Annotated in this window: 116 protein-coding genes, 1 tRNA gene and 5 pseudogenes (2 of these 122 running past the window's edge); 81 read left to right on the top strand and 41 right to left on the bottom strand. The window is 62.4% G+C overall.

Annotated features, from left to right (window positions below; translation table 11 throughout):
- From OIU37_RS18575 to OIU37_RS18555, 5 genes are all read right to left on the bottom strand, one after another.
- Positions 1-390 carry the beginning of a class I SAM-dependent methyltransferase gene (locus OIU37_RS18575; RefSeq protein WP_264258298.1) on the bottom strand. Its footprint begins 846 nt before the window's first position, so the window shows 390 of its 1,236 coding nt (coding positions 1-390); the start codon lies at positions 388-390; the stop codon falls past the left edge of the window.
- Positions 387-1,451 carry a CDP-glucose 4,6-dehydratase gene (rfbG, locus tag OIU37_RS18570; RefSeq protein ID WP_264258501.1) on the bottom strand — a complete coding sequence of 355 codons (1,065 nt, stop codon included), beginning with the start codon at positions 1,449-1,451 and terminating at the stop codon, positions 387-389. Before rfbG ends, OIU37_RS18575 begins: the two co-directional genes overlap by 4 nt.
- On the bottom strand, positions 1,442-2,215 hold the full coding sequence (gene rfbF / locus OIU37_RS18565) for a glucose-1-phosphate cytidylyltransferase (protein WP_180694090.1): 774 nt from the start codon (positions 2,213-2,215) through the stop codon (positions 1,442-1,444). Before rfbF ends, rfbG begins: the two co-directional genes overlap by 10 nt.
- A 545-nt stretch (positions 2,216-2,760) precedes the next feature.
- Entirely contained in the window at positions 2,761-3,051 is a 291-nt protein-coding gene (locus OIU37_RS18560; RefSeq protein ID WP_319004740.1) for a poly(hydroxyalkanoate) granule-associated protein, read from the bottom strand.
- A gap of 236 nt (positions 3,052-3,287) precedes the next feature.
- Positions 3,288-3,374 (bottom strand) — tRNA-Leu (locus tag OIU37_RS18555).
- 168 nt (positions 3,375-3,542) lie between these two features.
- On the opposite strand from OIU37_RS18555, the gene OIU37_RS18550 reads away from it, so the two are divergent.
- Positions 3,543-3,965, top strand: coding sequence for a BA14K family protein (locus OIU37_RS18550; protein WP_182209019.1), 423 nt, complete (start codon positions 3,543-3,545; stop codon positions 3,963-3,965).
- 4 nt (positions 3,966-3,969) lie between these two features.
- Here the strand turns inward: OIU37_RS18550 and OIU37_RS18545 are convergent, their stop codons facing one another.
- Positions 3,970-4,263: a SelT/SelW/SelH family protein gene (locus OIU37_RS18545; protein ID WP_003544579.1), complete on the bottom strand. Its 294-nt coding sequence runs from the start codon at positions 4,261-4,263 to the stop codon at positions 3,970-3,972.
- 89 nt (positions 4,264-4,352) lie between these two features.
- Between OIU37_RS18545 and OIU37_RS18540 the strand changes: the two genes are divergently transcribed.
- From OIU37_RS18540 to OIU37_RS18530, 3 genes are all read left to right on the top strand, one after another.
- A complete protein-coding gene (locus tag OIU37_RS18540) occupies positions 4,353-5,129 on the top strand; it encodes a type 1 glutamine amidotransferase (RefSeq protein ID WP_264258289.1) in 777 nt (258 codons plus the stop codon).
- An 11-nt stretch (positions 5,130-5,140) separates the two neighbouring features.
- Positions 5,141-5,689, top strand: coding sequence for a sugar O-acetyltransferase (locus OIU37_RS18535; protein ID WP_264258287.1), 549 nt, complete (start codon positions 5,141-5,143; stop codon positions 5,687-5,689).
- 89 nt (positions 5,690-5,778) lie between these two features.
- Positions 5,779-6,231 carry a GFA family protein gene (locus OIU37_RS18530; protein WP_180694086.1) on the top strand — a complete coding sequence of 151 codons (453 nt, stop codon included), beginning with the start codon at positions 5,779-5,781 and terminating at the stop codon, positions 6,229-6,231.
- Between the two features lie 107 nt (positions 6,232-6,338).
- Here OIU37_RS18530 and OIU37_RS18525 read toward each other — a convergent pair whose 3' ends face one another.
- The 4 genes from OIU37_RS18525 to OIU37_RS18510 form a co-directional block, all read right to left on the bottom strand.
- Positions 6,339-7,538, bottom strand: coding sequence for a mandelate racemase/muconate lactonizing enzyme family protein (locus OIU37_RS18525; RefSeq protein WP_171601950.1), 1,200 nt, complete (start codon positions 7,536-7,538; stop codon positions 6,339-6,341).
- A gap of 17 nt (positions 7,539-7,555) precedes the next feature.
- Complete coding sequence (locus tag OIU37_RS18520) at positions 7,556-8,917, bottom strand: mandelate racemase/muconate lactonizing enzyme family protein (protein WP_171601949.1); 1,362 nt, start codon at positions 8,915-8,917, stop codon at positions 7,556-7,558.
- A 64-nt stretch (positions 8,918-8,981) separates the two neighbouring features.
- Entirely contained in the window at positions 8,982-10,148 is a 1,167-nt protein-coding gene (locus tag OIU37_RS18515; RefSeq protein WP_171601948.1) for a mandelate racemase/muconate lactonizing enzyme family protein, read from the bottom strand.
- Between the two features lie 53 nt (positions 10,149-10,201).
- Positions 10,202-10,912 (bottom strand): GntR family transcriptional regulator, encoded by a 711-nt coding sequence (locus OIU37_RS18510; RefSeq protein ID WP_168308072.1) that lies wholly within the window; start codon positions 10,910-10,912, stop codon positions 10,202-10,204.
- A gap of 206 nt (positions 10,913-11,118) precedes the next feature.
- Here OIU37_RS18510 and OIU37_RS18505 point away from each other — a divergent pair, with 206 nt between their 5' ends.
- The 6 genes from OIU37_RS18505 to OIU37_RS18480 all read left to right on the top strand — a co-directional run bounded on the left by OIU37_RS18505 (position 11,119) and on the right by OIU37_RS18480 (position 17,588).
- The gene (locus OIU37_RS18505) at positions 11,119-12,600 is read left to right on the top strand and encodes a sugar ABC transporter substrate-binding protein (protein ID WP_171601946.1); all 1,482 of its coding nucleotides are present in this window, start codon (positions 11,119-11,121) and stop codon (positions 12,598-12,600) included.
- A 74-nt stretch (positions 12,601-12,674) separates the two neighbouring features.
- A complete protein-coding gene (locus OIU37_RS18500) occupies positions 12,675-13,634 on the top strand; it encodes a carbohydrate ABC transporter permease (protein WP_171601945.1) in 960 nt (319 codons plus the stop codon).
- The gene (locus tag OIU37_RS18495) at positions 13,631-14,521 is read left to right on the top strand and encodes a carbohydrate ABC transporter permease (protein ID WP_240604291.1); all 891 of its coding nucleotides are present in this window, start codon (positions 13,631-13,633) and stop codon (positions 14,519-14,521) included. The genes OIU37_RS18500 and OIU37_RS18495 overlap by 4 nt, the downstream gene beginning before the upstream one ends.
- Positions 14,522-14,531: 10 nt before the next feature.
- A complete protein-coding gene (locus OIU37_RS18490) occupies positions 14,532-15,629 on the top strand; it encodes an ABC transporter ATP-binding protein (RefSeq protein WP_171601943.1) in 1,098 nt (365 codons plus the stop codon).
- Positions 15,630-15,662: 33 nt separating this feature from the next.
- On the top strand, positions 15,663-16,826 hold the full coding sequence (locus OIU37_RS18485) for a mandelate racemase/muconate lactonizing enzyme family protein (protein ID WP_264258286.1): 1,164 nt from the start codon (positions 15,663-15,665) through the stop codon (positions 16,824-16,826).
- A gap of 21 nt (positions 16,827-16,847) precedes the next feature.
- The gene (locus OIU37_RS18480) at positions 16,848-17,588 is read left to right on the top strand and encodes a ribonuclease activity regulator RraA (RefSeq protein WP_264258285.1); all 741 of its coding nucleotides are present in this window, start codon (positions 16,848-16,850) and stop codon (positions 17,586-17,588) included.
- Between the two features lie 6 nt (positions 17,589-17,594).
- Here OIU37_RS18480 and lepA read toward each other — a convergent pair whose 3' ends face one another.
- The gene (gene lepA, locus OIU37_RS18475; RefSeq protein ID WP_171601940.1) at positions 17,595-19,427 is read right to left on the bottom strand and encodes a translation elongation factor 4; all 1,833 of its coding nucleotides are present in this window, start codon (positions 19,425-19,427) and stop codon (positions 17,595-17,597) included.
- A gap of 76 nt (positions 19,428-19,503) precedes the next feature.
- On the bottom strand, positions 19,504-20,202 hold the full coding sequence (gene tenA, locus OIU37_RS18470; RefSeq protein WP_130662657.1) for a thiaminase II: 699 nt from the start codon (positions 20,200-20,202) through the stop codon (positions 19,504-19,506).
- A gap of 138 nt (positions 20,203-20,340) precedes the next feature.
- On the opposite strand from tenA, the gene OIU37_RS18465 reads away from it, so the two are divergent.
- Positions 20,341-20,907 (top strand): XRE family transcriptional regulator, encoded by a 567-nt coding sequence (locus OIU37_RS18465; protein WP_264258284.1) that lies wholly within the window; start codon positions 20,341-20,343, stop codon positions 20,905-20,907.
- A gap of 24 nt (positions 20,908-20,931) precedes the next feature.
- A complete protein-coding gene (locus OIU37_RS18460) occupies positions 20,932-21,450 on the top strand; it encodes a GNAT family N-acetyltransferase (protein WP_264258283.1) in 519 nt (172 codons plus the stop codon).
- A 15-nt stretch (positions 21,451-21,465) separates the two neighbouring features.
- On the opposite strand, the gene OIU37_RS18455 is transcribed toward OIU37_RS18460, so the two are convergent.
- The gene (locus OIU37_RS18455; RefSeq protein WP_264258282.1) at positions 21,466-22,080 is read right to left on the bottom strand and encodes an HAD family hydrolase; all 615 of its coding nucleotides are present in this window, start codon (positions 22,078-22,080) and stop codon (positions 21,466-21,468) included.
- 133 nt (positions 22,081-22,213) lie between these two features.
- On the opposite strand from OIU37_RS18455, the gene OIU37_RS18450 reads away from it, so the two are divergent.
- From OIU37_RS18450 to OIU37_RS18440, 3 genes are all read left to right on the top strand, one after another.
- Entirely contained in the window at positions 22,214-23,239 is a 1,026-nt protein-coding gene (locus tag OIU37_RS18450) for a histone deacetylase family protein (RefSeq protein ID WP_264258281.1), read from the top strand.
- 9 nt (positions 23,240-23,248) lie between these two features.
- Entirely contained in the window at positions 23,249-23,800 is a 552-nt protein-coding gene (recX, locus tag OIU37_RS18445; RefSeq protein ID WP_264258280.1) for a recombination regulator RecX, read from the top strand.
- A gap of 333 nt (positions 23,801-24,133) precedes the next feature.
- A complete protein-coding gene (locus OIU37_RS18440; RefSeq protein ID WP_264258279.1) occupies positions 24,134-25,045 on the top strand; it encodes a DMT family transporter in 912 nt (303 codons plus the stop codon).
- A gap of 6 nt (positions 25,046-25,051) precedes the next feature.
- On the opposite strand, the gene OIU37_RS18435 is transcribed toward OIU37_RS18440, so the two are convergent.
- Positions 25,052-25,519, bottom strand: coding sequence for a group III truncated hemoglobin (locus OIU37_RS18435; protein ID WP_264258277.1), 468 nt, complete (start codon positions 25,517-25,519; stop codon positions 25,052-25,054).
- A 171-nt stretch (positions 25,520-25,690) separates the two neighbouring features.
- Between OIU37_RS18435 and mbfA the strand changes: the two genes are divergently transcribed.
- Positions 25,691-26,674 (top strand): iron exporter MbfA, encoded by a 984-nt coding sequence (gene mbfA, locus OIU37_RS18430; protein WP_180694071.1) that lies wholly within the window; start codon positions 25,691-25,693, stop codon positions 26,672-26,674.
- Between the two features lie 452 nt (positions 26,675-27,126).
- On the opposite strand, the gene OIU37_RS18425 is transcribed toward mbfA, so the two are convergent.
- Together OIU37_RS18425 and OIU37_RS18420 are read right to left on the bottom strand one after the other, a co-directional pair.
- Complete coding sequence (locus OIU37_RS18425) at positions 27,127-27,726, bottom strand: transglutaminase-like cysteine peptidase (RefSeq protein WP_180694070.1); 600 nt, start codon at positions 27,724-27,726, stop codon at positions 27,127-27,129.
- 138 nt (positions 27,727-27,864) lie between these two features.
- Complete coding sequence (locus OIU37_RS18420; protein WP_264258275.1) at positions 27,865-28,731, bottom strand: carboxylesterase; 867 nt, start codon at positions 28,729-28,731, stop codon at positions 27,865-27,867.
- A gap of 178 nt (positions 28,732-28,909) precedes the next feature.
- On the opposite strand from OIU37_RS18420, the gene infC reads away from it, so the two are divergent.
- The 5 genes from infC (at position 28,910) to pheT (ending at position 34,077) form a co-directional block, all read left to right on the top strand.
- Positions 28,910-29,446 carry a translation initiation factor IF-3 gene (gene infC / locus OIU37_RS18415; RefSeq protein WP_075225634.1) on the top strand — a complete coding sequence of 179 codons (537 nt, stop codon included), beginning with the start codon at positions 28,910-28,912 and terminating at the stop codon, positions 29,444-29,446.
- 311 nt (positions 29,447-29,757) lie between these two features.
- Positions 29,758-29,961 (top strand): 50S ribosomal protein L35, encoded by a 204-nt coding sequence (gene rpmI / locus OIU37_RS18410; RefSeq protein ID WP_003544621.1) that lies wholly within the window; start codon positions 29,758-29,760, stop codon positions 29,959-29,961.
- 38 nt (positions 29,962-29,999) lie between these two features.
- Positions 30,000-30,404 carry a 50S ribosomal protein L20 gene (gene rplT / locus OIU37_RS18405; protein ID WP_012759783.1) on the top strand — a complete coding sequence of 135 codons (405 nt, stop codon included), beginning with the start codon at positions 30,000-30,002 and terminating at the stop codon, positions 30,402-30,404.
- A 150-nt stretch (positions 30,405-30,554) separates the two neighbouring features.
- Positions 30,555-31,637, top strand: coding sequence for a phenylalanine--tRNA ligase subunit alpha (pheS, locus tag OIU37_RS18400; protein ID WP_168308054.1), 1,083 nt, complete (start codon positions 30,555-30,557; stop codon positions 31,635-31,637).
- Positions 31,638-31,653: 16 nt separating this feature from the next.
- Positions 31,654-34,077, top strand: a complete 2,424-nt coding sequence (pheT, locus tag OIU37_RS18395; protein ID WP_264258272.1) for a phenylalanine--tRNA ligase subunit beta — start codon at positions 31,654-31,656, stop codon at positions 34,075-34,077.
- A 54-nt stretch (positions 34,078-34,131) separates the two neighbouring features.
- On the opposite strand, the gene OIU37_RS18390 is transcribed toward pheT, so the two are convergent.
- Together OIU37_RS18390 and OIU37_RS18385 are read right to left on the bottom strand one after the other, a co-directional pair.
- Positions 34,132-34,491, bottom strand: a complete 360-nt coding sequence (locus OIU37_RS18390) for a nuclear transport factor 2 family protein (RefSeq protein WP_168308052.1) — start codon at positions 34,489-34,491, stop codon at positions 34,132-34,134.
- Between the two features lie 108 nt (positions 34,492-34,599).
- Entirely contained in the window at positions 34,600-35,595 is a 996-nt protein-coding gene (locus OIU37_RS18385) for an aldo/keto reductase (RefSeq protein WP_240604284.1), read from the bottom strand.
- Between the two features lie 127 nt (positions 35,596-35,722).
- On the opposite strand from OIU37_RS18385, the gene OIU37_RS18380 reads away from it, so the two are divergent.
- The gene (locus OIU37_RS18380) at positions 35,723-36,631 is read left to right on the top strand and encodes a LysR family transcriptional regulator (protein WP_264258271.1); all 909 of its coding nucleotides are present in this window, start codon (positions 35,723-35,725) and stop codon (positions 36,629-36,631) included.
- Positions 36,632-36,664: 33 nt separating this feature from the next.
- Here the strand turns inward: OIU37_RS18380 and OIU37_RS18375 are convergent, their stop codons facing one another.
- A complete protein-coding gene (locus tag OIU37_RS18375) occupies positions 36,665-37,162 on the bottom strand; it encodes a ferritin-like domain-containing protein (protein WP_072639965.1) in 498 nt (165 codons plus the stop codon).
- Positions 37,163-37,275: 113 nt separating this feature from the next.
- Between OIU37_RS18375 and OIU37_RS18370 the strand changes: the two are divergent.
- Positions 37,276-37,930, top strand: a pseudogene (locus OIU37_RS18370) (hypothetical protein).
- Here the strand turns inward: OIU37_RS18370 and OIU37_RS18365 are convergent.
- Both OIU37_RS18365 and OIU37_RS18360 read right to left on the bottom strand, forming a co-directional pair.
- On the bottom strand, positions 37,920-38,363 hold the full coding sequence (locus OIU37_RS18365; RefSeq protein WP_264258269.1) for a GNAT family N-acetyltransferase: 444 nt from the start codon (positions 38,361-38,363) through the stop codon (positions 37,920-37,922). The pseudogene OIU37_RS18370 and the gene OIU37_RS18365 sit on opposite strands and share 11 nt — an antisense overlap.
- Before the next feature lie 13 nt (positions 38,364-38,376).
- Entirely contained in the window at positions 38,377-39,324 is a 948-nt protein-coding gene (locus tag OIU37_RS18360) for an aldo/keto reductase (RefSeq protein ID WP_264258268.1), read from the bottom strand.
- A 178-nt stretch (positions 39,325-39,502) separates the two neighbouring features.
- On the opposite strand from OIU37_RS18360, the gene OIU37_RS18355 reads away from it, so the two are divergent.
- Positions 39,503-40,489 (top strand): Gfo/Idh/MocA family protein, encoded by a 987-nt coding sequence (locus OIU37_RS18355; RefSeq protein WP_264258267.1) that lies wholly within the window; start codon positions 39,503-39,505, stop codon positions 40,487-40,489.
- A gap of 99 nt (positions 40,490-40,588) precedes the next feature.
- Here the strand turns inward: OIU37_RS18355 and OIU37_RS18350 are convergent, their stop codons facing one another.
- A complete protein-coding gene (locus OIU37_RS18350; RefSeq protein WP_180694058.1) occupies positions 40,589-40,966 on the bottom strand; it encodes a GtrA family protein in 378 nt (125 codons plus the stop codon).
- Positions 40,963-41,973 carry a glycosyltransferase gene (locus OIU37_RS18345; RefSeq protein WP_264258266.1) on the bottom strand — a complete coding sequence of 337 codons (1,011 nt, stop codon included), beginning with the start codon at positions 41,971-41,973 and terminating at the stop codon, positions 40,963-40,965. Before OIU37_RS18345 ends, OIU37_RS18350 begins: the two co-directional genes overlap by 4 nt.
- 160 nt (positions 41,974-42,133) lie before the next feature.
- On the opposite strand from OIU37_RS18345, the gene OIU37_RS18340 reads away from it, so the two are divergent.
- Positions 42,134-43,981, top strand: a complete 1,848-nt coding sequence (locus OIU37_RS18340) for a hypothetical protein (RefSeq protein ID WP_264258265.1) — start codon at positions 42,134-42,136, stop codon at positions 43,979-43,981.
- 119 nt (positions 43,982-44,100) lie between these two features.
- Here OIU37_RS18340 and OIU37_RS18335 read toward each other — a convergent pair whose 3' ends face one another.
- Positions 44,101-44,346: a hypothetical protein gene (locus tag OIU37_RS18335; RefSeq protein ID WP_003544643.1), complete on the bottom strand. Its 246-nt coding sequence runs from the start codon at positions 44,344-44,346 to the stop codon at positions 44,101-44,103.
- Between the two features lie 340 nt (positions 44,347-44,686).
- Here OIU37_RS18335 and xseA point away from each other — a divergent pair, with 340 nt between their 5' ends.
- Positions 44,687-46,267: an exodeoxyribonuclease VII large subunit gene (gene xseA, locus OIU37_RS18330; RefSeq protein WP_264258264.1), complete on the top strand. Its 1,581-nt coding sequence runs from the start codon at positions 44,687-44,689 to the stop codon at positions 46,265-46,267.
- Between the two features lie 2 nt (positions 46,268-46,269).
- On the top strand, positions 46,270-46,863 hold the full coding sequence (locus OIU37_RS18325) for an NAD(P)H-dependent oxidoreductase (RefSeq protein ID WP_264258263.1): 594 nt from the start codon (positions 46,270-46,272) through the stop codon (positions 46,861-46,863).
- Between the two features lie 3 nt (positions 46,864-46,866).
- Here OIU37_RS18325 and OIU37_RS18320 read toward each other — a convergent pair whose 3' ends face one another.
- Positions 46,867-47,367 carry a MarR family winged helix-turn-helix transcriptional regulator gene (locus OIU37_RS18320; RefSeq protein WP_011650088.1) on the bottom strand — a complete coding sequence of 167 codons (501 nt, stop codon included), beginning with the start codon at positions 47,365-47,367 and terminating at the stop codon, positions 46,867-46,869.
- Between the two features lie 81 nt (positions 47,368-47,448).
- Between OIU37_RS18320 and OIU37_RS18315 the strand changes: the two genes are divergently transcribed.
- Entirely contained in the window at positions 47,449-48,360 is a 912-nt protein-coding gene (locus OIU37_RS18315) for an EamA family transporter (RefSeq protein WP_264258262.1), read from the top strand.
- On the opposite strand, the gene OIU37_RS18310 is transcribed toward OIU37_RS18315, so the two are convergent.
- A complete protein-coding gene (locus tag OIU37_RS18310; protein WP_264258261.1) occupies positions 48,308-49,561 on the bottom strand; it encodes an aminopeptidase in 1,254 nt (417 codons plus the stop codon). The two genes, OIU37_RS18315 and OIU37_RS18310, sit on opposite strands and share 53 nt — an antisense overlap.
- 124 nt (positions 49,562-49,685) lie before the next feature.
- Entirely contained in the window at positions 49,686-50,369 is a 684-nt protein-coding gene (locus OIU37_RS18305) for a glutathione S-transferase family protein (protein WP_264258260.1), read from the bottom strand.
- 83 nt (positions 50,370-50,452) lie between these two features.
- On the opposite strand from OIU37_RS18305, the gene OIU37_RS18300 reads away from it, so the two are divergent.
- The gene (locus OIU37_RS18300; protein WP_264258259.1) at positions 50,453-50,896 is read left to right on the top strand and encodes a MarR family winged helix-turn-helix transcriptional regulator; all 444 of its coding nucleotides are present in this window, start codon (positions 50,453-50,455) and stop codon (positions 50,894-50,896) included.
- Between the two features lie 63 nt (positions 50,897-50,959).
- Here the strand turns inward: OIU37_RS18300 and ybaK are convergent, their stop codons facing one another.
- The 4 genes and pseudogenes from ybaK to OIU37_RS18280 all read right to left on the bottom strand — a co-directional run bounded on the left by ybaK (position 50,960) and on the right by OIU37_RS18280 (position 53,689).
- Positions 50,960-51,433, bottom strand: a complete 474-nt coding sequence (gene ybaK / locus OIU37_RS18295; RefSeq protein ID WP_264258258.1) for a Cys-tRNA(Pro) deacylase — start codon at positions 51,431-51,433, stop codon at positions 50,960-50,962.
- A 32-nt stretch (positions 51,434-51,465) separates the two neighbouring features.
- The gene (locus tag OIU37_RS18290) at positions 51,466-51,816 is read right to left on the bottom strand and encodes an ArsC family reductase (RefSeq protein WP_264258257.1); all 351 of its coding nucleotides are present in this window, start codon (positions 51,814-51,816) and stop codon (positions 51,466-51,468) included.
- Between the two features lie 118 nt (positions 51,817-51,934).
- Entirely contained in the window at positions 51,935-52,996 is a 1,062-nt protein-coding gene (locus OIU37_RS18285) for a succinylglutamate desuccinylase/aspartoacylase family protein (RefSeq protein ID WP_264258256.1), read from the bottom strand.
- Positions 52,997-53,097: 101 nt separating this feature from the next.
- Positions 53,098-53,689, bottom strand: a pseudogene (locus OIU37_RS18280) (2'-5' RNA ligase family protein).
- A gap of 272 nt (positions 53,690-53,961) precedes the next feature.
- Between OIU37_RS18280 and OIU37_RS18275 the strand changes: the two are divergent.
- The gene (locus tag OIU37_RS18275; RefSeq protein WP_264258255.1) at positions 53,962-54,525 is read left to right on the top strand and encodes a methylated-DNA--[protein]-cysteine S-methyltransferase; all 564 of its coding nucleotides are present in this window, start codon (positions 53,962-53,964) and stop codon (positions 54,523-54,525) included.
- 87 nt (positions 54,526-54,612) lie between these two features.
- Here OIU37_RS18275 and OIU37_RS18270 read toward each other — a convergent pair whose 3' ends face one another.
- The 3 genes from OIU37_RS18270 to OIU37_RS18260 are packed head-to-tail and all read right to left on the bottom strand — an operon-like array spanning position 54,613 to position 56,637.
- On the bottom strand, positions 54,613-55,347 hold the full coding sequence (locus OIU37_RS18270) for an SDR family oxidoreductase (RefSeq protein WP_180694039.1): 735 nt from the start codon (positions 55,345-55,347) through the stop codon (positions 54,613-54,615).
- A gap of 56 nt (positions 55,348-55,403) precedes the next feature.
- Entirely contained in the window at positions 55,404-56,255 is an 852-nt protein-coding gene (locus tag OIU37_RS18265; RefSeq protein WP_264258254.1) for an oxidoreductase, read from the bottom strand.
- Between the two features lie 58 nt (positions 56,256-56,313).
- Positions 56,314-56,637 (bottom strand): Atu4866 domain-containing protein, encoded by a 324-nt coding sequence (locus OIU37_RS18260; protein WP_264258253.1) that lies wholly within the window; start codon positions 56,635-56,637, stop codon positions 56,314-56,316.
- 153 nt (positions 56,638-56,790) lie between these two features.
- Here OIU37_RS18260 and OIU37_RS18255 point away from each other — a divergent pair, with 153 nt between their 5' ends.
- The 5 genes and pseudogenes from OIU37_RS18255 to OIU37_RS18235 all read left to right on the top strand — a co-directional run.
- On the top strand, positions 56,791-57,687 hold the full coding sequence (locus OIU37_RS18255) for a LysR family transcriptional regulator (RefSeq protein ID WP_264258252.1): 897 nt from the start codon (positions 56,791-56,793) through the stop codon (positions 57,685-57,687).
- A 131-nt stretch (positions 57,688-57,818) separates the two neighbouring features.
- Positions 57,819-58,672: pseudogene (locus tag OIU37_RS18250) on the top strand (helix-turn-helix transcriptional regulator).
- Between the two features lie 37 nt (positions 58,673-58,709).
- Positions 58,710-59,255: a YbhB/YbcL family Raf kinase inhibitor-like protein gene (locus OIU37_RS18245; protein WP_264258251.1), complete on the top strand. Its 546-nt coding sequence runs from the start codon at positions 58,710-58,712 to the stop codon at positions 59,253-59,255.
- Between the two features lie 294 nt (positions 59,256-59,549).
- Positions 59,550-60,392 (top strand): SDR family NAD(P)-dependent oxidoreductase, encoded by an 843-nt coding sequence (locus OIU37_RS18240; protein ID WP_264258250.1) that lies wholly within the window; start codon positions 59,550-59,552, stop codon positions 60,390-60,392.
- Positions 60,393-60,495: 103 nt separating this feature from the next.
- A pseudogene (locus OIU37_RS18235) lies at positions 60,496-60,735 on the top strand (GyrI-like domain-containing protein); the annotation flags it as partial.
- A 209-nt stretch (positions 60,736-60,944) separates the two neighbouring features.
- Here OIU37_RS18235 and OIU37_RS18230 read toward each other — a convergent pair.
- Positions 60,945-61,892 (bottom strand): AraC family transcriptional regulator, encoded by a 948-nt coding sequence (locus tag OIU37_RS18230; RefSeq protein WP_264258249.1) that lies wholly within the window; start codon positions 61,890-61,892, stop codon positions 60,945-60,947.
- A 111-nt stretch (positions 61,893-62,003) separates the two neighbouring features.
- On the opposite strand from OIU37_RS18230, the gene OIU37_RS18225 reads away from it, so the two are divergent.
- The 3 genes from OIU37_RS18225 to OIU37_RS18215 all read left to right on the top strand — a co-directional run bounded on the left by OIU37_RS18225 (position 62,004) and on the right by OIU37_RS18215 (position 64,788).
- Positions 62,004-62,999 (top strand): aldo/keto reductase, encoded by a 996-nt coding sequence (locus OIU37_RS18225; RefSeq protein WP_264258500.1) that lies wholly within the window; start codon positions 62,004-62,006, stop codon positions 62,997-62,999.
- Positions 63,000-63,027: 28 nt separating this feature from the next.
- Positions 63,028-64,062 carry an aldehyde reductase gene (locus OIU37_RS18220; protein ID WP_264258248.1) on the top strand — a complete coding sequence of 345 codons (1,035 nt, stop codon included), beginning with the start codon at positions 63,028-63,030 and terminating at the stop codon, positions 64,060-64,062.
- Between the two features lie 195 nt (positions 64,063-64,257).
- A complete protein-coding gene (locus tag OIU37_RS18215) occupies positions 64,258-64,788 on the top strand; it encodes a dihydrofolate reductase family protein (RefSeq protein ID WP_171601903.1) in 531 nt (176 codons plus the stop codon).
- Positions 64,789-64,867: 79 nt separating this feature from the next.
- Here the strand turns inward: OIU37_RS18215 and OIU37_RS18210 are convergent, their stop codons facing one another.
- A complete protein-coding gene (locus OIU37_RS18210; RefSeq protein ID WP_171601902.1) occupies positions 64,868-65,764 on the bottom strand; it encodes a LysR family transcriptional regulator in 897 nt (298 codons plus the stop codon).
- A gap of 291 nt (positions 65,765-66,055) precedes the next feature.
- On the opposite strand from OIU37_RS18210, the gene OIU37_RS18205 reads away from it, so the two are divergent.
- On the top strand, positions 66,056-66,787 hold the full coding sequence (locus OIU37_RS18205; protein ID WP_264258247.1) for an SDR family NAD(P)-dependent oxidoreductase: 732 nt from the start codon (positions 66,056-66,058) through the stop codon (positions 66,785-66,787).
- A 215-nt stretch (positions 66,788-67,002) separates the two neighbouring features.
- Entirely contained in the window at positions 67,003-67,602 is a 600-nt protein-coding gene (locus OIU37_RS18200; protein ID WP_240604259.1) for an NADPH-dependent F420 reductase, read from the top strand.
- Positions 67,603-67,924: 322 nt separating this feature from the next.
- Here the strand turns inward: OIU37_RS18200 and OIU37_RS18195 are convergent, their stop codons facing one another.
- Positions 67,925-68,521, bottom strand: a complete 597-nt coding sequence (locus tag OIU37_RS18195; RefSeq protein WP_240604390.1) for a TetR/AcrR family transcriptional regulator — start codon at positions 68,519-68,521, stop codon at positions 67,925-67,927.
- Positions 68,522-68,653: 132 nt separating this feature from the next.
- Between OIU37_RS18195 and OIU37_RS18190 the strand changes: the two genes are divergently transcribed.
- Positions 68,654-69,889, top strand: coding sequence for an MFS transporter (locus tag OIU37_RS18190; RefSeq protein ID WP_264258245.1), 1,236 nt, complete (start codon positions 68,654-68,656; stop codon positions 69,887-69,889).
- Positions 69,890-69,938: 49 nt separating this feature from the next.
- Here OIU37_RS18190 and OIU37_RS18185 read toward each other — a convergent pair.
- Together OIU37_RS18185 and OIU37_RS18180 are read right to left on the bottom strand one after the other, a co-directional pair.
- A pseudogene (locus tag OIU37_RS18185) lies at positions 69,939-70,076 on the bottom strand (transposase); the annotation flags it as partial.
- Between the two features lie 170 nt (positions 70,077-70,246).
- A complete protein-coding gene (locus tag OIU37_RS18180) occupies positions 70,247-70,825 on the bottom strand; it encodes a TetR/AcrR family transcriptional regulator (protein ID WP_240604389.1) in 579 nt (192 codons plus the stop codon).
- 88 nt (positions 70,826-70,913) lie between these two features.
- Between OIU37_RS18180 and OIU37_RS18175 the strand changes: the two genes are divergently transcribed.
- Together OIU37_RS18175 and OIU37_RS18170 are read left to right on the top strand one after the other, a co-directional pair.
- On the top strand, positions 70,914-71,309 hold the full coding sequence (locus OIU37_RS18175; RefSeq protein ID WP_182208979.1) for a VOC family protein: 396 nt from the start codon (positions 70,914-70,916) through the stop codon (positions 71,307-71,309).
- A gap of 364 nt (positions 71,310-71,673) precedes the next feature.
- Positions 71,674-72,078 (top strand): GFA family protein, encoded by a 405-nt coding sequence (locus OIU37_RS18170; RefSeq protein ID WP_171601897.1) that lies wholly within the window; start codon positions 71,674-71,676, stop codon positions 72,076-72,078.
- Positions 72,079-72,683: 605 nt separating this feature from the next.
- On the opposite strand, the gene OIU37_RS18165 is transcribed toward OIU37_RS18170, so the two are convergent.
- Positions 72,684-73,577, bottom strand: a complete 894-nt coding sequence (locus tag OIU37_RS18165) for a LysR family transcriptional regulator (RefSeq protein WP_180694025.1) — start codon at positions 73,575-73,577, stop codon at positions 72,684-72,686.
- A gap of 94 nt (positions 73,578-73,671) precedes the next feature.
- On the opposite strand from OIU37_RS18165, the gene OIU37_RS18160 reads away from it, so the two are divergent.
- Positions 73,672-73,998: a nuclear transport factor 2 family protein gene (locus OIU37_RS18160; RefSeq protein WP_171601895.1), complete on the top strand. Its 327-nt coding sequence runs from the start codon at positions 73,672-73,674 to the stop codon at positions 73,996-73,998.
- Positions 73,995-74,783 (top strand): SDR family oxidoreductase, encoded by a 789-nt coding sequence (locus OIU37_RS18155; protein WP_180694024.1) that lies wholly within the window; start codon positions 73,995-73,997, stop codon positions 74,781-74,783. Before OIU37_RS18160 ends, OIU37_RS18155 begins: the two co-directional genes overlap by 4 nt.
- An 826-nt stretch (positions 74,784-75,609) precedes the next feature.
- Here the strand turns inward: OIU37_RS18155 and OIU37_RS18150 are convergent.
- Entirely contained in the window at positions 75,610-76,512 is a 903-nt protein-coding gene (locus tag OIU37_RS18150; RefSeq protein ID WP_264258244.1) for a restriction endonuclease, read from the bottom strand.
- 297 nt (positions 76,513-76,809) lie between these two features.
- Between OIU37_RS18150 and qatA the strand changes: the two genes are divergently transcribed.
- The 36 genes from qatA to trbB all read left to right on the top strand — a co-directional run.
- The gene (gene qatA / locus OIU37_RS18145) at positions 76,810-78,789 is read left to right on the top strand and encodes a Qat anti-phage system ATPase QatA (RefSeq protein ID WP_264258243.1); all 1,980 of its coding nucleotides are present in this window, start codon (positions 76,810-76,812) and stop codon (positions 78,787-78,789) included.
- Entirely contained in the window at positions 78,789-79,697 is a 909-nt protein-coding gene (gene qatB / locus OIU37_RS18140) for a Qat anti-phage system associated protein QatB (protein WP_319004738.1), read from the top strand. The genes qatA and qatB overlap by 1 nt, the downstream gene beginning before the upstream one ends.
- Positions 79,694-81,064, top strand: a complete 1,371-nt coding sequence (gene qatC, locus OIU37_RS18135) for a Qat anti-phage system QueC-like protein QatC (protein ID WP_264258242.1) — start codon at positions 79,694-79,696, stop codon at positions 81,062-81,064. Before qatB ends, qatC begins: the two co-directional genes overlap by 4 nt.
- Positions 81,061-81,816 (top strand): Qat anti-phage system TatD family nuclease QatD, encoded by a 756-nt coding sequence (gene qatD, locus OIU37_RS18130; RefSeq protein WP_264258241.1) that lies wholly within the window; start codon positions 81,061-81,063, stop codon positions 81,814-81,816. Before qatC ends, qatD begins: the two co-directional genes overlap by 4 nt.
- A 74-nt stretch (positions 81,817-81,890) precedes the next feature.
- Positions 81,891-82,226 (top strand): helix-turn-helix domain-containing protein, encoded by a 336-nt coding sequence (locus tag OIU37_RS18125; protein WP_126848722.1) that lies wholly within the window; start codon positions 81,891-81,893, stop codon positions 82,224-82,226.
- Positions 82,219-83,466: a type II toxin-antitoxin system HipA family toxin gene (locus tag OIU37_RS18120; RefSeq protein ID WP_264258240.1), complete on the top strand. Its 1,248-nt coding sequence runs from the start codon at positions 82,219-82,221 to the stop codon at positions 83,464-83,466. Before OIU37_RS18125 ends, OIU37_RS18120 begins: the two co-directional genes overlap by 8 nt.
- The gene (locus OIU37_RS18115) at positions 83,463-84,587 is read left to right on the top strand and encodes a hypothetical protein (RefSeq protein ID WP_264258239.1); all 1,125 of its coding nucleotides are present in this window, start codon (positions 83,463-83,465) and stop codon (positions 84,585-84,587) included. The genes OIU37_RS18120 and OIU37_RS18115 overlap by 4 nt, the downstream gene beginning before the upstream one ends.
- A 77-nt stretch (positions 84,588-84,664) precedes the next feature.
- Entirely contained in the window at positions 84,665-87,289 is a 2,625-nt protein-coding gene (locus OIU37_RS18110; RefSeq protein WP_264258238.1) for an AAA family ATPase, read from the top strand.
- 46 nt (positions 87,290-87,335) lie between these two features.
- Entirely contained in the window at positions 87,336-88,406 is a 1,071-nt protein-coding gene (locus tag OIU37_RS18105) for a hypothetical protein (RefSeq protein WP_264258237.1), read from the top strand.
- A gap of 129 nt (positions 88,407-88,535) precedes the next feature.
- Positions 88,536-89,420: a hypothetical protein gene (locus OIU37_RS18100; RefSeq protein WP_264258236.1), complete on the top strand. Its 885-nt coding sequence runs from the start codon at positions 88,536-88,538 to the stop codon at positions 89,418-89,420.
- A 32-nt stretch (positions 89,421-89,452) separates the two neighbouring features.
- Positions 89,453-90,145, top strand: a complete 693-nt coding sequence (locus tag OIU37_RS18095; RefSeq protein WP_264258235.1) for a Fic family protein — start codon at positions 89,453-89,455, stop codon at positions 90,143-90,145.
- A gap of 190 nt (positions 90,146-90,335) precedes the next feature.
- The gene (locus tag OIU37_RS18090; RefSeq protein ID WP_264258234.1) at positions 90,336-91,529 is read left to right on the top strand and encodes a DUF932 domain-containing protein; all 1,194 of its coding nucleotides are present in this window, start codon (positions 90,336-90,338) and stop codon (positions 91,527-91,529) included.
- 172 nt (positions 91,530-91,701) lie between these two features.
- A complete protein-coding gene (locus OIU37_RS18085) occupies positions 91,702-93,825 on the top strand; it encodes a ParB/RepB/Spo0J family partition protein (protein WP_264258233.1) in 2,124 nt (707 codons plus the stop codon).
- 70 nt (positions 93,826-93,895) lie between these two features.
- Positions 93,896-94,933, top strand: a complete 1,038-nt coding sequence (locus OIU37_RS18080) for a toprim domain-containing protein (RefSeq protein WP_264258232.1) — start codon at positions 93,896-93,898, stop codon at positions 94,931-94,933.
- Between the two features lie 314 nt (positions 94,934-95,247).
- On the top strand, positions 95,248-96,171 hold the full coding sequence (locus OIU37_RS18075; protein WP_264258499.1) for a DUF2493 domain-containing protein: 924 nt from the start codon (positions 95,248-95,250) through the stop codon (positions 96,169-96,171).
- Positions 96,172-96,287: 116 nt separating this feature from the next.
- Complete coding sequence (locus OIU37_RS18070) at positions 96,288-97,262, top strand: hypothetical protein (protein WP_264258231.1); 975 nt, start codon at positions 96,288-96,290, stop codon at positions 97,260-97,262.
- Between the two features lie 3 nt (positions 97,263-97,265).
- Positions 97,266-98,360: a Shedu immune nuclease family protein gene (locus OIU37_RS18065; protein WP_264258230.1), complete on the top strand. Its 1,095-nt coding sequence runs from the start codon at positions 97,266-97,268 to the stop codon at positions 98,358-98,360.
- A 247-nt stretch (positions 98,361-98,607) separates the two neighbouring features.
- Positions 98,608-98,775: a hypothetical protein gene (locus OIU37_RS18060; RefSeq protein WP_164714525.1), complete on the top strand. Its 168-nt coding sequence runs from the start codon at positions 98,608-98,610 to the stop codon at positions 98,773-98,775.
- A gap of 140 nt (positions 98,776-98,915) precedes the next feature.
- On the top strand, positions 98,916-99,359 hold the full coding sequence (locus tag OIU37_RS18055) for a hypothetical protein (protein WP_264258229.1): 444 nt from the start codon (positions 98,916-98,918) through the stop codon (positions 99,357-99,359).
- Positions 99,360-99,923: 564 nt separating this feature from the next.
- Complete coding sequence (locus tag OIU37_RS18050) at positions 99,924-100,250, top strand: DUF736 domain-containing protein (protein ID WP_264258228.1); 327 nt, start codon at positions 99,924-99,926, stop codon at positions 100,248-100,250.
- Positions 100,251-100,433: 183 nt separating this feature from the next.
- Positions 100,434-100,676, top strand: a complete 243-nt coding sequence (locus OIU37_RS18045; RefSeq protein WP_211879336.1) for a helix-turn-helix transcriptional regulator — start codon at positions 100,434-100,436, stop codon at positions 100,674-100,676.
- Between the two features lie 45 nt (positions 100,677-100,721).
- A complete protein-coding gene (locus tag OIU37_RS18040; RefSeq protein WP_319004737.1) occupies positions 100,722-101,060 on the top strand; it encodes a DUF2285 domain-containing protein in 339 nt (112 codons plus the stop codon).
- Between the two features lie 116 nt (positions 101,061-101,176).
- Entirely contained in the window at positions 101,177-101,491 is a 315-nt protein-coding gene (locus OIU37_RS18035) for a transcriptional regulator domain-containing protein (RefSeq protein WP_264258227.1), read from the top strand.
- 40 nt (positions 101,492-101,531) lie between these two features.
- On the top strand, positions 101,532-101,942 hold the full coding sequence (locus tag OIU37_RS18030) for a DUF2285 domain-containing protein (protein ID WP_264258226.1): 411 nt from the start codon (positions 101,532-101,534) through the stop codon (positions 101,940-101,942).
- A gap of 126 nt (positions 101,943-102,068) precedes the next feature.
- Positions 102,069-102,356, top strand: coding sequence for an AlpA family transcriptional regulator (locus OIU37_RS18025; protein ID WP_264258225.1), 288 nt, complete (start codon positions 102,069-102,071; stop codon positions 102,354-102,356).
- Between the two features lie 11 nt (positions 102,357-102,367).
- A complete protein-coding gene (locus OIU37_RS18020; protein WP_264258224.1) occupies positions 102,368-103,255 on the top strand; it encodes a replication initiator protein A in 888 nt (295 codons plus the stop codon).
- A 208-nt stretch (positions 103,256-103,463) separates the two neighbouring features.
- Complete coding sequence (gene parA / locus OIU37_RS18015; protein ID WP_264258223.1) at positions 103,464-104,102, top strand: ParA family partition ATPase; 639 nt, start codon at positions 103,464-103,466, stop codon at positions 104,100-104,102.
- Positions 104,099-104,353 (top strand): hypothetical protein, encoded by a 255-nt coding sequence (locus OIU37_RS18010; protein WP_264258222.1) that lies wholly within the window; start codon positions 104,099-104,101, stop codon positions 104,351-104,353. The genes parA and OIU37_RS18010 overlap by 4 nt, the downstream gene beginning before the upstream one ends.
- Entirely contained in the window at positions 104,350-104,868 is a 519-nt protein-coding gene (locus OIU37_RS18005) for a DUF2840 domain-containing protein (RefSeq protein ID WP_264258221.1), read from the top strand. The genes OIU37_RS18010 and OIU37_RS18005 overlap by 4 nt, the downstream gene beginning before the upstream one ends.
- Complete coding sequence (locus OIU37_RS18000) at positions 104,865-105,410, top strand: S26 family signal peptidase (RefSeq protein ID WP_264258220.1); 546 nt, start codon at positions 104,865-104,867, stop codon at positions 105,408-105,410. The genes OIU37_RS18005 and OIU37_RS18000 overlap by 4 nt, the downstream gene beginning before the upstream one ends.
- Positions 105,411-105,455: 45 nt before the next feature.
- Complete coding sequence (locus OIU37_RS17995; protein ID WP_264258219.1) at positions 105,456-105,803, top strand: DUF736 domain-containing protein; 348 nt, start codon at positions 105,456-105,458, stop codon at positions 105,801-105,803.
- 3 nt (positions 105,804-105,806) lie between these two features.
- Positions 105,807-106,571, top strand: coding sequence for a lytic transglycosylase domain-containing protein (locus tag OIU37_RS17990; protein ID WP_264258218.1), 765 nt, complete (start codon positions 105,807-105,809; stop codon positions 106,569-106,571).
- 237 nt (positions 106,572-106,808) lie between these two features.
- Positions 106,809-108,548: a VirD2 family relaxase/mobilization nuclease gene (locus OIU37_RS17985; RefSeq protein ID WP_264258217.1), complete on the top strand. Its 1,740-nt coding sequence runs from the start codon at positions 106,809-106,811 to the stop codon at positions 108,546-108,548.
- 21 nt (positions 108,549-108,569) lie between these two features.
- Positions 108,570-110,555: a conjugal transfer protein TraG gene (locus OIU37_RS17980; RefSeq protein ID WP_264258216.1), complete on the top strand. Its 1,986-nt coding sequence runs from the start codon at positions 108,570-108,572 to the stop codon at positions 110,553-110,555.
- Between the two features lie 10 nt (positions 110,556-110,565).
- Positions 110,566-111,000, top strand: coding sequence for a CopG family transcriptional regulator (locus OIU37_RS17975; protein WP_264258215.1), 435 nt, complete (start codon positions 110,566-110,568; stop codon positions 110,998-111,000).
- Positions 111,001-111,169: 169 nt separating this feature from the next.
- A protein-coding gene (trbB, locus tag OIU37_RS17970) for a P-type conjugative transfer ATPase TrbB (protein ID WP_264258214.1) crosses the window boundary here: on the top strand, positions 111,170-111,941 show its 5' portion. It continues 212 nt past the right edge of the window; only the first 772 of its 984 coding nucleotides appear in the window; it begins with the start codon at positions 111,170-111,172; the stop codon falls past the right edge of the window.

The following is a 111,941-nucleotide window of genomic DNA, read 5'->3' as shown; positions in this document are numbered from 1 at the left end:
GGCCGGCTCGATACCGAGCACCGGCACGCCGGCTTCGACGAAATGCTTCAGCAGATAACCGTCATTGCTCGCGACTTCGATGACCTGCGATGTGGCGTCGAGGCCGAAACGCTGCCGTGCCATGATGGTGAACTGGCGCGCATGTTCCACCCAGCCGTCGCTATAGGAGGAGAAATAGGCATAGTGGCTGAAGATGTCCTCCGGCGGAACGAAGGCGTCGGCCTGCACCAGCCAGCATTCAGAGCAGACGAAGGCGCGCAGCGGATAGGATGGCTCGGGCAGTTTGAGCTGCTCCTCCGTCAGATAGGCATTGGCGAGCGGCGTCGATCCCAGGTCGACGAAACGCTGCTTCAGCGGGGCATCGCAAAAGCGGCAATTATGTGCTGTCATGATCCTGTTTCCTCATATGCCGCGATCTGGGCGAGCGTGAAGGCGCGCATGTCTGCGCCCTCGCGGTTGGCCTTGTACCAGGCGGCCGTCCAGTCGATCGTCTGTTGCAGGCTGAGCCGCGGGCGCCAGCCGATGGTGTCGAGCGCCAAAGCAGAACTCAAGGTAAGGGCAGGCGCTTCCGGCAGATGTTTTCCCGGCGCCGGCTTCCAGACGTCATTCACGCCATGGGCGAGGCCAAGTGCCTCTGCAAGTTCGGAAACCATCGCGAAGCTCTGCGGATCGGGACCGAAATTGAGAGCCTCGGGCAGTTCTCTCTCGCCGGCAGCTGTCAGCGCCTGGGCAAAAGCGAGATAACCGCTTAGCGGCTCCAGCACGTGCTGCCAGGGGCGGATTGCTTCGGGATAGCGCAGCAGGATCGGCTGGTTGCTTTCGAACGCGCGGATGAAATCCGGTATTAGCCGGTCTCTCGACCAGTCGCCGCCGCCGATGACGTTGCCGGCGCGCACGGTGGCGACCCTAATGTCGTGCCCATTGAAGAAGCTGTCCCGGTAGCTCTGGACGACGAGTTCGGTACAGGCTTTAGAGTTGGAGTAGGGGTCCTTGCCGCCGAGCATATCCGTCTCAACGAAAGGCACACCGCTGCCATTATTGGCATAGACCTTGTCGGAGGTGACGACGAGAACGGTCTTGACCGCGGGCGTTTCTCGCACCGCATCGAGCACGTTCGCCGTTCCCATCACATTGGTCGCGAAGGTTTCGCCAGGATTTTCGTATGAACGCCGCACCAAGGCCTGCGCTGCCATGTGAATAACGATTTCGGGCTCGAAAGCGATGAGCCGCTGCTTGAACGCCACCGCGTCGCGGATGTCGGCGATATGATGACCCTGCCCGTTCCAAGGCGAAAGCCGCAAATAGAGGGAAGGATTGGTTTCGGGCTCCAGCGAGACCGCCGTCACCTCTGCTCCGAGCTTTTCCAACCAGAGAGAAAGCCAGGATCCTTTGAATCCGGTATGTCCGGTCAGGAACACGCGCCTGCCCTTCCAGAAGTTCGTTAGGCCCATATTTTCCACGGCGCCTTTCCGGAGCTCCAGAGTTCTTCGAGCTGGTGGCGTTCGCGAAGCGTGTCCATCGGCTGCCAGAAACCGTCGTGACGGAAGGCTGCAAGCTGCTTGTTCGCCGCCAGCCATTCCAGCGGGCCGGCCTCCCATATCGTCTCGTCTCCGCCAATGAGATCGATGACCGAGGGGTCGAGAACGAAGAAGCCGCCGTTGATCCGCTGACCGTCGCCCTTCGGCTTCTCGATGAAGGCGGTCACCATGTCATTTTCGATGTTGGTGGCGCCGAAGCGGCCAGGCGGCGTCACCGCGCACATGGTTGCCTTCAGGCCATGATCGCGATGGAAGGCGAGTTCGGCGGCAATATCGATATCGCCGACGCCATCACCATAGGTCATGCAGAAAGGCTCGCCGGGTGTCAGGTGGTCGCGAATGCGCGCAATACGCCCGCCGGTCATCGAATGTATGCCGGTATCGACCACAGTCACGCGCCAGTTCGGCCGCGTGCCGCCGTGATAATTGATGCTGTTGGAGGCGAGGTCGACGGTGATGTCGTTGTGGTGCAGAACAAGGTTTACGAAATATTCCTTGATCATGTAGCCCTTGTAGCCGGCGCAGATGATGAAATTATCGAGCCCATGATGGGCATAGATGCTCATGATGTGCCAGAGGATCGGCATGCCGCCTATTTCGACCAGAGGCTTGGGTCGGATACTGGTCTCCTCGGCAAGACGAGAGCCAAGGCCACCGGCGAGAATTACGACTTTCATCCCAAGCGAACTCCAGAGTGTCTAGTCAGGTTTCCCGACCACCCACAGAGCCGCCCGGGCTCTTTACAGGCGGAACGGCCGTATGTTCATCCTTGCCCCGGTATCCGATTTCGTTCTTGTGCGAGGCTTGCGGGAGTGTCGGAACGGGCAGCCGCGCGTTTCGCAGGCCGTGCGTTGAGCAATGGAACAACGTGCCATTCGGGACATCCCGTTTGGCCGAAGGGCACGTCCTTCCAGTTTTGCGAGGGAGCCAAGCGGGCGCGATTGATCCGAACAGAAAGCGGCTGATCCTGATAGGAAAGCGTCAGATACTGCCGGCCGATTGCCCCCGGCAAAGGCCCGGCGCGTCGGCCCGAAGAAAAAAATCCCACTTCGGAATCCCGAAATTCCCCGCTTCGGGATTCCGAAATTCGCCGCCTTTCGCGGGGTGTCATCCTGGAGAAACATCCAATGATTTCAGGCCCGCAGCCAATTTCGGATTTCCGAAGTGCTATATAGACTATGGTGGGAGTTCGCTGCCGCCATACCTTGGCCGGATCGTGCGGCTAAGCCTCCAGACTGAGCTGGAGTGGAGTGTCGTCTGCCTCGGCGACCTTAGCCTTACGTTTTGTTGCCGCACGGCGTGGTCGTTTGGTGGTCTTCGGCAGAGTGTCGGAGCCTAGCTCGTCTGACTCGGCGCTGGGAAGCAGCGGGGAGGCAGCAAGCACCGCACCGGCAGAGGTCACCTCAACGACCGACCTGGAGGGAGGCATTTCAACGGCCGGCTCGGTAGCCGACACCTCGCGCGCCTTTGGCGGCTGGGGGTTACCGGCTGCGGACGTGGCGTATCGGATCATCGCAAGACTCCATTATGTTCGCTATATGTTCGCATTTGGGGGTGAGGGAGTCAATGGAGGCCGCTATCGAGAGCTGTGGGAATAAGCGTCCAGAAATCTGGATTTCGGAGAGTTCTTGGGAGCTATCGAGTGAACAGCCTCAAGCGCATCGTGGCTGGCCTTTGCTACAAGGCACCAATGCATAACTTAGCTGGAAAGGCTTAACTCCTTGATCTTGGTAGCGATCAAGAATGGAATGGTGCCCAGAAGAGGACTCGAACCTCCACACCCTTTCGGGTACCAGCACCTGAAGCTGGCGCGTCTACCAATTCCGCCATCTGGGCGACGGAGAGCGATGTAAGGGGGTGGCTCCTGACTGTCAACTGGGTTTTTGAAGTTTTTCTGACACTTGGCGAGAAAGCTGCCGATCACATGGGCGGGAGTGGCCCAAGGCGGGCATAGCGCTCCGGCTGGTCCGCCCTATATAGAGGAAATATCGAAAGGAATGCCTCATGCCCGCTCCTCGCACGCTATTGCTCGCCGGCCTTCTCGCCATTCTCACGCCTGCAGTCGCCGAGGCTGATTCGTTGAAGCTCGGCAAGCCGGGGGTCGGGCCGCTCAACACCGGATCGACGCTTTGCGATTTTCGCGGCTGCTTCGGTTTCGGGCCGCAGCAATGGCATCGTCCCGCCTATGTCCAGCCGAACTACCGGCCGCGCGGCGCGACGGGGCCGACTTATTACCAGCCGGGTGCTGCTGGCCGGCCGCAGCTGACCTATGATCCGCCGCCGGTGCAAAGGGTGCAGCCGAAGCCGCGCGACATGAACAGCCATGCCGCCTGGTGCAGCAACGAGTACCGTTCCTACAATCCGAGGACCGATCGTTTCCTCACTTATGAGGGCATCTACAAGACCTGCCGCTCGCCCTATCGCTGAGCCGTCAGCTTTCCAGCGAGGCGCGGTCGACATGGCCGAGATCGCGACCGGGCTCGACGATGTCGCGGACCCGCTGTTTCAGCTCCTTCGGCCCGGGAAAGCCGCCGTCGCGCTTGCGCTCCCAGATCAGATCGCCATTGACGCGGATCTCGAAATTGCCGCCGGTGGCGGGGATCAGCGCCACCTCACCGAGGCTGTCGGAAAAGGTGTGCAGCAGTTCCTGCGCCATCCAGCTGGCGCGCAGCAGCCAGTTGCACTGGGTGCAGTAGAGGATCGTGACACGGGCTTTTTCGGTCATGGTGATGTCCTTTCGTTTGCTGAGATTTAAGCCCTGTGGCGCGTCCGCGCAATCGCTTCGCACAAGCGTCTTGCGCGCCGTCCTCCGGCATGGTCTCTTCCCGTGGTCGGCCATACCAGGAAGAGCCTATGCGCGTCGCAGTCATCGAAAACATGCGGAATACCGGCCTTGGTGCACTTGCCGCGGCCCTCGACGAGGCAGGAGCAGAGATCGAGTGGTTCCGGGTGTGGCAGGACGGCATCCTGCCGCGAGACATATCCGGCCATGACGCGTTGGTCGTGCTCGGCGGCGAGCAGAGCGCGCTGGATGACGAAACGCATCCCTATCTGCCGGAGCTCGTCCGGCTCACGCGCCGCTTCGGCGATGCCGGCAAGGCCGTGCTCGGCATCTGCCTCGGCAGCCAGATCCTCGCCCGCGCCTATGGCGCCGAGAATCTCTTGGGCGCCGCCCGCGAATTCGGCTGGCACGAGATCGGCGTCACCGGTGAAGGCCGGGCCGATCCGCTGCTGTCGGCGCTTGGCGGCGAGTTCACCATCTTCGAATGGCATGCCGATACGTTCTCCCTGCCTGAGGGCGCCGTGCGTCTTGCCTCGAGCCCTGTTGCCGAGAACCAGGCCTTTCGTATCGGCCGCGCCGTTTATGGCACCCAGTTCCATTTCGAGGCCAATTCAGCGGTCGTCGAGCAATGGAAGGCCGAATTTCCCGACACGATCGCGCGCATTGCGCCGGGCTGGCTGGAGAACCATGCCGAACTGGCAGCAAGACACGCCGGTGCCGCCGATGCCGCGGGCCTTGCCATCGCGCGCGCCTGGGTCAGCCTGATCGATCGGCAAGAGGTCGAAATGCTGTCGCAGGCCTCGGCGTGAGGGGTGATGCGATGCCGGCGAGCGAACGCGAAAAGATGGCGGCAGGCGAATGGTATTGCTGTCTCGATGACGAGCTCGATCTCTTGCGCCGGCAGGCGCGTGCCGCGGTCCACGCGCATAACACGCTGCCGCCGGATGAGCGCGGCGCCGTCGCACCGACCCTGAGGGCGCTTTTTGCGCAGTCCGCACCCGATATCTTCATAGAAGCGCCGTTTCACTGCTCCTACGGCATCAATATCACTCTTGGCGAGCGCGTCTATTTCAATGCCGGCTGCACCATCCTCGATTCCGGCCGGGTGACCATCGGCGACCGCAGCATGTTCGGCCCCGGCGTGCAGATCTATTGCGCCGAGCATCACAAGGATCCGGCACTGCGCAGCACAGGCATCGAGATCGCCCGGCCGGTCACCATCGGCAGCGATGTCTGGATCGGCGGCAGCGCCATCGTCCTCGGCGGCATCACCATCGGCGACGGTGCGATCGTCGGCGCCGGTGCGGTGGTGACCAGGGATGTGCCGGCCGGCGCTACCATGGTCGGCAATCCGGCCTGCATCCGATAACGCCGGCAAGGCCGCCATTCCGCGATGACCTCGCACCTCGACAGCGACGAAAGCTCCGCTAGATCAGAAGGCAAAAACGGGAGGACATCATGAGCGAGCGAACTTTACCCATGGAAGGCGGCTGCCGTTGCGGCCGGGTGCGGCTGAAGATCAGTGCCCCGCCGCTGCTCACCATGGCCTGCCATTGCACGGGGTGCCAGAGGATGACATCAAGCGCCTATTCGCTGAGTGCGGCCATCCCCAGCGAAGGCTTTGAGGTGCTACAGGGCGAGCCGGTCATCGGCGGCCTGCATGGCGTCACGAAGCACTATTTCTGCCCGCATTGCATGAGCTGGATGTTCACCCGGCCGGAAGCCATGGACTGGTTCGTCAATCTGCGCGCGACCATGCTCGACGACCCCAGCTGGTTCACGCCCTTCATCGAGACATGGACGAGCGAGAAACTGTCATTCGCCGAGACCGGGGCGATATATAGCTACGAAGCGCTGCCTGAGATGGACGCGTATGAGGGACTGGTGAAGGAGTATATGGCGCGAAGTTGATCTCAGACGCCCTGGAAGAGAAAGCGCTTGTATGATGCATGACCCGAAACGTGTCATTCCGGACAGTAATTGCGTAGACGATTCATGTTGTGCAGGCGCAGAGAGGTTCAGTCGAAGAAGCCCACATCCTCTTCTCTGAGATATCTCCTGGCCGCTTCGGCGTCGATATCGAGGCCCAGCCCCGGCGTTTCCAGTAGGTCCACCATGCTGTCCTTCACAATCTGCGGCGGCAAGCCGATTACCAGATCCTCCCACCAGGGATCGGAGGCGCTCGGATATTCGAACGCGATGTAATTTGCCGGCAAGGTGGCGCAGACATTGATCAACGCGCCGAGGCCCAGCAGGCCGTTAGCGACGCCGTGCGGTGCCATCAGGATCGAGTGCATGTAGGCGTGCTCGGCGACCCATTTGAGCTCGGCAATGCCGCCAATATCGGCTGGATCGGGGCCGATGACGCGCACCGCCTGCGTCTCGATCAGTTCCTTGAAATTGTGCCGCAGGTAGATCTGCTCACCGGTGTGGATTGGCGTCGAGGTGGAGGTTGTCAGTTCCCGATAGGCCTGCGGATTGACCCATGGCACGTAGTCGCCAGTCAGCATGTCCTCGAGCCACATCAAATTGTACTTCTCGACCGCGCGAGCGAACTTGATCGCATCGGGCAGCATCCAGCCCGGGCCGCAGTCGAGCGCCAGGCTGACTTTGTCGCCCAGCACTTCCTTCATCGCGATCACGCAGTCGAGCATGTGATTGAAACCGCGCTCGCTGATTGCGCCCTGATCCATGGCGCCGTGATAGCCGGCCTTCTTCTGCGTCACGCCGTAGTGGAAGTCCTCGATGGTGTCCTTCATGTTGGAGTGGAAGGAGATTCCTTGCTTGACCATGAAGAAGTTCTGCGGCTGCTCCATCATCCATTTGACGTCAGCGGCGTAATCCTCCGGCCGGTCGCCCGTGCGTTTCTGGCGAATCGAGCCATTGTAGACGCGCACCTTGTCCCGCACCTTGCCGCCGAGCAGTTTATAGACGGGCACCCCCGCGGCCTTGCCGGCAATATCCCACAGCGCGTGCTCGATAGCGCTCACCGCCGCGCCGTACGGCTTGAAAGAGCCGCGTTGGCGGATCTTCAGCATCACTCTCTCGACGTCGGTCGGGTCCTCGCCGATCAGCGCTTCGCGGAAATGCAGCACAAAGGGTTTGAGGTAGGACTTGGTGAATTCGACTTCACCCAAGCCATAGAGGCCCTCGTCCGTAACGATGCGGACGATCGGGTGTTTGCCGATAACGGCGCAGCGCAGATCGGTGATCTTCATCTTCGTTCCTTTTCGCCTCAGCTCCAGGTGCGATCCCAGGAATATTCATCGTCCCAGTGATCCGTGGGCTGCCAGATGCCGGTGACACCCGGCTGCAGATGCTGCGAGATCACCTCGTCGACGACGTCGTCAATCCCCAGGCCCGGCTTGTCCGGAACAGTGATGAAGCCGTCCTTCACCAGCGGCTTGGGAAGGCCGGTGACGATATCGTCCCACCAGTCGACATCGGCGGAGTGGTATTCGAGCGCCATGAAATTTTCGGTCGCGGTCGCCACATGTGCGGCGGCCATTGCGGCGATTGGACTTTCTGCCATGTGGATAGCCATGGCGACACCATGGTCCTGGCCCATATCTCCGATCTTCTTGGTCTCGAGGATGCCCCCACTGGTGAGCAGGTCCGGGTGGATAATGGAGACGCCGCCGCTCTTGAGCAGAGGCTCGAAGCCCTCCTTGAGGTATATGTCCTCGCCGGTGCAGATCGGCACCGTGGTGGAGTCCTGCAATTGTCGGTATTGCTCGCTATATTGCCACGGGATCACGTCCTCGAGCCAGGCTGGCACGTATTTTTCAATGCGCCTGGCAAGGCGAATGCCGTTCTGCACTGAAATATGGCCGATATGGTCGATGGCGAGCGGCACATCCATGCCGATGACCTCACGAACCTCGGCAATGTATTGCTCAAGGAAGTCGAGGCCCTTGTCGGAAAAGTGCAGGCCGGTAAACGGGTGCGGGACGTTATGCAAATCGTATGCAGCGTTGCGGACGCGCCGCTCTTCAATGGTCTTCAGCGGGCCGCGGCCGGGATGGTCGCGGTACCCTTCAAGTGAGCCGGCAGGAGACACGACCGCACCGGGCACATCCGCAATCTGCATCAATCCCAAATCCATCTTGAGGAAAGTGAAGCCGAGCTCCATGCGCTGCTTGAGGCGCCTGCCGGTCTCGGTGCCGCTCGGCACGGTGGCATCAGTGTCACAGTAGACGCGCACTTTCTCCCGAAACCGGCCGCCGAGCATCTGGTAGATAGGGACGCCATAGGCCTTGCCGGCAAGATCCCACAATGCGATTTCAACCGCCGATACGCCGCCGCCTTGCCGGCCGTGCCCGCCGAACTGCTTGATCCGGCGAAACAGTCGATCGATGTTGCAAGGGTTCTCGCCAAGCAACCGGCTTTTCAGCAGCAGCGCGTAGGTGGCGCTGGCGCCGTCGCGCACCTCGCCAAGCCCGACGATGCCCTGGTTGGTGTAAATCTTGAGCAGCACCGAGGTGAACGGCGCGCCGACAATTTCGGCGACCCGCATGTCGGTAATGCGAAGGTCGGATGGCTTGGAATGCGTGTTCACCCGATTGAGCGCCTCGTCGGCTCCATCTGCCTCTGGCATGATTTATCCTCGTTCTGTCGGCGGGGTTCGTCGCCGCGCGCGGCTGCGGCGGCATAGAGCGTCGCTAATCCAGCTCTATCTCGTGGTTTTGAAGGTAGTCGCGGTTCATTTCGACGCCGAGACCAGGCTTGGGCGTAAGCTTAAGGCTGCCGTTCGAAACATCGAGTGGTCTGTCGATGAGGTGATCGTATTTGCCCAGGTTCCACTCCGACGTTTCAAGTTTGTAGAAATTAGGAACGGTCATCATCACCTGCGCTCCCGCAACCACGTTGATCGGCCCTGCGGCGTCATGCGGCGAGACCGGGATGTAGTAGGCTTCGCACAGGGCAGAAATCTTCTTGAGTTCGGTAATGCCGCCGGTCCAGGTGACATCAGGCATGATGTAGTCGGCGAGCTTGTTTTCGAGCACCGGCACGAAATCCCATTTCGTGTGGCCGCGCTCGCCCCAGGATATAGCGGCGCTGACCTTCTCACGGACCTGCTTGAGGGCGTTGAGGCTCTCAGGCGGACAGGGCTCCTCGAACCAGTCGATCTGACCGGCTTCCTCGAGGCTCCGACAGAGGCGAATGGCGGTGGGAACGTCGAACCGGCCATGCGCATCGATGAGGATATCGACATCAGAGCCCGCTGTTTCGCGGATCAGGGCGGTGAGTTCGGCGGCCTCACGCTCATCCTTGCGGGTCATGCTGCCATCGAGGTAACCATCCCGCTGCTCGCGAGCCTGTCCATCGGCGATGCGGCCCTGGTGGGGGAAAGGATCGAACTTGAGCGCAGTGTGGCCCGACTCGACGATGTCTCGAATTTCCCGGACCACAGCCTCCTTGCTGGTAAACTTGCGCTGGTCGGGATGGGTGTAGAGCGAAATTTCGTCGCGCACCGGTCCGCCCAAGAGCTCATAAATCGGCTTACCAAGGACTTTGCCACGGATGTCCCAGAGGGCTATGTCAATGGCGCTCACGCATTCGACTGCGGCGCCGCGACTGCCCATGTAGGTGAAGCTGCGGAATATCTTGTGCCACAGATACTCGATACGCGCCGGGTCCTCGCCTGTCACAGCGGCACCGATCTGCCGCAGGATCGTGCAGAGGGCGCGATTGGCGAGCCTTGTCGTGGTGGTGATCTCTCCCCAGCCGCTCACCCCCTCGTCGGTCGTCACTTCGACGAACAGAAACTCTCCCCAATAAGAAGCATCGGATCTGATGAGCCACGGCCGAACGCTGGTGATTTTCATCTCAACTGCCTTTGCTGAAGTGATCGGGATAACGATATTGCTGGCCCTGTATTCTATCCTGCCCGAGCGGCGCTGCGCGCACGCATGTGTTCGAGGATGTGCCGGCCGGAGCCCTCGACGTGGCGTGCAATGAGTTCGGCTGCCTCGTTCGCATTTCCCGCTTTTACATGCGCGATGAGCTCGCGATGCTCGCTAAGGATCGCGGCACGCCGGGCGAGCGTGAAGTTGAACCGCCGGCTCACGGCTCGAAGCACTTCGCGATGCTTCCACCAAAGCTCGGCGGCATGGCGGTTGTAGTGCTTTTGGTACATGACGGTGTGAAAGGCGGTGTCCAGCTCGCTGTGCCTCAACGTATCGGCGAAGTCGTTCTCTTCAATCAGGCCTTGGATGCGTTCGAGTTCAGCAATGTCCTCGACGGTGGCCATATTCACGAACCATCGCGTCAGTGCCGGCTCGATCAAGACTCCGATCTCGTAGATGTCGCGAACAAAATCCTGATCTATGGGCCGCACGCGCGCTCCGCGGTTGGGAACTAAGGTGACAAAGCCCTCCCCGCGCAACAGTTGCAGAGCCTCGCGTACGGGGTTGGTCGAAGTGCCGTGGCGCCGGGCGAGATCGGTGACCACAAGCCGTTCATTGGCAGCGAGCCGCCCTTCGATGATGTCTTCCCTGATCAGCTGATAAAGCGAGGCACCCTCGCTGGAGGCCCCGATAGCGTCGATTCCTTCGGGTGGCTGTGCTTTAAAATCGCTTGTTTCGGCCAAGGCTGTCCCCAATCAATACATACATTGCTCGGATATCACGCGATGTTTCGGTAAACAATGTACGATTTCGCTAGTTGACAGGCAATCCACGATCTGAAAACGTACGATAAGGTCAAAGGGATACATTGGGTGGAAAGCCCCGCGACCGGGAGGAACGACCGCTCGCCTCGACGCAGAGCGGCATGGGAGAACCTGGAGGATACCCTATGACGAGGATTTCACTCGGCGGTGCCGTCCTGCGCGGCACTGTCTCCACTGCTTTGATGGTATCGCTGATGTCCGCGTCGGCGCTGGGTGCGCCGCCGGTCGACTTGAACCAGTGGTCGCCGGAATATGTGCGCTCCATTGCCGGCACACAGGATTTTGACACGGCGGGCGATTGCGCCAAGGTCACCCCGCTCGACTACAAGGGGCGACTGACTTTCTGGTATCAGGGCGTGTTCGAGGGCGACCCCGACCTCCTGCGCCAGTATTACAAGGAGTTCTTCGAGACCTTCCGCAAAACCTATCCAAACATCCAGCTTGAGGAACAAGCCCTCACCTATAACGACCTTCTGGACAAGTTCCGGACCGCGCTCCTGGGCAATGCAGCGCCCATGGCGGTCCGCCTGCAAATCCTGGGTGGCACCGAGTTCGCCTCAAAGGGCTATCTGCAGCCGCTCAAACCCGAGGATATAGGGTATTCGACCGAGGACTTCTGGCCTGGCGCAATGAAGGCCGTGACCTGGGAGGGGGTAACCTACGGGCTTCCAACCAACAATGAAACGATGGCGTTCATCTGGAACGCCGACGTCTTCAAGCGCGCAGGTCTCGATCCGGACAAGGCTCCGGCAACCTGGGACGACGTCGTCAAGTATTCCAAGCAGATCCACGACAAGCTCGGCATTGCCGGTTACGGCCTCGTGGCTCGCAAGAATGCCGGCAACACGCCGTACCGCTTCATGCCGCAGCTGTGGGCCTATGGCGGCGGCGTCTTCGACGAAGCCACCGCGAACCCGAGCTATAAGCAGGTCGAGCTCAATAGCCCGCAGAGCAAGGCGGCGCTGCAAGCCTCGTACGATATGTATGTTCGCGACAAGTCGGTTCCGGTTTCGGCACTCACCAACCAGCAGGCAGATAACCAGCCTCTCTTCCTCGCTGGCCAGCTCGGCATGATGGTCTCGCACCCCTCCGACTACAATGTCATGCTCGACCTGCAGAAGAAGGCGACAGGCCCCGACAAGGACAAGGCGCAGACCGTCATCGACAACATGCGCTACGGTCTGATTCCGACTGGCCCCGACGGCAAGCGTGCCGTCGTGTTTGGCGGCTCGAACATTCACATCCTGAAACCCGAGTATGTCGAGGGCGGCAAGGTAGACGAGCCGGCTGCAAAGGCTATCATCTGCATGTGGACGAGCCCCGAATGGTCGCTGAAGATGGCCTATGCCGGCTCGAACCCGGGAAACCTTAACGGCTTCAAGACCAAATGGATGAAGGAGCGTCTGGACAACATCAAGTTCCTTGATGTCACGACCTCGATGCTGCCATACGGCATCCCGTTCCCGGCGCTGCCGCAGTCCCCCGAGATCATGAATATCATCGTCCCGGACATGCTGCAGAATGCCCTGACCGGAGCCATGACCGTCGACCAGGCAGCGGACGACGCGGCCAAGAAGGTCAAAGACCTGATGGACGGTGGGCTCTAGTCCAAGTCCGACGATCTGACCGGCTGCGCATCGATCGCAGCCGGTTTCGTTCCCAAGGATGAGGGCTCTGCACAGTGACGATCTTGACTGCGAAGGCCGAGGTTCCCCGACGACTGCAACCTCGTAGGTCCGGAGTGCTACGAAAGATCTGGGAGCATCGCGCTGACTACGCGTACGTGCTTCCTGCGATCGCCGTCATGCTCATCGTCATAGCCTATCCTATCTATTACACGATCGAGCTGTCGTTCTTCAATACACCGCCCGGCCTGCAGCTTCGGGACAAGATTTTCGTAGGTTTCGACAACTACACTTCCATCCTCAAAAGCCCGGTGTTCTGGACGGTTACCTCGAACACTCTTATCTGGACATTGGGATCGACCATCATCGCGTTTGTCCTGGGGTTCGGTTGCGCCCTCGCACTTCATCGTGACTTTGTCGGCCGCGGCGTCCTGCGCGCCATCCTGATCATTCCCTGGGTCATCAGCGCGGTCGCCGCGTCCTATATCTGGAAATGGATCTACCATTCGGACTTTGGGATCATCGGCGCGGTGCTGGTCGGCCTCGGATTGGCGGACCGGCCGCCGAATTTCATCGACAGCGTCAGCACAGTGCTGCCGTCGCTGATCGTCGTGAATATCTGGCGAGAGTTTCCGTTCGCCATGATCATGATGATGGCTGGCCTGCAGACGGTTCCCGACCAGTTGCTGCGCGCCGCAAAAGTCGACGGAGCCAATGCATGGCAGCGGTTCTGGCACGTCACCTTCCCGCACTTGAGAAACGTCTCGACTGTGACGATCCTTCTGCTGGCTGTGGCCAACTTCAACTCTTTCATCATCCCCTGGATCATGACCGGCGGCGGGCCGTCGAACGCATCGCATATCTGGATCACCCACATTTATGAGCTCGCCTTCGGCCGCCAGCGCTGGGGTGTGGCATCGGCCTATTCGGTGCTGCTGTTTCTGATCCTGATGTCGCTCGGCTACTTCTACGTCCGTGCGCTAAGCGGCAACGAGCGGAAGGATGGGAGCGCATGAGCACGATTGCCGAGACTGCTTCTCGAGGCCAGGCCCGTCGCCGTATGCGCATCGACGGATGGCGATGGGGCGGACGCATCTTTCTCGCGTTCATGCTGCTTTACACCGCGTTGCCGATGATCTGGATGCTGATCACCTCGATCAAGTCCGGCTTCGCGGCCTTGCAATTCCCGCCGCAATGGTGGCCTGACCAACCCACCCTTGACAGCTACCAGAAGCTGCTCGATCCGCAAAACAGCGTCGGCCAGGACTTCCTTCGTTTCTTCTGGAACAGCCTTTTCGTCTCCACGGCCACGACCATCCTTTCGGTGATCGTGGCGGTTCCTGCGGCCTACGCGTTTTCGCGTTTCACCTTCCCGGGCCGGAACTTTCTGTTCTTCGCCGTCTTGCTTCGCAATATGTTCCCGGCGGTGATCTTTCTCGTGCCGCTCTTCATCCTGATGCGGGCGATCGGGCTGGTGAACACGCATGGGTCGCTCGTTCTCACCTACCTCACATTCGGCCTGCCGCTGGCGATCTGGCTCCTCAAAGGCTTCTACGATAACATCCCGGTGCAGCTCGAGCAGGCGGCGCGCATCGACGGTGCGACGCGGTTCCAGGCCTTTCTCCTGATCGTGATGCCGCTCTCGGCGCCAGGAATCATCGCCACGGCGATCTATTCCTTCATCGGCGCGTGGAACGAGTACATCTACGCCTACACCTTCCTCTCCAAGAACGAGCAGTTGACACTGCCGGTCGGCATCCAGCGCTTCTTCTCCGAGAATACGACGGACTTTCCGGGCCTGATGGCGGCCAGCTTTATGATGAGCGTGCCCGTCGTGGTCCTGTTCCTCGTCCTGCAACGATACTTCGTACGCGCCCTTACGGAAGGCGCAGTTAAACACTAGGGAGTTGCCGGTGGCCCACGTGGTCCTCAAAGATCTTGTCAAGACCTATGGCAGCTTCAAAGCTGTCAACGATGTTTCGCTGACGGTCAATGACGGCGAATTCGTTGCGCTCGTCGGCCCTTCAGGCTGCGGCAAAACAACCACGCTCAATCTTGTAGCGGGGCTGATCCCCATCACATCGGGCGACATCGTCATCGGGGACCGGGTGGTCAACGACCTCGACCCTAAGGACCGGGACATCGCAATGGTGTTCCAGAACTACGCGCTCTATCCGCAAAAATCGGTCTATAAAAATCTGGCGTTCCCGCTGCAGATGCGCAAACTGCCAAGGGACGAGATCGACAAGAAGGTCAAGGAAGCAGCGCGCGTGCTCGACATGACGCAGCTGCTCGAGCGCAAGCCGCGCGAACTTTCGGGCGGGCAACAGCAGCGTGTGGCCCTGGGCCGCGCCCTCGTTCGCGATCCGGCGGTATTCCTGATGGATGAACCACTCTCCAACCTCGACGCGAAGCTGCGCGTGCAGATGCGCTCGGAGATCAAGCGCTTCCACCAGGACCTCAAGGCAACGATCATCTATGTGACGCACGACCAGCTCGAAGCCGTGACCATGGCCGACAGGATGGCGGTGATGAACGGCGGCTACCTGCAGCAATACGATTCACCGGCGCAGGTCTTTGCCCATCCGGTGAACATGTTCGTTGCCAGCTTCGTCGGCAGCCCGGCGATGAGCCTTGTTCCGCTGGAGGCATCAACGGCAAGCGGCAATACTGTTTTGACCAGCGCGGAGGGCTGGCGCCTCGAGCTCTCGCCAGAAAACGCCCAGAAGGTCGCGAGAGCAACCACCAAGAAAGTCGTGCTCGGCGCACGTCACTCGGCGATCAAGCTGCACAAGAGTGCGGTGCCAGGAAGCATTCCTGCCAAGGCCTATACGGTGGAGCCGACCGGAGACGTCACCTTCGTACAGGCGTTCCTGTCTGGCGCCATCGTCAACGTCAGCGTGCCGCCGACCATTGCCGTCGCACCGGACGAAAAGATTTGGCTCGAGTTCGACCAGGAGCGGATGCATCTGTTCGACGGCGAAACAGAAATGGCCCTCATGGCCAACTGACTCAAAGCCGATGCGTCTGGAACGAGGGTGTGGATGACTACGAAGCTTAAAATCACCGCTATCAAGCCCTATCCAGTATGGGTAGGAACACGCAACCAGATGCTGGTCAAGGTCGAGACCGACAACGGCATCTTCGGATGGGGCGAGAGCGGCTTGAGCGGTCGCGAGAAGGCCGTGGCCGGCGCGATCGAGCACTATCGCGAGTTTCTCATCGGCCGCGACCCGATGCAGATTGGTCGGATCTGGCAAGAAGTGTATCGCAGTCAATACTTCGAAGGCGGGCGCGTTCTGCAGGCGGCGATTTCCGCCATAGACCTTGCCCTTCACGACATCAAGGGCAAGGCACTGGGGGTGCCGGCCTACGACCTGCTGGGCGGCAAGCAGCGCGACCGCATTCCTACCTTCGCCTCGACCGGTGACGAAGCCGAAGGCGATGTTGCCATCGAACGAGCCCGCGAACTACGCGCACAGGGGTGGCAGGCGATCCGCTTCTTTCCCATCGGGCAAAACAGCAAGGACATCTTTGAGCCGCGCGAATCGATCGGCGCTTCCGCAAGCATGCTGAATAAGGCGCGTGAGGCGCTGGGCGACGAGGTCGTCCTCGGCATCGACTATCATCATCGGCTGTCGGTGGCAGAGGCGGCGAGCTTCTGTAACAAGCTCGGCCGTGGCGTGCTTGATTTCCTCGAGGAGCCGATACGAGATGAAACACCCGAGGCCTACGAATCCCTGCGCACGATGACCGACATCCCCTTCGCCATCGGCGAGGAATTTGCCAGCAAGTGGCAATTCCTGCCCTACGTCGAGCGTGGTATCCACCAGTTCAACCGGCTCGACGTTTGCAATGTCGGCGGGCTCACCGAAGCGATGAAGGTCGCCGGTTGGAGCGAGGCGCATTATGTCGACCTGATGCCCCACAATCCCCTTGGCCCGGTCTGCACGGCCGCGACCATCCATCTCGCCGCCGCGGTACCGAATTTCGCCTGGCTCGAGACCAGGGCACCCGAAGCAAAGCTCGGCTTCGATAATTCCGACTTCTTCCCCGTGCAGCCACGGCTCGACGGCCCCGACTATCCGGTCAGCGATCTGCCGGGGCTCGGCGTCGAGGTCAACGAAGAGGCGGTCAAGGCGGAGAGCTTTCGTTTCTGGGAAGCGCCTCACCTGAAGCGCCGCGACGGTTCTGTTACGAACTGGTAGTTTCATCCACCGGAGCCTCAAATGACGCATACTCCCGACATTACGCGACCGCCCAAAGACCTGATCGACTCACTGAAGGAAATCGGCGCCGCGACGGTTTCAGGCACGCTTGGCCACATGGGCTTCCGCAATCCGCACATGGTCGGTCCCGTGGCGCAGAACCGCGGGAAGTCGATCGTCGGGCCGGCGCTGACGCTCCAGTTCATGCCGCAGCGGCCGGACCTCTTCACCGAGGGAGAATATGCCGATCCGGAGACGCAGTTGCACCGGCACGTGCTCTATCACGCGCAGGAGGGCGATGTGGTCGTGGTCGACGCGCGCGGCGACATGAGCTCGGGCGTCTTCGGCGATATGATGTCGACCTATTTCAAAGGCAGAGGCGGCGCTGGCATCGTAATCGACGGGTGCATGCGTGATCGGCCCAATGTCGAGAAGCTGGATCTCCCCCTATGGCTACGTGGCTGGACTCCCAACTACCATGTGCAGACCAGCATTTATCCCAATGCCGTCAACGTTCCGATTGCCTGCGGCGGTGTCACGGTAATCCCCGGCGACATCATCGTCGCCGACGATGACGGGGTGGTGGTGCTTCCAGTCGCAATGGCCTCGAAGGTAATCGAAGAGTCGCAAAAGCATCACGATTGGGAGGAGTTCTCGCGAGTGAAGCTTATGGAGGGCGGGTTGTTGCAGCGCTACTATCCGCTGCATGACGATGCCCGCGGAGAGTACGAAGAGTGGCGCAAAACAAACCGCCTCCGTTGAGAAGTATTATTCGTCGCCCATCTTCAACGCCGCGATGAAGGCTTCCTGGGGAATCTCCACCTTGCCGAACTGGCGCATGCGCTTCTTGCCGGCCTTCTGCTTGTCAAGCAGCTTGCGCTTGCGGGTGGCGTCGCCGCCGTAGCATTTCGCGGTCACGTCCTTGCGCAGTGCCGAGATCGTCTCGCGGGCAATGACGTTGCCGCCGATCGCCGCCTGGATCGGGATCTTGAACATGTGCTTCGGGATCAGCTCCTTGAGCTTCTCGCACATGTCGCGGCCGCGCTTTTCGGCCGCCGTCCGGTGCACCATCATCGACAGCGCGTCGACCGGTTCGCCGTTGACGAGGATCGACATCTTCACGAGGTTGCCCTCGCGGTGGTCGGTCAGCATATAGTCGAAGGAGGCATAACCCTTCGAGATCGACTTCAGCCGGTCGTAGAAATCGAAGACGACTTCGTTGAGTGGAAGGTCGTAGGTCAGCATTGCGCGCGTGCCGACATAGGTAAGCTCGATCTGGATGCCGCGCCGGTCCTGGCAGAGCTTCAGGATGCCGCCGAGATAATCGTCGGGCGTCAGGATCGTCGCGCGGATCCACGGCTCGTGGATTTCGGAGATCTTGACGACATCGGGCATGTCGGCCGGATTGTGCAGCTCGCGCTCCGTGCCGTCGGTCATGTACATCTTGTAGACGACCGAGGGTGCTGTGGCGATGAGGTCGAGGTCGAACTCGCGCTCGAGCCGTTCCTGGATGATTTCGAGATGCAGCAGGCCGAGGAAGCCGCAGCGGAAACCGAAGCCGAGGGCGGCCGACGATTCCATTTCGAAGGAGAAGGAGGCGTCGTTGAGGCGAAGCTTGCCCATTGCGGCGCGCAGATCCTCGAAATCGGCGGCATCGACCGGGAAGAGACCGCAGAACACCACCGGCTGCGCCGGCTTGAAGCCCGGCAGCGCCTGGGCCGTCGGCCGCTTGTCCTCGGTGATCGTATCGCCGACGCGGGTATCGGCCACTTCCTTGATCGAGGCGGTGATGAAACCGATCTCGCCGGGGCCGAGGCTGTCGACAGTGACCATCTTCGGCGTCAGCACGCCGACGCGCTCCACCTGGTATTTCGCATCGGTGCCCATCATCCGCACCGTCTGGCCCTTGGTCAGCACACCGTCGATGATGCGCACGAGAACCATGACCCCCAGATAGGTGTCGTACCAGCTGTCGACGAGCAGCGCCTTCAGCGGCGCCTTGTCGCCGCCCGGGCTCTTCGGCGCCGGCAGCTTGTGGACGATCGCTTCCAGCACATCGGGAATGCCGAGGCCGGTCTTGGCCGAAATCAGCACCGCCTCCGAGGCGTCGATGCCGATCACTTCCTCGATCTGTTCCTTGATGCGGTCGGGTTCGGCGGCCGGCAGGTCGATCTTGTTGAGGACGGTGACGATCTCGTGGTTGTTGTCGATCGCCTGGTAGACGTTGGCGAGCGTCTGCGCTTCGACGCCCTGGCTGGCGTCGACGACGAGCAGCGAACCTTCGCAGGCCGACAGCGACCGCGAGACTTCATAGGCGAAGTCGACATGGCCGGGCGTGTCGATCAGGTTGAGAATGTATTTCTCGCCATTGTTCGCCTGGTAATGCAGGCGCACGGTCTGGGCCTTGATGGTGATGCCGCGCTCGCGCTCGATATCCATATTGTCGAGCACCTGCTCGGACATTTCGCGCTCGGCAAGGCCGCCCGTCGTCTGGATCAGGCGGTCGGCCAGCGTCGATTTGCCGTGGTCGATATGGGCCACGATCGAAAAGTTGCGGATATGGGACAGCGGAGTGGTGGAATTGGTGCTCATGCGCGCCATATAGCAGCGCCGCCCCCTGCCGCAAAGCGGTAATTATCCCACTGTTTACGCTATTTCGTCCTGTGTCGGGTGCGTATCAGACCGGCCACGTCTCCAGCCGCCAGGCCGAATCCCAGAACATCCATTCATATTGCGAGGCGCGCACGAAGACATCGGTCATTTGCGCCCGCTCCACCGGCGATGCGGCGCGGGCGGCGATGTCGGTCAGTGCGATCACCTCGCGGGCACCGGCGGCAAATTGCGGGTCGCCATAGGTGTTGATCCAGGCCTGGAAGGCATTGCCCTCGATAACAGGCCGGTTCTTGATCGCTTCGCCGACGTGCCAGTAGATCCAGAAGCAGGGAAGGATGGAGGACAGCGCCACCGCGTAGGAGCTGTGATAGGCGGTGGCAAGCAGGAAGTTCGTATAGGCAAAGCCGGCAGGCGAGGGCTCGGCTGATGTGACATCCGCGGAGGTGATGCCGAACTGGGTGAGGAAGCCGGCATGCAAGCCCTGCTCGACAGTGATCGCCTTCTGCGCCGAACCGAGGAAGCGCAGGACCTGCGCATTGTCGGGCGCTTTGGCCGCAACGATCGCAAGGCATCGCGCATAATGCTTCAGGTAGAGCGCATCCTGCAGGATGTAATGCCGGAAAACCTCAGGCGGGAGCGTGCCGTCCGAAAGGCGCTGCAGCAATGGCAACGCCTCGATCTCGGCCATGATGGGCGCGATCCTGTCCCAGGCGGCAGCCGTGAAGCTCCCTGTCAGTTCCGTGCTCTGTGTACTGGCGTCCATCGCTCTCTCCTCGGATTACGCCGCCATATATGGACGGCGCAGCGGCGAAAGCAAGGCGCGTTTGGCCGCTTTTTGTAGTCACTTGATTCCATCATCAGATACTGTATTTCTCTTATAGTGGAATCATGGGACTGGAAAATGGAACTGGAACTCGAACAGGCGATCGGCATCCGCATCCGCACGCTGCGGCAGGAAAAGGCTCTGACGCTCGATGATCTGGCTGGGGCCTCCGGCGTCAGCCGGGCGATGATCTCGCGCATCGAACGGGCGGAGGCGAGCCCGACCGCCTCGCTCCTGGCAAGGATCTGCGCAGCACTCGGCCTGTCGCTGTCGGCCTTCTTTGCGGAAGAGGGGCAGGCCTCGCCGCTTGCCCGAAGGCAGGAACAGCAGGTCTGGCGCGATCCGGAGACCGGTTATATCAGACGGTCTGTTTCACCGCCGGGCACGGCTTCCGATGTCGATATCGTCGAGGTCGAATTCCCGGCCGGCGCCCGTGTCAGCTTTCCCCCGCATGCGAGCGCCCATGGCATGACGCAGCATATCTGGCTGTTCGACGGCGAGTTGGAGATGACGGCGGCTGAGACCATCTACCGGCTGCGCCGGGGCGATTGCCTCTTCATGCCGGTCGGCGAGGGTCACGTCTTCCACAATCCGGGCAACGCGCCGGCGCGCTATTGCGTCGTGCTCGATCGCGGCGGCCGATAGAAGTATTCAATTCAGGAGAACAGCATGCCTGCTATTCGTACCCTTTCCGCCGAGGAGGCCCGCGCCGCCATTCCGGCACTTTCGGAGGTGCTTGCCGATTGCGTCGCGGGCGGCGCCTCCGTCGGCTTCATGCAGCCCTATGGGCCTGAAGATGCCGAGCCCTATTGGCGTGATGTCGCCGATGCCGTTGCCACCGGCGGCAATCTGCTGCTGGTCGCTGAACTCGACGGCAGGATCGTCGGCACGGTGCAGGTGGGGGCCGCGCAGATGCCGAACCAGCCTCATCGCGGCGACCTGAAGAAGCTGCTGGTGCACCGCTCCGCCCGCGGCAAGGGGCTCGCCCGGCTGCTGATGGACGCCGCCGAGCGCGAGGCGGCGAGCCGCGGCAAGACCCTGCTCGTGCTCGACACGGCAACCGGCAGCGATGCCGAGGCGATCTATCCGCGCCTGGGCTGGCAGCGCGTCGGCGTCATTCCGGATTATGCGCTGTGGCCGGAAGGCGGCTTCTGCGCCACCACCCTGTTCTACAAGCGGCTCAATTGATTGCGCCGGCCTCGCTCATGCCGGCCTGGCGAAGACGGGAAGCGCGCCGCCGAGCGTCGCGCCCGCCGTCCATTGCGCGGCATTCCAGCCGAACTGCCGTGCCGCTTCGATATTCGCCGCCATATCGTCGATGAAGGCGATCTCGCCGGGCAGCACGCCGGCACGCTCGGTCGCCAGCCGGAAGAAATCCGGGGAAGGCTTGCTGTGTCCGAGTGCTGCGGAATAGATGATGTCGTCGAAATGCGCGCTAAGGCCGATCTGCTCCATCAGGTAGCGTGCCCGCCTATGCTCCTGGTTGGTCGCCAGCAAGAGAGTGATGCCGCTTTGCCTGAGAGCAGCGAGTTCTTCGAGCAGATTGCGGTCGAGGCGGGAATCGTTTTCGAACCAGTAGTCGATCAGTGTTTCGGCGCCGAGGTGGGGCGCGATCTTTGCGAGAACGCCGGCGAGCCGCGGTTCCAGCGCCTCGCGGCCGATGATGATATCGCGCCACCAGTAGGTCTGGAAGAATTCCTGCTGCAGCAGATCGTGGCGCAGCCCGAGATCGCGCTCCAGATAGGCGAAGTGCGGCAACCCGTCGGTCGGACGACCATGAATGAGCACACCGTCGACATCGACCATCAGCACTTTCATGCGGGAAATTTCCTCGTTCTCAAAACACCGGCGAAGGTGGCGTCATTATTCCAGACGATCAAGGGCACGCACCGCTTTTTTGTCAGGGCCGAGCCGTGTAAATCTCCATTGTCAATCAAGGGCAGGAACTGAAATGCGCGTCATCTATTCCGAAGATCACAAGCTGCGTGATGCCAGGACCGAGCTGCATGCCGGCCAGCTGGTGACGCCTTTCGAGGCGCCGTTTCGCGTCGAATGGATCCTGGCGGCGGTCAAGGAGGCGGGCTTTACCGACGTGGTGGCGCCCGATGCGCACGGGTTGGAAACGGCGCTAAGAGTGCATGATCCCGCCTATCTGGATTTTCTTGCCACCGTGTGGGACCGCTGGGTGGCGGCCGGTTTTACGGGCGAGGCGATCGCCAATTCCTTCGCCGTTCGCCGCACCAGCCAGCGCGTGCCCGACAATATCGTCGGCGCGATCGGCCACTATGCCAATGCCGCCGACACCTCGATCACCAAAGGCTCCTACGAGGCGGCGATCGCCTCCATGCGCTGCGCGATCACGGGCGCCGACTGGCTGAATGCCGGCAATCCTTTCGCCTTCGCGCTCTGCCGCCCGCCCGGCCACCATGCCGGCATCGATCTCTTCGGCGGCTACTGCTTCATCAACAATTCGGGCGTCGCCGCGCAGCGGCTGCTCGATCATGGTGCGAGGAAAGTCGCGGTGCTGGATGTCGATTTCCATCATGGCAACGGCACGCAGGATCTATTCTATCACAGAGGCGATGTCTTCACCGCCTCGCTGCATGGCGATCCCATGCATGCCTTTCCTTATTTCCTCGGCCATGCCGACGAGGAAGGCGAGGGGGAGGGCACGGGCGCCAACCGCAACTATCCGATGCCGCCGGGTACGCCTTGGGATGTCTGGTCTTCGGCCCTTGCCGATGCGCTGGCCCGCATCAAGACCTTCGGCGCCGAGGCGATCGTCGTGGCACTCGGCGTCGATACTTTCGAGCGCGACCCGATCTCCTCCTTCAGCCTCACCTCGGACGATTTCACCCGCATGGGCGCGATGATATCAGCCGCCAGCCTGCCGGTGCTCGCCTGCATGGAGGGTGGTTACGGCGTGCCGGAGATCGGCCTCAACGTCGCCAATGTCCTCAAAGGTCTGGAAGCCTGATCACTGCCGATGACCGACGAGACCGTTCCATCCGACATTCCGACATCCCGCATGCTGAGTTGGGCGCGCAACTCCGCTATCTATCGCCTCGAGCGGCGGATGATGACGGAAAAGCAGCTGTTTGACGCCATCACCCGTAAGGCCAAGGAGAAATTCGAGGGTATCAGCGCGGCACAGCTGAAGGCCGTCGCCGATTTCGCTGTCAAATTTGCCTATGACAACAAGGTGCTCGACGATCACGCCTATGCGGAGATCAGCACGCGCTCTGCCGTCCGCGGCGGTAAATCGAAGCGGGCGATCGCCCAGAAGCTTGCTGCCAAGGGCGTCTCCAGCGACAAGGTCGAAGTGGCACTTGAGGAGGCTGACGATCTCTATGCCGCCGCGATTTTTGCCCGCAAACGCGCCTTCGGCCCCTTTCGACGGGTCGAACTCGACGAAAAGCGAAAGGCGAAAGAGCTTTCGGCTTTCGCCCGCAAGGGCTTCAGCTTCGACATCGGCAGGAAGGTCTTCGACATGAGCTTCGAAGACGCCGAAGAGGTCATCCTCGCGGGCCGTCGCTGATATTGCATACGAGCTTTTGCTTGGCCGGTTCTCGCCGATGGCTGCCCCTCACCCTAACCTGCCGGGGTCGAGCCACTCGTCTCGACCCGTCCTTCGGACCCCCGTAAAAAACGGGGAGAGGGGACGTGCCCTGCGAGAGGCGGGAGAGGAACGGGAAGGTTGCGGCGATCCCCCTTCGCCCCGCGAGCGGGGAGAAGGTGCCGGCAGGCGGATGAGGGGCTCGCCGGCCGTTCCTTGGCGCCTCAGCATCAGCGCTCTTGATCCCGGCATGAAAAGTTTGAATTTGGTTCTCACGCGTCTTCGGCCTAGAACCGCGCCAGGATCGGGGGCCACATGGACATCAAGAACATCGAGAGGGGGACGGACGGCGCAGCCTTGATTGCGCAGCCGGGCGTATCGCCGACTTCGGGCGGTTTGGCGGCCGGTGTCGCCATGTGCCTGATGTCGATGTCGTCGATCCAGGTCGGCGCGGCACTGTCTTCGTCAGCCATTGCGACCTATGGCGTTGCCGGCGCCACCTGGCTGCGGCTTGCTTTCGCGGCGATCATCCTTGCCGCCGTCGTCAGGCCTTCTCTGCTGCGTTATACCGGCGCCCAATGGCGGGCGACATTGCTGCTCGGCACGACGACGGCTGCCATGACATTCTGCTTCTTCGCGGCGATCCAGCGGCTGCCGCTCGGCCTGGCGATCGCCATCGATTTCCTCGGGCCGCTCTCGGTCGCCGTCTTCGGCTATGGCCTGAGCTGGCGGCTTACCTGGCCGTTGATAGCTGCGGCCGGCATTCTCTTCCTCGCCCATGACGGCGAAGGCTGGGTCGGCAATCTCCCTGGTGTCCTCTTTGCCCTCGGCTCGGCTGTGGGATGGGCGGTCTATATCCTGCTGACGAAGAAGGTCGGTGCTGCCTTCAAGGGGCTGGAAGGTCTCTCCATGTCGCTGATCGTTGCCGGCCTCGTCGCAACCCCTTTTGGCCTTGCCGAGACAGGGGGCGCCTTCACGGTGGAGGGACTGGCGGAGGTTCTCGGCCTTGCTATCCTCGTGCCGCTCCTGCCCTATACGCTGGAGATGGTGGCGCTGCGGCGCATGCCGTCGGCATCCTTCGGCATTCTGATGAGCCTCGAACCGGCGCTCGGCGCGCTCGCCGGCTTTCTGATCCTCGCCCAGCCGATGACCGCGCTGCAGATGCTGGGTACGGCGCTCGTCGTGGCGGCCAGTGCTGGCGCCACCGCCTCGGCGGAAAAGGCCTGAGATTTCTTAGGCGGGTTTGCGCGCGGGATCGTCGAGCGCCGGATTGTAGAACAGCGACAGTGTCAGGCTTTTGGCGATCCGCTCCGCCGTTGCCATAAACCAGGCCTTGGCCTCCGGTGACGGGGCGATATCGTCGAGTGTTGCGGCAAACAGCGACAGCCACTTCGGAAAGAGATCGGGTGTTAGGTTCTTGACACCCGTATGCGCCTGCACCGGCTTGCCGCCATACGCGCCGCTGCGGAAGGCAACGGCCGACCAGAAGCTCTTCATTTTCGCCATATGCTCCGGCCAGCGCCCGGATAGCCTGGCGTCGAACACCGGGCCGAGATCGGGATGCGTTAGCACGCGCCCGTAAAAGGTCTCGACCAGCCTGTCGATGAAGGCCGCGTCGACGCCCATCGCCTGCATCTCGGCCTCCGCCCTTTCGCGGATCGCCGCGACATGCCCAGGGCGGCCCTGAATGTCATTGTCCATTCCAAAACCCCGGCGCCGCGTGATGCGGCACCCTCTCATATAGGTGTTTATGGCAGCGCGCCAAAGTCGTCCGTGCCGCTTGCGGCAATCTGTCAGCCAGCTTGCTCGCGCACTTGACCGTCATCACTGCGTTCTTTAGATTTAGAATAATTCTAAAAATTGGAGAGAATCATGCTGACTCGATTTTTCAGATCCTCGAAACGATCTTTCGAGTCGCTGTCCGAGCAGGAGATTCTTGCCCTTGGGATTGCCTCCGAGGAAGACGATGCCCGCATCTATCTTGCCTATGCCGACAGGCTGCGCCGCGAATTTCCGGCCTCGGCCAAAGTCTTCGAGGACATGGCCGAAGTCGAGGATACCCATCGCAAGTCGTTGATCGAGATCCATCGCCAGCGTTTCGGCGAGCGCATCCCGTTGATCCGGCGCGAGCATGTGCAGGGTTTTTACGAGCGCAAGCCCGACTGGCTCAGGGCAAACCTTTCGCTGGATGCGATGCGGCAGGAAACCGAGGCAATGGAGGAACAGGCCTACCGCTTCTATGTCGAGGCGGCCAAGCGCACTTCGGACGCCTCGACGCGCGAGCTTCTCGGCGATCTCGCCCTCGCCGAACAGGGGCATGAGGATATCGCCCGCATGCTGGGCGACAAACATACGCCCGCAGACGTCAAGCACGACGAGGACGCGACGGTGCATCGGCAATTCGTGCTGACCTATGTGCAGCCGGGTCTTGCCGGACTGATGGACGGCTCGGTCTCGACGCTGGCGCCGATCTTCGCCGCCGCCTTCGCCACGCAGGATACCTGGCAGACCTTTCTCGTCGGTCTTTCGGCCTCTGTCGGCGCCGGCATTTCGATGGGCTTCACCGAAGCCGCTCATGACGACGGCAAGATCTCCGGCAGAGGCTCGCCGGTCAAACGCGGCCTCGCCTGCGGCATCATGACCGCACTCGGCGGCCTCGGCCACGCGCTGCCTTACCTGATCCCGCACTTCTGGACCGCGACGATCACTGCCGCCATCGTCGTGTTCTTCGAACTCTGGGCAATCGCCTTCATCCAGAACCGCTACATGGAAACCCCCTTCCTGCGCGCCGCCTTCCAGGTGGTGCTGGGCGGCGGCCTGGTGCTCGGCGCGGGGATATTGATTGGGAATGGGTGAGTTGCGGTCGGGCATAGCCCGAGCAATCGATCCAGTGAATCGATTGCAGCAACGAACGCCCTGAGCCCAAAGCGAAGGGCCGGGAGACGGTGCGTCATATTCGGCATCAAAAGCGGTTCGTGCCCTTCGCTTGCGCTCAGTGCATTCGCGGCTTCGCCGCTCACCCCCTCATCTGCCTGCCGGCATCTTCTCCCGCTGGGGAGAAGGGATGTATGGCGACGTCTCGCCCTTCTTGAGACCTTTGCTATCGAAACGACGACAGTACGTCTTGCTCCCCCTTCTCCCCAGCGGGGAGAAGATGCCCGTCAGGGCAGATGAGGGGGTGAGGAGCGGTAGCGACGAACGCCTTGAGCGTAAGCGAAAGGCAGCCCTTCCTGTATAAAGAACCACCCGGCAAAAACAAAAAAGGCCGGCAAAACCGCCGGCCTTTTCCCGATTCTCTATTGCAAACCTTACCGCAGCGCGCCGACCAGGACGTCGCGGCCGTTTTCGATGGTGACCCAGCGGCCAGCGTTGTAGCTCGACTGGCGCTTGACGAAGGAATAGGGCGTGCCGAACCACGGCTTGACCTCGGCGGCGAGGTTGTCGAGCACGAAATCGCCCTCGGCGGTGCGCAGCGTCAGCACCGCATGGCCTTCACCATCCGGCTTGCGCACGACGGTCATCAGTAGATCGGCAGCCGGAAAGCCGCGCTGGATCAGCATGCGGCGCTTCAACAGCGCGAAATCCTCGCAGTCGCCGGCGGTGGTCGGATAGGCCCAGACCTCATCCTTGCCGTAGATTTCCTTGTCGGTCATCGGCGTGATCGTGCGATTGACCGTGGCGTTGATCGAACGCACGAGCGACCATTTCCCCAGGGTCATGGCAACGGGGCCGGCGTTGCGGTTTGCGCCGCATTCAATGCGGTGAATCTGACAGAAATCATAGTGCCCGATCGGCTGTGAGGTGGCATTGCCTGTCACCATGGAAGCATTTCTGCTGGGGGCTGGTATGGCGGCCGTCGCCATCGCAAACATGGCCATCATGGCCACAAAGATACCCTTGATCCGCACGCCCGCTCTTTCCTTGCATCGCCCTTATTTATTAACAAAGTGTTAATGGAGAGGGCCCAAAAGAGTCAATCGTTACTTCTTGGGAGGACCTTACGACCCGCCGATATGGTTAAAATGCAACGGGTTGGGGGACTTGCATCAGGCGAATTTATCCGCCTCTGCCGCTCGAACGGGCATCTGCCTATTTGTTGATGAACGGATGATGCCTTTGACGGCACTCAGGAGAAGCGCGATATCGCCGGGGCGGGAAAGGCGGTGGTCGCCATCGCGAACGAAGGTCAGCACCACGTCGTCGGCGGGAAGATGTTCGACCAGTTTCATCGCATGCGCATGCGGCACGTCGGCGTCTTTCATGCCCTGGAGAATGTGCACCGGGCAGCCGGTTTCGATGATGCCGTCGAGCACCCGGTTCTTTCGGCCGTCCTCGATCAGCGCCCGCGTATAGATGCTGGGTTCCGGGCTGTATTGCGAACGCTCTTCGAAATAGCCGCGCTCGGCAAGCGACTTGCGCTCCTTGGCCTTCAGGTTCGGCTCGATCAGCTCGGAGGTGAAATCGGGGGCTGGCGCAATCAGCACCATCCCTGCGAGCTTCGGGCCTTCGAGCGTCACGCCGCCCTGCCGTGCAAGTTCCTGCGCCAGCCTGAGCGCGATCCAGCCGCCCATCGACGAGCCGACGAGGATGATCCGATCGGGCGCGACATGGCGGATGACGGCCAGAGCCTCCTCCAGCCAGCGCGAGATCGTGCCGTCGCCGAAGCTGCCGCCGGAAAGCCCGTGGCCGGAATAATCGAGGCGGATGCAGGCGAGCCCGAGTTCCGCCGCCAGCCCATCGAGTTCCACCGCCTTGGTGCCGCTCATGTCGGAGCGGTAGCCGGACAGCCAGACGAGCGCCGGTGCGTCATTGCCGGCCTGCGCCGGGCGGACAAGCATGGCGATCTCACGCGCCGCCTCGCCCTCGCCGACCGTCAGGAACTGCGGTTGGGCATTGGACAACTGATCGGGCATCGGCGAAACTCCTGTTGTTTTGGCCTATAAAACAGATTCTTGGCAGGCTGACAGCGGGTGATTTTTCCGCTAAAGGATGATATTGACTCCGTTGCAGCGATGACGCGACACGTTTGTGCACCCCTGATTGGGAGCGCGATGCTGCAACGTTCCGAAACAACGCGAGGAGAATACGACCATTCGCAGACCTTTTAAAACCGACGCACCCGTGAAGGACGGACCGCGCTCGAACCGTGAAATCCGCATTCCCAAAGTTCAGCTGATCGGGGCTGACGGTGAGAATATGGGCGTCGTGCCTACCGACCAGGCCTTGAGAATGGCGGAAGAAGCCGGCCTCGATCTCGTCGAAATTTCCCCCAATGTCGAACCGCCGGTGTGTAAGATCCTCGATCTGGGCAAGCTGAAATATGCCAACCAGAAGAAGGCTGCCGAGGCGCGCAAGAAGCAGAAGATCGTCGAAGTCAAAGAAATCAAGATGCGCCCGAACATCGACACCCATGATTATGAGGTGAAGATGAAGGCGATGGGCCGCTTCTTCGACGAAGGCGACAAGGTCAAGGTGACGCTGAAGTTCCGCGGCCGTGAAATGGCCCACCAGGAACTCGGCATGAAGCTTCTGCAGCAGGTCAAGGCCGATACGATCGAGTTCGCCAAGGTCGAAGCCGAACCCAAGCTCGAAGGCCGCCAGATGATGATGGTGCTGGCGCCGAAATAAGCGCCAGGCAGTTTTTCGCCCAAGGCCGTCCGCAAGGGCGGCTTTTGTGCTTTCTGCCACTGTATTCTGGGAGGCGCGAAGATTCCTCCGCCGCCCCGTTGCACTTTCATGACGCTGCGGTTATAAGCGCGCGTCCGAACTGACCGGCAGGGCATGCCGTGGCAGTTTCGAATGCTTGCGGAACGGTTCGTCGCCGATGCCGCGGATCAACAACAAACGCTCCCGCACCTGGTTGCGACGGCCGGAGAACCGGACTTCGCGAAAAGGGCTTTTTTGATAAAGCGCGCAGGGAGGACAGAAGGAGTAGCAAAATGCCCAAGATGAAGACGAAGTCCTCTGCCAAGAAGCGGTTCAAGATCACCGCAACCGGCAAGGTCAAGGCTGCCGCTGCCGGCAAGCGCCATGGCATGATCAAGCGTTCCAACAAGTTCATTCGCGATGCACGTGGCACCATGGTTCTCGCAGAACCGGATGGCCGCAAGGTTATCAAGAATTACCTGCCGAACGGTCTCTGAGACTCGTCCGCGAACGCTAGATTTAAGGAGATCATGATATGGCACGTGTAAAAAGAGGCGTCACCTCTCACGCCAAGCACAAGAAGGTTCTGAAGGCCGCAAAGGGCTTTTACGGCCGCCGCAAGAACACCATCCGTACCGCCAAGGCTGCTGTCGATCGTTCGAAGCAGTACGCCTACCGCGACCGCAAGGTCAACAAGCGCAACTTCCGTGCGCTTTGGATCCAGCGCATCAACGCCGCTGTGCGTGAATTCGGCCTGACTTATGGCCGCTTCATCGACGGCCTGAACAAGGCTGGCATCGAAGTCGACCGCAAGGTTCTCTCCGACATGGCGATCCACGAGCCGGAAGCATTCGGCGCGCTGGTCAGCGCTGCCAAGAAGGCTCTTGAATACCTCAAGGAAGCCGGTACGACGAACGAGTTTGAAGGCGCGGTCAAGTAACCAGCGCTTCCCAAGCTTTTGAATTTATGATTTTGGGAAACCCGCGCTGGTTTGGGCTAGCGCGGGTTTTTCTTTCTTTATATTCCTGGCGCCGGCCGGCGCCGCCTGCCTCCCGATCGCCCGCCTGATACTGGACGGAAAGAAGTGACAATGTCAGATATCGACCAGCTCAATGCATCGCTGCTCGCCGAAATCGCCGCCGCCGATGACGAAACGGCGCTCGAAGCCGTGCGCGTTTCCGCCCTCGGCAAGAAGGGCTCCGTCTCCGAACTGTTGAAGACGCTCGGCGCCATGACGCCGGAAGAGCGCCAAAGCAAGGGCGCTGCGATCAACGTTCTGAAGACCGCCGTGACCGAGGCGCTTACTGCCCGCAAGACGACGCTCCGGCAAGCGGCGATCGATGCGCGGCTGAAGGCCGAGACGGTCGACGTCAGCCTGCCGGTGCGCTCTTCGCCGGCCGAGCGCGGCCGTATCCATCCGATCAGCCAGATCGTCGACGAGATCACCGCGATCTTCGCCGACATGGGCTTCTCGATCGCCGAAGGTCCCGACATCGAGACCGATTATTACAATTTCACCGCGCTGAATTTCCCCGAAGGCCATCCGGCCCGCGAGATGCACGACACCTTCTTCTTCAACCCGGATGAGAATGGCGAGCGCAAGGTCCTGCGCACCCACACCTCGCCGGTGCAGGTGCGCACCATGGAGGCGCAGACACCGCCGATCCGCATCATCATTCCCGGCAAGACCTACCGCCAGGACTCGGACGCCACCCATTCGCCGATGTTCCATCAGGTCGAGGGCCTCGTCGTCGACAAGAAGGCCAATGTCGCCAACCTCCGCTGGGTGCTGGAAGAATTCTGCAAGACCTTCTTCGAGGTCGACAGCGTGACGATGCGTTTCCGCCCGTCCTTCTTCCCCTTCACCGAGCCCTCTTTCGAGGTCGACATCCAGTGCGACCGCTCCGGCCCGATCGTCAAGTTCGGCGAGGGTACCGACTGGATGGAAATCCTCGGCTGCGGCATGGTCCACCCGAACGTGCTGCGTTACGGCGGGCTCGATCCGGACGAATATCAGGGTTTTGCCTGGGGCATGGGCCTCGATCGCATCGCCATGCTGAAATACGGCATGCCCGACCTGCGCGACTTCTTCAACGCCGACGTCCGCTGGATGACGCATTACGGCTTCCGCCCGCTCGACATGCCGACGCTGTTCGGCGGCCTCAGCGCTTGAACGGAGAATTGGGACGATGAAATTCACGCTCTCCTGGCTGAAAGAGCATCTGGAAACGGATGCCGGCCTCGATGAAATCTGCACGCGCCTCACCGAGATCGGACTGGAGGTCGAGGACGTCGACGACAAGGCGGCATTCAAGCCCTTCGTTATCGCCAGGGTCGTCTCGGCCGAAAAACATCCGCAGGCCGATCGCCTGAAGGTGCTGATGGTCGATACCGGATCCGGCGCGCCGGTCCAGGTCGTCTGCGGCGCCCCGAATGCGCGCGCCGGCCTCGTCGGCGCCTTCGCAGCGCCCGGAACCTATGTTCCCGGCATCGACGTGACGCTCGCCGTCGGCAATATCCGCGGCGTCGAAAGCCATGGCATGATGTGCTCCGAAAAGGAGCTGCAGATCTCCGACAGTCACGACGGCATCATCGATCTACCCGAGGATGCGCCGGTCGGCCAGAGTTATGCCGCCTATGCGCATCTCGACGACCCGATAATCGAGATCAACCTGACGCCCAACCGGCCGGATTGCACCTCGATCCACGGCATCGCCCGCGATCTCGCTGCCTCCGGCCTCGGCACGTTGAAGACGCGGCCCGCGCCGTCCTTCGCCGTCGAAGGCGAGACGCCGGTGAAGCTGACGCTCGATCTCGACGATCCGAAGCTTTGCCCGGGTTTTGCGCTGCGCCTCGTGCGCGGCGTCAGGAACGGCCCGAGCCCGCGCTGGATGCAGCAGCGGCTGATCGCCATCGGCCTGCGCCCCATCAACGCGCTTGTTGATGTCACCAATTACATGACCTTCGATCAGGGGCGGCCGATCCACGTCTTCGACGCTGCCAAGATCAAGGGCAACCTGACCGTCCGCCGCGCCGTCGAGGGCGAGACGGTGCTGGCGCTCGACCAGCGCGAATACAAGCTCTCGCCGAACAACGTCGTCATCGCCGATGAGGATGGCATCGAATCGATCGGCGGCATCATGGGCGGCGAACATTCCGGCTGCGATGAGAGCACTGTCGACGTTTTGATCGAATCCGCCCTCTGGGACCCGATGAACATCGCCAAGTCAGGCCGCAGCCTCGGCATCATCACCGATGCCCGCTACCGCTTCGAACGCGGCGTCGATCCGGAATATATGGTCCCCGGTCTCGAACGCACGACGGAACTGGTGGTGGAACTTTGCGGTGGCAAGCCCGCCAGAGCAGAGGTCGTCGGCTACAAGGGTTACCAGCCGAAGATCGTCGATTTCCCCTATTCGGAGGTCAAGCGCTTGACGGGCCTCGACGTCTCGAATGAGGAAAGCAACACGATCCTGACGCGCCTTGGCTTCAAGGTCTCCGGTTCCGGCGAGCGGGTCTCCGTCGCCGTTCCCTCTTGGCGTCCCGATGTCGACGGCAAGGCAGATCTCGTGGAAGAAGTCATGCGCATCCACGGCGTCGACAATATCAAGCCGGCGCCGCTCGAAAGTCACGCGGCCGTCAACGGCAAGATCCTGACGACGCTGCAGATCCGCAGCCGCCTCGCCAAGCGGGCGCTGGCTTCGCGCGGCATGCTCGAAGCCGTCACCTGGTCCTTCATTCCGGAAGACCAGGCAAAGCTCTTCGGCGGCGGCTCGCCCGCCCTCAAGCTCGCCAACCCGATCGCCGCCGAAATGTCGGATATGCGCCCCTCGCTGCTGCCGGGCCTGCTGACCGCAGCCCAGCGCAATGCCGACAAGGGTTACGGCGACGTCGCGCTTTTTGAGGTCTCCGGCACTTACGAGAACGACAGGGCGGACGGTCAGCGCCGCGTGGCCGGCGGCATTCGCCGCGGCACGGCCTCGCTTGCCGGCGCCGGTCGCGCCTGGTCGAACGCCGCCAAGGGCGGCGGCAAGCCGGTCGACGTCTTCGACGCCAAGGCCGACGCGCTCGCCGTCATCGAAGCCTGCGGCCTGCCGATGGGCAATATCCAGATCGAGCAGGGCGGACCGGAATGGTATCATCCCGGCCGCTCCGGCACGATCAAGATGGGGCCGAAGGTCGTGCTCGGCTATTTCGGCGAATTCCATCCGCTGACGCTGGAATCGCTCGACGTCTCCGGCGCGCTCTGCGGCTTCGAGGTCTATGTCGACGCCATGCCGGAGCCCAAGCGCAAGGCGACGCGCACCAAGCCGGCGCTCGAGCTGTCGCCCTTCCAACTGGTGCGGCGCGACTTCGCCTTCGTCGTCGACAAGACGGTGGAAGCCGGCGCCATCGTCAAGGCCGCGACCGGCGCCGACCGCAAGCTGGTGACCGGCGTCAATGTCTTCGATATCTTCGAGGGTGCATCGGTTGGCGACGGCAAGAAGTCGGTGGCGATCGAGGTTCAGATCCAGCCGGTCGAGCGCACGCTGACGGACGAGGATTTCGAGGCGCTGACGCAGAAGATCGTCGCCAGCGTCGCCAAATTCACCGGCGGCGTCCTCAGAAGCTGAGCTTCACCCAACGTTGTCAAATAGTGGACCGGTCGCGAATGGCGGCCGGTCCTTTCACCTATGCAGATGGAAGAGTTTGCTGACGATCGTCCAGCGGCCGTCGATCTTCAGCAGCGAGAGATAATCGGTAAAGCGCATTCCGGCAAAGTCGTCGGTCACCTTGACGCTTGCCGCTTCGCCCTCGACATCGACGCTCTGAATGTCCATGTAGGGCTGCGTGCCGGGTGGCGCCGGCTCTTCTGCCAGGATCGCGGCGATGAACTCGTCCCGCGTCAGCCATTCGACCGCATTTTCGTAATGGCCGATGATCGAGCTTTGCGGGTGAAAGGCCTTTTTCAAGGCTGCCTCATTGGCGAAGGCCATGCCTTCGACATAGAGATGAACCGTCTGTTCGACTGCCTGCCTGTCCGACATATTGTCATCCCGTTCTTCGAGATGGCCTTAGATAGTTTCGCCAGCCCCGAAGGCAAGCCCGGCCGGTTGTTTGCCGACCGGGCTTTCGCTCTTTGTTTCGGTAGGGGTTCAGATATTCGTCATGGCAAGCGAGGCGTCCGAATAGCGCTTGCCGGCCACCTGTCCGGCGGGGATCGCTTCGCTGAGCTGCTCGAGTTCCGCCGGGCTCAGCACGATATCGGCAGCGGCCGCATTCTGTTCGAGATGGTGAAGCTTGCGGGCGCCGGGGATCGGCACGATGTCGTCGCCCTGGTTCAACACCCAGGCCAGCGCCAGCTGCGCCGCCGTCACGCCTTTCTCGGCGGCAAGCCGCTCGAGAGTCGCGACAAGGGCGGCATTAGCGTCGAAATTTTCCGCCTGGAACCGCGGCACTTGCCGACGGAAATCGTCGGCAGCGAGATCCTCCACTTTGCGGATCGACCCGGTCAGGAAGCCGCGTCCAAGCGGGCTATAAGGTACGAAGCCGATGCCGAGTTCGCGGCATGTCGCAAGCACCTCCTCTTCAGGATCGCGCGTCCAGAGCGAATACTCACTCTGCAGGGCTGCGATCGGATGGACTTCATGGGCGCGGCGAATGGTTGCGCTGCCGGCTTCCGAAAGCCCGAGCGCCCGGACTTTGCCTTCCTTCACCAGTTCCGCCATGACGCCGACGGTCTCCTCGATCGGCACATTGGGATCGACCCGGTGCTGATAAAAGAGGTCGATGGTGTCGATGCCGAGGCGTTTCAGCGAAGCCTCGGCGACCGCGCGCACATGCTTGGGGCGGCTGTCGACGCCGGCGATGGCGGCAGCACCCGGCTTGTTGGCATCGATCTTGAAGCCGAATTTGGTAGCGATCACCACGCGGTCCCGGAATGGCTTCAGCGCTTTGCCGAGCAGAACCTCGTTGGTGAAGGGACCATAGACTTCGGCGGTGTCGAAGAAAGTGACGCCGAGATCGATGGCGCGATGCAGTGTCTTGATCGATTCCGCATCGTCGCTGGCGCCATAGGCAAAACTCATGCCCATGCAGCCAAGGCCGACGGCAGAGACGGTCAGATCGTTTCCGAGTTTCCGGGTTTTCATGGTGCGCTCCTTTGTGAGCGGTTTTGAACCGCGTGATCGGTTGTTGCGGTACGGGCAGACCATATCGCTGCGGCATCGATCAGAAAATACATGCGGTTTCAAACAGGTTGTTCTATCATTTCGATCAATGAACAGAACCCAGCTCTCGCAACTCGCCGTTCTCGCCGCCGTCTCGGAGCATCGCAGCTTCCGGGCCGCGGCGAAGGAACTCCTCGTCGCGCCTTCGGCTGTCAGCCATGCGATATCGAGCCTCGAGGAAAGTCTGGGGGTGCGGCTTCTGGCGCGCACCACCCGCAGCGTCGCGCCGACGGAGGAGGGCCGGCTGCTGCTTGAAAGACTTCGTCCCGCACTCGAGGAGATCGATATTGCCTTGGAGGCCGTCCGCGATACGCGCGCCAAGCCGGCCGGAAACCTGCGCATCACCGCGCCGCGCTTCGCCTCCGATCTGCTGCTCGCTCCGCGGCTCGGCGACTTTCTCAACCTCTATCCCGATATCACCCTGGAAATCGCCAATGAGGACGGCTTCACCGATATCGTCAAGGAGGGTTTCGATGCCGGTATCCGGCTGGAGGAGAGCCTGGAAGCCGATATGATCGCCGTCAGGGTCTCGCCCAATCTGACGACGGTGATTGCTGCTTCGCCCAACTATTTCGAGCACCATCCGAAGCCCGAGCATCCGCGCGATCTCGTCAATCACCGCTGCATCAAGCGGCGCTTCACCAACGGCTCGATCTATCGCTGGGAATTTGAAAAGGACGGGCAGGAACTTGTCGTTTCGGTCGATGGGCCGCTGATCGTCAGCGAGGATCGGCTGGCCCTGCTTGCGGCGCTGAACGGCGCCGGACTTGCTTATCTGTTCGATATGCGGGTCGATGACGAACTGGCGAGCGGCAAGCTTGTGCGGGTATTGGAGGATTGGTGCGCACCCTATGCCGGGCCGTTTCTCTACTACCCCAGCCGGCGGCAGATGCGGCCGGCACTGCGCGCCTTCATCGATTTCTTCAGATATGCAGAGAAGGATGCGGGCGGCCGATAAATACTGAAGCAGCCGCCCGTTCCCATCATTTCATCAGGCAGCCTTTGCCTTCTGGTTGGCCGCCGTGGTGGCGAGCTGGGAGAGGGTCTTGTCGGTGGCCGTTTCCTCCTGCAGCGTCTGATCGAGCAGGCGGACGGCATCCTTGAGGCCGAGCGTCGCAGCCCAGGTCTTCAGCGTGCCGTAGCGGGCGATTTCATAATGCTCGACGGCCTGGGCAGCCGAAATCAGGCCGGCATCGAGAGCCACCGTGCCCTTGAATTCCTCCATGATTTCCTCGCCCTCGGCGATAATGCCCTGGATCGCCTCGCAGGTCTTGCCCTGGGCGCGTTTGCCGATCAGCTCGAAAACCTGCTGCAGGCGTTCGACCTGAGCTTCGGTTTCCTCGCGGTGTTTTTCGAAGCCCTTCTTCAGTTCGGGGGATTGGGCGGCGCGCGCCATCTTCGGCAGGGCGCGCAATATCTGCCGTTCGGCAAAGTAGATGTCCTTGAGCGTGTCGTGGAATAGATCTTCCAACGTCTTTTCCTTGGCCATTTTCTCGATCCTTGTTCTGGGGAAAACCGCGAATGCGGCGACACATTAAGAAGCGAAGATCGCGCTAATTGTTCCCGATCGATTTCGGGTGGACTGGAAATCGGTGCCGGGCGATGATTCCTGCCGTGGATATGGGAGGAAGATAAAGTCATGCGAAAGCCGAATTCGATGAAGGGTCTGGAGGATCTCGGCCGCGTAAGGCTGTCGCAAAACTTCTTCCTTCGCGATTTCCTGCATTCCGAAATCGCCGATTTCCATCGCATCCCCAATATCCCCGAGGATCCCGATCTGGCGATCGAGGTGGGCAAGAGGCTCTGCGAGGAATTGCTCGAGCCGCTGGAGGCGACGTTCGGGCGCCTGCATATCCGTTCCGGCTATCGTTCGCCGGCGGTCAACAGGTTCGGCAATGAGAACAAACTGAACTGCTCGACCAATGCCGCCACGTCAGCGCATCACATCTGGGATATGAGGGACTTTGACGGCTGCATGGGTGCAGCCGTCTGTATTGCCGTGCCATGGATGGTCGACCACTACCACGATGAAAGCGACTGGCAGCGGCTTGCCTGGTGGATTCACGACCACCTGCCTTATGCCTCGCTCTGCTTCTTCCCGAAGCTCTGGGCCTTCAATATCCAGTGGCACGAACGGCCGAAACGGCTGATCCAGAGCTATATCAGTCCGCGCGGCATCCTGACCAAGGCGGGTATGGCGAACTGGCAGGGTGATCATTCCGAATGGTATGAGGGATTTCCCAAGTTCAGAAGCTGATCCGATAGCGGATATGGCCGTCGCTTTCGACATAGCTGTCATAGAGCGCTCGCGCCGTTCTGTTCTGCTCGCTCGTATGCCAGTAGAGCCGCGACCAGCCCTGGGCTTTGCAAGTCGATACGAGATCGTCCATCAGCGCCCGCCCGACGCCTTTGCCGCGCGCATCGGCATCGACGAACAGGTCTTCGAGATAGCAGTCCCTGCCGCGGATCCACGTGCCTTCATGGGTGAGATAGAGCGCAAAGCCCATGATCCGGCCATCGATTTCGGCGACGCGCATCGCGATCGCCGACGCCGGATCGAAGACCCGGCGCCATGTGGAATCGGTGATATCGGCATCGACCGTGACGTCGTAAAAGGCGAGGTAAGCCGCCCAAAGTTCGCGCCAGCGGTCTTCGTCCTCGGGGCGGGCATCGCGTATCGTCACCGTCATGGCATCTCTTCTTTCAGGCGCCGGCTTCGTCAAGCAGCGCCATCGCGTCATCGGAAAGCGCCAGTGTCGCCGATTTTGCCAGGCTTTCAAGCTGCGAAAGGGTGGTCGCGCTGGCGATCGGCGCCGTCACGCCCTTCTTGCGCAGCAGCCAGGCGAGCGAAATTTCCGCCGGCTTGGCCCCGGTCTCGGCCGAAACTTTGTCGAGCGCGGCCAGGATGCGCAGGCCTTTGTCGTCGAGATATTTCGAAACCCGGCCTTCGCGTGCGCGACCTTGCGTATCGGACTTGCTGCGGTATTTGCCGGTGAGGAAGCCGGCGGCGAGGCTGAAATAGGTGATGACGCCGATGTCTTCTTTGACGCAGAGATCGGCAAGCGGCCCCTCGAAGCTCGAACGTTCATAGAGATTATATTCCGGTTGCAGCACATCGTAACGCGGCAGGCCGGCCTTTTCGGCAGCGTCGAAGGAAGCCTGGAGCAGTTTCGCATCATAGTTCGAGCAGCCGATGGCGCGGATCTTGCCCTGCTGCTTCAGCTTGGCATAGGCGCCGAGCGTTTCTTCGTGCGGCGTATCTTCATCCGGCCAGTGCGAGAGATAGACGTCGATATAATCCGTCTGCAGCCGGCGCAGCGAATCCTCGACCGCCTTCAGGATATAGGTCTCCTTCAGCGTCTTTCCCTGTCCCATGTCGGAGCCGACCTTGGTGACGATGACAGCCTTGTCGCGGGAGACCTTGGCTTGGCTTAGCCAGCGCCCGATGATTTCCTCGGAATCGCCGCCCTTGTTGCCGGGAACCCACGAGGAATAGACATCGGCCGTATCGATCGTATTCAGGCCCGCGCCGAAGAAGGCGTCAAGAATGGCGAAGGATGTTTTCTCGTCGGCCGTCCAGCCGAAGACATTGCCGCCGATGACGATCGGCGCGACCGATAGACCTGTTTTTCCAAGCCGGCGCATTTCCATGACGCTCTCCAGAAGTGTGAAGCAATTGAAATCGCGGATACGGCAGAACGCCGCCCTGACCAACTTAGTGCGATCCGCGCATCCGGGAAGGCAAACTTCCGTGATTTCAGGTCGCGCCATTGCGCCGCAGCTAAGGCCTGAATATGGTTCGCGGAAATCAGTTTGGGAGACTTGGATCATGCTGCGTTTCGGTATCATTTCAACGGCGAAGATCGGCCGCGACAACGTCGTTCCGGCGATCCAGGATGCGGAGAATTGCGTCGTCACGGCGATTGCCAGCCGTGATCTGGCGCGCGCAAGTGAGATGGCCGACCGCTTCTCGGTGCCGCATGCCTTCGGCTCCTACGAGGAGATGCTGGCCTCCGACCTCATTGACGCCGTCTACATCCCGCTGCCGACCTCGCAGCATATCGAATGGTCGATCAAAGCAGCCGATGCCGGCAAACACGTGCTCTGCGAAAAGCCCTTGGCGCTCAAGGCCGGCGATATCGATGATCTGATCGCCGCCCGTGACCGCAACCGGGTGGTGGTCACCGAAGCCTATATGATCACCTATTCCCCGGTCTGGCAGAAGGTGCGCTCGTTGATCGACGAGGGCGCCATCGGTTCGCTCCGGCATGTGCAGGGCGCCTTCACCTATTTCAATCGCGACCCCGCCAACATGCGCAATATCCCCGAGCTCGGCGGCGGCGGCCTTCCTGATATTGGCGTCTATCCCGTCATGGGCACGCGTTTTTCCACCGGCAAGGAGCCGCTCTGGATCCAGGCGATCACCGAGCGCGATGCGGATTTCGGCACGGATATCTATTCGAGCGTCAAGGCCGATTTCGGCGATTTCGAGCTGAGCTTCTATATCTCGACGCAGATGGCCAACCGCCAGGTCATGGTCTTCCACGGCACCGAAGGTTATATCGAGGTCAAATCGCCGTTCAACGCCAATCGCTGGGGACCGGAAGAGATCGAGCTTGCCGACCGCAGCCACAATGAATCGCGCATCTTCCGCTTCCAGGACAGCCGCCAGTACAAGCGGCAGGTCGAGGCCTTTGCCCGGGCGGTGACGAACGGCAAGGAAGAGATCGTCACGCTCGAAAATTCGAAGCTGAACCAGAAGGTGATCGACGCGATCTACCGGGCCAGCGAGAAGGATGGCTGGGAAGCAGTCTAGCGCATAACCCCGAAAATCGGAATCGATTTTCGGGGTTATGCACCACTTCAGGGGGTTAGAGCGTCCTTAGCGCGTCCTATTGGACGCGCGGTGCTCTAACTATTCCGCGCGGAAGACGAAGCGCGAATAGCCGAAGAAGCTGAAGATCATCGAGGCGATGCTGGCGATCACCATGGCTGCCAGCGGCTGAAGCGCCGGCAGCGACAGCAGAAGCGCGGAATAGAGGCCGTAATTGACGAGCGCTGCCGTCACCCCGACCGAGCCGTAGCGGAAGCCTTCGGCGGCAAGCGAACGGCCGGAGCGATCGAAGGTGAAGCGCCGGTTGAAAGCCCAGGTCGCGGCCATCGCGAAGGCGATCGCCACGAGCCGCGCCAGAAACGGCCCGAGCGGCGTGAGATGGAGCAGCGCCGACAGGATGCCGGCATCGACGAGGAAGCCGATGCCGCCGGCGATGGTGAAGCGGACGAGCTTCCTCATGCCGCATCCGCCTTGCCGGGACGCGCGCGCGACGAGACCGGCCCTGCGTCGCCGAGCGGCGCCTTCAACGCGCTTGGCCTTTCCAGGCCCATATAATGGATACGAAGCTGTTCGGCGCGGGCACGCGCAACCGAATCCAGGATGACCCCGGCGGTGAACAGCATGAAGGAAATCATCATCAGCGCCGTCGACAGCACCCAGGTCGGCATGCGGCTGACGAGACCCGTTTCGAAATATTCCGCCAGCACCGGCGCCATGAAGCCGAGGCTCGTCAGCATGAAAGTGGCGCTGATCACGCTGAAAAAGGCGAAGGGCCGGGTTTCCTTCATCAGCATCGCGAACATCCAGAGGATCTTGGCGCCGTCGCGGAATGTCGAAAGCTTGGAATGCGAGCCTTCCGGCCGGCGGCCATAGTCGAGCTCCAGCTCGCTGACCGGCAGCTTCAGCCGGGAGGCATGCACGGACATCTCGGTTTCGATCTCGAAGCCGCCTGATACTGCCGGGAAACTCTTGACGAAACGGCGCGAAAACGCGCGGTAGCCGGAAAAGATATCGGTGAAGTCGGGGCCGAAGATCATCCGGTAAAGCAGGTTGAAAAGCCGGTTGCCGAGCGCATGGCCCTGACGACCGGCATCGGCGTGCACACCGCGCCTGGTGCCGACCACCATGTCGGCGCGCTCGGTCAGAAGCGTGCGGACCAGTTCCTCGGCATCCTCCGGCGCATAGGTGCCGTCGCCGTCGGCGATGATGTAGATGTCGGCGTCGATATCGGCGAACATGCGGCGAACGACATGGCCCTTGCCCTGACGCCGCTCGCGCACGACATGCGCGCCGGCAAGCATGGCCTGCAGCGCGGTGCCGTCGGTGGAATTATTGTCATAGACGTGGATCGCAGCATCGGGCAGCGTTGCCCGGAAACCCCGCACGACAGCGCCGATTGTCGCGGCTTCATTATAGCAGGGGAGCAGGACGGCAATATTCAGATTATCGGTACGCGATCGGGCCATGACTCTACTCGTTACACTTGAAAGCCGCGCTCAGCCTAAATCATGCGCCGTTAATAAGACCCTATGACGCAGGCAAAATCGGCAGCTGCCACAAACGGCTTTACACTTTCTTGATCGGCGGCGGCTAAAGTTCGGGTATCGAAACGAACCGCTAACCACGATGAACGCTGTGCAGCCGATCCCCCATGCATCCTCCGCGATCGACGCTCCCAGGGGCGGGTTGCGCGACCTGCTGACGCGTCTCTGGCCAACCGTCATCGCCTATAGCGTCGTCCTTGCTGTCGCCATCCTTATCACCAAGCTTTCCGGTGCCACCGACTACGTCGGCCCCGACAATGATGACGGAATGCGTCTCGTCGAGGTTCGCGATTTCCTGGCCGGGCAGGGCTGGTTCGATCTGATGCAATACCGTCTCGGCCTCGACGGCGGCACGCTGATGCATTGGTCGCGGCTGATCGATCTGCCGATCGCCTCGCTGATCTGGTTCTTTGGCCTGTTTGCGCCCCGCGAGACGGCCGAAGCGCTGGCGCTCGCCGTCTGGCCGGTATCGCTCATCCTGCCCGCCATGCTCGCCATGGCGGTTGCCGGCCGGCGCATCGGCGGTATTGCCGCCATGCATATCAGTCTCGGCTTGACCGGTCTCGCGATCTACACCGGAAACCGTTTCGCGCCGGGCGCCATCGATCATCACAATGCGCAGCTGGCGCTGGTCGCGCCGATGATCGCGATGCTGCTGGATCCAGAGCGTCGCGCCTGGAGCTATGCAGTCGCCGGTATCGCGGCAGCCGTTGCCATCGCCATTGGCGCCGAGACAACCCCCTTCGTCGCCGCCGTCTGCCTGACCATCGCCCTGCTCTGGGCATGGGAGGGCGAAAATTTTGCCGCCGCCGCCAAGGCCTTCGGGCTGGCGCTGGCGATTGCGATCAGCATCCTTTTCTTCGCAACGGTGCCGCCCCGGCTTTATTCGACGGTCACCTGCGACAATCTCTCGCTCGGCTACTACAGCCTGGCGGCGATCGGCGGCGGGTTACTGTTGTTTTCGGCGGTCTTTGCCAGCCGCTTGCGCCGGCCCTTGCGCTTTGCCGCACTCGCCGTCGTCGGCGCCGGTGTTTTCGGTTCGGCGATCGTTATCGCACCGCAATGCCTGAGCGATCCGCTGGCCAGTCTCGACCCGATGCTCGTCGAGCTCTGGCTGAGAAATGTTTCGGAAGCGCAGTCGATTTTCGCTCTCGCACGCACCGATCTCTTCTCGATCGGGGGCTTCTATGCCGCCGGCCTGTTCGGCATCGCCGTCTGCATCTTCCGCGTCCTCCAGCGTGACCGCGTGCAAATCCACCTGGTCCTGCTCTTCCTGCTGATGACGAGCTGGGCAATCGCGCTGGTCCAGGTGCGCGGTTCGACGTTCTCGAACCTGATCTCCATCCTGCCGCTTGCCCTGTTGATTATAGATGTCCGCCGCATCTCCAACGGCGACAGCGAGAACGTCGCAGCCGCCTTCGTCTATATCGTGACCGTGCTCGCCAGTGCTCCGGCCGCCTGGGCCGTCGGTGGCGGGTTTATCTCGTTGCAGATGCAGAATGCCGCGCAGAAGAAGGCGGCAGAGCCGGCAAAGAAGATTTCCTGCACATCGCAAGCGGCGCTGGCGCCGCTCGCCGGGCTGCCGGCCGGATTGGTCTCGGCGCCGTCGGAAATGGGCGTGCCCATCCTCCGCTTCACCGCGAACCGGGTTCTTTCTGCGCCTTATCATCGCAATCAGGGCGGCATGCTGACGGAGCTGCATATCGGCATGGCCGAGCCGCAGGAGGCGGAAGCCTTCCTGAAGGGGACCGGCGTGACGGTGCTTGCCTTCTGCCCCGGCGACCTGCAGACGCGCGAGATCGCTAAACTGAAGCCGGATGGGCTCTATGCTGAGCTCGGCAAGGGCAATATCCCGCCCTATCTGGAACCGCTTCCGAAGGCGGCGGACGTGGGCGTTCAGTTCTTTCGCTATCGGCCGGCGACGAACTAACGCCGGCAATCTTCAGGATGGGAAAAAGCATGTCGCGATAACGACATGCGTAAAAACCAAACAAGCGCGGGAGCCAATCTGAAAAATCGCGACGCGCTTATCAGTGTGAAAACGCGCTGTCAGTGCGAAACGCGCATGGCGCGGCGAAGGCGCTGATTGGCATAGAGCCCGAGCACGAAGAGCATGAGGCCGCCATTATAGCCGAGCACGGCATAGACGAATGCGAGAATAGACACCGGCCCGGGCGAGGTTATCGCCGCCAACGCGAATGTCATTCCGATCAGCGCGGCGACCAGCGCGATCACGCCAGCCGAACGCGTCTGCCCGGCGCTGACGCCCAATGCTGCTGCTGTGAGAATAATCATTTCAGCACCTTCCCAGAGAGAACGAGGGGAAGCATAGGAAGCGCCAACTAACAAAGATTTACCGACGGTCCTCGCCAAAAAGCCTTTGTATTGCGGTGGTTAGCAATCCCTTTCGGGTAAAACGCATATTCTAACTATCCGTTCCGCAGCAAAACAAATTTACACGATTTTGTTGTTTGTCCACCTGGATACAACGAGTGCATGTGCAGGATGCGTTGAGACGAGCGCTTTTGATGCAATGGCGACGAACTCCTCCCACAACGATTTCAACGGCCGGGAAAACAGGTTCCTGCACCAAGGCCGAGCTTCCTGTTTATCGCTGATCGACATACAAAGAGGGATGAGCAACGTCTTCGACGGCGATTCGCCGACCAACCTTGCCGAATATTCGGTTTCGGAACTTTCCGGCTCGATCAAACGCACCGTTGAAACCGCCTTCGACCAGGTTCGTGTGCGCGGCGAGATTTCCGGCTATCGTGGGCCGCACTCCTCGGGCCATGCCTATTTCGCGCTGAAGGACGACCGCGCCCGCATCGACGCCGTCATCTGGAAGGGCACCTTCTCGCGGCTGAAGTTCCGCCCGGAAGAGGGCATGGAAGTCATCGCCACCGGCAAGGTCACCACCTTTCCGGGCTCCTCGAAATATCAGATCGTCATCGAGACGCTGGAGCCTGCCGGCGCCGGAGCGCTGATGGCGCTGATCGAAGAGCGCAAGCGCAAGCTCGGTGCCGAGGGCCTGTTCGATGCCGCCCGCAAGAAGCGGTTGCCCTTCATGCCCGGCGTGATCGGCGTCGTCACCTCGCCGACCGGCGCCGTGATCCGCGATATCCTTCACCGCATCTCCGATCGTTTTCCCGTGCATGTCCTCGTCTGGCCGGTGAAGGTCCAGGGCGAGGGCTCCGGCGATGAGGTGGCGAACGCCATCCGCGGCTTCAACGCGCTGGAACCTTCAGGCGCCATCCCGCGCCCGGATGTGCTGATCGTCGCGCGCGGCGGCGGTAGTCTGGAAGACCTCTGGAGCTTCAACGACGAAATCGTCGTACGTGCCGCGGCTGAAAGCCGGATACCGCTGATCTCGGCCGTCGGCCATGAGACAGACTGGACGCTGATCGACTATGCCGCCGATGTCCGCGCGCCGACGCCGACCGGGGCAGCGGAAATGGCGGTGCCGGTCAAGGCCGAGCTTGAGGCGCAGGCCGCCGCTCTTGCCGCGCGGCTGCAGGGCTGCATGAACCGGCAGATGGATCAGCGCCGCCAGTCGGTGCGTGCTCTGATGCGGGCATTGCCCTCGCTCGATCAGCTTCTCGCCTTGCCGCGCCGCCGTTTCGACGAGGCGGCAACCGGCCTCGGCCGCGGGCTGGAGCTCAACACCATCAACAAGCGCCGCGGCTTCGAGCGTGTCGCCGCGCATCTGCGTCCTGATGTACTGTCCAATCGCATCGCCGAGCGCCGCCAGACGCTGAACGAGCGCATGGCCCGGGCCGAGCGCATGGTCGAGCGGCTGATCGACCGCTCGAAATCGCGCGTCGATCGCGCCGAAACCATCCTCGCCTCACTGCCGGCCCGGCTGAAGAGCCAGACCGACCGCGGTCGCGAACGCCTTGGCAATCTTTCGCGCCATGCCGATACGGCGGTCCGCTACCAGCTGACCCGTGCGCGCGCCGAGCTTTCCGCGCAGGACCGCGTGCTGCAGTCGCTCTCCTATAAGAATGTGCTGAAGCGCGGCTACGCCGTCATTCGCGATGAGGATAACAGGCCGGTCTCGCAAGCTGCTCAGCTCTCCGCCGGCATGGGCATCGCCATCGAATTCGCCGACGGCCGTGTCGGCGCCATGACCACGGAAGGCGGTACACCGCCGGCCGGTGCCAAGAAGCGCAGCACAAGACCCGCAGATCCGCCGAAGCAGGGAAGCCTGTTCTGACGATGCGGATCCTGCTGGTGCTTGCCCATCCGTTGGAGGACAGTTTCGCCGCCTCGGTGGCGCGCACGGCCCGCGAAGCACTGGAAGCCTCCGGCCATGTCGTCGATCTACTCGATCTCTATGCCGAAAATTTCGATCCGCGCCTTTCGAAGGCTGAGCGCGGCAGCTATTTCGACATTCCCTACGATACCTCAGCCGTTGCCGATATCGTTGCCCGCCTGAAGGCTGCCGACGGCCTGATCTTCGTCTTTCCGCAGTGGTGGTTCAATTTTCCCGCCGTCCTGAAGGGTTTCTTCGACCGTGTTTTCGCCCCCGGCGTTGCCTTCAGCCATGATGCCGCCGGCGGCCGTATCGTGCCGCAGCTGACCCATATCAGGCTGCTCTATGCGCTGACGACGACAGGCTCGCCCTGGTGGCTGGTGCGTCTCTATATGGGTGATCCGGTACGCCGGCTCTTGAAGCGCGGCATCGCCGCCTTCTGCTCGAAGGGATTGAATTTCCGCATGCTCAGCCTGCACGACATGGACCGGGCCTCGGATGCAAAGCGCAGGGTGCATCTCGATCGTGTGCGCAAGCTGCTATCGGCAATTCGATAGCCGCTATTCAAAGTCCGCAAGAAACTTGCGCAGCAGCCTGTCGAGTTCCGCCTTGTCGGCCGCGCTCAGATTTTTCGACAGCCGGTGCTGATTGACGACATGCGCATCGACGGCGGTCTCCACCGTCGCAAGCCCTTTTTCCGTCAGCGCGATGAGCACGCTCCTGCGATCCTCCGGATTGAGGATACGTTCGACGTAGCCCGCCTTCTCCAGCTGGTCGATGCGGTTCGTCATCGTGCCGGAGCTGACCATGGTCATCTCCAGAAGCTCCCCCGGCGAAAGCCGGTGGGGGGCGCCGGCGCGGCGCAGCGTCGCCAGCACGTCAAAGGCGGAGGACGAAAGCCCCTGCTTCATGAGCACGGCCTCCACTTCGCGGCCGAGATGGGTACTCAGGCGTTTCAGACGGCCGAGGATGCCCATCGGTTCAACGTCGAGATCGGGCCGCTCCCGTCGCCATTGCGCTAGGATCTTGTCGACATGGTCCATCTTGCCGTCTTCGCTCATGCTCCATCGATACCATTCATTATCTTGACGTCAAGATAAGAAGGTGTAGGATGAATTTATCTTGAAATAGAGATTCTTGATATGAAGACAGATTCACGCTATGTCGCCGATCTTATGGCAACCGCGCTCGCACCCGCAATCTGGGGAAGCACCTATATCGTCACCACCGCTTTCCTGCCGGCCGGATATCCGCTGACGGTTGCGATGCTGCGTGCATTGCCGGCCGGCCTGCTGCTTCTCTTCCTGGTCAGAAAGCTGCCTTTCGGCATCTGGTGGGGAAGGGCTTTCGTTCTCGGCGCGCTGAATTTCTCGTTCTTTTGGGCGATGCTCTTCGTCTCGGCCTACAGGCTGCCGGGCGGCGTCGCCGCAACGGTCGGCGCCGTGCAGCCGCTGATCGTCATCGCTTTGTCGGGGCTCTTTCTCGCCAACCCGATCCGGCTGCTTGCCGTGCTGGCCGGTCTCGTCGGCATGGCCGGCGTCGGACTGCTGGTGCTGACACCGAAGGCGGGGCTCGATCCGATAGGTGTCGCTGCTGGTCTCGCCGGCGCGGTCTCGATGGCCTTCGGCACGGTGCTGACGCGCCGCTGGGCGCCGCCGGTCTCAAACCTCACCTTCACCGCCTGGCAATTGACGGCGGGCGGCATGCTGCTGGTGCCGTTCGCCTTTATCTTGGAACCGGCGCTGCCGAAGCCGACCGCCGCAAACATTGCCGGCATAGCCTATCTCGGGCTGATCGGCGCAGCCTTCACCTATCTGCTCTGGTTCCGCGGCCTGTCGCGCATCGAGCCCTCGGCGGTTGCCTCGCTTGGCTTCCTTAGTCCGCTGGTCGCGACCCTGCTCGGCTGGCTGGCGCTCGGCCAGAGCCTGACGCCGGTGCAGATCGGCGGTTTCGCTATGGTGCTTGCCAGCGTCTGGCTCAGTCAGCGCACGATGATGCCGCTCAGGCCCATTCGCCCTGCCGCATCACCGGAACCCGTGAACCATCCGGCTTGATGCCGTCAATATCGACCTTGTCGGAGCCGATCATCCAGTCGATATGGATCAGGCTGGAATTGCCGCCCTGTGCCTTGATCTGCTCCTGGCTGAGCGTCGCGCCATCGAGGAAACATTTGGAATAGCACTGGCCGAGCGCGATGTGGCACGAGGCGTTTTCGTCGAACAGCGTGTTGTAGAACAGGATGCCGCTCGCCGAGATCGGCGAGGAATGCGGCACCAGCGCCACTTCGCCGAGCCGGCGCGCGCCCTCATCGGTATCGAGCACCTTGTTCAAGACCTCTTCGCCGCGCGAGGCTTTGGCCTCGACGATGCGCCCGCCCTCGAAACGCACCTGGATATTGTCGATCAGCGTGCCCTGGTGCGAGAGCGGCTTGGTGCTCGACACATGGCCTTCGACGCGCAGCGCATGCGGCGTGGTGAAGACTTCCTCGGTCGGGATGTTCGGATTGCAGGTGATGCCGTTCTTGGCAGTGGAAGCGCCGCCATGCCATTCATGCCCGTCGGCAAGCCCGACCGTCAGGTCGGTGCCCGGTCCCCGGAAATGCAGCGAGGCGAAGCGTTCTCCGTTCAGCCAGGCGGAGCGCTTGCCAAGGTTGGCATTGTGCTCGGCCCAAGCGGCGACCGGATCGCTGACATCGACGCGCGAGGCGGCAAAGATCGCCTTGGCGAGCTTGGCGATCGCGATCGGTTCCGGATCGTCGGGGAAGACCACCTTGGCCCAGGACGGGTTCGGATAGGAGACGATGTTCCAGTTGATGTCGAAATTCGAGATCTTTTCCAGCGCCGGCTTGTAGGCGGTGGAGTTGGCGCGATTGGCGCGGCCGACCTTGCCGGCATCCTGCTCGGACAGCAGCATCGGATTGTCGCCGGCGACCGCGAGACGGGCCGCCCCATTGGCATAGGCCTTGGCCATGCCCTCGTAGAGCCAGCCGGAGGCGCGGTCGAAGCTCTCGTCGCTGCCATACTGATAGCGCGCCAGCGTCGTCTCCTCGTCGGAATAGAAGGCGGAGACCAGCCCGGCGCCGGCCTGATAGGCGTGCTTGGTGATCAGGCGGACGAGCGGCAGCGCCACGACAGGCGCAGTGATCACCAGATCCTGACCTTTCTGCAGTTGCAGCCCGACCTTGATGGCGACTTCCGCAAGCTTTTCCAGCTTGACGGGATCAATTGTGTTCTGGCTCTGGGGCATGAAAGTCATGGTGCAACCTGCCTTCTGTCATCGACGGTGAGAGGCCGAAGACTTAGACCCGTTTGCGGCGAAAATGAAGCGCGCCGCTGCCGAATTGCAGCGGCCGGACTATATGTCCGGCCGCTCGCGGGGCTTAAGCTGCAGCAGGCAGCCTGAGCAGGATCGAGTTATGCTTTTCGAGGAATTCCATCAGCCGCCGCGGGTAGTCCGCGCCGACGGCGGCCTTGACGCTCGCCCGTTCGGAAAGCGCCTTGCGCCACAGCTTCACCCGTTCAAGCCCTTCGAAGATGCCGCTGTCGCCGAGCGTATCGAACAGATCGAAATACCGAAAGACCGGCGCGAAGACGGCGTCGACCAGGCTGAAGTCGTTGCCGGCGAAATAGGGGCCAACCGTCAACACGTTCTCGACAGTCGCGAATTTGGAGATGAGCGCCGTGCGCTTGGCTTCCAACTGCGCGGCATCCTCAGCCGTCTCGTAACCCCAGAGATCGGAAAGCACGGAGGAACCGAATTCCATCCAGCCGCGGTGGCGGGCACGCGTCACCGCGTCTTTCGGATGCAGCGCCACACCCGGCTGCGTCTCCTCCAGATATTCGCAGATGACGCTGCTTTCGAACAGCACGGCCTGACTGCCATCCTCCTCCTCGATCCGCAGCAGCGGCACCTTGCCGAGCGGCGAGATCTTCAGGAACCAGTCCGGCTTGTTGGCAAGATCGATGTTGATGCGCTCGAAAGGCACGCCCTTTTCGAGCAGCGCGATCGCGGCGCGCTGCACATAGGGGCAGAGATGATGGCTGACGAGGGTAAGCTTTCTCATGAGGGCCTCCTTGGCAATGAGAATAGATGTAACTGCATCTAATATCGCTTGCGGCGGAATTCAAGATAGATGTAACTGCATTTATGTCTGGAAAACCGTCGAATCCAAGCGAAGCGGTCACCTCCGCCTGGACGAGTATCATGCGCGCCCGCGAGCGGCTGCTCGCTGCCATCGAAGCCGACCTGAAGGCGGCTGGCATGCCGCCGCTTGCCTGGTACGACGTGTTGTGGGAATTGGCGCGCTCGCAAGACGGCAAGCTGCGCCCCTACGAGATCGAAGAGCGGACATTGCTGGCCCAGTATAATCTTTCTCGCCTGCTCGACCGGCTGGAAAGAGAGGGGCTGGTGCGGCGCGAGGTCTTCGCTGAGGATGGACGCGGCCGCTGGGTGGTGCTGTCAGATGCCGGCCGAAAGCTTCGCGAGCGCATGTGGATCGTCTATGCCAGATCGATCGAGACCCATATCGGTTCCAAGCTTGCCGAAAACGAGGCGAAGACGATCGCCGGCCTGCTCGAACGCTTCCTCTAGATTCAATAGTAAGAGCATGATGTCGTCCGAAAACCGCTTACACTTTTCGGCATCATGCTCCGATCAGGCAATCAGCGGCGCGGCGACAGCTTTCAGCGCCTTCAACGCATGCTTCGGATCGAGCCGCACCTGCAGCCCGCGCTGCCCGCCATTGATATAGACCAGCGGTTCGCCAAGCGCGGCCTCCTCGATCGCCGTCGGCACGGTCTTCTTCTGGCCGAACGGGCTGATGCCGCCGACATAGTAGCCCGTCAGCCGCTCGGCATCGGCAGGCTTCATCATATGGGCCGATTTACCGTGAAAGGCGCTGGCAAGCTTCTTCATGCTGACTTCGCGGTCCGACGGCACGACGACGCAGACCGGTTTGCCGTCCACCTCCGCCATCAGCGTCTTCAGCACCCTATGCGGCGCCTCGCCGAGTGCTTCGGCCGCCTGCAGCCCGACGCGCTCGGCATTGGGGTCGTAGTCATAGGAGTGAACGGTGAAGGCGACGCCCGCCTGCGAAAGAACCTGTGTCGCGCGCGTGGTCTTGGACATCTCTTTCCCTCGTGAGTTCACCCGGCCGCCTGTCAGCTTCCGAATGTTCCGGCGTAAATCTCCGGCTTGAAGCCGACCAGCAATTTCCCCTCCGCCTCCAGCACCGGCCGCTTGATCATCGACGGCTGCTCGAGCATCAGTTGGAGCGCCTTCTCCCGGGTGAGGTTCTCGCGCTCCGCATCCGGCAGTTTGCGAAAAGTGGTGCCGGCGCGGTTGAGCACGGTATCGAGGCCGGCCTGGTCGATCCAGGTTTCGAGATGGGCGCGGTCGATACCGAGCGCCTTGTAGTCGTGAAACTCATAGGCGACGCTGTGTTCTTCCAGCCAGCTGCGGGCCTTCTTCATCGTGTCGCAATTCTTGATGCCATAGATGGTGACGGCCATGCCCGATCGATCTCCCTGTGATGGCAGCGAGATAACATGCACGAAGGCCGGCGCAAACGCTGCGCGACGTTTTATCCCCGAGCGCGTCGATAATCGCAGCAGGACAAACCGGCCCCGCTCAATTCTCCAGCGTGCCGGCCTTGCGGGAAGCCTTGCTGGGTTCGTCGCAGGCGATCTTCATCAGGTCGCCGCGCCGCCGCACCAGCCGGTCGGAGGTCCGGGTCAGGATCAGCCCGTCCTGCGGCGCGGTGAGCTCGATGCTGCCGCCCGGCTGCCCCGGCCGGGTGACGATCGTCACTAGGCGGTCGCCTTCGGCAACCCTCTCGCCGATATCGCGATGGAAAAGCACGGCGCCGCCTTCTGGCGTGCGGATGATCTCGACATTGTCGAGCGGCACGGCCGGACCGGAAAATGCCGTTGCCGCCGGTTTTTCGTCGCCAACGATCCCGCGTGCCGCGAGGAAGCGCCAGAGCCCGTCCGCATCCGATTTCGCCAGTACCGGATCGACGTCGCGCTTGCCGCGCAGCTCGACGGTGACGGAGAGTTTGCCGGGCAGCCGGGGGCGGCGTTCGCCGGGCACTTCATATTTCCAGGCAAAACCGACGGCCTCCTCGAAGGCCGAGCTTTCGCCATCCGAAAGCAGCACGGCCTCCATGTCGAGCGCGGCGGCGAGATCGGCCGCCTCCGGCCAGAAGGCCTCGTCGATATAGGCATATTGCAGGGATTCGTCGTCGCAATGCAGGTCGAGCACGAGATCGGCCCCAAGCGCCATATGCAGCAGCTGCCGCTTCAGTCTGTCGGTAGCCGGGTAATCATCGAGATCCTCGATCAGCGTCGCGCGATCGACAATGGAGATCAGCGGAAAATCCCGGTTGAAATTGGTGCGTGAGCCCAAGTCGAAACGACCCTGCAGCTCGCCGAAATGCGATTGCGCCGCACCGATCGGATTGGCCTGCGGCACGATGGTGATGTCACCGGCGATCCCACCTTGGCTTTCCGCCTCCCGCAGCCTTTCGCAGAGGAAATGCAGCAGCACCGTTCCCGGCAGCTCGCCGGCATGCAGTGCCGCCTGGATATAGGTCTTCGGCGCTTTCGGATCGCGGCCTTTAAAGCCCAGCACCGGCAGTCGCCACTCCGTTCCCGGCGTATCTCCAGGGATGATGATCTCTGAAACGTCCATGCTGATTTCGCTCCCCGTTTGCACCGATGCCGGAACAGGCTTCGAAGCTTTATGCGCGGAAATCAGGCAAGCGCAAGCCGAGATCCGCGAACTCGCTGTCCTCAGCCGAGCAACGGCCAGCGATCGATGATCCGATGTTCGGATTTTCCGAGAACACTGTGGATGAGCAGGAATTCGGACGCCGTCCATGAAACGGGTGTGTCGAGGGTCGCCGGCGGCACGGTCTTGCGGTCGTAGAGCAGTGTCATGTGCGGCTTGAAATTGCGGCCGATATTGTGCGGAAATCCGGCATTGTGCATGCTGACGCCGAGTTGGACGCGCAGTCGGGTGAGCGGTTTCCGTCCGCCTTCGCCGCAAAGCACAAGCGCTCGGGCCTGCGGGAATCGCATGACCCGATCGAAGCTCATTGCGATCGGGGCACTCTCGACTGTGGCGCCGGCCTGTAGCGCTGCGAAGACCACATCCTCCGGCAGCCTCGCATAGTCGCCGACCCAGATGATCGTTACATGCAATGTCGTCAGCCGCGGCAAGGGAGAAGGCTCGACAATAGTCATGGGCGATCGACGCCGCCTGCTGCTCGATGGCGTCAGGAGGATAGAGGGCGAAGAAAAGTCGATGTTCAGCATCGTGATTCTTGCCCGGCCGTCCGCGCCCTTTTTTGTCGTCTCCGAAGTCGAGGAGCATCTGGTTCATAGAATTTCAGGCGTCATGACCCACCTCGTCGTCTCCAAAAAGCAAAGCAGGCTATTGCCGAAAGAACGAAAAAGCAAGAACAAAAAGAGAACATAATCCCCCAATATGCTGGCCGTCGAAGTAATCAGATCCATCACCTCCGGGTCCGGATGGAGTGTATGTTTCCTGGGGACCGCGATCTTTCCCGAAAGCCCGGCGCGCGCAAGAAACGGGTTGAAACAGCGGCCGTCCCATACGATTTTGGTGGTAATCGAAAACGCGGAGGCTGTGTCATGGGCCAGACCATAGACCACTATCTCATCTTCGAAACCGCGGGCGGTTTCTGCGGCATCGCCTGGAGCGATGCCGGCATCACCCGCTTCCAACTGCCGACCAAATCAGCGGAAGCGACCGAACGGCTGCTGCTGCGCCGCCTGCCGGATGCCGAAGCCGGCGCGCCGACGCCTGCTGTGCTGGAAACGGTCGCGGCCGTGAAGCGCTACTTCCAGGGCGAGGAGACGGATTTTTCCGGCGTCGAACTCGATCTTGCCGGCCAGGATACCTTCTTCCGGGATATTTATGCAGCGGCAAGGCGTGTCGGCTGGGGCCGCACCACCACTTACGGCGCGCTGGCCAAGGAGCTCGGGGTCGGGCCGGAAGCCGCTCGCGACGTCGGCCAGGCGATGGCGAAAAACCCGGTCGCTTTGATCATTCCCTGCCACCGGGTGCTTGCGGCCGGCGGCAAGATCGGCGGTTTCTCCGCTCCCGGCGGTTCGTCATCGAAGGCCCGCATGCTGGAGCTCGAAGGCGTCAACCTTGCACCGCCGCCGTCTGCCCAGCAGTCGCTGGGTTTTTAGGCGGCGGAGGCTTTTCGTTTTCCGCAATTCCGGACGCAAAAACGCTCTACACTTTTGCTGGAATTGCGTTGGCAAAGTCTCAGCCACTCAATGCGGGCTGGCTGTCGGCCGGATGATGATCTCGCTGACATCGACGTCATCAGGCTGGCTGACGGCGTAGAGGATCGAATTGGCGATGGCCTCGGGGCTGATCGTGATCGCCCTGAAAGCCTTCATGGCATCGCGCGCCGTCGGATCGGTGATGGTGTCGGCCAGTTCCGATGTCGTCGTGCCGGGAGAGATGACGGTCACGCGGATACGATCGGTCTCCTGCCGCAATCCGTCCGAGATCGCACGCACCGCAAATTTCGTCGCGCAATAGACGGCCGCCGTCGGCGAGACGCTGTGGCCACCGATCGAAGACAGGTTGATGATCTGCCCTGATCCCTGTGCCTTCATGATCGGAAGCGCTGCCGCGATGCCGTAGAGAACGCCCTTGATGTTGACGTCGACCATCCGGTCCCACTCGTCGACCTTGAGAGCCTCGAGCGGCGAGAGCGGCATGACGCCGGCATTGTTGACGATGACATCCAGCCGGCCGAATTCCGACCTGGCAAAGCCCGCGAAAGCCTCCACCTGGGAACGGTCGGTGACGTCAAGCTGTCGCAGGCGCACCGTCCCGCCCTTTGCGGCGATTTCGCCGGCGAGTTCCTCCAGGCGCTCGGTGCGGCGTGCGCCGATCACGATATGGGCGCCTGCGGCAGCCAGTACCTTTGCCGCAGCCTCTCCGATGCCGCTGCTGGCTCCGGTGATGGCAATGACTTTTCCTTTGATATCAGACATTTCAAGCTCCATTTGCACGCCGCTCGCCTGGCGATGCGGCTGAGGGTTTTTGGTGGTCAGGTGGGAAAATCGGCGCTGAGCGTCGTCTCCGCCCAGGCATCGAAGTTTGCGCGCAGCGCATCGAGCCGTTCGCGGGCGATCTTCAGGGCGGGTGCGCCGAGCAGCAGGCGCAGCGGCGGCGCGTCCGCTTCGAACGCCGAGATGATCGCGGTGGCCGCGCGCGTGGGATCGCCCGGCTGGTTGCCGGAGATCGAGCGGGTGGCCTGGCGCCGCTTGCCGGATGTTTCGGCATAGTCTTCGATGATCGTGCTGGATTCGACCATCGACCGGCCGGCCCAATCCGTGCGGAAGGCGCCGGGTTCGAGGATCGTCACATCGATGCCGAGCGGTTTGACCTCATGCGAAAGCGATTCCGACAAGGCTTCGACCGCGAACTTGGTGGCGTGGTAGTAGCCGGTTGCGGCAAAAGCGACGAGCCCGCCGAGCGAGGAGACGTTGAAGATATGCCCTTGCCGGCGTCGGCGCATGCCCGGCAGGACCCGCTTGGTGACGGCGATCAATCCGAAGACATTGGTCTCGAACTGAGCGCGTATCTCCGCATCGTCGCCCTCTTCGATCGCCGAGAGGTAGCCGTAGCCGGCATTGTTAACGAGGACATCGATCGCGCCGAAATGGGTTTCGGCATCATGAACGGCGCGGGCGACGGAGTTGCTGTCCGTCACATCGAGTGCAAGGGCGAGAGCGCGGTCGCCATGCTCTGCCGTGAGATCTGCCAGGCTCTCGGGTCTGCGCGCCGTCATGGCGGCGCGCCAGCCACGCGCCAGGACGGCTTCGGCGAGCGCCCGGCCGAGGCCGGACGATGCGCCGGTGATAAACCAGATGGGTGTTGGGGAAGACATGATCGTCATCCTTTCCGGCCGGCAAACGCGGCCTTCTCCCGTGGGGTATTGCCTTTCAGGCGGCGCGTCATTTGCGCCGAAGCACCATGCCGCCATGATGGAGGGTGTTACCGTCGACGAAATCGCCGTCGGCCGTAAAGCCCGTATCATCCCAATATTCGATGTGGCTTCCGGTGACTTCGTAGCGTCCCCGGTAGGCGCTTTCCCGGTTGCCGCGGGCTTCGTCGTAGCGGCCAGTGGGCAGAAGTTCGTGGCGGACGCGGCCATCATCCGTAACCCACATCCCGACATAGGGATGTTGCTGCATTGTGTTCTCGCTTGTTTGTTGCTGCTGAGTTTCTCGGTCGTTCACAGTATCGGCGGCGGACGAACCGGTCGCCGCGCCAGCCAAGGTGACCGCCGTTAAAAACTGCAGGACGGGGTTTTTGAATCCTTCGAATTGCCTTGCCTTTCGAAGCCTTCATGACCTCGACTGAAAGATAAGACGGAGAAGCCGAGCGATTAAGTTGCCAATCCAGGATGACGTGGTTAGAAATGCTAACCAATGGTCGACGATCTTGAAGGCATTTCAGTTTTTCTTGCTGTGGCGGAGGCGCGCAACTTCCGGCTCGCCGGCGAGCGGCTTGGCGTCACCCGCTCCGCCGTCAGCCAGGCCCTGCAACGCCTGGAAGATCGGGTCGGCGTCGCCCTGGTCCAGCGCACGACGCGCAGCGTCAGCCTGACCGAAGCCGGCGAAGTGTTCTTCGAGGCGGTTCGTCCATCGGTCCGCCAGGTCAAGGATGCGATGCAGACGGTGCGGGAAATGCAGGCGCGCCCAAGCGGCTGGCTCAGGATCACGGTTTCCTCGATCGCCGAGAACTTCCTCTCCGGCACCTTGCTGGCCGGCTTCTTGGAAGCCTGCCCCGACGTCAAACTCGATATCACCATCACCGATGACGAATTCGATATCGTCGAGGCCGGGTTCGACGCGGGTGTCCGGCTGGGCGAAGTGATCGAACAGGACATGATTGCGATTTCAGTCTCCGAAGAGCAGCGACAATGCGCGGCCGCATCCCCCGCCTATCTCGAGCGCCGCGGCCATCCCCACCATCCGCGCGAACTGCAGGACCACGCCTGCATCGGATGGCGGCCACGCCCGGATACGGCGCCCTATCGCTGGGAGTTCACCGAGAACGATCGCGACTTCGACGTCTCCGTCGATCCCGCCGTCACGACCAACGACATGGGCATGATGATCCGCATGGCCTGCGCCGGAGCCGGGATCACCTTCGGCATGGTGGAAACCTTCCAGCCCTATATCGACCGCGGGGAACTCATGCCGCTGCTGGAGGATTTCTGTCCGCCCTTCCCTGGCTTCTATCTCTACTACCCCGGGCGCCAGAGGCAGCCGCTGAAGCTGCGCGCGCTGGTCGATTATGTCGGCAGGTCCCGTAGAAGGTAGACATGGTCTCGGGATCCCCGGCTCAATGTTGCCGCTGCCACACGGTTTTGGTATTCCCGAGCCTCGCGGATCAGCGGTCGTCTTCATGCCAGCTCTGCCGGTCGCCGCTCTATCCCATTGCCGGAGAACATATGCTCGACGACGCCTTTCCCGTTCCGACCAGGGCCTTGATCCGCCAAGGCGGGCGCGCTTGTTTTTATCGTCTCGTCAATACCAGCCCCCTGTTGATCCAGGTGCAATCGGGCACGAAGATCGTCATGGCGGATGATAGGGCTTTGCGCCTCGAAGCGGGCGCCTTTGGCTTGCTGCCCGACTATCGTCCCTTGACGATGGAGAATATTCCCAAGGCGCCGCAGAAGTATCAGACCCTGGCGCTGCCTGTTCCACGCCAGCTCTTCGAGGAAGCCTATAGCAGGATGGGATCGATTGCCGTTCCGGCGAGGCCCGTCCCGGTAGGCGCCTCGAAGCTGCCGGAGGAAGCCGCGGCGTTGTTTGACTATTGCTGTAAGCCCGGCAATCTGACGAAGCTTCCCGGCGCCATTGCCAAGGCTCGTTTGATGGAACTGATCACCTGGTTTGCGCTCTGCGGAGCAGTGTTGGGCCAATGCCAAAGTCCTCGGCTCGAGGATCGCTGCGGCAGATGATTGAAGGTGATACGGCCTTTGATTGGACGCTGGGGCAGGCGGCGCGCGCGTTCAACATGAGCGAAGCGACGTTGAGGCGGAAGCTCGCCGCTGAGAATACCGGCTTCAGTGAGATCTTGAGCGATACAAGGATGAATCGCGCCCTGGGCCTCATTCAAACCACAACCCTGCCGATGGCGCAGGTTGCCCTTGAGGTCGGTTACGATTCACCATCTCAATTCGCGGCGCGATTCAAGGAGCGGTTTGGCGTCAATCCACGCCATGTGCGGGGCGGCTTCGAGCGTTTTGAGCGAATCGGGGCAGAAGTTGAGCAGACCGGGGCAGATATGCTCCAGCGCTGACGATAGTTCTGCTGCATCATCAACCGCAGGAAAACAGATGCGTTTCATCACAGCAGCACTTCTCGCCGCGTCCGTCTTCGGCGCTACGGCCGCACAGGCCGAAATGAAGCTCACCTCGAAGGATCTGGCCGCCGGCAAGGCGATGGCCGATGCGCAGGTCTTCAACAGCTTCGGCTGCTCGGGCAAGAACATCTCGCCGGAATTGACCTGGTCGGGTGCTCCCGAGGGAACCAAGAGCTTCGCCATCATGGCCTACGATCCGGATGCGCCGACCGGCTCGGGCTGGTGGCATTGGTCGGTGTTCAACATTCCCGCAGATACCGCGGAGATCGCCACCGGCGCCAGCGGGGACAAAAAGCTTCCCGCAGGCACTGTCGAAGGTCGCACGGACTTTGGTACATCCGGCTATGGCGGCGCATGCCCGCCGGCCGGCGATCAGCCGCATCACTACCAGTTCACCGTTTATGCGCTCTCGGTCGACAAGCTCCCGCTTCCCGATACGGCGCCGGCCGCCATGGTCGGCTTCTATGTCAGGGCAAACACGCTCGACAAAGCCTCCGTCGAGGTCACCTACGGCCGCTGAAGCCGGCTCAGGATCGCGGTCGTTAATCTCTCCATGACAATGGCCGGCCGAGGTGACGGAACCTCGGCCGCTTTCGTCCGCGTTCTGATGATTGTCTGAGAGACGAGCGGCGCATCCCGTGTCAGATTCGAGATGCAAAACATCGCAACGCTTCAATGAGGTCGGAAACGAAGGGGTTCCGTCGGTCTTCACAATGACTCGGTGGCGCCGTATTTTGCCGGCCAGGCAAGTCGCAGCCAAATACACTCCCTTCTGCCGTGCCGATGCATAACCATCATCCAGGAGGCTACCAACATGAAAGACGTCGTCGCTTTGGTAACCGGCGGAAGCCGCGGTGTCGGCCGCGGGATTGCGCTTGCTCTGCTTGCTGAAGGAGCCACAGTACATGTTACGGGCAGAACGCGTTCCGAGGCAGAGGCAGGCCTAGGAGGTAAGCGCGTGGGTTCGCTGGAGGGGCTTCAGCTTGAAGCTGCGAAATTGCCTGGACGAGTGGTCATTCATCATTGTGACCACAGCAACGACACTGAGACCGAGCGGGTGGCCGAAGAGATTCGAGCCGGCAACAGGCTGGACATTCTGGTGAACAATGCATGGCCCGGCTATGAAAACATGGTAGAGGATGGCGAATTTACCTGGCCTCGAGCTTTCTGGGATCAGCCTGCGTGGCGATGGGATGCAATGATCGGCACGGCGCTGAGGGCGGCTTTCATGATGTCGCGCGCAGTAGCGCCAATGATGATCTCGACGCAGCGCGGTCTCATCGTCAACATTTCGTTCTGGGCGGCTCAACTCTACGAGGGGAACGCGATCTATGGTGTCGCCAAAGCTGCAGCCAATAAGATGGCTGCAGACTTCGCACATGATCTGCGTCCACATAATGTTGCGGCCGTCTCGCTCTATCCGGGTCTCGTCCGCACCGAAGCCGTCTTGCAGAACGCTGAATATTTCGACTTGTCCAATTCCGAATCCCCCGAATTCATCGGCCACGTCATTGCCGGACTTTGGCGAGACCCTGCACTGATGTCAAAATCCGGGCACGTCTTGGTCGCGGCAGAGCTGGCTGCGGAATACGACATTGCTGACGTCGACGGATACAGACCTGTTCCCCTCACAGCCGCGGACTTTGCGAACGGTTGAATACTCCCCTGTTGGCGCGAGTGGGATCAGCGGGCCTCTCCCGCGTGCTAGGGACGCCGTGGCACTTCGATTACCGGGCAGGAGGCCATCTATCAATGCACCCGGCGAGATCCCTGGCGGACGCTGCGCGGTGCTTCGTGTCGTCTGCAACACCGACAATCTGGAGCTCGCCGCGCTCTACCTTTATCGCGACTGGCTTCCGTCCAGCGGCGAGGAAGCTCGCGACTTCCCGATCTATTGCCAGCGGCTGAGCTTCTTCCCGGAGGTGCCGGAGCATGAGGCGGTGGCGGAACTGTTCCTGCCGCTGAGATACCGCCGTGTGATGACGGCCTGTCCATTCTGATCGCCGGAAGCGGACAGGCCGCTGTCCACGCCAGGCCGGCCGGGGGCCTGAGCGCTAGGCAATTCTATAATCCCCGCAAGCCGTCTGCCGACTACTATCGGCTCTCAGCGTACCATTCCAAGCCTGAGGTCCGAACCGCGAACGCGCCAGAAAGTACCGTCCGCCTTCGAACACCTGAGAGATACGCAACAGCAAAGGTCCGGAGTGCATCAGATATCCTTGACCTGTGTCAAACTGCGCTTGTGCATATTATCGTCTCGATAAGATTTCGGCGACTTACCGGCTACCCGCTTGAACGCGTTACTAAATGCGCTCTCCGACGTGTAGCCGACGGAGCGCGCGATCAATGCCACCGATTTTCCTGCCTCGTCCCGCAGTGCTTGCTCAGCCAGCCGCATGCGCCACTGTGTCAGGTAGGCCAGGGGCGCGACGCCGGCGACGGTGCGGAACCGGTCGGCGAACGTCGTCCGCGACATGGAGCAGGCAGCGGCGAGATCTTCAAGGTGCCATGCCCGCGCTGGATCCTCGTGCATCAAACGCAGGGCCGGCGCGATACGCGGATCGCTTAGCGCCCTTAGCCAGCCGCTGCCTTCGCAGTGTGCTCCGGCCAGATGGGCCCGCAGGATCTGGATGAAAAGCAGCTGCGCCAGTTGAGCGGATGCGAGTTCAGCGCCTGGTAAATCGGATCTTCGCTCCTCGACGAGCCGGTCGAGCAGCCAGCGGAACGTCGTGGCTGCGGGCAGACTCGCCCGCACGTGGATCCAGGGCGGCAGCACGTCCGCCAACAGGCGGCCGCTCACGGGATCAAGCAGGACATGTCCGCCGACATGCGCGAAGTCGTCACCGTCGCCGAGTTGAGCCGTCGTTCGCCCGACTCCGGAAAACAACGTCATCGCGTCGACAGGAGAGACATCCGGATCACTGGCGAGCACGAATGCTCGTGGCGCCGAGAGCAGCCCGACATCACCAGTTGCAAACCGGATAGGCGCTTCGCCGTCGAGCGTCACCCAGCAGCCTCCCTTTACGACGGCGAAGAACTTGATCGTCTTCGGCACGGGGAAACGGATCGCCCAAGGGCCACCAGCGGTGAATCCACCCGTGACCAGCGTTTCCGCCCGCGCAAGCTTGAGAATGTCGGAGAAGGGATCAGTGGTCATTTCGTATTCTCGCGCAAGTATTGCGTATTCTCAAGCATTCAACGTCCGCTTTGCCGCATCTATGTTCATTGCCACACAAACACAAACGCCAGAACGACGAGGCCAATGACAATGATATTGAGCAAACGGCAACTTGGACATCAGGGCCTCAAGGTCGGCGCGATTGGCCTGGGCTGTATGGGCATGAGCCAGTCCTACGGACCGGCCAACGAGGCCGAATCGATCGCCACCCTGCATCGCGCCATCGAGCTCGGCTGCGACTTCTTCGATACGGCGGAAGGCTACGGCCCGTACACCAACGAAGAGCTTCTCGGCCGCGCCTTCCGCGACCGTCGGGAGAAAGTGGTCCTCGCCACCAAGTTCGGCTTCCGATTCGAGAATGGTCGCCAACTCGGCACCGAGACCGACAGCAGCCCCGCCGCGATCCGCCAGACGGTCGAGGGCTCGCTGCGCCGGCTGCAAACCGACCATATCGACTTGCTCTATCAGCACCGCATCGATCGCAAGGTACCGATCGAAGATGTGGCGGGTACGGTCGGCGAGCTGGTGAAGGAAGGCAAGGTCCGCTTCTTCGGCCTGTCCGAGGTAGGTGCCGCCACGCTGCGCCGCGCGCATGCCACCCATCCGGTCTCGGCGCTGCAGAGCGAATATTCGCTGTGGGAACGCAATCTCGAAGCCGACGTGATCCCGGTCTTGCGCGACCTGGGCATCGGTCTTGTGCCGTTTTGTCCGCTCGGACGCGGCTTCCTGGCCGGCGGGGTGAAACGCGCGGAAGACTATCCTGAAGGCGATACCCGCCGCATCGACGAACGGTATCAGGGCGAGAATTACAGCGCCAACCTGCGGGCCGCGCGGGCAGTGTTCGACATCGCTGAAGCCAACGGTGTAAAGCCTGCGCAGATCGCGCTCGCCTGGCTGCTGCACAAGGGCGATTTTATCGTGCCGATCCCCGGCACCAAGCGTAGCGCCTACCTCGAGCAAAATGTTGCGGCAGACGCTGTCCGGCTGACGCCTGCTGAGATGCAGACGCTCGACAACGCACTGGCGACCGGCACGGTCTCCGGCAATCGCTATCCCGACTGGGTCATGGCGGGGATCGACCGCTGATGCGCAACAAGCAAGTCTGGAGATCGTTATGAGTGGCGAACTGGTGCTCGTGACCGGCGGAAGCGGGTTCATCGCGCAGCATTGCATCCTGGCGCTGTTGCGGGCGGGCTATCGCGTGCGGACCACGCTCAGGTCACTGTCGCGAGAGGCGGAGGCTCTCAGCAACCTTAGGACCGGCGGTGCAGAGCCGGGCGACCGCCTTTCGTTTATCGCCGCTGACCTTACCGCCGACGACGGCTGGGCGGAGGCTGCCGCAAGCTGTACCTATGTGATCCACGGCGCCTCGCCGACGCCGTCCGGCGATCAGCTGCGCGAGGAAGATTGGGTCGGGCCTGCGGTCGACGGCAATCTGCGCGTGCTCCGCGCGGCACGCGATGCGGGCGTGAAGCGGGTGGTGCTCACCTCGGCCTTCGGTGCGATCGGCGTCGGCCACAAACCGCGAAGTCGTCCCTTCGTCGAGACCGATTGGAGTGACCTGAACGGGCATGTGGCGCCCTATCAGAGATCGAAGACGCTGGCCGAGCGCGCGTCGTGGGATTTCATTGCCCGCGAGGGCGGCGGGCTCGAGCTTGCGAGCGTCAACCCCACGACCGTGCTCGGGCCCGCGCTCGGCCCCGATTATTCCCACTCGATCCGTCTCATCAAGAACTTGCTGGACGGTCAGCCGGCCTGTCCCAAGATTAACACCTGTGTTGTCGACGTGCGCGACGTCGCCGACTTGCATCTACGCGCGATGACCGATCCCGTCGCAAGGGGCGAGCGCTTCCTCGCCGCGTCGGGCGAAAGCCTGTGGATGGTCGAGATCGCCAGGCTGCTGAAGCAAAGTCTGGGGAAAGGCGCGAGCAGGGTGTCGACGCGCGTTTTGCCCAACGGGTTCGTCCGCGTCGTCGCATTGTTCAATCCGGCGATGAAGGGGATCGTGCCGCATCTCGGCGTCAATATGAACGCAAGCAGCGAGAAGGCCCAACGCCTGCTTGGTTGGGAGCCCCGCTCGCGCGAAGAGGCAATCGGCGCCACGGCCGAGAGCCTGATCCGCCTCGGCCTGGTCAACACGACGGATTAGAAATTGGAGACAGCCATGAAGATCGACGGCGGTTGCCCTACGGCAACGAGCGCCGCCTGCCGATATGGCATGGACACGGGGGTGGCGAGCATAAAAACCAATTGCGATATAAAACCAGTTGAACTAACGTACAACCGATTGCATAATGCAATCAGGCCTGCGCGCGGATATGCCGTTTAAGGAAAGGAAGTGAGCATGGCTAAGCTCGTGTTCGGAATGAACCAGTCCCTGGACGGCTACGTCGATCATATGGCGTTTGGGCCAAGCCCCACGCTCTTCCGCCACTTCATCGACGAGGCTCAGCGGCAGGCGGGCAGTGTGTACGGTCGCCAGATGTATGAGGTCATGCGTTACTGGGACGACGAACATCCTGAATGGGACGCAGAGCGACAGGCCTTCGCGGCGGCGTGGCGGAACCAGCCGAAATGGGTCGTCTCGCGCTCGTTGAAGTCGGTCGGTCCCAACGCCAGGCTTGTTGGGGAAGATCTTGCGGCCGCGATCCGCGAGCTGAAGGCAGAACGCGACGGGGAGATAGAAGTTGCCGGCCCCAATTTGGCGCAAAGCCTCACCGAACTGGGCCTGATCGATGAGTATCGAATCTACCTGCACCCCGTCGTGCTCGGTCACGGCAAGCCATATTTCGCCGGACCCCGGCCGCCGCTCCGCCTGATGGCGCATGACCGGATTGGCGAGGATGTGATCAGGTTGACCTACGTTCCGGCTTGATCTCGCGACTCGCCAGATGAAAATCGCAGAGCGGCTTCCGACCGGATGACGGCAAGCGTCGCCGGCGACCTGCCGGGCGTCAGTCGCGCGATATGGACAGGCCCGCGAGAAGCGGAGCGTACCCGGCGAGCCTGCGGGATACGAACTCCGTGAAGAGCCGCACGCGCTTCGTCTTGCGTGCCTCCCCCTGCGTGAGAAGCCAGAGCGTCCCATGCATGGGCAGGTCGGTGCCCGGCACCCTCACCAATAGAGCGTCGGCATCGCCGACGAAGCACGGCAGTTTCGTCATCCCGATCCCTTGCTGTACTGCAACGATCTGCGTCTCGGCGTCCGGGGTCCTGAACGGAACTCCCGTGGTGTGAACCTCTCCCTCGCGCGCCCAGACCGGGAGTCCATGATTGTCTATGACGATCCACCGAATGGGATCAGGCGCGCCCGCACGCCACGCGGCCAGTCGATCGCGAGACATGTAGACGCCGCTGAACAGCTCCGGTCCCTTCAGGCCGTGAAGATTGAGCGGCAGGGTCTTGCGGTCGGCGACAATGCGGATCGCGACGTCGGCCTCTCGGTTGGTCAGATTCGCCACCTCGCCGGTCGACAAGATTTCCATCTCGATGTCCGGATGGAGACGCGCGAAGTCGGCGAGATCCGGCATCAGCAGGTGTGTGGCGAGGAATGGTGGAAGCGTCACCCGCAAAAGCCCGCGCGCGCTCTGGTCGCGACCGAAGACGCGCGTCTCCAGCTGGTGCGACGACGCTTCCATCTGGTTCGCGAGCTCGAGGACCTCCTCGCCCGCAGCCGTCAGGCGGTAGCCCGAAGGCAGCTTTTCGAACATCTGCGCCCCCAGGCGTTCCTCGAGCTGCGCGATGCGTCGCAGCACGGTCGAGTGATACACCCCGAGGCCCTCGGCGGCAGCCCGCACAGAGCCCCCGCGCGCCACGGCAAGAAAGTAGCGAATGTCATCCCAGTCAATCATGGTGCCAGTCGATCATGGTGCAATCCGGCACCGCACGGTGCGCCTTCCAAAGCCCGTATCCAACCCATCCGTACAGCAGTACGGGCTGTCATTATAGCTTATGTTGACGAGCGCGGCGCAATTCCGAACGGCGGACACCGATCGTCGCGGCTGGCGTCAGTCGCCCAACCGGATCGATTTTGCACCACCGATGTGCACGCTTCCGCACTCAATGCCTGTCGCCGGCGAACCTATGTTGAGGTTCTCGGGGCGTCCCCGAACGATGAAAGACAGAGTCTGACAGGAGAAGTTATGGGAAAGCTTGAAAGTAAGGTTGCAGTCATCACGGGCGGATCGAGCGGCATGGCGCTGGCGAGCGCCAAGCGGTTCGTTGAAGAAGGCGCCTATGTTTTCATCACGGGCCGGAGACAGGAGGCGCTCGACGAGGCCGTCAAGCTGATTGGCCGGAACGTGACCGGCGTGCGCGGCGACGCGGCCAATCTCGACGACCTTGACCGCCTATTCGATACAGTCAAGCGGGAAAAGGGCAAGATCGACGTCCTCTACGCGAGCGCCGGCACGGGCGAAGCCGTCCCACTGGGCGAGATTACCGAGCAGCATTTCGATGCGACCTTCGGCCTGAATACGCGCGGCACGCTGTTCACGGTGCAAAAGGCGTTGCCGCTGTTCAACGATGGCGGATCGATCTTCATGACCGGATCAGTTGCTGTGAAAGGTTTTCCTGGTTACAGCGTGTATGCGGCGAGCAAGGCGGCGTTGCACGCATTCGCACGCGGGTGGCTCAACGAGCTGAAGGGCAGGAATATCCGGGTGAACGTGCTGCACCCGGGGCCGATCGCCACACCGATGCAGGACCAAGTCCTCACCGAGGAGGCGAAGCGGATGTTCGAATCCCTGATCCCGCGGGGAAAGATGGGTCGTCCTGAGGAAATTGCGGCGGCCGCGCTGTTTCTTGCCTCAGACGATTCGAGCTTCGTGAATGGGGTGGAGTTGTCTGTCGACGGCGGCTTCTCGGCCATCTGAAATCGCGTTGGATCACCGGAGGTGGCTGACCGTCCGGCCGCGCTGAAGTCATTCACGGCAGGAGGTCTACGAGTCAATTCAAGAATTCGAACCGCTGACGCGCATCGCTTGCGGTGGCGGTTCGAAGATCTCGCGAAGTCGCCATGCAGCGAAACGGATAACCCAGCGCCGTTGAAGGCCGGGGAATGAATATCAACACAAATCGGAGAAGTATTATGAGCTATGCGATTGTAGGATTCGGCAAGATAGGCCAGGCCCTCGCCCACGCCTTTGCCCGTAAAAACATCGAGGTGACCGTCGCGAGCCGCCGGCCGCCCGAGGCATTGGCGCCGCAGGCTCGGGCGATTGGCCCCACGGTCGTCGCCAAGTCGCTGCGGGATGCACTCGAGGCCGACACGATCATCCTGGCAGTCCCGTTCGGGGAACACCGCGAGGTTGCGAAGGCCCTGCAGAGCTGGGAAGGCAAGACAGTCATCGACACGACGAACGCATTTCCCGCCCCTGAAGAGCTGGACGGCCTCCCGTCCTCTGCCTTCGTCGCCAAGGCGTTCACCCGCGCCAAGCTCGTCAAAGGGTTCAATCATCTGATTGCCGCCACCCTGGCTGCCGATCCGGTCGTCGAGGGCGGCCACCGGGTCGTCTTTCTGTCGAGCGACGACGAGGACGCGATCGCTCCCGTGGCAGCCTTGGCCAAACAACTCGGGTTCGCACCCGTCACGCTGGGAAAACTCAACGAGGGTGGCGCGCTGGTGCACGCACGCGGCCGCACTTGGGGCCAGCTCATCTTCCAGGATTTGTTCAAGAAGGAGCAGTAATCGATCGACGACCGTGTGATCGACGCCGAGAACTGGTCGCGCGTGCTAGTGAAAACGAAAAGGTTAGAGCGGTTCCACGCTTCCGTGAAAAGCTGAACCGCTCTAACGTCTTCGAGCAGCGCGCGACCGATTCTTTGAAGGTCACAAAGGTCGCGAAGGTTGGGGTGGGCCTGACGGCGTATGGGCGCCCTTCGAAGAGCGGGAAGACACCCGACCTGCGGCAGATACCGGGTCATCCCGGAGTTTGAGGCCGCCGCGTGGATTGCCGTCGATATGGCGGTATGAAGCCGGCGCGCCTGGACTTTCTGGCCGCCAATCCGCGCTACACGGAGCACGGCCCGCGTTTCGAAAGGAACAACACAACGAGATTGACGAGTTCTGCTCTAAGCATGGGCGACGCCAGCGTGTCTTGCCGCGCAGCCTCGTGAACAGCTCCGGCGACAGCGCCCGCGAGCACCTGCGCACCGACGCGAACATCCGTCTCACGACGCGAATTTACCTTGAAAAGCGCCTCATACCCCTTCCGGCATGCCGTTTCGAAAACATCGCAGGTTTTGCGCGAGTCCGCGCCGCGTGGGCTCTCTTCGAGGAGAACTCGGTGAGCCGCCGGATACCGGCTGTGGATCGTGATCATGCCATCAACAAGCGCCGCAATACGACGTTGGCGGGATGTCTTTTCGTCCGCTGCAGCGCGCAATACGGCCAGCACATCATCGAAGTGCCTCCGCCGCACAGCCTCGATCAGGGCGAGCTTGTTTGGAAAATACTGATAGAGGGACCCGATGCTGACGCCTGCTACCTCGGCAACAGCATTGGTCGTGAGACCGGTCCACCCACGTTCTCCCAGAATGTGAGCGGCAGCGTCTAAGATCGCGTCCGTTGTCGCGCGCGACCGCGCCTGCCGCGGCTCTTTTCGCATCGTGGTTGGTGGTTGGGCAATGCGAGTAGCCAAAAGCGCCCTCCATGGTAGATGCTACATGAGCAATTTACTCGCATTCGTGATGTCGGTCCATGCCGGCGTCAGGATGCGAATCTTCCTGGTGGAGTGCCGATGGCAGCGAACGGACAAAGCAAAGAGTATCGCGAGCGCGATCTACCACTTTACTTGGCAGCCCGGTTTCTTTCGGAAGCCGCTGCGCTGGCACTATCTGTCGCTGTCGGCTGGACAGTTTATGACGTTTTGCACACGCCGCTGGCCCTTGGCATCGCCGGCCTCGCACAGTTCGTTCCCATGTTCCTGCTCACGCTTCCTGCTGGCGAATTGTGCGACCGGATTTCACCGCGGCAGGTCTTGATAGCCGGTCTCGCGCTCCAAGGCCTCTGCTCCATCGCTTTCCTTCTGTGGGCGACGAGTCCGTCGCCGCCGCTGTGGCCATTCTTCGCGATTGTGCCGGTGCTCGGGGTTGCGCGCGCTTTCGCCGACCCGGCCGGTCAAGCCTTGCTGCCCTTGCTCGTGCCGGACGAGCGGCTGCCCTGCGCCATCACTTGCGGATCCTCGGCATGGCAGGTTGCGGTCATTGCCGGGCCTGCACTGGGCGGCTTGGCTTTCGCTTATGGCCCAGCTGTCGCCTACGGGATCTGCGGCAGCGGGGTTCTCGCGGCGATGCTGGGTGTGGTGCAGCTTGGCGGGCGGCGGCCACCGCCGGCCGAAGGCGCTGATCTGAAGAAGCGCGTTGATCGCGTTGTCGAGGGCATTGTATTCATTTGGTCCCGTCCGGTCGTGCTTGGCGCGATTTCCCTGGACCTGTTCGCGGCTCTGCTCGGCGGCGCGACCGCCCTTCTGCCGGTATATGCACGTGATATCTTGCACGTGGGGCCGATCGGTCTAGGGCTCATGAGAAGCGCGCCTGCCGTCGGCGCATGCCTTGTCGCACTCCTACAGGTGCGCCATCCACCGGAGCGGCGCGTTGGCGAGAAGCTGTTTGCCGCCGTCGCCGTCTTCGGCATCGCCACCCTGATATTCGCCTTCTCGCGCTCGCTCGTTCTATCGCTCTCAGCGCTTTTTGTTCTGGGCGCTAGCGATATGGTGAGCGTCAACATCCGCACGTCGCTGGTTCAGCTTGACACTCCCGACGCAATGCTCGGTCGAGTTTCAGCGGTGAATCTGCTGTTCATAGGCGCTTCCAGCGAACTCGGTGCGTTTGAGTCCGGTGTTGTCGCAGCCCTGATCGGGACTGTGCCGGCCGTGGCCTTCGGCGGATTCGGTACTCTGGTCGTCATGGCGGTTTGGATGAGAATATTCCCTGCACTCCGGAGAGCCGACCGCCTTAAGTCCGAGGTGCGATAAGATCGCGTCCCGTCGATTTCCTGGGATGCAAATGGCCTACGGTTGGGAAGCCGACCTTGAGCACATGCAAGATGCCAGAAATCACGCGCCGATCATCGACCCGAGGCGCACCCGGCTGGTTCTTCGGCAGATGCGGTTCGAGAGCTGTCCCCGCCTCATCGGAAAGACAGAACAAGGGCGTCGTCATAGCCTCAATCCTCCTCAACTCAATCCACAAACAAAACTACGAGCAGAATCAGACTATTGTTTGGGTCCCATCCTAGGGAAGAAGTCGCCGATCCGGGCACCCTCGCTTCGTTTGGATATGGGAGTTCACGAGGAAGGGGCCAGAGATAGGCAGGCGATGAGCGGCTCAGATCACCGCTGCCTTCGATCGCCAACGCCCTTGGCGATGAGCGATGTCAATGCCTGAACGGCTGCCGCCTGCGAGGTGCGAGAGGCCTGCACATCGCGGGCAATTGCCTCAGCGGCGCCCAGCAGCCCGACACAGAGGATGCGCAAGCTTTCGCCGGGCGGCGCGATAAAGGGGCGCAACGCGGCGCCCATGATTGCGACATACTCGTCCATCATTCTCTGCTGTTGCTTGGCCATTTCCCCACTTCCCTGGAGCGCCGCCGAAATCGCCAGAGCTTCCGGACCAAGGTCGGCAAGGCAGTTGAAATAGGACGCGCTCATGACTGCTGCGATCGCCTCAAGGTCCCGCGGCGCGGCAGCCAGCGCGTCTTTCAGCGTCCGGACATAGCTGTCCTCCAACCGCTGGTATAGAGCAATGAGAAGCCCTGCTCGCGTCGTGAAGTGCTCGTAGGCCACGGGCCTGCTGACGCCGGCCCTGAGCGCCAGATTGCCCAACGTCAACTCATCGGCGCCCCGTTCACGAACAATGCTCAGCGCGACGTCGAGAAGCTGTTCTCGACGCAGTTGCTTCTGCAGCTTCACCAACGCAACTCACCTCCTTGATTTCTACAGAATGTAAGTTACACATTGTAGGAAGACGTGCAAGCGGGAGCGGTGGAAGGAAATATCCATGAGAATCTATGTCACCAGCGTGCTGGTCGATGACCAGCAGAAGGCCTTGGACTTCTACACCAAGATACTGGGCTTCGTTCCGAAGCACGACGTGCCGATAGGCGACGATCGCTGGCTAACCGTCGTGTCAAAGGAGAATCCGGCGGGAACCGAGCTGCTGTTGGAGCCCAGTGGCCATCCCGCGGCGAAGCCCTATAAAAGCGCTCTGGTTGCGGACGGCATACCTGCCACCTCGTTTCAAGTCGATGACCTTGACGCCGAGTATCAGCGATTGCGTGATCTTGGCGTCAGGTTCACGGTAGAACCGATGGATGCGGGCACAGTTCGCATGGCTGTTTTCGACGACACCTGCGGAAATTTGATCCAGATCATTGAGATGATAGAGAAGCAGTAAGCCCTTTGGGCTTCGCGGCGCCATGCCAACAGACCGCCTGCTCCAAGAGCGTCGGTCTGGAATGCGCGCGGCCGCCGCCGCGCGGAAAAGCAAATGCGACGTGAGACGAGGCGATCGTCTTCGCCCTTTGGGGGACCGACAAGGGACGCAATCACTGCAGCCGAACGAGGCGGCGTCATCCCGCGTAAGATCCGCTGCAATTTGAGACAGCGGGAGCGGTCCTGTTCCACCGTATCGAGGCCGCAGCCGGTGACCAGACGGGGCGTGCCTGGCCATGACGGTGCAGGGTGCCCCTCTATTCAGATGCTCTCGCGAGTGTCTATCTACGCGGACCGCGTTCGACAAAGACTCGAAAGGAGTAGCCATGCTCAAGACATATACTGGCGGCTGCCATTGTGGTGCCATCCGATTCGAGGCCGATATCGACCTGGCGGCGGGCACTTGGAAATGCAATTGCACGATCTGCGCCAGGAATCGACTGTGGTCCTTCGAGGCCGGATCGCACGCCGTGCGGCTGCTGGCCGGCGCGGAATACCTGCAGGACTACAGCTTCAATGACCACGTCGCGCATCACTATTTCTGCAAGCGCTGTGGCGTCCATCCGTATGAGTTCGTCGACCTCCCAGCGGAGAACCGGCAGTACTACAACGTCAATGTGAACTGTGTGGAGGAGCTGGACATGGACGCTGTGATGGCCGCGCCCATACACCATGTCGATGGCCTCCACGACCGATGGGACCGGGCGCCGGCAGAGATACGGCACCTCTGACCTCGGAGGCGGCCCGCCTACACTATCCCCTACTCCCACTCGATTGTTCGGGGGGCACATCAACCATCTGAATTTATTACAGAAAATATTTTTCCGCCCAATTACTACCGGCCCAGGACCCGTCAGAAAGCTACACGGCTGATATCGTTGAGGAATTTTCGTCGACCTCCGCAAGCCATCTATCGGCTACTATCGGCTCTTCCTGATCCTTTCCCGCTCTGACGCCCGAACCCAGATTGCGGCGAAAAGTACCGACAGCGTTGGCACGACCCGGCACCTACGCAAACGGGCAAGGCCTGGCCTGCATCAGGAATCCTCCAATCACTGGAGGATAAAATGACCAAGAAGCCAAGCCGAGTGCGTGTCCTGATGATGCGGTATCAGGATGACGAAGTTTTCCATGCCGCTTGGTGTCATGCGGCAATCGACAGGAATAGCGGGCCATGGAGGGCAATCGGCGGTGTTTGGCGGGCCACGCCCGATGAAGATGAGCACTATATCTACGCTGTAGCGCTACGAGCACACGAATGGCCTCGACTAAGCTCGGTCGTTGGCACCGCGATTGCTAACTCGCGCTTTCGACAAAACCCGTCATCTGCAAACCTTCAGTTAGCAGGGCTACGCGCCATGTCGATCAATGCCTTAAACGCGGCCGAGGGATTGCGCCTGCTAGGATAGTAGAGACACAGGGGTGCCAGTAGCGGCGTCCAGTCGTCCAGGACCCGAACGAGACGCCCTGCCTCGATGTCTTCGCGCACATCCGACTCCATAAAGTAACCGATGCCGACGTGATCGAGGACAGTGATGCGCGCGAGGCTTGCCTCATCCAGCGTAATAGGACCTTGAACGTCGATCTGGACGGGCTGACCATCCTTTTCGAATTGCCAGCGATGCAGCGCGCCATTCGGCAACCGGATGCGGAGGCATGCGAGGCGCAGTAGGTCCGGGGGCACGCGGGGCTTGCCGTTGGCTTTGAAATATTCGGGCGATGCGACCACGGCAAAGCTGCGTGGAGGACCGACGGGAACGGCAATCATGTCGCTTGGCACCAGGTCCGCGCTCCTCAGGCCAAGATCGAACCCTTCGGCAACGATGTCCACGATCCGGCCCTCGGTCACGAGATCGATGTGAACTTGGGGATGGCGCCGCAAGAACTTCAACAGAAGCGGACCCAGCACCTCCCGCGCACCTGTCGCGAATGCATTGATCCGAAGGGTTCCGGATGGGGTCTCCTGCTGCGAGCGGGCCGCGCCCATCGCATCGTGCAGCGTCTGCACGGCAGGGCCAATCTGATCAACGAAGTTTCGTCCCGCGTCCGTGAGCGAAACGCTTCGGGTGGTGCGATTGAACAGTCGGACGCCGAGCTGGCGCTCCACCTTGCCGATGACATTGCTCAGTGCAGTGGTCGACAGGTCAAGCTCCAGCGCCGCCGCCCGGAACGATCCGCGCCGCGCAATGGCGAGAACAGCATCAAATTCGGTCAGGCCGTGTTTCGACATTGTCCCATTTTTCGCAATACCACATCCCAGTTTACCCCGATTATCGTGAGTTATGTCTGCCCCTAAATCAAGCTTCTCACGTCAAGGAGCAACAATGATCGAATTACCCAAACCCATAGCCGACTACGTAGAGGCCAACGCACAGCTCGATGTGGACGGCATGCTGAAGCCTTTCGCCGCCAATGCGGTCATCCTGGACAACGGAAAGCGTTTCGAGGGCCACGCCGAGGTGCGGACTCTGCTCGAAGAGGCGGTAGTCGGCGCGAAGGCGATCTTCACGCCGGATACTGTTCGCCATGAGAACGATCAGGTCGTGGTCGAAGGCCCTGCCCATGGCGACTTCCCAGGCAGCCCGCTTCGCTTCACCTATGGTTTCACGCTCGAAAACGATGCGATCAAAACCTTGGAGATCACGCTATGAACCTCAAGGTTGATCCGACCGAGTTCGCAGGAAAGCGGGTGCTCATCAGCGGCGGCACCAAGGGGCTGGGCCGCGCCACCGTCGACCGCTTCCTGGCTGGCGGCGCCCGGGTGATCACCTCCGCCCGCGGAACCCTTGAGCCCATAGACGGCGTCGAATACGTCCAGGCGGACCTGACGACGGCTGTGGGCGGAGAAGCCCTGGCCAAGGCGGCGCTCGAGCGTCTCGGCGGCGTCGACATCCTAGCCCATGTGATCGGCGGCTCGTCCACGCCCGGCGGCGGCTTTGTCGCCCTGACCGACAATCACTGGCTCGCCGAACTGAACCTGAACCTCCTGGCTACGGTCCGTCTCGATCGCCTCCTCGTTCCGCAGATGATCGAACGGGCCGCCGGCGCGGTGGTGCATGTCACCTCCATCCAGTCGGTCCTGCCGCTTCCCGAGGCGACCACCGCCTACGCTGCCGCCAAGGCCGCGCTCAGGACCTACAGCAAGTCCATCTCCAAGGAACTGGGGCCGAAAGGCGTGCGGGTCAACGTCGTCTCGCCCGGCTGGATCATGACCGAGTCGTCGGTCCACCTGCTGGAACGTCTTCAGGCCGCCAATGGCGGCACGATCGACGACGCGCGGCAAGTTGTCCTTGACAGCCTGGGCGGCATCCCGATCGGACGGGCGGCCGAACCCTATGAGGTCGCCGACCTGATCGCCTACCTGGCCTCCGATCGCGCCGCCGCAATCCACGGCGCCGAGTTCGTCATCGATGGCGGCACCGTTCGGACCGTCTGAAGTCCTGCCCCGACGTTTGCCCTCCGTGGCAGGCGTCGGGAAGCGGCTGCGGTTTAGAAATGGAAGTCGGTAGCCGGCCGTCCAAGGCATAGCTCAGAAATGTCGGCTTCGTCCCACAGGCCGTCTTTTCGGGACAAAGCGTAGGGGCTGCGGCTCAAAAGTTGGAAGCGGCGGCAAACGGCGGTACGTGGCGGAATGGCGGACCGGGCGGGATTCGAACGCATAGCACCGAAATAATCGGCTGGCATTCGGATGCGTCATAAGCAATGTCAGCTTTTCGAAGTTGGGCAATGCAGCTTGATGTCCGATTTGGGGCGCAAATCAGACCCGCCTTTGTGCACGCTATTCTACGCCAGAATACTCCCGCCCGCCGAAGTGTCTTTACATCCTCCAGGGAGTGCGCGCAGATCAATCCCACGGAACAACGACAGAATAGGCTTGCACAATGGCAGCGAAAGGCAGACGAGAACGGCAATTAAGTGACGACGAAAATCACCGCCGAAACTACGCTATTGCCGTCGTTTGTATCCTCACTCCCACTCGATTATTTCCTGCCCTCATAACGGATTGAAATTACTCGTCAAAAAAATTTTCACGGCTCGCTATACCGTCAGCCAATCCGTCAAAAACTCGCGCTCCTGAAAACATTGGATTTTTCGGCTGCTTTCGCGAACCGCACCTTCCGCCATCTATCGCTGAACACGTTACAGAAAGCCGACGCAACATCGATCAAGCCCGCCCCGCCGTCTGCACGCTGCGGTACGATGCGTCATCGCCCGTACCTCACTGGCTATACCGTCATCGCAGCCCAAAGCCATGACCCCGCTCAGAGATTTAGATCTCGCACGGCGACGAACGCCCGGTTCGTTTCGGCAGCACGGCGTTCCTTCGCTTCTAAAACCGCGATCAATGAGACCTTGCGCGAGAGGACCTCATAGAGGTCGAGCCCGTCAGCGCATATCAGATTGGTTTGCCGCCCACGCGAGAACGCTTCGAGCCCCTCGGTCGTGAAGCCGGAATTGCTAACGAACAGTCCACGCGACCACGACGCCTTTCCGCCGACTTTGCCCGAAAAGGTCATCAGATCGGCGAAGCCAATCTGAGGCCCGTGCCATTTCGCTTCCACCAGATACGTCTGCCCATGCAGCTTGAAACTGCCGTCGATCTGCTCGCCGACGAGACGGAACGAGCCGCGCGGCGCGAGCCCAAAGCCGGCGAACAGCTCGTTGAGGAAGCCTTCGAATCGCAGACCTCGCGTCTGGGGGTCGAGCTTGGTGATCTCAACGAGCAGCGTCGCGAGTTCCTGGGCCTTTGCCTCACTCAAGGTCGAAGACGCCTGCGGCGCAGGTTCCCCCGCCTTCGCCGAACCAAAGCTGCTGAGGAAGCTTGAATCAAGCAACTCGGGGATTTTGAATTGGACGCCGGGAAGAAGGACGTTCAGCCGATCAATTTCTTCGCGGCTCAGGGGATTTCCCTTACCGCGCCGGTAGGTCATCGCCTGTCGGACGATCGCCACGATTAGCTTGGTGAAACACGACCGGCGCTGTTCGAGCGTCGCGGTCAAGAGCTGCACGATCGCGGGCCGCTTGCTGCCTGCGACCCACAGATCGCCAACACCAGCCTGCGCAGCAGCAAGCGGAAACGCGGTCCTGTTGTTTCCGCTTCCGGGGAGAAAATCGTAGAGAAGGTCCGCCAGGTCTTCGACCGCCTGGGCTTCACGAAACGACATCATAACCTACCAGCCCTCGGTCTCCTTCATCCCCGCCTCGAGTTCATCCAGGTGCGGAAGCGCGCGCCAATACATCCCCGCCGCGGGCTGCCAACAACTCATTGCGCTGAGCTCCGACGAATGATCTGCCCCGGATCGTCATAGAATTCATGTGACGACTCTCAATCTAGCAAGATTGTAAGCTTCATGCTACACAATCCCAGGATCCGTAGCATGAAGAAGGCAGGCGAACTGCTGTTGCGGAGCCCAGCGGCCAGGACGGGCTCCTTCGGCTGATGAACCTGTGGGGGGCAAGCAGTGATCCTGACGGACAACGAAACCAAGGTCGACCTTCTCAACAACGAGGCGATCGCAGCAACCATCATCAAACTCTTGCGCGACCGGCCCGATCAACCGGTGACTGTTGGTGTCCATGGCGATTGGGGCGCCGGCAAGTCTAGTGTGCTGGAGATGATCGAGGCCGGCTTCGAGGGGGAAGAGAAGGTCCTGTGCCTCAAGTTCAATGGTTGGCGTTTTCAGGGCTTCGAAGACGCTAAAATTGCGCTTATCGAAGGCATCGTCACAGGGCTCATCGAAAAGCGACCCGCTCTCACCGCGGCGGGCGAAACAGTCAAGGACGTCTTTCGCCGGATCGACTGGCTCAAGGTGGCGAAGAAGGCTGGTGGGCTCGCGTTCACCGCCTTCACCGGAATTCCGACTCCCGATCAGATTCAGACCATCGTCGGCACCTTGGAAGGCTTCCTCGCCGATCCGGCAAAGCTCGCGACCAAGGACAATCTCGAAGCCGCCGTCGAAGGCGTGAAAGGCCTGTTGAAGCCGAAGGGTGAAGGCGACTCGACCAACGTTCCCGAGGAGATCAACGCATTCCGGAAAGCCTTCGACGATCTTCTCGACAAGGCCGGTGTCGCGCAACTCGTCGTCCTGATCGATGACCTCGATCGCTGCTTGCCCGACACCGCGATCGAGACCTTGGAGGCCGTCCGTCTCTTCGTCTTCACGTCGCGCACCGCCTTTGTCGTCGCCGCCGACGAGGCGATGATCGAATATGCCGTGCGCAAACACTTTCCCGATCTGCCGGACAGCACCGGTCCGCAGACATATGCCCGGAACTACCTTGAAAAGCTCATCCAGGTACCCTTCCGAATCCCTGCGCTGGGGGACACGGAAACGCGCATCTATGTCACTCTCCTCCTTGTCGGCGCCGAACTCGGCGACAACGACCCGGCGTTCAATGACCTGATCAAGGTCGCTCGTGAACGGCTTAAGCGCCCGTGGACCTCCGGTACGCTCGATGCTGCCACCGTCAGAACCGCTCTCGGGGACAAGGCTTCGCGCGCCAACAATGCGTTGGCGCTCAGCGATCAGATCGGACCGATCCTCGCCAACGGAACCAAGGGCAATCCACGTCAGATCAAGCGATTCCTGAACACGCTTGTCTTGCGGCAGCGCATCGCCGAGGCGAGAGGGTTCGGGGATGACGTCAAGCTGCCGGTGCTCGCAAAACTCATGCTCGCGGAGCGGTTCCTGCCCCGCCTCTTCGATCAGATCGCCGCAGCGGCCGCGGCAGCAGCAAATGGCAAATACCCGGACCTGTCAGCACTCGAAGCGGCGGCGACCGCCAAGGATGACGCGAAAACTGCGGCCAAGCCGGAGAAGGCCGCTGCCAAAGGCGATGACGTCGTGAAGTCGACGCCCAAACTGGAAGCCGTGAAGTCGACTGAGAGCGCGCTTTTGAGCGAATGGCTATCCTCGCCTGCGATCAAAGCCTGGGCGGCGGTGCCGACTGCGATCGGTGGCGAAGATCTTCGCCCCTACCTCTTCGTCGCAAAGGACAGGAAGGATTATTTCGGCGCCGCCTCAGTGCTCGGCCACCTTGCTGCCGTGGTCGAACAGCTCTTCGGCGCGAAATTCGCGGTGCAGGGCCTCGAAGCCGATCTCAAGCGCCTGGCCCCACCCGAAGCGGCGCAGATCTTCGAAGCGGTGCGCGGCCGCATCGTCGGTGGGGACAGCTTTGACACTGAGCCGCCTGGCGCGGCCGGCTTGGTGGTTCTCGTAAAGGCTCATCCGACCCTGCAGGCCAATCTCGTCGATTTCCTCGAAGCGCTCCCGCGAGATCGTCTCGGTCCATGGGTCTGCGGCGGCTGGGAAGGTGTTCTCAAGGACGGCGATGCGACCCAACGCTTCGACCGCCTCCTTCAGACCTGGGGCAAAGAAGGTGGCGCGATGCTCAAGGTGGCGGCCACGGGTGTTCTTCGCACCCGCCAAGGAGCCCGCTGATGGGCACCTCCAGTGCATTCGGCGGCCAGGGCGGCGGGACGCCCCTCGTCCCGAGTTGGCTAGGCGATGACGGCGCACCGCCTGCCGCTCCAGACGGAGCCCCACCTGATGGTGGACCACCAGACGGTCCGCCCGCGGATGCGCCAGCAGACGGTGCTCCACCAGCCGCTCCCCCGGCGCCGCCGGCTCGCCCGCCCATACCGCCGGTAGCCGATCCCGCGCGCTTCTCAGCGGCTCGCAACAACTTCTCGCGTTTCGCTGGTTCGGGCGGCAGCGACCGCAAGAGTCTCGGCCGAGCCGTCTCGCACTATGTGGGCTCATCGGCAGGTGGGGCGCGCACGGCGGCCGCAAGGATGGGATCGGCGCGCGGCGCAGGCAGCCGCTTGCTTGGCTTCCTGTCGGACGCCGTCGCACGCGGCGCGACCGAAGCGCTTCGCGCGCTCAACCTCGGCGCTCTCGCAGGCCGCCCTATCGAAGAAATCTTTCTCGGCCTGGCGGACTATGTGTGTCCTGACGGCGGTTCGATCGACGAAGGCATCGCACGCGAAGCATTCATCGAAACCATCACGGACCTCGCCGGTGCAGGCATTGCCGACCTCGATGGCCTCACCGCCGATCAGATGCAGACCGTGTTCGAGCTGTATGCGACCAACGCGATCGAAGCACGGCTCTGCAACGACATCGGCGCGAAGACGATCACCCTGCCGTCGGATAGTCGCGAAGCCGCGCGCGTGCAGGCGCAATTGAACGACTTCATCCGGCGCGGGGTGGCCGATGCGCTCACGGTCGCCCGCGCCACGGCTGCAGCGCTGACGCCCGATCGCGTGCTCCAGTTCGTCGGGCGCATCTACGAGCAAGCGTTCGGGATCTTGCAGATCATGGGCGATGCGGAGGCGGAAGGCGCATGAGGAGACACGTCATCATAGGCCGATACGGCCCTGGCGACCGCAGCCGCTTTCCACTTGGCGATGGAGAAGTCGAAACGCGCCTTGACCTGGTTGTCGGCGAGCGAACCCTCGATCACGGTATCGGCCGCGCGATCGGCGATCTGTCGCGGCTTGGCGTTCATCCTTCAGAGATCGGCGTCGACATCCTGGTTCTGGCCGCCCACGTCCACGCTGCTGACACACGCATTTCGCGGGCGAGTGAATCGCAGGATGGCTGGACCCGCGAAATCCGGCTGATCGTCCCGGTTTCCGATCCCGATCGATGGACAGCCGTCGCGCCGACCTTCGTGCGGATGCTGAACTTTCTCACCGGCGACCGCTGGTCGATCGCGTTTCGCGCCCGACCACGCCGTTTCGTCAGGGTCGCTCCCGAACGGCCTGCTCGGCTCATTGGTCCTCCCTTCGACGATCTCGCCCTCTTCTCGGGCGGCCTCGACAGTCTCATCGGTGCGATCGACGCCCTCGAGAATAGCCGTACACCGCTTCTCATTAGTCACGCTGGCGAAGGTGCGACCAGCGATGCGCAGTCCACCATCTTCGACACGTTGAAGACTCACTATCGAGGCCGCGCCTTCGATCGCTTGCGCCTCTGGATGGCATACCCGGATGGCTTCGTCCGGGGTTCAGGCGGAGAGAATACGACCCGCGGCAGGTCGTTCCTGTTTTTCGCCCTCGGCGTCTTCGCTGGAAGCGGACTTGAGGGGGCGTTCACCTTGAAAGTGCCCGAGAACGGCCTCATCGCCGTCAACGTGCCGCTCGATCCATTGCGCCTCGGCGCACTGAGCACGCGCACGACCCATCCGTTTTACATCGCCCGTTGGAATGACGCCCTCCATGGGCTCGGCCTGAACGGCAGGATCGAAAATCCCTATTGGGATAGGACAAAGGGCGAGATGGTCGCAGCCTGCACCAACGGCGCGTTGTTACGTCGCCTCGTCCCATCATCGCTATCCTGCGCGGCTCCAACCAAGGGACGCTGGCAGGGTCTCGGCACTCAGCATTGCGGCTATTGCCTGCCATGTCTCATCAGACGGGCAGCACTCGTTGCCGGCTTACGCCCCGATCCAGATCCCACCGTCTACACGGTCGATGACCTCACCGCCCGCGCGCTCGACACACGCCAATCGGAAGGCGTCCAGATTCGGTCTTTCCAGCTTGCGATCGAGCGGCTTCGCGCCCGGCCGGCGCTGGCGCCGATTCTCATCCACAAGCCGGGGCCGCTCTTCGATGAATCGCCAGCTCGGCAAGCTGCCCTCGCTGGCGTCTACCGGCGCGGCCTTGAAGAGGTTGGAGCTCTCCTGGCAGGTGTAAGGACGCGGCCGGGATGACCGAGAATGCTCAAGCCGTCGGTGTCGATTTCCACTGCCATCTCGACCTCTATCCCGACCATGAGGCCGCGATCGCGAGGGCAGAAGCCGCTCGGATCTACACGCTGACCGTCACGACGACGCCAAAGGCCTGGGCGCGCAATCATGAACTCACGCGTCATACCCGCTTCGTGCGCGCTGCGCTCGGCCTGCATCCGCAGCTTGTCGCGGAGCGCGCCGGCGAGCTCCCGCTATGGGAGCGTCACCTGCCTGAGACACGCTACGTCGGTGAAGTCGGTCTTGATGCCGGCCCGCGCTTCTACAAATCGCTGGATACTCAAAAGCATGTGTTCCGTGGCGTCCTTGAGCGATGCGCAGAAGCCGGTGGCAAGATTCTCACTGTCCACAGTGTGAGGAGCGTTCCAGCGGTGCTCGAGATGATCGAACAATATCTCCCGCAGGATCGCGGCACCGTCGTGCTTCACTGGTTCACCGGAAGCAAAAGCGAGGCTCGACGTGCGGCGACGCTCGGCTGCTATTTCTCCGTCAATGCCGAGATGACCCGCTCGGATCGCGGCCGCTCCCTCGTCTGCGAATTGCCCATCGATCGGATCCTGACGGAGACAGACGGCCCCTTCACTCAGGTTGACGGTCGTCCCAGCGAGCCCGCCGACGTGAAAACCACGGTCGCCGCGATCGCCGACGTTCGGAGGGTCCCGGTCGATGCCGTCACGACGGCGGTAAGATCGAACCTTCGCTCTCTACTGGGGTGACGCCCTCAAGGGTCTAGCAAGATTGTAATCTTCGTGCTACATATTCGGTCGATCTGTAGTGCGAAGGTGCCAAAATGCCCACTCCACACAACCCTCCTGCTGCGGTGCGGCGCGCGCTGCGCAAGCTTGGGGCGGACATTCATGATGCCCGTCGACGCCGACGGCTGCCGATGGCGGTCGTAGCCGAGCGCGCCTTCACGTCTCGCTCGACACTGCAAAGGGTCGAAGCCGGGGACACCAACGTCAGCGTCGGCATTTATGCCGGCGTCCTGCAGGCGCTCGGCCTGCTCGACGGCCTGAGCCAGGTCGCCGACATCAGCAACGACAGTGTCGGTCAGGCTCTCGCCAGCGCCGACCTGCCTAAGCATGTCCACCTCAAGCGGCCAACCGGATCGTCCCGCGATGGCTGACTTCGAGGTCCATATCGATTTGGACGGCCGCACACGCCCGATCGGACTGGCGAGGAACAATCGCGTCCGGGGCACCGAGACCATCCTCTTCGAATATGACGGCGCATGGCTTGAGGACCCGGACCGCTTCTCGCTGGAGCCAGCTCTTGCTCTGACCCGCGGCGCCTTCGCCCCTCCTGCCGGTCTTGCAACTTTCGGCTCCATCGGTGACTCAGCGCCGGATACCTGGGGCCGGCGTCTCATGCAGCGCGCCGAACGCCGTCTCGCCGACCGGGAAGGCCGCGCGGTTCGCACGCTTGTAGAAAGCGACTACCTGCTCGGTGTCGCCGACGAGACCCGGCTTGGCGCGCTCCGCTTCCGCTGGGTCGGCGAAGAGATTTTCCAAGCGCCGATCCGTGCGGGCGTTCCTGCCCTGATCGAGCTTGGCCGGCTGCTCCAGATCACCGAACGGATCCTCCGGGATGAGGAAACGGATGAAGACCTGCAGCTCATCTTTGCCCCAGGCTCCTCCCTTGGCGGTGCCCGACCGAAGGCGTCGGTCATCGACCAACATGGTCACCTCTCCATAGCGAAATTCCCGAAGGAGACCGACGACTACAGTATGGAGGCCTGGGAAGAGATCGCGCTGCGGCTAGCCGGCCAGGCAGGTATTGCCACGCCTCAACACGAGCTGATCGACGTCGCCGGCAAGGCGGTCATGTTGTCGCGGCGCTTCGATCGCGACGGTGCGATCCGCATCCCGTTCCTGTCGGCGATGGCGATGATGGGCGCCAAGGACGGCGAGCGCGGCAGCTATCCGGAGATCGTCGATGCCCTTGCTCAACACGGCGCTCAGGGGAAGACGGACGCCCATGCCCTCTATCGGCGTGTCGTCTTCAATGTGCTGATTTCCAATGTCGACGACCACCTCCGCAATCACGGTTTCCTGTGGCTGGGAAAGGCGGGTTGGTCTCTCTCGCCGGCATACGATCTAAATCCCGTTCCGACCGATCTCAAGGCGCGGGTGCTGACCACGAACATCGATCTCGACGAGGGCACCTGTTCGCTCGATCTGCTGGAGGCGGCGTCCGAGTTTTTCGCACTCACACTGCCCCAGGCCCGCGCGATTATCAAAGAGGTCGCGACCGTGACCGCGACCTGGCGCGATACAGCCAAGGCGGTCGGCGCTCGATCGGCGGAGATCAGCCGCATGGCCAGTGCTTTCGAGCATGACGATCTCAAGCGGGCGCTGGCGCTATGACAAGGACCTTCCTGCACAATTTCGATCCGCCAGCATCCAACCCTGTTACGGGCGCGACCGTCGACCTCGACGTCTCGGAGATCGAGGACGCCGGGATTCGCGAAGTGTTGCAGACGCCAGGGGCTGCATATGGCGCGTGGTCCATCTTGGACGCGCTGTTGACGCCAACCGGCGCGGGGACGCCCTTCATCTTCCGGGAACCGCTTGGACAGGCCCGCGAGGTGAAGGTCGCGCTATCTGGCCTGTTCGGCCGCTTCGTTGCCCGCGCCTATCTGGAACGCTACTTCAACCTGTCGATCTTCGCGCATCTCGGCAGCCGCATAATCGACCTCGATCGCCGCCGGCAGGTCAAAGTCACGCGCTTGTCCCGTGGCGACCTGCCCGACTGGATCGCCTGCGCGTCCGACCTGTCCTCCTTGACCGTGGCCGAAGCGAAGGGTTGCCATGATAATGGCGGCCCGGCCAAAGCATTGAACCGCGCCTGGGCTCAGGCCGGACGGATAGATATCACCGCCGGAGGCCGCAAGGTCACAGTGAAGCGCATCGCCATCGCGACCCGCTGGGGGATGGCGGCGCCAAATCCGACCGACGCCCACCTCTCGGTCCGCGATCCGGTCGATGAAGGCGAGCCGATCAAGCCGGAGGAGAAAGACGCGCTCTTCATCGGGCTTCTCCGCCTCCATATCGCCAATCTCATCAAGTCGCTCGGGCACGCTGAGCTAGCCAGTGCGCTCCGCGGCCTCACCCACCAGCCCTTCGCGCGAAGACTCCAAGGGGACCTCCAACGCGCCCGAGCGCTGCTGGATGCCACGCCCGTGAGAGAGGTTGAAAAGGCCACGGCCATGGGCGGACTGATCGGAGGGATCGTCACCCGTGCCGGGCCCGTCGCTGACACTGACGTTGCGCCCGCCGATCAGGAGGCGCTCGCTCGCCTCAACCTCCGGCCGGTCTTCGTCGGCATCGAGCGCGATCTCATCCGTGCTGCTATCGACGCGGAACTGCAAACCGTTCGTATCCGCCTGACGCAGATAGTGGGTCCGGATGAATTTGCTCGGCCGGATCGCGCCGGCGGCTGGATCATCCCGATCGGTGAGGAGCGACGCATCAGAGGGGGCACCTGATCCGGTGAACACCAAACATAAGCATCACGGGGAAACGGCCAGCCACATCAGACACGGCACGATTAGGGGGCAGAAAGATGGAAACGCAGGAGACCGATCTCTCGAATGAGGCAGCGGCGCTGGCCGACATCCTCAAATGGTCGGCGGACCTGCCGGCCTGGCAGCGCGATGCGCTGCGCCGGCTGTGTAGTCAGTCCAAGCTAGAAAGCGATGACATCACGGCCCTCGTCGCTGTCTGTAAGGCGATCGACCAAGCCGCGCCCCTCGACGCAAGCCATATCCGGGACCCGGCAGCTAGCCACGCCGTCGTCAGCCTCGGCGCGCTCCATGGTCTGTCGAACGTCAATGCCCTCGCACCGGGCGAAAGGCTATCCTTCGGCAAGACCGGTCTCACGGTCATCTATGGCGACAACGGCGCCGGCAAATCCGGCTACGCCCGCGTCCTGAAGCAACTCTGCCGAGCACGCTCGCCGAAGGGCGACGCGATCCTTCCCAACATCTATGCGGCTGGTTCCGGCACCCCGACCGCCAGCGTCGACTTCTTCATCGGCGGACAGAAGCGAAGCGCGTCCTGGATCCAAGGAAGCGCGCCCGACCCAATGCTCTCGGCCGTCAGTGTCTTCGACTCGCGCACTGCCAATGTGCATGTTGAGAACACCAACGATCTCGCCTATACGCCGCTGCCGCTCCGGATCCTCGCCGGTCTCGCGCAAGCATGCCAGGATGTGAAGGCCAAACTGGCGGCCGAGATAAAAGCGCTCCAAGAGCAAACACCCGCCATCCTGTCGAAGCCCGAATGCAAACCGGACACGCCAGTCGGCAAGCTGATCGCTGGCCTGTCGGGCAAGACGACAGAGGAAGGCGTCGAGAAGCTAGCGGGCCTGACGGCGGAAGAAGAAACCCGGCTGCAAACGCTCAACACAGACCTAACCAGCGACCCTGCGCGCACGGTTCGCCAACTCCAGAGCCAGGAAGCCCGCATTAAGTCGGCGATCGAGCAGCTCGAGCGGCTGGTAGCCGCCGCCACGGACAAAACCCGAGCAGCACTACGCGATGCCCATACGCACCTTGCGACGGCGCGCTCCGCCGCCGCGGCCGCCTCCGCCAACCTGTTCGCTGATGAGCCGCTGCCCGACATCGGTTCGGACGTCTGGAAGGTCTTGTGGGAGGCGGCCCGGGATTATTCCCGCACATCCGCCTATCTCGTCCAGCCGTTCCCTGTGACCGGGATTGGAGCCCATTGCGTTCTCTGCCAGCAGCCGCTCAGCGAGGAAGCCTCGAAGCGGCTTGGCAGCTTCGAGGCTTTCGTACAGGACGAGAGCAAGCGCCGTGAGAAGGAAGCCGCGGACGCGTATGACAAGAAGCTCGAAGAGGTCTCATCACAAGCCATCTCGATGAAGGATCTCGCTGCGATCGTCGCGACGATCCGCGATGATATCGGCCAGGAGGAGGTCGCAGGCACCCTTCGCCACGGGATCCTGCACCTGGCTTGGCGGCTGCGCTCCATTCAGCGAACCCATAGTCTCGCGACTCTGCCCGATCTTCCGCCCGCAGCCACCATCTCGCTCGATCCGCTCCGCACGGCCCTCAGCGGTATCGCCACGCGTATCGAAGGCTTGCAGTCGGAGGCCAGCTCCCCGCAGCGCGCCGCGCTCATCGCCGAGCGCGACGGCCTTGCGGACCGCAAATGGGTCGGCCTGGTGAAAGCCGATGTGCTTGCCCAGATCGAGCGCCTCAAGGCCGTCGAGGCGATCGAGAAAGCCAACAAGGACACAGCCACAAACAAGATCACGACCCAGAGCGCGCGTATCGCCCAAGCGCTCGTCACCAATCGCCTGCGCGGGAGGTTCGCGATCGAGGTGGACAAGCTCGGCGTCGCGGGTCTCGCCATCGAGCTTCAGCAGGCCAAGACCACCGCCGGCGTCCCTTTCTTCCAGGTCCGGCTGATCAACAAGCCGAACGAGCCGGTCGGCAAGGTCCTCAGCGAAGGCGAGCATCGTTGCGTCGCGCTGGCCGCCTTTCTCGCCGAGCTGTCAACCATCGATGCGCAGTCAGCGATCGTGTTCGACGACCCCGTCTCCTCGCTCGACCATTTGCATCGCGACAGGGTCGCCGCTCGATTGGCCGAGGCCGGCCAGACACGCCAAGTGATCGTTTTCACCCACGATATGGCGTTCTTGCTTCTCCTTGATGAAGCCTGCCGGGCGACCAAGGACCGGGAAGCGACGCCGGTCGCATACCGCCTGATCAGCCGTGGCCCGGAAAATGCCGGCTATTGCCATCAAGACCCGCCCGCCAATGTGATGCCGCTCGACAAGGTGATCGACGGGATGAAGGCCCACCTCGCCAACGTGAAAATCCATCACGAACGCGGCGATCAGGCGAAATGGCTGCGCGAAGTAACGTCCTTCCAGGACCAACTCCGCACGACCTGGGAGCGCGCCGTCGAGGAGGTAGTCGGGCCGGTGATCCGCCGCCTGTCCCGTAAGGTGGACACAACGGGCCTCATCAAGCTCACCGTCCTCACCGATGCCGATTGCACCGCCATGCGTGCAGCGTTCGGGCGTTGCTCGGCGCTCCTTCACAGTCAGCCCGGTGAGATCAATCCGCGGCTGCTAGCACCATCGGCGATCGAGGCGGAAATCGACGCGCTGGAGAAGTGGATCGCCGATATCCGATCGCGGCAGGAGAAGGCCGCATGATGATGAAGCTTCAGGCCACGCGGCCTCGCGTCGGAGGCGCCCCTTCATGGTGAAATGGTCCGAGCTGAAACGGGCGTCCGATGTCGTCCTGGCCGTCTGGCCCCACTATCGTCCCTTGTTCGAGCGTTGGTTCATGCAAGAGCTCATCGACAAGGGCGAGCTAGCGCCGATTTGGCGAGAGCGCATGGTGCCGGGGGATAACGACACGGTCTTTGCCGACCATTATCCCGATCGCCAAGCTGCTATCGCGGCCGCCAATGCGCTCAATCCAACCTTGCTGCAGGCGCTTTCCGCGCGCGCCTTGGACCCCATCGTCAAGCGATCGCTCGAACTCAAGATCGACAAGGCCCTGCAGGCCAAACAGCGTCTGCAAGACGAAGAAGCGCTGATGCTCGCGGAAGCCTTGCGCCGTCACGCCGATGACGAACGGCCGGACGCCGCCGCCCTGAAGCTCGCGCCGGACTCCGAGCGCTACCGTCAGGATCTCGCTGAGCAACTGGCCGAAATGCCGTATCTGAGGGTGGCCAAGGTGGGTCGCTCGAACAACCGATGGACCCACGCCCTCCTGTACCTGGGCCCGGATGGCGTTTGGTCGAAGCCCTATCACGCCGGCGAGAAGGCCGCGCAGACCGCAGAACGCGCGAAGATCGCCAATGGATTCGATCTGAGCGCCAGCACCCATTGGGGAAAGGCAAAGGCCAAGATCCGACAGATCCTTCTGCCCCGCGCCAATCAATTGCTCCAACTCGCGAGCGTTCAGCGGATGCTCGCCGAAGCTCTTGCGCGGGGCGAACGTGTGCTCGTCTCAAATGGCATCGTCTTCTGGTACGAGCCGGATGGTGGTGTCGGCTGGCAGGTCAAGGAGACATCGTCGACGCGCGAGTCCGAAGGCGCGACGATCTGGAAGGAAGGGACGATCCTCTCCACCAATCACGGCCGCCTCGTTGTACTGCCCTACATCAAGGAAGGTGGAGAGCACGTTCGCGGCCACACCAAGAACGGCCCGAACGATGGCCGCGCGCTACCTCGCCATCGCGACCACTATGTCGAGATTCCGTTCTCGCTCTACGACGGTGATCTCATGATCGGGCTGTTCGGGGAGCTTCCATACGAATGAAGAAGACGTGGGACCGCTGTTCTGTTGGTGGTTGGCGGCAGTCGGAGCGCTCTCGACCCTCGCGCCGTCTCAAAAGCGGATTTTCGAAGACCTTGGAATCCTGAAATCCGCAAGGAAGGAAAATCGCACATGACCGCATGGACGTTGGACGATCTTCGCCGACTCGATCTGAAATACGCGGAGGAAGGCATCCACGTCCATCAGCGGCCATTCCGTGCCGCAATGGAGCTTCTCGGTTCCAACTTCGTCATGGGGGTCGGCGGAAACCCCGAAGTCAAACGGATCATGGACACCTATACCGCCATGGCGCCCGAGGTCAGCACAAGCTGGCCAGGTGCTGGGATCGGTTTCGCTGCGTCCGTCGATCAGGTCCGCAAGCTCACCTTCCCGGTCGTGTTCGGCCAGGTGTCGCTCCAGCCCTGGCAGATAGCAGGGTTCTCTAGCGCCGAGGAATGGTGGAACTGGTGTAGGCAGGATCGGGCAATTGCCGGCGAAGTTTCTCTCGCGGTCGCCGATCTCCACGATCTCACCAATGGTTTGAATGAAGTCGAACAAGGGAATCCAGCGGCGACCACGCTCTGGCACATGGCGCGGTCCAATCTCGAAGATGTGGCGAACACCCTACCGACGACGTTCAGCCATGACTCGGTTATCCAGCCGATCTGTATGGTGGCCGAACTTTCGATGAAGGCGGCCCTTGTCCGGGACGGTGTCGATCCGGAGTCCTTCAGAAAGGGCAAGGACGGCCACAATCTGTCGTCGCTTGCCCGCCGTATGGCGGACGGGCGCCCGCACCGCGATGATCGACGCGTCCAGGCCGTCGTTGGTGCCCTGCCGCCGTATGTCGAAAGCCGATACAAGCCGGCAGGATTGAAGCGGCTGCAGGTGGTCAAGCTCGCTTTGGGGGTGCAGTTCATCGCCGCATCGAGCCTGCGGCGCATCGCCAGCGCTGATCTCGCGCTCCAGATGGAAAACGACGAGTGGCCCGGCCCACGCCAACCATTCCTCATTTAAAGCGCGCGACACAAGCCGGGGAGAACCGAGCAATGACGAAGCACCCGCCACGATGGCAAACGCACGCGACGAAAGACTATGACGCCGCCATGTCCGCGCGCTGCGGACAGCTATTGACCGAGATCGTTGAAGATCCCCATCGGCGACAGGCTATCTTGGCTGATCCGCTCGACCTGCATCGGGAATTGTTTGCGCCGTTCGCACCGTCCGATCACCCCGAATATGCAGGCACCTATCGCGGCACGCCCGGCACCGCGCTCTTCGACCGGAGGATTTCTTCCGAGAGCCAACTCGAGCCGGGTAACGACTACGAATTCTGCCTGCCCGGCGAAGTGGTGTCGCGCATGGCCGAGTTGCTGAAGAACTCCCGAGACTTGCTTGCGGACACCAACGCAGACGACTTCGGCAGGCTGATCGCCTTGACCTACACCTTCTGCTGGTTTGGGAAAATTCACCCCTTCCTTGACGGCAATGGCCATGTTCAACGTGCCATCTTCGCGGCCATGGCGACGGATTTCGGCTACCCGCTCTCCTCGCGTTTCGCCATTCATCCGCGCCCCTATGACCGGCTGCTCGCTACGGCGCTGGAAATCTTCACCCGGGCTCCGATCGGCAAAGAAAACGAAGAATTGGGCCTGGTGGCCGAGTATCTCGCCTTCTTCCTCAATGGGCCGTTTGACGCTCCCCGCAAGCATGTTGGAAGCACCTCCCCCTACACATCGTGAACGAGCGAGAGCGAATTCGACCAATGTCCTGAAGGGGAAAGCCTTCCCCTGCGGCCGAGCCTCACGTCTCGTCCGACCCCTTCTGCGGGGAGACCCCGCAACGCCCCCTGAGAGTGAGAGTGCGGACGGGATTCCGTGACGGGTGAAAGCTGGGAGAGAGGCTCCCGCGCCCGTCATGGAGATTGGTCCCATGAACATGCAGGTCCTCGATGCGCGCCGTGATCAGAGCGGCGGTTACAAGGTGGACGTCACCCGTGGCGAACGCGTCGGCCGCGTCTCGTCGGAGTGGTTCTCGCGCCCAGCCGACGAGCGCTATCTGTCGCTGTCCGAGCTGGCGCGGTCGGTGCGCGACCGCGCCGACCGCAGCCGAACCCGTGTTGTGGAAAGCGCCCTCATCCATGTGGAGGCGAACCGCAGCGATGCCGAGCGTTTGGCGCTGGTCCTGCCCGGAACCGACGTGCCGATCGCCCCGACGCACTGGTCCTTCGGCCAGCTCGCCAGCCTGGTCGGAGCCCCAGCCGCCTATCTGCGCCAGCTCCCGGCCGCGCTCGCCGGCATCAACCTGCAATATGGCCTGTCATCCAATCGGGCGGAGCAGATCAAGACGCTGGAAACCGACAACGGCCGCGTCGAGCTCCGTGCCGTCACCGGGCCGGACTATGGCCGCATCTTCGATCATGAACTCGTGGAGGCCGTGCAGCGCATCGCCGGCAATGGCACGGGAGATACCCGCTGGAAGGTGCCCGGCGTGCTCGACTGGGCCACCGGGATCTACAATCCCCGCGTCGACATCACCAAGGACACGACGACGCTCTATGCTTCAGACCGTGACGTTTTCCTGTTCCTGGTCGACGACCTGAATCCGATTGAGGCGGGCCACCTGCCGGATGGCTCGCCCGACCTCTACTTCCGCGGCTTCTACTGCTGGAACTCCGAGGTCGGGGCCAAGACGCTCGGCATGGCGAGCTTCTATCTCCGCGCCGTCTGCCAGAATCGCAATCTGTGGGGCGTGGAGGATTTTGAGGAAATCACCATCCGCCACTCCAAATATGCCGCCAGCCGCTTCGCGCATGAGGCGGCGCCGGCGCTACTGAACTTCGCGAACTCCTCACCCCTGCCCTTCGTCAATGGCATCAAGACGGCCCGCGAGCGGATCGTCGCCCGAAACGACGAGGACCGCACCGACTTCCTACGCCGCCGTGGTTTCTCGAAGGCAGAGGCCGGCAAGATCATAGACACGGTGCTGGCGGAGGAAGGCCGCCCGCCCGAGTCCATTTTCGATTTCGTGCAGGGCATCACCGCCGTCGCGCGCGACAAGCCGCATCAGGACGCCCGCCTCGACATGGAGGCCAAGGCGAAGAGGCTGCTCGATCGAGTCGCCTGACATCCGCAAAGCCGGAGATGCGCTTTTCCGTGTCTCCGGCTTTGCGCTTCCGCGTGCTCCCAACTCCGTTCCGTGGCGCTGCCCCCTTTAGAGGAAGAGGGCGGCGCTTCGCTTCGTGACGGGTTGGAGGTCGAGAGAGAGTCTCTCGGCGCCCGTCGCGGAGTACATTTCCATGGCTACTACTGCGAAGAAAATCACCCTGTCGTCGTCGCGCGACATCCCCTTCAACCAGCTCGTCATCTCCCAGGCGAACGTCCGGCGGATCAAGGCCGGTGTGTCGATCGAGGAGCTGGCGGAGGACATCGCCCGGCGAACTCTCCTCCAAAGCATCACCGTGCGGCCCGTGCGCGATGCGGACGGCAACGAGACCGGCATGTTCGAGATCCCTGCCGGCGGGCGTCGCTATCGCGCGCTCGAACTGCTGGTGAAGCAGAAGCGCCTCGCCAAGAACGCGCCAGTCCCCTGCGTCGTCCGCGAGGGCGGCATGGCCGAGGAGGATTCGCTGGCCGAAAACATCCAGCGGGCGCCGCTGCATCCGCTGGACCAGTTCCGCGCCTTCCTGGCCTTCCGCGAGAAGGGCATGTCCGAAGAGGAGATCGCCGCCAACCAGTTCGTCTCGGTCTCGGTCGTGAAGCAGCGCCTGCGTCTGGCGTCGGTCTCGCCCAAGCTCCTCGACGTCTATGCCGCCGAAGGCATGACGCTCGATCAGTTGATGGCGTTCACCGTCAACGGCGATCATGAGCGGCAGGAGCAGGTCTTCGAGCGCCTCGCACAGGGCTACAGCAAGGAACCGCATCTCATCCGCCGGATGCTCACCGAGGGCGCGGTCCGCGCCGCCGACAAGCGTGCACAGTTCGTCGGGCTGGAAGCCTACGCCGAAGCCGGCGGCGTCATCATGCACGACCTGTTCCAGGGTGACGACGGCGGCTGGCTGCAGGATGTCGGTCTTCTCGACATGTTGGTGGCCGAGAAGCTGCGTGAGAAGTCCGAGGCGATCTCCGCCGAAGGTTGGAAGTGGATCGATGTCGCGCCGGACCTCCCCTACGGCCACACCTACGGCTTGCGCCACCTCCGTGGCGAGCAGCTCCCTCTCACCGAGCAGGAACAGGCCACGCGCGACGCCCTTCAGGCCGAATTAGACGGACTGGAGGAAACCTATGCCGATGCCGAGGATCTGCCCGACGAGGTGGACGAGCGGCTCGGGGAGATCGAGACCGCGATCAGCGCGCTCGACGATCGGCCGATGGTCTTCGATCCCGAGGAGATCGCGCGCGCCGGCGCCTTCGTCAGCATCGACGGATCGGGCAACCTGCGGGTCGAGCGCGGCTATGTCCGCCCCGAGGACGAACGCCCGATCGAGCCGGAAGGCGATCTCGAGATCGCGAACGACGTGAGCACCATCTCGGCCCGCCCAGACAATGACGACGATCACCTGACTGCGGATATCGAAACGACGGCGGACCCCGAGGAAGACGATGGTCTGAAGCCGATCCCCGACCGATTGATGACCGAACTGACTGCCCATCGCACGCTGGCTCTGCGCCACGCGCTCGGTGAGCACCCCGATGTCGCCTTCCTCGCCGCGCTCCATGCGCTCACGCTTCGGGCCTTCTATCACTATGGCTCGGACACCTGCCTGGAGCTCGACCTGAAGAATATCAGTTTCGGCGCGCAGGCGCCGGGTCTGAATGACAGCCGCCTGGCCTCGGCTGTCGACGGCCGCCATCAGGCGTGGCTGGCGGCGCTTCCCAAGGAGCCCGGCGAGCTGTGGGAGGCGCTGCAGGCTTTCGACAGCGACAGCCGCCACTCCCTGTTTGCGCATTGCGTGTCGCTGTCGGTCAACGCGATTTACGAGGCCTACAACCGTCGGCCTCGTGCGCTCGCCCACGCCGACCAGCTCGCCCAGGCGGTCGATCTCGACATGGTGGCGGCCGGATGGGAGCCCACGATCGACACCTATCTCGGCCGTGTCACCAAGGCCCGCATCCTCGCGTCGGTGCGCGAGGCGAAGGGTACGCGCGCTGGTGATCGCATCGAGCATCTGAAGAAGGGCGACATGGCCGAGAAGGCGCAGGAACTGCTCGCCGGGTCCGGCTGGTTGCCGGAGCCGTTGCGTACGCCCGGCCACCCGGTCACCGCAGTCGACGACACCTCGTCTACCGAGACTGGCCAGTCCGGCGATCGTGAGATCGAAGACACGGCGGAAGACGGCGGTGAAACGGCCATGGCGGAAACCGAGCCGGAGATCGAAGATGAGTCGGCCGAGATCGGCATACATGTGATCGCGGCCGAATAGCCGAAGCAGCAACACGTCCCCCGAGGGCCCGCCGGCGACGGCGGGCCCATTTTTTGTTTCGGAGCCCGTAATGCAACCTGCCACAGATCTCGCGCGACGGTTGGCGGCTCAGGCCGAGGCCGTTTGTCGCCACTATCTTTCCAACGGTCACCGCGAAGGCCGCTACTGGCTCGTTGGCGACGCGCGCAACACGCCTGGCCGATCGATGTTCGTGCGGCTGAAGGGCGGCGATAGCGGCAAGGGTGCCGCCGGCAAATGGACCGATGCCGCGACCGGAGAACATGGCGACCTTCTCGACGTCATCCGCGAGAGCTACGGACTGATCAACTTCAAGGACGTCGCCGATGAAGCCAGAGCCTTCCTCAGCATGTTACCACCCGAGCAGGAGCCGCGATTTCAGGAGCGCCGACGCCCCATACCAAGCGGCTCGCCGGAAGCAGCGCGGCGTCTGATCGGCATGTCGCAGCCGATAACGGGCACAATCGTGCAAGCGTATTTACGCGAACGCGGCATTACGGATTTACGCGGAACCGGGAATCTTCGCTTCCATCCACGCTGCTATTATCGGCCCGACGAGCATGCCCCGACCGAGACCTGGCCAGCGATGATCGCTGCTGTCACCGATCTCGACGGCAAGATCACAGGCGCGCACCGAACCTGGCTCGATCCCCTATCGCGGGACAAGGCACCGATTGACACGCCGAGGCGAGCGATGGGCGACTTGCTCGGCAACGCGGTGCGCTTCGGCATTGGCGGTGAGGTCACGGCGGCCGGCGAAGGCATCGAGACCGTCCTGTCGCTCCGACAGGTGCTTCCCGACATGCCGATGCTCGCGGCGCTCTCCGCGGCACATCTCGCCGCCATCCTGTTCCCGGATACGCTGCGACGGCTCTATATCGCGCGCGACAATGATCCGGCCGGTGACGGCGCGCGTGACAGCCTCATCGAACGGGCCAACGCCGTCGGGATCGAGGCGATCGTCATCTCGCCGGCGCTCGGTGACTTCAACGAGGATCTCCGCACCCTGGGCATGGAGCATCTCCGGCAGCAGTCGCGGATGCAGATCGCACCTCAGGACGTCGCAAGGTTCATGGCGCTGGCGGCATAGCCCGGCACGCGAGAGCAACAGGTGCGGTGTGTCGTTGTGCTCGCGCGGATGCACCAACCATCGGAGGGGGACCGCGCCTCGGCCTTCGAGAGGGCGATCGGCCAGCAAGCGGGCCGGCCCGACAATGGCAGCGGCCGACGATTTTCCGGCGGCGCGTGCCGCGCCTTTCCATCGCGAGGCAAAATCGCCGGCCTTCGCCATCCTCCGCTGACGCTCCGGCCCTGCGCTGCGCTCCGGGTGCAGGGCTGGCCCGCCCGCCGGCTTCCGTCGCCATGAAGGCCGCGACGGTCGCGGTCCAACCGACGGAGCATCCCATGAGCGAGCACGACGACTTCGAACCGCATCACGCCTCATCATCGACCGACCATGTCCTCAGCGAGCTTCAGCTCCACGGCTACCGTCCCTTCGAGGATGAACCCGACCAGCGACTTCTTCCCGACGGCAATGCGGTTGCGGGCGCCATCGCCGACATCTTCGACGCCCTGATCGGGACGCTGGAGGACACTCGCCTCGAACCAGACCTCGACGATCTCCTCTGGTCGACGGTCAACGTCTTTCACCGCGCCACCGACCGGATCGCGCGCGAACTCGACGACAACGAGCAGGCGCAACGCCGCGGGCAGCGTGAACAGGACGGCAGCGAGGTGAAGGCGGTGGAACTCGAGTGCCACATCGCCGAGGGCCAGACTCTGATCGAACGTCAGAACGCCTTCGAGCTGATGCGCGACCAGGCAGCCGAACATTACGAACGCCACGTCGGCAAGACCTGGCTTCCGCGCAGCGGGTCAAAGGTCAACCACCGCAATCTCACCTCGGCGATGATCGACAGCCGCGACTTCCTTGCAGCGAAGCGGCGCGCCGAGCAGACGATCCTCCTTCCGCCTGGTCCGAAGATCCTCGTCACCGGCGGTCTGGACTTCAACGACCACCTGCTGATCTGGGCGAAGCTCGATCAGGTGCACGAGAAGCACCCGGACATGGTGCTGATGCACGGCAAGTCGCCGAAAGGCGCCGAAAAGATCGCCTCGCTGTGGGCGACGAACCGGAACGTGCCGCAGATCGGATTCGCTCCCGACTGGACGAAGCACGGCCGAGCAGCGCCCTTCAAACGTAACGACGAGATGCTGGAAGTCCTGCCCAAGGGCGTGATGCACTTCCCCGGCACCGGCATCAACGACAACCTCGCCGACAAGGCCAAGAAGCTCGGCATTCCGGTGTGGAGGTTCGGCGGCGCGTGAGCGCCGCCCTCAACAGCTACGTCAAGAACTGGTGCATGGCGGCCCGGTAGCTTTCCGTCGCGATCCGATTTCGGCCGTTCATTCAGGTGAAGCACATCAGCAGCTACGCGCCCCAAATGCAGTCATTCTATGCGTCCGCATTTTCGTTCGTGAACGACATTCGCGCTCGCATTTTCCCGTCAAAATCCGGTAAGCTGATCGGCATGGAGTATTCGTTAAGCGAGAAATTGGAGCGCATTTATAAATGCGCGCAGAATCCGGCATCGTACGGAATAGAACGTAGCTTACTCCACGCCTACATTGCTTGCCTAACTTTCGACGAACTCTGCGAGGCGATTTGCAGCACACTGGAAGCTGAAGCGCCCTTGCGAATGGCCCTTCGCGGAAGACTGTTACGGCTGCTACGCCTGTCTGATGGCGAACTTGCGGAGCGACTTTCGCTTCTAGCTGAGAAAGCGCAATCGCTCCATGAGGGTAATCATGTCTTGCGAACACGCGTGGACGCGCTTCTCTCTGCCGTCTATTCGTGGTTGCCCCTTCCAATTCGGCACGCGGTGCTCGAACGTTGGATTGATCGCGGGACGAGCGGCGCCGCGGGTAGATGGCTCAAAGCCATGGCTTCCGACGCGCCGTTATTCGACGCCAAGGCAATATTCGAATATTGGCTGGAGTCGCGCAATACGCGCGCGGCGAAGATATTAGCCTATCAGGCTGAGCCTACTTTTCTAGACGGTATCCTTGCTGAGCTTGCAGCTGGATGCGCGGAAGGATGGATCATCAGCAAAGCCGCTTTGAGATCGACTTCGATACCCGATGACATCTGGCATCTTCTTCGAGACAAACATCCGGCCAGCTATGCCTATCTCTGTGCGATGGCGGGACGAAAGCTGACCGACGAGGAAGCGCTCGCGCTGATTGAAGAGGCACCGTCCAGCATCCTTGATGATGGGCGGGGACTCGTGATCTGGTCCATCGGCCAAATGGGCCTGATATCCGCGCTAGATCGTCTCGGCGCAAATCGAGAGACCTATGACGCGCAAAGGGTAGCGGCCATCTTAGGATCGAGACAGCCAACGCGAGAGGCGGATTAGCTAGTGTCTGAAGACATTGAATATCTCGCGAATTACAAGGCGAACCAGCTCTATACACATCCCGGTAAGGCGGGAGCGTACGCTACGATCGTTGGCGAGAGCGAACAGGTCCTGGGTGAAATCGATGTTACCGATAGATGCAAGCTGGCCGTCTCAACATTCTACGTGAGCGACAAGGCAAATTTCGGAACCTTTAAGATAACGAAGTTGCGCTTTCACAAAACATACGGATGGCAGCAAGACGGTCATATCCAAATCAACAACTTCCAACTTGCTCAGATAAACGAGTTCCTAGCGATCATATCGAACTTAGATTTCAGTGATGCGCAGAAAACCAGAATATCTCTGGATAATCTGAATTTAGGTGCCCTAAACGCCCTATTGAGTAGCTCGAAGGGTGCACAGCTAATCCACGAACTCGCCGAATCTCCCGATCTGCATCACGACATCTATGCCGTCGCCGCCAAGCGCGAAGCGTTGAGCGAGTTCGAAGCCAAGCTCGGATCGGGGCTATCGGAACCCGAGTGGCAGAGCTTTTTCGAAAGCAACCCGTGGATTTTTGGGCACGGCTTAAACTACGTGTTTCTAGATAAGGCAGCGGTCGCTCTCGAAAGCCGTACGACGGGAAACACCTTCGATAAGCCTGGCAAAACCGTTGACGCACTGCTGCGAACCCGCGCGGAAATCAGCCAATATGTGCTTGTCGAAATCAAGAAGGATCAAACCGATCTGTTACGATCGGGCAAGCCCTATCGCGCTGGGTGCTGGGGCGTGTCCGACGAAGTGTCTAACGCCGTGACGCAGATTCAAAAAACGGCGTTCGAATTTGGCCGCACCCGTTTCAGGGAAGCGCTCAAGGATGGTGACGGCACCGACATCGGAGAGAGCGCCTATTCGATCGAGCCGCGAAGCTATTTGGTCGTTGGCAATCTGTCGGAGCTTATCGGAAATGACGATAAGATCGCCTGCTTCGAGCTCTACCGCCGAAACATTCGCGCGCCGGAAATTCTGACTTTCGACGAGTTGTTTCATCGAGCGAAGTTCATCGTCGCCAACATCAGTCGCGAAGTGATGGAAGAGGCAGAGGTCCCATTTTAGCCGACTGGCGGCGGATTGCGTCTGCACGAGCGAAAGATAACCGGCTCCGACCCGGAAGCACCACCCCCGCTTATCTGCGCTGATCCTTGGTCAGACTGATCGCCTGACGCCATCAACCCGTAAAGGGTCGGCTATGCGAGCATGCCGCCGCTTCGGCTGCGCCTGCGCGGTGATTGCAGCGTTCAGTCCGACACTTCGGGCGCCTGTCAGCGGGGGATGGCCCTCCGCTCAAACAGGAGCCGGATCGATGTCCCTCAACGACGCGCACGCCTTCGCCTTCAGCCTCGCCACCACCCTGATGGCCGCCATCATCATTTTCCAGGCCGGCGACGGCACCCTCTCGGTGACGCCCGCCAGCGAATACGACGGCGACATGGCCGCGATCGTCCATGAGATCGATCCCTTCGCCCCATAACCGGGGCGAACGGACGTCGCCGCGCGGAAGTCGCCCGCGATTTCCGCGCCCGGCGCAGCCGATTTTCAGCTATAGTTCGAGCGCGCCGTGGTGGTGGTGGAGGCGCGACCGTCAGACTTTTTCTCACGGAGGCCACCACCATGATCATCCTCGCAATACTCGCATCCCTTGCAGCCATCGGCCTGCTTTGCTGGCTGCTGTTCACGCTGGCCGTCTTCGCGCTGCCGGCGTTCGTCGGCGTGACCGCGGGCGCCTGGGCGCACGGCACCGGCGCCGGCATCCCTGGCGCAATCCTCGTCGGGGCGGTCGCCGCCGCCCTCACGCTAGCGACCGGTCACCTGCTGATCACCTTCGTCCGCCCGATGTGGCTGAAGCTGACCGTGGCCATCGCCTTTGTCGCGCCGGCAGCCATTGCTGGATTCCACGCCACACATGGGATTGTGAAGCACCTCATGCCGTCCGAGGGATGGCAAATCACCTTCTCCGTCATCGGTGCAGCCGCGGTTGGTATCACCGCTTTCGTGCGGGTCGCTGGAATGGCGGCGGTCCCAGGACCGTCCGGCCGAGACCTCGCGCGGGCGTGATCGTCGGCATCGCCGTTGCGAGGACGAGACCAGCGATCGGCGACGACCGCCCACGTCCTCTTAGGCCGTTGGGATTGAAGCGTGGGGTCCGGATAGACGCTAGGCCGCGGGAAGCGGCCTCGTTGGAGCGGGTGTCGTGGCAGGACCGCGCCTCGGCGCACCGAAGATCCGGCGCGGCGATCTCTTAGTTGGCGGTCGAGGGTCAGGATGCAGCACCAATGCCCTGCCGGGAGGAGACGAAGCCGGTGAGCATTGCTGTCCCGCCGGTTTGCCGATGCGGGGTGGCCACCATCACCTCCGTTATCTGACCGTGCCTCAACCGCTCCAAACGGCCTCTTCAATGGCCTGATCTGGCCGAAGGCCGGCTTCGCCTCGATCACCTATGACGCAACAGCCGCGTCAAACTTTCTTCCCCTGCCGGCTACGCCGCCATTCCTCGCGAGACAAGAAAGCCCTCCTTAGCTGTCAGGCCCCTTCGGGGTGCGCCGTCGATCGCCTCCGGCCTGCCGATCGCCATCGAGGCCGCAATGGTGCGGGCTCGGGAACGGAAAACGGAGACTTACAATGGCGACCATCGGCACCTTCAAGAAGACCGGCTCGAACGACTTCACCGGCGAAATCGTCACCCTCAGTGTCCAGGCCAAGAACGTGCGCATTGTCCCCGACCAGCGCGCCAGCGGCGAGAACGCCCCCAGCCACCGGGTCCTGGTCGGCCGCGCCGAGATCGGCGCCGCCTGGTCCAAGCGCTCCAACGAGGGCCGCGACTATCTGGGCCTCAAGCTCGACGATCCGAGCTTCAACGCCCCGATCTACGCCAACCTCTTCGACGACGAGGAAGGTGACACCTTCTCCCTCATCTGGTCCCGCCCCAACGGGCGCCGGGGCGACTGAGCCCCCGCGCGAGGCCCCGGCCGGAAGGCCGGGGCCTCGGCTCTACGGCGACCGAATCAGTCATCGCCTTTCTCGGCTGCTGAGAGCCCAAGCAGCCACTTCTGGCTAGAAAACCCGGCCTAGAACGACTATTATAGTCGTAGTCTTGGCGTGCGCGTAGGTCCGTGTGGGAGGTGATCATGCATGATCACCGCCCGACAATTTCGGGCCGCACGCGCGTTGCTGGGTTGGACACAGGAGACGCTCGCTGACAAGGCCCGGGTCTCACTGACCGCGCTTAAGCGCCTCGAATCCACCAGTGGCCTCGAGGTCTTTGAGAGTACGCGCGATGAGGTGAGAAGGGCTTTCGAGCGCGCGGGCATCGTCTTCCTGAACTCCGATCAGGGCAAGGGAGTGCTGCTCGTCGATGCACATAAGGAAACCTGACGTTCGACAGGTCGCGGCGTTGCCACATCTTCCCGCATCAGGCCCTTGCGTCATTTTTCCGATGAAATCATCGTTAACAATTGCCTCCAGTTTGGATACATCTCGCGATCGGGGGATGTTGTGACCAAAGATGATTTTCTTGATCAACCGCCGGCCAGCGCGGCTTTGACCGCCTACGACGAGGCGCATCTGAAGCTCTATGTTCGGCTGCTCGATGCAGACGCGGAAAGCGCCGATTGGCGTGAGGTCGTCGAAGTCCTCTTCGGTATCGACGCAAAGGCCGATCCGGAGCGCGCTCTGCGCATCTACACCAGCCATCTCGACCGCGCGAAATGGATGACCACCAGCGGCTTCTGTCAGCTGCTCCAAGGTCGCCTGCACTGAGGTGATGCGCAAACCGCATCACGTTGCGGCCACTTCGTTCTTCCCGCACGTTATTCAACCGGGAATCGTATCCATTGCAAAACTCGCGTTGCAGACCTTGCGCGGAGACGGTGGAGATGTCCGAAGATGACAGTTGGCGGTCCGAAGCCGCTTATGACTATATCGACAAGTTGACCCCCGGCGATCTTGCCTGGGAGTTCCTGCGTCGTAATCCAGAATACAGAAAATCCTATCAGGAATTGGTGTCCATCGGCCGGCTGACCGAGGACATTGCACGCGAATTCGCCGAGCAATGGGGGTTGCGATTTCGTCGCCGACCCTCGCAACTCCGGGCTCGTCCAACCGATCTTCTGGACCCCACAAGCCGATCCGGCGACGCTTCCGTTCACGGCTGGGCCGAGCCCGGCGGGAGATCTCAGCGTCCGCGTTGACGATCTGCAGGCCCATGCCATTATCGAGCACGAAGCCCCTTTGATCCGGCTTGCGCTACGCGGTGAGCCCTACGACGTCGTCCTCACCGATGCCGATGATGGTCGTCCCCTCGGCGCGTTCGTCATGTTCGACGAGCTGACGCTGGATCGACTGATCGCCATCGAGCGTCTCTGGCACGCTATGTTCGGTAAGCGTGTGCCGCCCGACCCACGCCTCACACCGCAGCGCCGTCACCGGGCCCGCCTGATGCTCCGCGTCTTCGACGCTCGTGTAGCCGGCGCGAGCTATCGAAAGATTGCCGAACAGATCTTTCCCAAACTCAAACATGATGCCGCGACGTGGGACGAAAACCCGGTTCGGGTAACGATCGCCCGGCTTGCGCGCGACGGCATGTCTTACGTGCGCGGCGGCTACCGCACGCTGCTCCGCCGTCCGCGCCGCTCCCGCTGACCTCGCCTCTGTGTCGAAAATAACTTCCTAACTTCGTTCCTGCCCGAGGCGCCGTCGCCACGCCACCGTGCTCGCAACCCGCCGCTTGTTCGCAGCGGCCACCCGCGAGACCACGGAGGTTCGATCATGGCCGAAAAAGCCGCCAATCTACCGCCACGCTATCTGAGGACGCAGGAAGCGGCGCGCTTCCTCGGCCTCTCCGAGCGCACCCTAGAGAAGCACCGGACCTACGGAACCGGCCCGACTTACCGCAAGCTCGGTGGCCGCGTCGTTTATTCCGTCGACGACCTTCAGGCGTGGGCGGATCGCGGTCTCGTCACCTCGACCTCCGATCCGCGCGGCGGCACCGTGCTCCCAGCCAAGCGCCAGGCCACCGCATCCTCCGCGACTGCCGGCGGCCGCTTCGCGCGCTGAGGTGGCCGGCCGTGTCGTCCCGCCACACCCATCTCCATGAACGCGCGCAGCTCGATCTGTTCCGGGCGCTGCCCGGCGATCTCGCGCCGCGCGACGCGCAGGACCTCATGGCCTACCCGTTCTTCTCGCTCGCCAAGTCGAAGCGCCTGGCGCCGATCGACTTCAAGGCCGGCTCGGTGAAGATCCGCGTCGAAGCCGTTCCCGAGCATGGCATGGCTACGATCTGGGACGCGGACGTCCTCATCTGGGCGGCCTCGCAGATCGTCGAAGCGCGCGATGTCGGCTTGCGCCCCTCTCGCCTGATGGCGACCACCCCCTATGAAATTCTGAACTTCATCGGCCGCGGCGTGTCGCTGCGCGACTACGACCGCCTCAAGGCCGCCCTGGATCGGCTGCAATCGACAACGGTCGCGACCTCCATCCGCCAGCCGACCGAGCGGCGGATGCACCGGTTCTCCTGGATCAACGAATGGAAGGAACGCGCCGATCACCGCGGCCGTCCCCTCGGCCTCGAGCTGATCGTTCCCGACTGGTTTTACGGCGCCGTCCTCGACGACGCACTCGTGCTGACGATCGACCGCAAATACTTCGATCTCACCGGCGGCCTGGAGCGCTGGCTCTACCGCCTGGTGCGCAAGCACGGCGGTCGCCAAGAGTTCGGCTGGAGCTTCGATTTCCCGCACCTCCACGCGAAGTCCGGCAGCCTCTCGCCGCTCAAGCACTTCGCCTACGACCTGCGCGACATCGTCCGCCGCCAGCCGCTGCCGGGCTACCGGCTCAACATCGAGCAATGCCCCGGCGGTCCCGAAATCCTGTCCTTCGCACCCACCGATCTCGACGCGCTCGGCATCCCGCGCCGCCGTCGCCGCTCGACAACTCGCCCTGGGGATAAGCTGTGAATCATGTCGTGCTATCAGGGACCGGCACCATCGTGCCATCGGGGACCGGACTCTCGTGCTATCGGGGACCGAAATCGCCGATTCATCGCGCTGAATCAGCAGCTTGCGAGCCCCGTAACTTATCTAACCTAGATTCCTACGGAATCTTTCTAACGGAACCCGCTTTTTCGCGCCGTGTGGACGAGTCCCCTTTTCCCGGGAGACCGTCATGATCGTCGCGCTCCTCAACCAGAAGGGCGGCGTCGGCAAGACGACGCTGGCGCTACATCTCGCCGGCGAATGGGCTCGGCATGGGCAGCGCGTCACGTTGATCGACGCCGACCCACAGGGCTCGGCGCTCGACTGGTCGCAGCAGCGCAGCCGGGAGGGATTGCAGCGGCTCTTCGGTGTCGTCGGCCTGGCGCGCGACACTCTGCATCGCGAGGCGCCCGAGCTGGCCCGTGACGCCGACCATGTCGTCATCGATGGGCCGCCACGCGTCGCCGGCCTGATGCGCTCGGCGCTGCTTGCAGCCGATCTCGTATTGATCCCTGTGCAGCCGTCGCCGCTCGATGGCTGGGCGTCGGCCGAGATGCTGTCGCTGCTGCGCGAGGCGCGCATCTACCGCCCGCAGCTCGCCGCTCGCTTCGTGCTGAACCGCTGCGCGGCGCGCACCGTACTCGCCCGCGAAACCGCCGAGACGCTTGCCGACCACGACCCGCCATTGCTCGCCACTACCATCGGTCAGCGCATCGTCTTCGCCGACGTCATGCAGACCGGACGGATCGCCGCCGAGCAGGACGAAGCTTGTCCAGGCGCGCGCGAGATCGCCGCGCTCGCGGCCGAGGTGACGAGGATCGGCGCATGAGCGAACGATCCCCCAAGCGCGGCTTCGCATCCCGGCCGGGCGATCCGGAGAGCTGGATCAAGGCGCCCGACCGCCAAACCCAACGCGCTCAGGCCGCCGATGACTTCTCGGCCAGGCTGACCATCGATGTCACCGCCGACATGCGTGGCCGGATCAAGATCGCGGCCTTCCAGCGCGGCCAGACGGTCGCCGACATGCTGCGCGCGCTGTTCGAGCGCGAATTCCCACCAGCCCAAGGAGACGCCCAATGACCGGCCTTGTCGCCGCATCCGCGCGCGCTGGCCGCGCCACCGGATTGACGCTCGACGATCTCACCCAGATCGAACTCGTCTGGATCGAGAAGAAGATCGAGCACTGGATCCGCTTCGGTCGCGAGGTGCGCGAACAGGTGCTCGACCGGCGCCGCCGCATCCTCTTCTTCCCTCCCGGCGCGGCCTTCGCGCTGGTGCGCTGGGCCGCGAACGAGCACGGCACCGTGCTCTCCCGGCTCGACATTTTGCGCGCCGTCGCTCCCGGCGAAGCCTGCCAGACGCTCCCGACCGTGACGCCCGGCGGCGACATCCTGCTGCGCGTCGACGGCTGGCCGAAGGTAGAGCGCATGCTCCAGCGCATCGACGCGATCGAGGCGGTCGGCATCGATCCGGCCGAGGTCGCGCCCGATCACTGGCGGCACGTTCACAATCGCCTGGCCGCGGGCGAGGAGCCGCGCGCCTACACGCCGCAGCGCCATCGCGCCTTCCTCTTGGCGCGGGAGATCGGCGCATGACCCGGCTCGGCTACGCCATCACTACAACGGCCGCTGTGTCGTTGCTGGGCACTCTGTCGCTCGTTTCCTTCGCGCCCAAGCTAATCTGGAACGCCTCGGCCAGCACGCCGATCGGACTCTACGCGATTGAGCCCGATCCGTCCCCGGAAGTCACCGATCTGGTCGCCGTGCGCGCGCCCGAACCGCTCGCGAGCTTCCTTGCCGACGGCGGTTATCTGCCGCGCGGCGTGCCGCTGATGAAGCGCGTCGTGGCGCTTCCCGGCCAGCGGGTTTGCAGGACGGGCCTCGCGATCACCGTCGACGCCGTGCCGATGGGCGATGCGCTGGATCGGGACCGCCGCGGCAATCCGCTGCCCATCTGGCAGGGCTGCCGCGTCGTCGGCGAGGGCGAACTGTTCCTGATGAACTGGGAAGTCCGCCACAGCCTCGACGGTCGCTACTTCGGACCGCTGCCCGCCTCCGCCGTGATCGGCCGGGCCATCCCCCTCTACACCGACGAGGACGGCAACGGCCGCTTCGTCTGGCGCGCGCCGACGCGGTGACGGCGTGCCCAATCCCAACCTCACCGCACACCCACGGAGGCAATCATGTCCCTGATAGGTCAGTTCACCCGCGACGATGGCGGCTTCATCGGCCACTTGGAAACGCTCCTGCTGCATCAGGACATCATCATCATTCCGGCCGAGCCGTCCGACGCTGAGAATGCGCCAGATTTCCGCGTCCACGTTTTCGACGGGATGAATAACGAACCCCGCGCCGAGCTCGGCGCGGGTTGGAAGCGCACCGGTGAGAAGGCCGGCGAGTACGTCGCGCTGCAGCTCGACGATCCATGCTTTCCGCAGCCGATCCGCGCCAATCTGTTTCAGTCGGCCGACGACAAGTCAGCCTGGGGTCTGTACTGGAACCGCCCGCCCAGGCGCGGCGAGCGGGATTGAGCGATGCCGGCCCGCCGCCATCGCGCTGTCGTCGGACGGTTTCCCACCGTCCGACGCACAGCCTTCCTTCTCCTTTCCGGCCTCCTTACCGCCCTGCCGCCGGCGGCCCCGGCTGTCGCACAGGACGCGCCGGTGGAACGCGCAACACCCAGCGATCCCTATGCCGGTTATATCGCCGACGCCGCCCGCCGGTTCGGCATTCCGGAAGGTTGGATTCGCGCGGTCATGCGCGTCGAGAGTCGCGGTGATGTGCGCGCGATCTCGCCCAAGGGCGCGATGGGTCTGATGCAGATCATGCCCGCGACCTGGACGGATTTGCGCGCTCGACATGGTCTCGGCGGCGATCCCTACGACCCGCGCGACAACATCATGGCGGGCGCTGCTTATCTGCGCGAGATGCACGGTCGCTACGGTTCGCCCGGCTTTCTGGCGGCCTACAACGCCGGTCCCGGGCGCTATGAGGAGTATCGCGCGACGGGTCGCCCATTGCCGGCCGAAACGCGCGCCTATGTCGCCGCTCTCGCACCGATCATCGGCGGCGGCGATCTCGCCGCCCCCGTCACGGTGGCGAGCGCCGATCCGCTCGCCTGGACCCGTGCGCCGCTCTTCATCGTGCAGGTCGATAGCAGGCCGCGTGCAGATCGGCCGCAGCCCGACGGCGATCCCGCTGCACCACCTGCGCAGGAGTCTGGGCGCGATCCGGCGATGCCTGCACCGCGATCGGACGGCCTGTTCGTGGCGCGAACCGATGGTGCGGGGCCGCGATGATGGGCTTCGCACTCCCTGCGGCGGCTCTGGCGTGGAATTGGCGTCAGAGGCGGGAAGAGCAGTCACTACAACCGCACGATGGCAGGATAAAGGGCCGCGATGTGCGGCCTTGTGCGGTTGTGGTTTTTCAAGGGGTTATGGCGCCTTTGCGCGATGCGCGCCTGATCGGCGCAGCCTGCGCGCGCGGCGCTTTCCTAACGATTTCCTCAGCTTTGCGCGATGTGCGGGGCTGCGGCCATGAGCGCCGAGGACGATTTCCGCATCCGGCCAGGCCGCATCCGCTCGACTCGCGCCCAGCAAGTCAGGCCCTTCATCGCGCAGGCGCTTGCGGCCGCGCAGAAGGCCGGCGGCGCAGTGTCCCGGCAAGGAAGGATCGGGCCGGGCAACCGCTCGCGCTTCGGCCGCGGCCAGCGCGCGGCGGTGCAGGCCAACCGGCTGCTGACCGCCCGCTCGCGCGGCGCTGTCGTCAAGGCGCGGGTCGTGCGCCAGGGTGGACGCAACGCGCCGCTCGGCACCCACCTCAATTATCTGCGCCGCGAGGGCGTGACCCGGGATGGAGAGAAGGCCCGGCTATTCGGCCCCGGCGGGGATGACGCCGATCCCAAGGCGTTCGCGGAGCGGTGCGAGGATGACCGCCACCATTTCCGTTTCATCGTCTCTCCCGACGACGCGGTGGAGATGGCCGACCTCAAGGGCTTCACCCGCGAGCTGGTCGGGCAGATGGAGAAGGATCTCGGCACCCGGCTCGATTGGGTCGCTGTCAATCACTGGAACACCGAGCATCCCCATGTCCATCTGATTGTGCGCGGCGTTCGCGACGACGGCGAGAACCTCGTCATCTCGCGCGACTACATCAAGGAGGGCATGCGCGACCGCGCGCGGGATCTGATCACGCAGGAGCTGGGGCCGCGTACCGATCAGGACATCCGTCGCACCATCGAGCGCCAGATCGAGTCCGAGCGCTGGACCAATCTCGATCGTCAGCTCGCGCGCGACGCCTACAGGACCGGCGTCGTCGACCTCGCCCCGCATCCCGATCGACAGCCCGATGAATTCCACGCCCTCAAAGTCGGGCGGCTGCGCAAGCTCGAAGGCCTCGGCCTCGCCGACGAGATCGGTCCCGGCCAATGGACGATCTCGGAGAAGGCGGAGGCGACGCTGCGCGAGCTCGGCGAGCGCGGCGACATCATCAAGCGCATGCACCGCGCGCTGACCGATCGCGGCATCGAGCGCGGCGCAGCAAGCTATGTCATCGCCGGGGAAAGCCTGAACGACCCCGTCGTCGGTCGGCTGGTGACGCGAGGCCTCGACGACGAGCTCAAGGGCACGGCCTACGCCGTGGTCGACGGGGTCGACGGCCGCACGCACCACATCAAGCTTCCCGACCTCGAGGCCGCCGGTGACAGCGCGCCGGGTTCGATCGTCGAGCTGCGCAAGTTCGACGATGCGCGGGGGCAGCGGCGCGTCGCGCTTGCCGTCCGCTCGGATCTCGACATCTCCGCACAGGTTACCGCGACCGGCGCGACCTGGCTCGACCGGCAGGCGATCGCCCGCGAGCCGGTTGCGCTTGGCGGTGGCGGGTTCGGCGCTGAAGTGCGCGACGCGATGGACCGCCGCGCGGAACATCTGATTGAGCAGCGCCTGGCTGAGCGCCACGGCCGCAGCGTCATCTTCTCCCGCAATCTCATCGACACGCTGGGCCAGCGTGAGGTCGAAGCGCTCGGCGCGAAGCTCGCGGCCGAGACCGGACGCCCGTTCGCCAAGGCGGGGACCGGGGAATATGTCGCCGGCGCCTATCGGCAGCGCATCGCCCTCGCGTCAGGCCGCTTTGCCATGATCGACGACGGCCTCGGCTTCCAGCTCGTGCCCTGGTCGCCGTCTCTCGAAAAGCACCTTGGCCAGCAAGTCTCTGGCGTCGCCCGTGGCGATGGCGGCGTCGACTGGAGCTTCGGCCGCAAGCGCGGTCTCGGCCTCTAATCTCGTAGAAAGGACCCTTGCATGTCGGCGACGAAAATCCTCTGGGGCCAGATCCTCACCGTCTTCATGATCGTACTCTTCACGACCTGGGCGGCCACGCAATGGACCGCGTGGCGTCTCGGCTTTCAGGCGCAGCTCGGGCCCGCATGGTTCGATCTGGCCGGATGGCCGATCTACTATCCGTGGTCCTTCTTCCCGTGGTGGTATTTCTATGACGCCTATGCGCCGCCGATCTTCGTGGAGGGCGCCTATATCGCCGCATCGGGCGGTTTCATCTCGATCGCAGTCGCCATCAGCATGTCGGTCTGGCGCGCGCGTGAAGCGAAGAATGTCGAGACCTATGGTTCAGCACGATGGGCGCGTGATGAGGAAGTGAAAGCAGCCGGCCTGCTCGGGCCGGACGGCGTCGTGCTCGGCAAGCTCGACCGCGACTATCTTCGCCATGACGGCCCCGAGCATGTGCTGTGCTTCGCGCCGACCCGCTCCGGCAAGGGCGTGGGCCTCGTCGTGCCCTCGCTGCTGACCTGGCCGGGCTCCGCGATCGTCCATGACATCAAGGGCGAGAACTGGACGCTGACGGCAGGCTTCCGATCACGACACGGGCGCGTGCTGCTGTTCGATCCGACCAATCCGAAGTCGGCCGCCTACAATCCGCTGCTCGAGGTGCGCCGCGGCGAATGGGAGGTCCGCGACGTTCAGAACATCGCCGACATCCTGGTCGATCCGGAAGGATCCCTCGAGAAGCGGAACCACTGGGAAAAGACCAGCCACGCCTTGCTGGTCGGCGCGATCCTCCATGTCCTCTATGCGGAGGCCGACAAGACGCTCGCCGGCGTCGCGGCCTTCCTCTCCGATCCCAAGCGGCCAATCGAGTCGACGCTGGCGGCGATGATGAAGACCGCGCATCTCGGCGAAGCTGGTCCGCATCCCGTCATCGCCAGCGCCGCGCGCGAGCTACTGAACAAATCGGACAACGAGCGCAGTGGCGTGCTCTCGACTGCGATGTCGTTCCTCGGTCTCTATCGCGATCCTGTCGTCGCAGAGGTGACCCGGCGCTGCGACTGGCGCATCGCCGATATCGTCGGGGGCAAGCGGCCGTCCACGCTTTACCTCGTGGTACCGCCCTCGGACATCAACCGGACGAAGCCGCTGATCCGCCTGATCCTCAATCAGGTCGGCCGGCGTCTCACCGAGGACCTGCAGGCGAAGGGCGGCCGGCATCGGCTGCTGCTCATGCTGGACGAGTTTCCGGCGCTCGGCCGGCTCGACTTCTTCGAAAGCGCGCTGGCGTTCATGGCCGGTTACGGCCTCAAAAGTTTCCTGATCGCCCAGTCGCTCAATCAGATCGAGAAGGCTTACGGGCCGAACAATTCGATCCTCGACAACTGCCATGTCCGCGTCAGCTTCGCGACCAATGACGAGCGGACCGCCAAGCGCGTGTCGGACGCACTCGGCACCGCGACCGAGATGCGGGCGATGAAGAACTATGCCGGCCACCGGCTTTCGCCCTGGCTCGGTCACATGATGGTGTCGCGCTCGGAAACCGCCAGGCAGTTGCTCACGCCCGGCGAGATCATGCAGCTTCCGCCCTCCGACGAAATCGTCATGGTCGCCGGGACGCCGCCGATCCGGGCCAAGAAGGCGCGCTATTACGAAGATCGTCGGTTTCAGGAACGGGTGCTGCGGCCGCCCACCATGACGAAGCCGGATGTAGTCTCGACCGACGACTGGAGCAAACTGGCATTGCCGCCCTCGCCAGAGATCCTGACAGCGGCGACGGGAGCTAACCCGGACGAGGAGGACACGACCGATTCCGAGCGCCGCCGCCAGCCCGAGCTGAGCCGCGTGCGGCCGATCGCCAAGGTGACGCCGATCGAGAATGAGTTCGAGATCGACCCGGCCGACGATGCCGATGACGAAGCGGCGCGCCTCAGCCGCATGAATCAGAACATGCGGCAAGTCGCGCGCCAGGCTTCGCTCGACCCGGGCGACGGCATTGAGCTTTAGGAGAGCCGCAATGATGAAAGCCCCGAAGAAGCAGCGGCTCTCCGTCTATCTCGAACCCGAGGTCATGAAAGCCCTCGCAGCGCACGCGGCCCGGCGTGGCCACTCGCTGTCACTGGTCGCAGAGGCCGGCATTGCATCCTTCCTGTCGCCCGATGCGGCGGAACGCCAGGAGGCAGCGATCACCAAGCGGCTCGACCAGATCGACCGGCGCATGACCCGCGTGGAGCGTGACGTCGGTATCTCCGTCGAGACGCTGGCGATATTTGTCCGCTTCTGGCTGACCACGACGCCTGCGCTTCCCGAGCCTGCCGCTCAGGCCGCTCGCGCCAAAGCCGGCGAGCGGTACGAGGCATTCATCGCGGCTCTGGGGCGCCGACTCGCAACTGGGCCGAAGCTCAGACAGGAGATTTCGGAAGACATCGATCCCGCGCGCGACGCGGAATAATCGTCGGCAAGGGTATCGCAAGTGTAGAGTGGTTCCGCCGTTTCCCTGTCTTTGTACGCCACAGTACGACAACCACATTTCGGCTGTTGTCATGCCCTGATTTCTGCCTCTTCTACTCATCCCCGATCCAGGGCCGCACTTCGCGGGCGCGCACAAAAACGGGGACGACGTGGCGGCCACTCACCAGAAATCGGAGGCAATCCTTCGCGGCGCACGCATGCTGCGCACGGCCCTCGGGCCGGCGATCGCCCAATTTCTGGAAGATCCCGCGATCGTCGAGGTGATGCTCAACCCCGATGGGCGGCTCTGGATCGACCGCTTGTCCGAGGGACTCTCCGACACGGGTGAGAGGCTGTCTCCGGCAGATGGCGAGCGCATCGTTCGCCTGGTCGCGCACCATGTCGGCGCCGAGGTTCATCCAGGCAGTCCGCGGGTCTCCGCCGAATTGCCGGAAACGGGGGAGCGGTTCGAGGGCCTTCTGCCCCCCGTCGTCGCCGCGCCGGCCTTCGCGATCCGCAAACCTGCGGTCGCCGTCTTCACTCTCGACGACTATGTCGCGGCCGGCATCATGGCCGCCGAACAGGCTGAGGCGCTACGCGTCGCCGTCGCCGAGCGCCGCAATATCCTGGTCGCCGGCGGCACCTCGACCGGCAAGACCACGCTCACCAACGCGCTGCTCGCCGAGGTGTCAAAGACGTCCGACCGCGTGGTGCTTATCGAGGACACGCGCGAGCTCCAATGCGCCGCCCCGAACCTCGTCGCCATGCGCACGAAGGACGGCGTCGTCTCGCTCTCCGATCTCGTCCGATCCTCGCTGCGTCTGCGCCCTGATCGCATCCCGATCGGCGAGGTGCGCGGCGCTGAGGCGCTTGATCTGCTCAAGGCCTGGGGCACCGGCCACCCCGGCGGCATCGGCACCATTCATGCGGGCACCGCGATCG

Source organism: Rhizobium sp. BT-226 (genome assembly GCF_025847085.2).
Lineage (GTDB): Bacteria > Pseudomonadota > Alphaproteobacteria > Rhizobiales > Rhizobiaceae > Rhizobium > Rhizobium sophorae.
The sequence above is the reverse complement of the archived record's forward strand: the minus strand, read 5'-3'. Positions and strand labels throughout refer to the sequence as shown.

Coding starts and splice junctions, on each gene's coding strand:
- rfbG (WP_264258501.1), bottom strand. CDS start 1,451: ATGGGCCTAACGAACTTCTGGAAGGGCAGGCGCGTGTTCCTGACCGGA.
- rfbF (WP_180694090.1), bottom strand. CDS start 2,215: ATGAAAGTCGTAATTCTCGCCGGTGGCCTTGGCTCTCGTCTTGCCGAG.
- OIU37_RS18560 (WP_319004740.1), bottom strand. CDS start 3,051: ATGATCCGATACGCCACGTCCGCAGCCGGTAACCCCCAGCCGCCAAAG.
- OIU37_RS18550 (WP_182209019.1), top strand. CDS start 3,543: ATGCCCGCTCCTCGCACGCTATTGCTCGCCGGCCTTCTCGCCATTCTC.
- OIU37_RS18545 (WP_003544579.1), bottom strand. CDS start 4,263: ATGACCGAAAAAGCCCGTGTCACGATCCTCTACTGCACCCAGTGCAAC.
- OIU37_RS18540 (WP_264258289.1), top strand. CDS start 4,353: ATGGTCTCTTCCCGTGGTCGGCCATACCAGGAAGAGCCTATGCGCGTC.
- OIU37_RS18535 (WP_264258287.1), top strand. CDS start 5,141: ATGCCGGCGAGCGAACGCGAAAAGATGGCGGCAGGCGAATGGTATTGC.
- OIU37_RS18530 (WP_180694086.1), top strand. CDS start 5,779: ATGAGCGAGCGAACTTTACCCATGGAAGGCGGCTGCCGTTGCGGCCGG.
- OIU37_RS18525 (WP_171601950.1), bottom strand. CDS start 7,538: ATGAAGATCACCGATCTGCGCTGCGCCGTTATCGGCAAACACCCGATC.
- OIU37_RS18520 (WP_171601949.1), bottom strand. CDS start 8,917: ATGCCAGAGGCAGATGGAGCCGACGAGGCGCTCAATCGGGTGAACACG.
- OIU37_RS18515 (WP_171601948.1), bottom strand. CDS start 10,148: ATGAAAATCACCAGCGTTCGGCCGTGGCTCATCAGATCCGATGCTTCT.
- OIU37_RS18505 (WP_171601946.1), top strand. CDS start 11,119: ATGACGAGGATTTCACTCGGCGGTGCCGTCCTGCGCGGCACTGTCTCC.
- OIU37_RS18495 (WP_240604291.1), top strand. CDS start 13,631: ATGAGCACGATTGCCGAGACTGCTTCTCGAGGCCAGGCCCGTCGCCGT.
- OIU37_RS18485 (WP_264258286.1), top strand. CDS start 15,663: ATGACTACGAAGCTTAAAATCACCGCTATCAAGCCCTATCCAGTATGG.
- OIU37_RS18480 (WP_264258285.1), top strand. CDS start 16,848: ATGACGCATACTCCCGACATTACGCGACCGCCCAAAGACCTGATCGAC.
- lepA (WP_171601940.1), bottom strand. CDS start 19,427: ATGGCGCGCATGAGCACCAATTCCACCACTCCGCTGTCCCATATCCGC.
- tenA (WP_130662657.1), bottom strand. CDS start 20,202: ATGGACGCCAGTACACAGAGCACGGAACTGACAGGGAGCTTCACGGCT.
- OIU37_RS18465 (WP_264258284.1), top strand. CDS start 20,341: ATGGAACTGGAACTCGAACAGGCGATCGGCATCCGCATCCGCACGCTG.
- OIU37_RS18460 (WP_264258283.1), top strand. CDS start 20,932: ATGCCTGCTATTCGTACCCTTTCCGCCGAGGAGGCCCGCGCCGCCATT.
- OIU37_RS18455 (WP_264258282.1), bottom strand. CDS start 22,080: ATGAAAGTGCTGATGGTCGATGTCGACGGTGTGCTCATTCATGGTCGT.
- OIU37_RS18450 (WP_264258281.1), top strand. CDS start 22,214: ATGCGCGTCATCTATTCCGAAGATCACAAGCTGCGTGATGCCAGGACC.
- recX (WP_264258280.1), top strand. CDS start 23,249: ATGACCGACGAGACCGTTCCATCCGACATTCCGACATCCCGCATGCTG.
- OIU37_RS18440 (WP_264258279.1), top strand. CDS start 24,134: ATGGACATCAAGAACATCGAGAGGGGGACGGACGGCGCAGCCTTGATT.
- OIU37_RS18435 (WP_264258277.1), bottom strand. CDS start 25,519: ATGGACAATGACATTCAGGGCCGCCCTGGGCATGTCGCGGCGATCCGC.
- mbfA (WP_180694071.1), top strand. CDS start 25,691: ATGCTGACTCGATTTTTCAGATCCTCGAAACGATCTTTCGAGTCGCTG.
- OIU37_RS18420 (WP_264258275.1), bottom strand. CDS start 28,731: ATGCCCGATCAGTTGTCCAATGCCCAACCGCAGTTCCTGACGGTCGGC.
- rpmI (WP_003544621.1), top strand. CDS start 29,758: ATGCCCAAGATGAAGACGAAGTCCTCTGCCAAGAAGCGGTTCAAGATC.
- rplT (WP_012759783.1), top strand. CDS start 30,000: ATGGCACGTGTAAAAAGAGGCGTCACCTCTCACGCCAAGCACAAGAAG.
- pheS (WP_168308054.1), top strand. CDS start 30,555: ATGTCAGATATCGACCAGCTCAATGCATCGCTGCTCGCCGAAATCGCC.
- pheT (WP_264258272.1), top strand. CDS start 31,654: ATGAAATTCACGCTCTCCTGGCTGAAAGAGCATCTGGAAACGGATGCC.
- OIU37_RS18390 (WP_168308052.1), bottom strand. CDS start 34,491: ATGTCGGACAGGCAGGCAGTCGAACAGACGGTTCATCTCTATGTCGAA.
- OIU37_RS18385 (WP_240604284.1), bottom strand. CDS start 35,595: ATGAAAACCCGGAAACTCGGAAACGATCTGACCGTCTCTGCCGTCGGC.
- OIU37_RS18380 (WP_264258271.1), top strand. CDS start 35,723: ATGAACAGAACCCAGCTCTCGCAACTCGCCGTTCTCGCCGCCGTCTCG.
- OIU37_RS18375 (WP_072639965.1), bottom strand. CDS start 37,162: ATGGCCAAGGAAAAGACGTTGGAAGATCTATTCCACGACACGCTCAAG.
- OIU37_RS18365 (WP_264258269.1), bottom strand. CDS start 38,363: ATGACGGTGACGATACGCGATGCCCGCCCCGAGGACGAAGACCGCTGG.
- OIU37_RS18360 (WP_264258268.1), bottom strand. CDS start 39,324: ATGGAAATGCGCCGGCTTGGAAAAACAGGTCTATCGGTCGCGCCGATC.
- OIU37_RS18355 (WP_264258267.1), top strand. CDS start 39,503: ATGCTGCGTTTCGGTATCATTTCAACGGCGAAGATCGGCCGCGACAAC.
- OIU37_RS18350 (WP_180694058.1), bottom strand. CDS start 40,966: ATGAGGAAGCTCGTCCGCTTCACCATCGCCGGCGGCATCGGCTTCCTC.
- OIU37_RS18345 (WP_264258266.1), bottom strand. CDS start 41,973: ATGGCCCGATCGCGTACCGATAATCTGAATATTGCCGTCCTGCTCCCC.
- OIU37_RS18340 (WP_264258265.1), top strand. CDS start 42,134: ATGAACGCTGTGCAGCCGATCCCCCATGCATCCTCCGCGATCGACGCT.
- OIU37_RS18335 (WP_003544643.1), bottom strand. CDS start 44,346: ATGATTATTCTCACAGCAGCAGCATTGGGCGTCAGCGCCGGGCAGACG.
- xseA (WP_264258264.1), top strand. CDS start 44,687: ATGAGCAACGTCTTCGACGGCGATTCGCCGACCAACCTTGCCGAATAT.
- OIU37_RS18325 (WP_264258263.1), top strand. CDS start 46,270: ATGCGGATCCTGCTGGTGCTTGCCCATCCGTTGGAGGACAGTTTCGCC.
- OIU37_RS18320 (WP_011650088.1), bottom strand. CDS start 47,367: ATGAGCGAAGACGGCAAGATGGACCATGTCGACAAGATCCTAGCGCAA.
- OIU37_RS18315 (WP_264258262.1), top strand. CDS start 47,449: ATGAAGACAGATTCACGCTATGTCGCCGATCTTATGGCAACCGCGCTC.
- OIU37_RS18310 (WP_264258261.1), bottom strand. CDS start 49,561: ATGACTTTCATGCCCCAGAGCCAGAACACAATTGATCCCGTCAAGCTG.
- OIU37_RS18305 (WP_264258260.1), bottom strand. CDS start 50,369: ATGAGAAAGCTTACCCTCGTCAGCCATCATCTCTGCCCCTATGTGCAG.
- OIU37_RS18300 (WP_264258259.1), top strand. CDS start 50,453: ATGTCTGGAAAACCGTCGAATCCAAGCGAAGCGGTCACCTCCGCCTGG.
- ybaK (WP_264258258.1), bottom strand. CDS start 51,433: ATGTCCAAGACCACGCGCGCGACACAGGTTCTTTCGCAGGCGGGCGTC.
- OIU37_RS18290 (WP_264258257.1), bottom strand. CDS start 51,816: ATGGCCGTCACCATCTATGGCATCAAGAATTGCGACACGATGAAGAAG.
- OIU37_RS18285 (WP_264258256.1), bottom strand. CDS start 52,996: ATGGACGTTTCAGAGATCATCATCCCTGGAGATACGCCGGGAACGGAG.
- OIU37_RS18275 (WP_264258255.1), top strand. CDS start 53,962: ATGGGCCAGACCATAGACCACTATCTCATCTTCGAAACCGCGGGCGGT.
- OIU37_RS18270 (WP_180694039.1), bottom strand. CDS start 55,347: ATGTCTGATATCAAAGGAAAAGTCATTGCCATCACCGGAGCCAGCAGC.
- OIU37_RS18265 (WP_264258254.1), bottom strand. CDS start 56,255: ATGACGATCATGTCTTCCCCAACACCCATCTGGTTTATCACCGGCGCA.
- OIU37_RS18255 (WP_264258252.1), top strand. CDS start 56,791: ATGGTCGACGATCTTGAAGGCATTTCAGTTTTTCTTGCTGTGGCGGAG.
- OIU37_RS18245 (WP_264258251.1), top strand. CDS start 58,710: ATGCGTTTCATCACAGCAGCACTTCTCGCCGCGTCCGTCTTCGGCGCT.
- OIU37_RS18240 (WP_264258250.1), top strand. CDS start 59,550: ATGAAAGACGTCGTCGCTTTGGTAACCGGCGGAAGCCGCGGTGTCGGC.
- OIU37_RS18230 (WP_264258249.1), bottom strand. CDS start 61,892: ATGACCACTGATCCCTTCTCCGACATTCTCAAGCTTGCGCGGGCGGAA.
- OIU37_RS18225 (WP_264258500.1), top strand. CDS start 62,004: ATGATATTGAGCAAACGGCAACTTGGACATCAGGGCCTCAAGGTCGGC.
- OIU37_RS18220 (WP_264258248.1), top strand. CDS start 63,028: ATGAGTGGCGAACTGGTGCTCGTGACCGGCGGAAGCGGGTTCATCGCG.
- OIU37_RS18215 (WP_171601903.1), top strand. CDS start 64,258: ATGGCTAAGCTCGTGTTCGGAATGAACCAGTCCCTGGACGGCTACGTC.
- OIU37_RS18210 (WP_171601902.1), bottom strand. CDS start 65,764: ATGATTGACTGGGATGACATTCGCTACTTTCTTGCCGTGGCGCGCGGG.
- OIU37_RS18205 (WP_264258247.1), top strand. CDS start 66,056: ATGGGAAAGCTTGAAAGTAAGGTTGCAGTCATCACGGGCGGATCGAGC.
- OIU37_RS18200 (WP_240604259.1), top strand. CDS start 67,003: ATGAGCTATGCGATTGTAGGATTCGGCAAGATAGGCCAGGCCCTCGCC.
- OIU37_RS18195 (WP_240604390.1), bottom strand. CDS start 68,521: ATGCGAAAAGAGCCGCGGCAGGCGCGGTCGCGCGCGACAACGGACGCG.
- OIU37_RS18190 (WP_264258245.1), top strand. CDS start 68,654: ATGGCAGCGAACGGACAAAGCAAAGAGTATCGCGAGCGCGATCTACCA.
- OIU37_RS18175 (WP_182208979.1), top strand. CDS start 70,914: ATGAGAATCTATGTCACCAGCGTGCTGGTCGATGACCAGCAGAAGGCC.
- OIU37_RS18170 (WP_171601897.1), top strand. CDS start 71,674: ATGCTCAAGACATATACTGGCGGCTGCCATTGTGGTGCCATCCGATTC.
- OIU37_RS18165 (WP_180694025.1), bottom strand. CDS start 73,577: ATGTCGAAACACGGCCTGACCGAATTTGATGCTGTTCTCGCCATTGCG.
- OIU37_RS18160 (WP_171601895.1), top strand. CDS start 73,672: ATGATCGAATTACCCAAACCCATAGCCGACTACGTAGAGGCCAACGCA.
- OIU37_RS18155 (WP_180694024.1), top strand. CDS start 73,995: ATGAACCTCAAGGTTGATCCGACCGAGTTCGCAGGAAAGCGGGTGCTC.
- OIU37_RS18150 (WP_264258244.1), bottom strand. CDS start 76,512: ATGTCGTTTCGTGAAGCCCAGGCGGTCGAAGACCTGGCGGACCTTCTC.
- qatB (WP_319004738.1), top strand. CDS start 78,789: ATGGGCACCTCCAGTGCATTCGGCGGCCAGGGCGGCGGGACGCCCCTC.
- qatC (WP_264258242.1), top strand. CDS start 79,694: ATGAGGAGACACGTCATCATAGGCCGATACGGCCCTGGCGACCGCAGC.
- qatD (WP_264258241.1), top strand. CDS start 81,061: ATGACCGAGAATGCTCAAGCCGTCGGTGTCGATTTCCACTGCCATCTC.
- OIU37_RS18125 (WP_126848722.1), top strand. CDS start 81,891: ATGCCCACTCCACACAACCCTCCTGCTGCGGTGCGGCGCGCGCTGCGC.
- OIU37_RS18120 (WP_264258240.1), top strand. CDS start 82,219: ATGGCTGACTTCGAGGTCCATATCGATTTGGACGGCCGCACACGCCCG.
- OIU37_RS18115 (WP_264258239.1), top strand. CDS start 83,463: ATGACAAGGACCTTCCTGCACAATTTCGATCCGCCAGCATCCAACCCT.
- OIU37_RS18110 (WP_264258238.1), top strand. CDS start 84,665: ATGGAAACGCAGGAGACCGATCTCTCGAATGAGGCAGCGGCGCTGGCC.
- OIU37_RS18105 (WP_264258237.1), top strand. CDS start 87,336: ATGGTGAAATGGTCCGAGCTGAAACGGGCGTCCGATGTCGTCCTGGCC.
- OIU37_RS18100 (WP_264258236.1), top strand. CDS start 88,536: ATGACCGCATGGACGTTGGACGATCTTCGCCGACTCGATCTGAAATAC.
- OIU37_RS18095 (WP_264258235.1), top strand. CDS start 89,453: ATGACGAAGCACCCGCCACGATGGCAAACGCACGCGACGAAAGACTAT.
- OIU37_RS18090 (WP_264258234.1), top strand. CDS start 90,336: ATGAACATGCAGGTCCTCGATGCGCGCCGTGATCAGAGCGGCGGTTAC.
- OIU37_RS18085 (WP_264258233.1), top strand. CDS start 91,702: ATGGCTACTACTGCGAAGAAAATCACCCTGTCGTCGTCGCGCGACATC.
- OIU37_RS18080 (WP_264258232.1), top strand. CDS start 93,896: ATGCAACCTGCCACAGATCTCGCGCGACGGTTGGCGGCTCAGGCCGAG.
- OIU37_RS18075 (WP_264258499.1), top strand. CDS start 95,248: ATGAGCGAGCACGACGACTTCGAACCGCATCACGCCTCATCATCGACC.
- OIU37_RS18070 (WP_264258231.1), top strand. CDS start 96,288: ATGCAGTCATTCTATGCGTCCGCATTTTCGTTCGTGAACGACATTCGC.
- OIU37_RS18060 (WP_164714525.1), top strand. CDS start 98,608: ATGTCCCTCAACGACGCGCACGCCTTCGCCTTCAGCCTCGCCACCACC.
- OIU37_RS18055 (WP_264258229.1), top strand. CDS start 98,916: ATGATCATCCTCGCAATACTCGCATCCCTTGCAGCCATCGGCCTGCTT.
- OIU37_RS18050 (WP_264258228.1), top strand. CDS start 99,924: ATGGCGACCATCGGCACCTTCAAGAAGACCGGCTCGAACGACTTCACC.
- OIU37_RS18045 (WP_211879336.1), top strand. CDS start 100,434: ATGATCACCGCCCGACAATTTCGGGCCGCACGCGCGTTGCTGGGTTGG.
- OIU37_RS18035 (WP_264258227.1), top strand. CDS start 101,177: ATGTCCGAAGATGACAGTTGGCGGTCCGAAGCCGCTTATGACTATATC.
- OIU37_RS18025 (WP_264258225.1), top strand. CDS start 102,069: ATGGCCGAAAAAGCCGCCAATCTACCGCCACGCTATCTGAGGACGCAG.
- parA (WP_264258223.1), top strand. CDS start 103,464: ATGATCGTCGCGCTCCTCAACCAGAAGGGCGGCGTCGGCAAGACGACG.
- OIU37_RS18010 (WP_264258222.1), top strand. CDS start 104,099: ATGAGCGAACGATCCCCCAAGCGCGGCTTCGCATCCCGGCCGGGCGAT.
- OIU37_RS18005 (WP_264258221.1), top strand. CDS start 104,350: ATGACCGGCCTTGTCGCCGCATCCGCGCGCGCTGGCCGCGCCACCGGA.
- OIU37_RS18000 (WP_264258220.1), top strand. CDS start 104,865: ATGACCCGGCTCGGCTACGCCATCACTACAACGGCCGCTGTGTCGTTG.
- OIU37_RS17995 (WP_264258219.1), top strand. CDS start 105,456: ATGTCCCTGATAGGTCAGTTCACCCGCGACGATGGCGGCTTCATCGGC.
- OIU37_RS17990 (WP_264258218.1), top strand. CDS start 105,807: ATGCCGGCCCGCCGCCATCGCGCTGTCGTCGGACGGTTTCCCACCGTC.
- OIU37_RS17985 (WP_264258217.1), top strand. CDS start 106,809: ATGAGCGCCGAGGACGATTTCCGCATCCGGCCAGGCCGCATCCGCTCG.
- OIU37_RS17980 (WP_264258216.1), top strand. CDS start 108,570: ATGTCGGCGACGAAAATCCTCTGGGGCCAGATCCTCACCGTCTTCATG.
- OIU37_RS17975 (WP_264258215.1), top strand. CDS start 110,566: ATGATGAAAGCCCCGAAGAAGCAGCGGCTCTCCGTCTATCTCGAACCC.